Origin of the sequence: Burkholderia sp. NLJ2, assembly GCF_049487195.1 — a bacterium.
Lineage (GTDB): Bacteria > Pseudomonadota > Gammaproteobacteria > Burkholderiales > Burkholderiaceae > Burkholderia > Burkholderia pyrrocinia.
This window is the reverse complement of the sequence record NZ_CP137808.1, coordinates 2103410-2216587: the sequence shown is the minus strand read 5'-3', so window position 1 is coordinate 2216587 and position 113178 is coordinate 2103410. Positions and strand designations below refer to the sequence as shown.

At 67.1% G+C, this 113178-nt stretch carries 104 protein-coding genes, 3 tRNA genes and 2 pseudogenes (1 of these 109 running past the window's edge); 61 read left to right on the top strand and 48 right to left on the bottom strand.

The features are described from left to right. Positions 1-116, top strand: the final stretch of a protein-coding gene (gene ispF / locus R9B84_RS10175) for a 2-C-methyl-D-erythritol 2,4-cyclodiphosphate synthase (RefSeq protein WP_423757870.1). The gene continues 370 nt to the left of window position 1, outside the view; only the last 116 of its 486 coding nucleotides appear in the window; its start codon lies beyond the left edge, outside the window; the stop codon is at positions 114-116. Between the two features lie 148 nt (positions 117-264). On the opposite strand, the gene R9B84_RS10170 is transcribed toward ispF, so the two are convergent. The 4 genes from R9B84_RS10170 to ompR form a co-directional block, all read right to left on the bottom strand. Beyond that, positions 265-792 (bottom strand): carboxymuconolactone decarboxylase family protein, encoded by a 528-nt coding sequence (locus R9B84_RS10170; RefSeq protein WP_006478562.1) that lies wholly within the window; start codon positions 790-792, stop codon positions 265-267. 75 nt (positions 793-867) lie between these two features. Beyond that, the gene (locus tag R9B84_RS10165; protein WP_262533361.1) at positions 868-1416 is read right to left on the bottom strand and encodes a peroxiredoxin; all 549 of its coding nucleotides are present in this window, start codon (positions 1414-1416) and stop codon (positions 868-870) included. A gap of 189 nt (positions 1417-1605) precedes the next feature. Beyond that, a complete protein-coding gene (locus R9B84_RS10160) occupies positions 1606-2967 on the bottom strand; it encodes an ATP-binding protein (protein WP_423757869.1) in 1362 nt (453 codons plus the stop codon). 39 nt (positions 2968-3006) lie between these two features. Next, positions 3007-3741 (bottom strand): two-component system response regulator OmpR, encoded by a 735-nt coding sequence (ompR, locus tag R9B84_RS10155; RefSeq protein ID WP_006478565.1) that lies wholly within the window; start codon positions 3739-3741, stop codon positions 3007-3009. Between the two features lie 258 nt (positions 3742-3999). Here ompR and R9B84_RS10150 point away from each other — a divergent pair, with 258 nt between their 5' ends. The 3 genes from R9B84_RS10150 to R9B84_RS10140 all read left to right on the top strand — a co-directional run bounded on the left by R9B84_RS10150 (position 4000) and on the right by R9B84_RS10140 (position 7202). Further along, entirely contained in the window at positions 4000-4278 is a 279-nt protein-coding gene (locus R9B84_RS10150) for a hypothetical protein (protein ID WP_423757868.1), read from the top strand. A 133-nt stretch (positions 4279-4411) separates the two neighbouring features. Next, on the top strand, positions 4412-5914 hold the full coding sequence (locus R9B84_RS10145; RefSeq protein WP_423757867.1) for a DUF1800 domain-containing protein: 1503 nt from the start codon (positions 4412-4414) through the stop codon (positions 5912-5914). A gap of 67 nt (positions 5915-5981) precedes the next feature. Continuing rightward, complete coding sequence (locus R9B84_RS10140; RefSeq protein ID WP_423757866.1) at positions 5982-7202, top strand: DUF1501 domain-containing protein; 1221 nt, start codon at positions 5982-5984, stop codon at positions 7200-7202. A 10-nt stretch (positions 7203-7212) separates the two neighbouring features. Here R9B84_RS10140 and hpnD read toward each other — a convergent pair whose 3' ends face one another. Further along, positions 7213-8046, bottom strand: coding sequence for a presqualene diphosphate synthase HpnD (hpnD, locus tag R9B84_RS10135; RefSeq protein WP_423757865.1), 834 nt, complete (start codon positions 8044-8046; stop codon positions 7213-7215). Between the two features lie 237 nt (positions 8047-8283). On the opposite strand from hpnD, the gene R9B84_RS10130 reads away from it, so the two are divergent. Both R9B84_RS10130 and R9B84_RS10125 read left to right on the top strand, forming a co-directional pair. After that, positions 8284-8370: transfer RNA gene (locus R9B84_RS10130), tRNA-Leu, on the top strand. A 189-nt stretch (positions 8371-8559) separates the two neighbouring features. Next, positions 8560-8853 (top strand): hypothetical protein, encoded by a 294-nt coding sequence (locus R9B84_RS10125; RefSeq protein WP_423757864.1) that lies wholly within the window; start codon positions 8560-8562, stop codon positions 8851-8853. A gap of 104 nt (positions 8854-8957) precedes the next feature. Here the strand turns inward: R9B84_RS10125 and R9B84_RS10120 are convergent, their stop codons facing one another. The 4 genes from R9B84_RS10120 to R9B84_RS10105 form a co-directional block, all read right to left on the bottom strand. After that, positions 8958-9188 carry a hypothetical protein gene (locus tag R9B84_RS10120; RefSeq protein WP_152857543.1) on the bottom strand — a complete coding sequence of 77 codons (231 nt, stop codon included), beginning with the start codon at positions 9186-9188 and terminating at the stop codon, positions 8958-8960. A 118-nt stretch (positions 9189-9306) separates the two neighbouring features. Continuing rightward, the gene (locus R9B84_RS10115; RefSeq protein ID WP_423757863.1) at positions 9307-10416 is read right to left on the bottom strand and encodes a class II histone deacetylase; all 1110 of its coding nucleotides are present in this window, start codon (positions 10414-10416) and stop codon (positions 9307-9309) included. A gap of 16 nt (positions 10417-10432) precedes the next feature. Further along, a complete protein-coding gene (locus R9B84_RS10110; protein WP_423757862.1) occupies positions 10433-11641 on the bottom strand; it encodes an MFS transporter in 1209 nt (402 codons plus the stop codon). Positions 11642-11661: 20 nt separating this feature from the next. Continuing rightward, the gene (locus R9B84_RS10105) at positions 11662-12708 is read right to left on the bottom strand and encodes a porin (RefSeq protein ID WP_423757861.1); all 1047 of its coding nucleotides are present in this window, start codon (positions 12706-12708) and stop codon (positions 11662-11664) included. A gap of 302 nt (positions 12709-13010) precedes the next feature. On the opposite strand from R9B84_RS10105, the gene R9B84_RS10100 reads away from it, so the two are divergent. Together R9B84_RS10100 and R9B84_RS10095 are read left to right on the top strand one after the other, a co-directional pair. Next, positions 13011-14156, top strand: coding sequence for a response regulator transcription factor (locus tag R9B84_RS10100; RefSeq protein ID WP_423757860.1), 1146 nt, complete (start codon positions 13011-13013; stop codon positions 14154-14156). A 100-nt stretch (positions 14157-14256) separates the two neighbouring features. Beyond that, positions 14257-15255, top strand: a complete 999-nt coding sequence (locus R9B84_RS10095; RefSeq protein WP_423757859.1) for a 2-dehydropantoate 2-reductase — start codon at positions 14257-14259, stop codon at positions 15253-15255. Positions 15256-15446: 191 nt separating this feature from the next. Here the strand turns inward: R9B84_RS10095 and R9B84_RS10090 are convergent, their stop codons facing one another. Together R9B84_RS10090 and R9B84_RS10085 are read right to left on the bottom strand one after the other, a co-directional pair. Further along, on the bottom strand, positions 15447-15896 hold the full coding sequence (locus tag R9B84_RS10090) for a MarR family winged helix-turn-helix transcriptional regulator (protein WP_047900934.1): 450 nt from the start codon (positions 15894-15896) through the stop codon (positions 15447-15449). A 62-nt stretch (positions 15897-15958) separates the two neighbouring features. Next, the gene (locus R9B84_RS10085) at positions 15959-17104 is read right to left on the bottom strand and encodes a glycerate kinase (RefSeq protein ID WP_423757858.1); all 1146 of its coding nucleotides are present in this window, start codon (positions 17102-17104) and stop codon (positions 15959-15961) included. A gap of 386 nt (positions 17105-17490) precedes the next feature. Here R9B84_RS10085 and tig point away from each other — a divergent pair, with 386 nt between their 5' ends. The 7 genes from tig to R9B84_RS10050 all read left to right on the top strand — a co-directional run bounded on the left by tig (position 17491) and on the right by R9B84_RS10050 (position 26328). Then, positions 17491-18837, top strand: a complete 1347-nt coding sequence (gene tig, locus R9B84_RS10080; protein WP_423757857.1) for a trigger factor — start codon at positions 17491-17493, stop codon at positions 18835-18837. Between the two features lie 140 nt (positions 18838-18977). Then, entirely contained in the window at positions 18978-19631 is a 654-nt protein-coding gene (gene clpP, locus R9B84_RS10075; RefSeq protein WP_010092137.1) for an ATP-dependent Clp endopeptidase proteolytic subunit ClpP, read from the top strand. 164 nt (positions 19632-19795) lie between these two features. Continuing rightward, complete coding sequence (gene clpX, locus R9B84_RS10070) at positions 19796-21067, top strand: ATP-dependent Clp protease ATP-binding subunit ClpX (RefSeq protein WP_006489345.1); 1272 nt, start codon at positions 19796-19798, stop codon at positions 21065-21067. 197 nt (positions 21068-21264) lie between these two features. Further along, entirely contained in the window at positions 21265-23688 is a 2424-nt protein-coding gene (lon, locus tag R9B84_RS10065) for an endopeptidase La (RefSeq protein ID WP_047900930.1), read from the top strand. A 204-nt stretch (positions 23689-23892) separates the two neighbouring features. Further along, positions 23893-23968, top strand: a tRNA-Val gene (locus tag R9B84_RS10060). 23 nt (positions 23969-23991) lie between these two features. Then, positions 23992-24068 (top strand) — tRNA-Asp (locus R9B84_RS10055). A gap of 325 nt (positions 24069-24393) precedes the next feature. After that, on the top strand, positions 24394-26328 hold the full coding sequence (locus tag R9B84_RS10050) for a SurA N-terminal domain-containing protein (protein WP_423757856.1): 1935 nt from the start codon (positions 24394-24396) through the stop codon (positions 26326-26328). 74 nt (positions 26329-26402) lie between these two features. Here R9B84_RS10050 and R9B84_RS10045 read toward each other — a convergent pair whose 3' ends face one another. Further along, a complete protein-coding gene (locus tag R9B84_RS10045) occupies positions 26403-27077 on the bottom strand; it encodes an arylesterase (RefSeq protein ID WP_423757855.1) in 675 nt (224 codons plus the stop codon). On the opposite strand from R9B84_RS10045, the gene R9B84_RS10040 reads away from it, so the two are divergent. Further along, positions 27076-27789, top strand: a complete 714-nt coding sequence (locus tag R9B84_RS10040) for an ABC transporter ATP-binding protein (protein ID WP_423757854.1) — start codon at positions 27076-27078, stop codon at positions 27787-27789. The genes R9B84_RS10045 and R9B84_RS10040 overlap by 2 nt on opposite strands. Before the next feature lie 60 nt (positions 27790-27849). Here the strand turns inward: R9B84_RS10040 and pgi are convergent, their stop codons facing one another. The 3 genes from pgi to R9B84_RS10025 form a co-directional block, all read right to left on the bottom strand. Beyond that, positions 27850-29472 (bottom strand): glucose-6-phosphate isomerase, encoded by a 1623-nt coding sequence (gene pgi, locus R9B84_RS10035; RefSeq protein WP_423757853.1) that lies wholly within the window; start codon positions 29470-29472, stop codon positions 27850-27852. Positions 29473-29583: 111 nt separating this feature from the next. Continuing rightward, the gene (locus R9B84_RS10030; protein WP_423757852.1) at positions 29584-31128 is read right to left on the bottom strand and encodes an NAD(P)H-hydrate dehydratase; all 1545 of its coding nucleotides are present in this window, start codon (positions 31126-31128) and stop codon (positions 29584-29586) included. Positions 31129-31181: 53 nt separating this feature from the next. Beyond that, positions 31182-32483, bottom strand: a complete 1302-nt coding sequence (locus tag R9B84_RS10025) for an FAD-dependent oxidoreductase (protein WP_423757851.1) — start codon at positions 32481-32483, stop codon at positions 31182-31184. Between the two features lie 340 nt (positions 32484-32823). On the opposite strand from R9B84_RS10025, the gene purL reads away from it, so the two are divergent. Together purL and R9B84_RS10015 are read left to right on the top strand one after the other, a co-directional pair. Next, a complete protein-coding gene (gene purL / locus R9B84_RS10020; RefSeq protein ID WP_423757850.1) occupies positions 32824-36888 on the top strand; it encodes a phosphoribosylformylglycinamidine synthase in 4065 nt (1354 codons plus the stop codon). A 5-nt stretch (positions 36889-36893) separates the two neighbouring features. Then, positions 36894-37439 (top strand): GNAT family N-acetyltransferase, encoded by a 546-nt coding sequence (locus R9B84_RS10015; protein WP_423759987.1) that lies wholly within the window; start codon positions 36894-36896, stop codon positions 37437-37439. A 171-nt stretch (positions 37440-37610) separates the two neighbouring features. Here the strand turns inward: R9B84_RS10015 and R9B84_RS10010 are convergent, their stop codons facing one another. The 5 genes from R9B84_RS10010 to R9B84_RS09990 all read right to left on the bottom strand — a co-directional run bounded on the left by R9B84_RS10010 (position 37611) and on the right by R9B84_RS09990 (position 41469). Continuing rightward, the gene (locus R9B84_RS10010; protein WP_065499774.1) at positions 37611-38393 is read right to left on the bottom strand and encodes a peptidylprolyl isomerase; all 783 of its coding nucleotides are present in this window, start codon (positions 38391-38393) and stop codon (positions 37611-37613) included. Between the two features lie 18 nt (positions 38394-38411). Then, positions 38412-38720 (bottom strand): BolA family protein, encoded by a 309-nt coding sequence (locus tag R9B84_RS10005; protein ID WP_342307185.1) that lies wholly within the window; start codon positions 38718-38720, stop codon positions 38412-38414. Between the two features lies 1 nt (position 38721). Continuing rightward, positions 38722-39252: a septation protein A gene (locus tag R9B84_RS10000; protein WP_423757849.1), complete on the bottom strand. Its 531-nt coding sequence runs from the start codon at positions 39250-39252 to the stop codon at positions 38722-38724. Positions 39253-39422: 170 nt separating this feature from the next. Continuing rightward, positions 39423-39854: a peptide-methionine (R)-S-oxide reductase MsrB gene (gene msrB, locus R9B84_RS09995; RefSeq protein ID WP_423757848.1), complete on the bottom strand. Its 432-nt coding sequence runs from the start codon at positions 39852-39854 to the stop codon at positions 39423-39425. Between the two features lie 46 nt (positions 39855-39900). Then, complete coding sequence (locus tag R9B84_RS09990) at positions 39901-41469, bottom strand: protein adenylyltransferase SelO (RefSeq protein ID WP_423757847.1); 1569 nt, start codon at positions 41467-41469, stop codon at positions 39901-39903. Positions 41470-41662: 193 nt separating this feature from the next. Between R9B84_RS09990 and R9B84_RS09985 the strand changes: the two genes are divergently transcribed. The 5 genes from R9B84_RS09985 (at position 41663) to R9B84_RS09965 (ending at position 49203) form a co-directional block, all read left to right on the top strand. Beyond that, complete coding sequence (locus R9B84_RS09985; RefSeq protein WP_423757846.1) at positions 41663-43306, top strand: 3-(methylthio)propionyl-CoA ligase; 1644 nt, start codon at positions 41663-41665, stop codon at positions 43304-43306. A gap of 190 nt (positions 43307-43496) precedes the next feature. After that, complete coding sequence (locus tag R9B84_RS09980; protein ID WP_423757845.1) at positions 43497-45581, top strand: 3-hydroxyacyl-CoA dehydrogenase NAD-binding domain-containing protein; 2085 nt, start codon at positions 43497-43499, stop codon at positions 45579-45581. A 44-nt stretch (positions 45582-45625) separates the two neighbouring features. Then, a complete protein-coding gene (gene pncA, locus R9B84_RS09975) occupies positions 45626-46258 on the top strand; it encodes a bifunctional nicotinamidase/pyrazinamidase (protein ID WP_423757844.1) in 633 nt (210 codons plus the stop codon). Between the two features lie 105 nt (positions 46259-46363). Then, positions 46364-47542 carry an acetyl-CoA C-acyltransferase gene (locus tag R9B84_RS09970; RefSeq protein WP_423757843.1) on the top strand — a complete coding sequence of 393 codons (1179 nt, stop codon included), beginning with the start codon at positions 46364-46366 and terminating at the stop codon, positions 47540-47542. Positions 47543-47802: 260 nt separating this feature from the next. Then, positions 47803-49203, top strand: a complete 1401-nt coding sequence (locus R9B84_RS09965; protein WP_423757842.1) for a diguanylate cyclase — start codon at positions 47803-47805, stop codon at positions 49201-49203. 49 nt (positions 49204-49252) lie between these two features. On the opposite strand, the gene R9B84_RS09960 is transcribed toward R9B84_RS09965, so the two are convergent. Beyond that, a complete protein-coding gene (locus R9B84_RS09960) occupies positions 49253-50170 on the bottom strand; it encodes a LysR substrate-binding domain-containing protein (RefSeq protein WP_423757841.1) in 918 nt (305 codons plus the stop codon). Positions 50171-50262: 92 nt separating this feature from the next. On the opposite strand from R9B84_RS09960, the gene R9B84_RS09955 reads away from it, so the two are divergent. Next, positions 50263-51276, top strand: a complete 1014-nt coding sequence (locus R9B84_RS09955; protein WP_423757840.1) for a zinc-dependent alcohol dehydrogenase family protein — start codon at positions 50263-50265, stop codon at positions 51274-51276. Between the two features lie 70 nt (positions 51277-51346). Here R9B84_RS09955 and R9B84_RS09950 read toward each other — a convergent pair whose 3' ends face one another. Beyond that, on the bottom strand, positions 51347-53494 hold the full coding sequence (locus R9B84_RS09950; protein WP_423757839.1) for a hypothetical protein: 2148 nt from the start codon (positions 53492-53494) through the stop codon (positions 51347-51349). A gap of 946 nt (positions 53495-54440) precedes the next feature. Between R9B84_RS09950 and R9B84_RS09945 the strand changes: the two genes are divergently transcribed. The 4 genes from R9B84_RS09945 (at position 54441) to R9B84_RS09930 (ending at position 56860) form a co-directional block, all read left to right on the top strand. After that, positions 54441-54755 carry a Dabb family protein gene (locus R9B84_RS09945; protein WP_175960977.1) on the top strand — a complete coding sequence of 105 codons (315 nt, stop codon included), beginning with the start codon at positions 54441-54443 and terminating at the stop codon, positions 54753-54755. Continuing rightward, positions 54752-55231, top strand: a complete 480-nt coding sequence (locus tag R9B84_RS09940; protein ID WP_262532534.1) for a PaaI family thioesterase — start codon at positions 54752-54754, stop codon at positions 55229-55231. Before R9B84_RS09945 ends, R9B84_RS09940 begins: the two co-directional genes overlap by 4 nt. Positions 55232-55431: 200 nt before the next feature. Beyond that, positions 55432-56391, top strand: coding sequence for an alpha/beta hydrolase (locus R9B84_RS09935; protein ID WP_423757838.1), 960 nt, complete (start codon positions 55432-55434; stop codon positions 56389-56391). A 28-nt stretch (positions 56392-56419) separates the two neighbouring features. Continuing rightward, positions 56420-56860 (top strand): GNAT family N-acetyltransferase, encoded by a 441-nt coding sequence (locus R9B84_RS09930; protein WP_096473028.1) that lies wholly within the window; start codon positions 56420-56422, stop codon positions 56858-56860. Between the two features lie 16 nt (positions 56861-56876). On the opposite strand, the gene R9B84_RS09925 is transcribed toward R9B84_RS09930, so the two are convergent. Continuing rightward, on the bottom strand, positions 56877-57722 hold the full coding sequence (locus tag R9B84_RS09925) for an NRDE family protein (protein ID WP_423757837.1): 846 nt from the start codon (positions 57720-57722) through the stop codon (positions 56877-56879). A 76-nt stretch (positions 57723-57798) separates the two neighbouring features. Further along, on the bottom strand, positions 57799-58833 hold the full coding sequence (locus R9B84_RS09920) for a YgfZ/GcvT domain-containing protein (RefSeq protein WP_423757836.1): 1035 nt from the start codon (positions 58831-58833) through the stop codon (positions 57799-57801). A gap of 77 nt (positions 58834-58910) precedes the next feature. Between R9B84_RS09920 and mltG the strand changes: the two genes are divergently transcribed. From mltG to R9B84_RS09875, 9 genes are all read left to right on the top strand, one after another. After that, a complete protein-coding gene (gene mltG / locus R9B84_RS09915; protein WP_423757835.1) occupies positions 58911-59930 on the top strand; it encodes an endolytic transglycosylase MltG in 1020 nt (339 codons plus the stop codon). After that, positions 59930-60550 (top strand): dTMP kinase, encoded by a 621-nt coding sequence (tmk, locus tag R9B84_RS09910; protein WP_047900899.1) that lies wholly within the window; start codon positions 59930-59932, stop codon positions 60548-60550. The genes mltG and tmk overlap by 1 nt, the downstream gene beginning before the upstream one ends. A gap of 19 nt (positions 60551-60569) precedes the next feature. Then, complete coding sequence (locus R9B84_RS09905) at positions 60570-61598, top strand: DNA polymerase III subunit delta' (protein WP_423757834.1); 1029 nt, start codon at positions 60570-60572, stop codon at positions 61596-61598. A gap of 141 nt (positions 61599-61739) precedes the next feature. Next, the gene (locus R9B84_RS09900; RefSeq protein WP_423757833.1) at positions 61740-62519 is read left to right on the top strand and encodes a TatD family hydrolase; all 780 of its coding nucleotides are present in this window, start codon (positions 61740-61742) and stop codon (positions 62517-62519) included. 43 nt (positions 62520-62562) lie between these two features. Further along, complete coding sequence (locus tag R9B84_RS09895) at positions 62563-63273, top strand: ankyrin repeat domain-containing protein (RefSeq protein ID WP_423757832.1); 711 nt, start codon at positions 62563-62565, stop codon at positions 63271-63273. A gap of 119 nt (positions 63274-63392) precedes the next feature. Beyond that, entirely contained in the window at positions 63393-63749 is a 357-nt protein-coding gene (locus tag R9B84_RS09890; protein WP_006755340.1) for a Rap1a/Tai family immunity protein, read from the top strand. A gap of 96 nt (positions 63750-63845) precedes the next feature. Further along, entirely contained in the window at positions 63846-65018 is a 1173-nt protein-coding gene (locus R9B84_RS09885) for a mechanosensitive ion channel family protein (RefSeq protein ID WP_423757831.1), read from the top strand. A gap of 33 nt (positions 65019-65051) precedes the next feature. Beyond that, positions 65052-66230, top strand: a complete 1179-nt coding sequence (locus R9B84_RS09880) for an AAA family ATPase (RefSeq protein WP_423757830.1) — start codon at positions 65052-65054, stop codon at positions 66228-66230. 277 nt (positions 66231-66507) lie between these two features. Next, positions 66508-67572: a glycosyltransferase family 4 protein gene (locus tag R9B84_RS09875; RefSeq protein ID WP_423757829.1), complete on the top strand. Its 1065-nt coding sequence runs from the start codon at positions 66508-66510 to the stop codon at positions 67570-67572. A 96-nt stretch (positions 67573-67668) separates the two neighbouring features. Here the strand turns inward: R9B84_RS09875 and R9B84_RS09870 are convergent, their stop codons facing one another. From R9B84_RS09870 to R9B84_RS09860, 3 genes are all read right to left on the bottom strand, one after another. Continuing rightward, a complete protein-coding gene (locus R9B84_RS09870) occupies positions 67669-68256 on the bottom strand; it encodes a BPSL1445 family SYLF domain-containing lipoprotein (protein WP_423757828.1) in 588 nt (195 codons plus the stop codon). Between the two features lie 242 nt (positions 68257-68498). Beyond that, entirely contained in the window at positions 68499-68948 is a 450-nt protein-coding gene (locus tag R9B84_RS09865; RefSeq protein ID WP_423757827.1) for a hypothetical protein, read from the bottom strand. A 329-nt stretch (positions 68949-69277) separates the two neighbouring features. Further along, complete coding sequence (locus tag R9B84_RS09860) at positions 69278-69568, bottom strand: PsiF family protein (protein ID WP_034181226.1); 291 nt, start codon at positions 69566-69568, stop codon at positions 69278-69280. 271 nt (positions 69569-69839) lie between these two features. Here R9B84_RS09860 and R9B84_RS09855 point away from each other — a divergent pair, with 271 nt between their 5' ends. Beyond that, positions 69840-70862 (top strand): asparaginase, encoded by a 1023-nt coding sequence (locus tag R9B84_RS09855; RefSeq protein ID WP_423757826.1) that lies wholly within the window; start codon positions 69840-69842, stop codon positions 70860-70862. Positions 70863-70958: 96 nt separating this feature from the next. Here R9B84_RS09855 and lysM read toward each other — a convergent pair whose 3' ends face one another. The 4 genes from lysM to gcl form a co-directional block, all read right to left on the bottom strand. Further along, complete coding sequence (gene lysM / locus R9B84_RS09850; protein WP_034181228.1) at positions 70959-71429, bottom strand: peptidoglycan-binding protein LysM; 471 nt, start codon at positions 71427-71429, stop codon at positions 70959-70961. Between the two features lie 459 nt (positions 71430-71888). Then, the gene (locus R9B84_RS09845) at positions 71889-72782 is read right to left on the bottom strand and encodes a 2-hydroxy-3-oxopropionate reductase (protein ID WP_065499812.1); all 894 of its coding nucleotides are present in this window, start codon (positions 72780-72782) and stop codon (positions 71889-71891) included. Positions 72783-72834: 52 nt separating this feature from the next. Next, complete coding sequence (gene hyi, locus R9B84_RS09840; RefSeq protein WP_423757825.1) at positions 72835-73644, bottom strand: hydroxypyruvate isomerase; 810 nt, start codon at positions 73642-73644, stop codon at positions 72835-72837. Positions 73645-73687: 43 nt separating this feature from the next. Beyond that, complete coding sequence (gene gcl / locus R9B84_RS09835; protein WP_423757824.1) at positions 73688-75463, bottom strand: glyoxylate carboligase; 1776 nt, start codon at positions 75461-75463, stop codon at positions 73688-73690. Positions 75464-75635: 172 nt separating this feature from the next. Between gcl and R9B84_RS09830 the strand changes: the two genes are divergently transcribed. The 10 genes from R9B84_RS09830 (at position 75636) to R9B84_RS09785 (ending at position 83267) form a co-directional block, all read left to right on the top strand. After that, on the top strand, positions 75636-76547 hold the full coding sequence (locus R9B84_RS09830) for a LysR family transcriptional regulator (RefSeq protein ID WP_047900886.1): 912 nt from the start codon (positions 75636-75638) through the stop codon (positions 76545-76547). Between the two features lie 177 nt (positions 76548-76724). Then, positions 76725-77366, top strand: a complete 642-nt coding sequence (locus tag R9B84_RS09825) for an RNA polymerase sigma factor (RefSeq protein WP_423757823.1) — start codon at positions 76725-76727, stop codon at positions 77364-77366. Continuing rightward, on the top strand, positions 77356-78249 hold the full coding sequence (locus R9B84_RS09820; protein ID WP_423757822.1) for an anti-sigma factor family protein: 894 nt from the start codon (positions 77356-77358) through the stop codon (positions 78247-78249). Before R9B84_RS09825 ends, R9B84_RS09820 begins: the two co-directional genes overlap by 11 nt. Before the next feature lie 235 nt (positions 78250-78484). Next, complete coding sequence (rpsF, locus tag R9B84_RS09815; RefSeq protein ID WP_006402295.1) at positions 78485-78859, top strand: 30S ribosomal protein S6; 375 nt, start codon at positions 78485-78487, stop codon at positions 78857-78859. A 40-nt stretch (positions 78860-78899) separates the two neighbouring features. Then, positions 78900-79199, top strand: a complete 300-nt coding sequence (gene priB / locus R9B84_RS09810; protein ID WP_011657069.1) for a primosomal replication protein N — start codon at positions 78900-78902, stop codon at positions 79197-79199. A 4-nt stretch (positions 79200-79203) separates the two neighbouring features. Beyond that, positions 79204-79479 (top strand): 30S ribosomal protein S18, encoded by a 276-nt coding sequence (gene rpsR / locus R9B84_RS09805; protein ID WP_047900883.1) that lies wholly within the window; start codon positions 79204-79206, stop codon positions 79477-79479. 27 nt (positions 79480-79506) lie between these two features. After that, complete coding sequence (gene rplI, locus R9B84_RS09800; RefSeq protein ID WP_021156519.1) at positions 79507-79959, top strand: 50S ribosomal protein L9; 453 nt, start codon at positions 79507-79509, stop codon at positions 79957-79959. 139 nt (positions 79960-80098) lie between these two features. Then, on the top strand, positions 80099-81481 hold the full coding sequence (locus R9B84_RS09795; RefSeq protein WP_129512308.1) for a replicative DNA helicase: 1383 nt from the start codon (positions 80099-80101) through the stop codon (positions 81479-81481). A 138-nt stretch (positions 81482-81619) separates the two neighbouring features. Then, positions 81620-82246, top strand: a complete 627-nt coding sequence (locus tag R9B84_RS09790; RefSeq protein ID WP_423757821.1) for a DUF47 domain-containing protein — start codon at positions 81620-81622, stop codon at positions 82244-82246. Between the two features lie 10 nt (positions 82247-82256). Further along, the gene (locus tag R9B84_RS09785) at positions 82257-83267 is read left to right on the top strand and encodes an inorganic phosphate transporter (RefSeq protein ID WP_047900879.1); all 1011 of its coding nucleotides are present in this window, start codon (positions 82257-82259) and stop codon (positions 83265-83267) included. A gap of 143 nt (positions 83268-83410) precedes the next feature. Here the strand turns inward: R9B84_RS09785 and R9B84_RS09780 are convergent, their stop codons facing one another. Both R9B84_RS09780 and R9B84_RS09775 read right to left on the bottom strand, forming a co-directional pair. Further along, positions 83411-84496 (bottom strand): NlpC/P60 family protein, encoded by a 1086-nt coding sequence (locus R9B84_RS09780; RefSeq protein WP_423757820.1) that lies wholly within the window; start codon positions 84494-84496, stop codon positions 83411-83413. 237 nt (positions 84497-84733) lie between these two features. Beyond that, on the bottom strand, positions 84734-86536 hold the full coding sequence (locus R9B84_RS09775) for a PhoH family protein (protein ID WP_423757819.1): 1803 nt from the start codon (positions 86534-86536) through the stop codon (positions 84734-84736). Between R9B84_RS09775 and R9B84_RS09770 the strand changes: the two are divergent. Next, positions 86432-86676 (top strand): annotated as a pseudogene (locus R9B84_RS09770) (hypothetical protein); the annotation flags it as partial. The gene R9B84_RS09775 and the pseudogene R9B84_RS09770 sit on opposite strands and share 105 nt — an antisense overlap. Before the next feature lie 192 nt (positions 86677-86868). Here the strand turns inward: R9B84_RS09770 and R9B84_RS09765 are convergent. The 9 genes from R9B84_RS09765 to R9B84_RS09725 all read right to left on the bottom strand — a co-directional run bounded on the left by R9B84_RS09765 (position 86869) and on the right by R9B84_RS09725 (position 95227). Beyond that, positions 86869-87330, bottom strand: coding sequence for a peroxiredoxin (locus R9B84_RS09765; RefSeq protein WP_006756046.1), 462 nt, complete (start codon positions 87328-87330; stop codon positions 86869-86871). 105 nt (positions 87331-87435) lie between these two features. After that, the gene (locus tag R9B84_RS09760; RefSeq protein WP_423757818.1) at positions 87436-88332 is read right to left on the bottom strand and encodes a polysaccharide deacetylase family protein; all 897 of its coding nucleotides are present in this window, start codon (positions 88330-88332) and stop codon (positions 87436-87438) included. Positions 88333-88345: 13 nt separating this feature from the next. After that, a complete protein-coding gene (locus R9B84_RS09755; protein ID WP_053059942.1) occupies positions 88346-89401 on the bottom strand; it encodes a bifunctional UDP-4-keto-pentose/UDP-xylose synthase in 1056 nt (351 codons plus the stop codon). After that, a complete protein-coding gene (locus R9B84_RS09750) occupies positions 89398-90345 on the bottom strand; it encodes a formyltransferase (RefSeq protein ID WP_423757817.1) in 948 nt (315 codons plus the stop codon). Before R9B84_RS09750 ends, R9B84_RS09755 begins: the two co-directional genes overlap by 4 nt. Next, entirely contained in the window at positions 90342-91379 is a 1038-nt protein-coding gene (locus R9B84_RS09745; protein WP_423757816.1) for a glycosyltransferase, read from the bottom strand. The genes R9B84_RS09750 and R9B84_RS09745 overlap by 4 nt, the downstream gene beginning before the upstream one ends. Positions 91380-91385: 6 nt before the next feature. Then, the gene (locus R9B84_RS09740; protein ID WP_423757815.1) at positions 91386-92537 is read right to left on the bottom strand and encodes a DegT/DnrJ/EryC1/StrS family aminotransferase; all 1152 of its coding nucleotides are present in this window, start codon (positions 92535-92537) and stop codon (positions 91386-91388) included. Positions 92538-92667: 130 nt separating this feature from the next. Beyond that, complete coding sequence (locus R9B84_RS09735) at positions 92668-93039, bottom strand: EamA family transporter (protein ID WP_011352303.1); 372 nt, start codon at positions 93037-93039, stop codon at positions 92668-92670. A 13-nt stretch (positions 93040-93052) separates the two neighbouring features. Beyond that, entirely contained in the window at positions 93053-94729 is a 1677-nt protein-coding gene (locus R9B84_RS09730; RefSeq protein ID WP_423757814.1) for a glycosyltransferase family 39 protein, read from the bottom strand. A gap of 123 nt (positions 94730-94852) precedes the next feature. Further along, positions 94853-95227 carry an Mth938-like domain-containing protein gene (locus R9B84_RS09725; RefSeq protein ID WP_423757813.1) on the bottom strand — a complete coding sequence of 125 codons (375 nt, stop codon included), beginning with the start codon at positions 95225-95227 and terminating at the stop codon, positions 94853-94855. A 315-nt stretch (positions 95228-95542) separates the two neighbouring features. Here R9B84_RS09725 and R9B84_RS09720 point away from each other — a divergent pair, with 315 nt between their 5' ends. The 6 genes from R9B84_RS09720 to R9B84_RS09695 all read left to right on the top strand — a co-directional run bounded on the left by R9B84_RS09720 (position 95543) and on the right by R9B84_RS09695 (position 102148). Next, positions 95543-96781, top strand: coding sequence for a pyridoxal phosphate-dependent aminotransferase (locus tag R9B84_RS09720; protein WP_047900869.1), 1239 nt, complete (start codon positions 95543-95545; stop codon positions 96779-96781). Positions 96782-96834: 53 nt separating this feature from the next. Next, complete coding sequence (locus tag R9B84_RS09715; protein ID WP_065499826.1) at positions 96835-98163, top strand: homoserine dehydrogenase; 1329 nt, start codon at positions 96835-96837, stop codon at positions 98161-98163. A gap of 14 nt (positions 98164-98177) precedes the next feature. Then, entirely contained in the window at positions 98178-99629 is a 1452-nt protein-coding gene (gene thrC / locus R9B84_RS09710; RefSeq protein WP_423757812.1) for a threonine synthase, read from the top strand. 292 nt (positions 99630-99921) lie between these two features. Further along, positions 99922-101169: a gephyrin-like molybdotransferase Glp gene (glp, locus tag R9B84_RS09705; protein WP_423757811.1), complete on the top strand. Its 1248-nt coding sequence runs from the start codon at positions 99922-99924 to the stop codon at positions 101167-101169. A 19-nt stretch (positions 101170-101188) separates the two neighbouring features. Further along, positions 101189-101446 carry a molybdopterin converting factor subunit 1 gene (gene moaD / locus R9B84_RS09700; RefSeq protein WP_011352296.1) on the top strand — a complete coding sequence of 86 codons (258 nt, stop codon included), beginning with the start codon at positions 101189-101191 and terminating at the stop codon, positions 101444-101446. A gap of 225 nt (positions 101447-101671) precedes the next feature. Then, positions 101672-102148, top strand: coding sequence for a molybdenum cofactor biosynthesis protein MoaE (locus R9B84_RS09695; protein ID WP_423757810.1), 477 nt, complete (start codon positions 101672-101674; stop codon positions 102146-102148). A gap of 67 nt (positions 102149-102215) precedes the next feature. On the opposite strand, the gene R9B84_RS09690 is transcribed toward R9B84_RS09695, so the two are convergent. Then, positions 102216-102776: a group III truncated hemoglobin gene (locus tag R9B84_RS09690; protein WP_072437207.1), complete on the bottom strand. Its 561-nt coding sequence runs from the start codon at positions 102774-102776 to the stop codon at positions 102216-102218. A gap of 251 nt (positions 102777-103027) precedes the next feature. On the opposite strand from R9B84_RS09690, the gene R9B84_RS09685 reads away from it, so the two are divergent. Both R9B84_RS09685 and clpB read left to right on the top strand, forming a co-directional pair. Further along, a complete protein-coding gene (locus R9B84_RS09685; protein ID WP_423757809.1) occupies positions 103028-103546 on the top strand; it encodes an Rrf2 family transcriptional regulator in 519 nt (172 codons plus the stop codon). Between the two features lie 158 nt (positions 103547-103704). Next, entirely contained in the window at positions 103705-106302 is a 2598-nt protein-coding gene (gene clpB / locus R9B84_RS09680; RefSeq protein ID WP_047900862.1) for an ATP-dependent chaperone ClpB, read from the top strand. Positions 106303-106415: 113 nt separating this feature from the next. On the opposite strand, the gene R9B84_RS09675 is transcribed toward clpB, so the two are convergent. Together R9B84_RS09675 and R9B84_RS09670 are read right to left on the bottom strand one after the other, a co-directional pair. Then, positions 106416-106853, bottom strand: a complete 438-nt coding sequence (locus tag R9B84_RS09675; RefSeq protein ID WP_047900861.1) for a YidB family protein — start codon at positions 106851-106853, stop codon at positions 106416-106418. Positions 106854-106941: 88 nt separating this feature from the next. Continuing rightward, entirely contained in the window at positions 106942-107559 is a 618-nt protein-coding gene (locus tag R9B84_RS09670; protein ID WP_423757808.1) for a ComEA family DNA-binding protein, read from the bottom strand. A 394-nt stretch (positions 107560-107953) separates the two neighbouring features. On the opposite strand from R9B84_RS09670, the gene R9B84_RS09665 reads away from it, so the two are divergent. From R9B84_RS09665 to R9B84_RS09650, 4 genes and pseudogenes are all read left to right on the top strand, one after another. Continuing rightward, entirely contained in the window at positions 107954-108358 is a 405-nt protein-coding gene (locus R9B84_RS09665; protein WP_423757807.1) for a carboxymuconolactone decarboxylase family protein, read from the top strand. 70 nt (positions 108359-108428) lie between these two features. Next, a complete protein-coding gene (locus R9B84_RS09660; RefSeq protein WP_423759986.1) occupies positions 108429-108890 on the top strand; it encodes a MerR family transcriptional regulator in 462 nt (153 codons plus the stop codon). Beyond that, positions 108874-109308, top strand: a complete 435-nt coding sequence (locus tag R9B84_RS09655) for a carboxymuconolactone decarboxylase family protein (protein WP_423757806.1) — start codon at positions 108874-108876, stop codon at positions 109306-109308. Before R9B84_RS09660 ends, R9B84_RS09655 begins: the two co-directional genes overlap by 17 nt. Positions 109309-109336: 28 nt before the next feature. Continuing rightward, a pseudogene (locus R9B84_RS09650) lies at positions 109337-109471 on the top strand (lipoyl synthase); the annotation flags it as partial. 11 nt (positions 109472-109482) lie between these two features. On the opposite strand, the gene R9B84_RS09645 reads toward R9B84_RS09650, so the two are convergent. The 3 genes from R9B84_RS09645 to R9B84_RS09635 form a co-directional block, all read right to left on the bottom strand. After that, positions 109483-110841: an MATE family efflux transporter gene (locus R9B84_RS09645; protein WP_423757805.1), complete on the bottom strand. Its 1359-nt coding sequence runs from the start codon at positions 110839-110841 to the stop codon at positions 109483-109485. 2 nt (positions 110842-110843) lie between these two features. Then, positions 110844-112601, bottom strand: a complete 1758-nt coding sequence (locus R9B84_RS09640) for an ArnT family glycosyltransferase (protein WP_423757804.1) — start codon at positions 112599-112601, stop codon at positions 110844-110846. A gap of 219 nt (positions 112602-112820) precedes the next feature. Further along, on the bottom strand, positions 112821-113081 hold the full coding sequence (locus tag R9B84_RS09635) for a type B 50S ribosomal protein L31 (protein WP_006753671.1): 261 nt from the start codon (positions 113079-113081) through the stop codon (positions 112821-112823). Positions 113082-113178: the final 97 nt, after the last annotated feature.

Sequence of the window (113178 nt, the reverse complement as noted above, 5' to 3'; positions counted from 1 at the left end):
TGCCGCTCGATCGCGTGAACGTGAAGGCGAAGACCAATGAGAAGCTCGGTTATCTCGGCCGCGGCGAGGGCATCGAGGCGCAGGCCGCCGCGCTGCTGGTCAGGCAGGGCGGCTGACGCCCGGCGGTGGCGGCGCGCGGTTCGTTCCGCGCGCTGTGCTGCGGAAATGAAAAATGCCACGCATTGGCGTGGCATTTTCGTTTGGAGCGACGGCCGCTCCGGCATATGGCTGCCGGTCGCGCGGTGAAACCGCTCATGCAGCCAATTACTCGCCTTCGGCAGCGATCACCTGCGCGGCGGCGTTGATCACCGACGCGATGCGGCCGACGTCGCGCAATTGCGTGACGGTCATCCCTTGCTCGTTCTTCAGCAGCGCATAGTGCGACTTCACGCAGAAGTGGCACTTGCCGACGATCGACGCGGCGAGCGCGTACATCTCGAACTTGCGCTTGTCGACGCCGCCGTGCGTCGCATACGCACCCATCCGCAGCTCGGCGCGCTGCGTCTTCAGGTCGGCGTCGTCGGCCATCTCGACATACGGATACCAGGTGTTGTTCATCCCCATCAGCGCGGCCGCCGTCAGTACGGCGTTCGTCTCTTCGGGCGACAGCACGCCGGCTTCGCGGATCGTCTTCACGAGCACCGTGCTCTTTGCCGCGATCGCCGCCGCCAGCGCGACGCCGACCGCGTCGGTGCCTTCGAGCGACGAGCGCGAGATCGTGCCGTCGAGGTTCAGGCGAATGTCCTTCGCGTAGTCAGGGATGCGCGCTTTAATCGAGTCGATGAATTCCATTGATATCTCCTATGGGTTGGCCGTTAAAAAAGCCCGCAGGCAGCACATGCGCCGCGGGCTTCGATGCATCGACGCTTACAGCGTCGAGCCGCCGACAGCGCGGTTGCACGGGCAGAGTTCGTCCGTTTGCAGGCCATCGAGAATGCGCAGGATTTCGTCCGTGTTGCGGCCAACGTTCAGGTTGTTGATCGAAACGTGCTGGATCGTGTTGTCCGGATCGACGATGAACGTTGCACGCAGGGCCACGCCGGCTTCCTTGTCGCGCACGCCGAGCTGGTCGATCAGTTCGCCCTTGACGTCGCCGAACGAGTAGTGGTTCAGCTTGTTCAGGTCCTTGTGCTCACGGCGCCATGCGAGCTTGACGAATTCGTTGTCCGAGCTGCCGCCGAGCAGGATGGCGTCGCGCTCTTCGAAATGCTTCGTGAGCTTCGCGAACTCGACGATTTCCGTCGGGCACACGAACGTGAAATCCTTCGGATAGAAGTAGATGATCTTCCACTTGCCCGGGAACGATGCTTCGGTGACGGTCTCGAACGCCGACTGGCCGTTTTCCTCGTGATGATTGAAGCCCGGCTTCGCGGCTACGACGGTGAAAGCTTCGAGTTTATCGCCCACGGTTTTCATGCGGATACTCCTGTATGAGTTGGGAAGAAGACTGAGTCAAGCTACCTCGGTGCTGCAACGATGGTGTGACAGCATGGGGGAGACTGTAGCACTATTAGTAAAGCGCTTCAATAGATTTTGACTAACGATCCCCATAGTTTTTGTCAACCGGATCGATAGTGTGAAGCGCAGGAAGCGTGCGCGAGCGCGTCACGCAGTCGCACGCGCCTTGCCGGCGCCGGGGAATTCGAGCGTGACTTCGAGGCCCGCTTCGGGGTTGCGGTTGCGCAGGCGCAGCGCGCCGCGATAGCGGCCGACGAGCCGCAGCACGATCGCCATCCCGAGGCCCGTGCCGTCCGCCTTGGTGCGTGCGGTGTCGACGCGATAGAACGGCCGCATCACGAGCGGCAACTGATCTTCGGGGATGCCGGGGCCTTCGTCGCTCACCGACAGCTCGACTCGCGTGTGCGACACGCGCGTCTCGAGCGTGATGCGCGAGATGCCGTCCTGTTTGCTCTGGCCGTACTTGCGCGCGTTCTCGACGAGGTTGCCGATCACGCGGCGCATGTCGGTCTCGTCGGCTTCGATGATTGCGCTCGCCGCAAGCCGTGTGCGGATCTCGACGCCGTCCTCGCCCGATGCGCGCGCGGCGACTTCCTGCGCGATCGACGACAGGTCGACGGGCTCGGGCCTGCGCTGCGACGGGCGCGCGTAGTCGATGAAGGCCGCGATGATGCGGTCCATCTGCTCGATGTCGTCGACCATCGCGTCCTTGGTCGCCTGGTCGGACGGGCTCATCTCGGTTTCGAGGCGCAGCCGCGCGAGCGGCGTGCGCAGGTCGTGCGAGATGCCCGCGAGCATCAGCGCGCGGTCGGCCTCGAGCTGTTCGAGGTCGCGCACCATCTGGTTGAAGCTGCGGTTGGTCTCGGCCGCGACGCCCATCCCGCGCTCGGGCAGCAGCTCGGGCGTCTGACCCGAGCCGATCTGCCGCGCGGCGAGCGCGAGCCGCGAGAACGGCCGGTTCACGAGGCTCGTGATGAACGCGGAACCGAACAGCGACAGCGCGAGCGCGAACAGCCCCCAGCCGGCCCACTGCAGGCCGGTGACGTTGTCGAGCTGGTCGCGGTCGAGCGCGACCCAGTAATCGTCGTCGTCGATCTTGAAGCTGATCCACACGCCGGGAATGTCGTTGACCGACTGCGCGATCACGGTATCGTCGCCGAGGCGGCTGCGGATGTCGTGCTCGATCAGGCGGTTCAGCGATTCGTCGGGCTGCAGCTTGAATTTGTCGGTTTTCTCGCGCGGGTAAACGCGCACGCCCTCGTTGCTCTCGAGATCCTGCAGCAGCGCGCGCCGCAGATCGGGATCGGAATAGAGCAGGGCGGTGCGCGTGAGCTTCACGACCGCGACGAGCTGCAGCGCGACGCGCTGCGCACGCGGCTCGCGCTCGATCACGCGAAAGCTCTGGAACCACGCGGCGAGACTGACCGAGATCAGCAGCGCGATCAGCAGGAAGGTGCGCCAGAACAGCCCGCCGAACGCGAGCTGCAGGAGGCGCCGGTCAATACGCATGGGACGGGCCGTGGGCGGGCGAAACCGGAAAAGAAAAAATCAGGCGGCGCCGTCCGGAATGAACACGTAGCCGAGGCCCCAGACGGTCTGGATGAAGCGCGGGCTGCCCGGATCCGGTTCGATCAGCTTGCGCAGGCGCGAAATCTGCACGTCGAGGCTGCGGTCGAACACTTCATATTCACGGCCGCGCGCGAGCTCCATCAGCTTCTCGCGCGACAGCGGCTGGCGCGGATGACGCGCGAACACCTTCAGCACCGAGAATTCGCCGGTCGTCAGCGGAATTTCCTGGCCGGACTTCGTCAGCGTGCGGGTGGCGAGGTTCAGCGAGAACTCGCCGAACTCGAACACCTCGGTGGTTTCCGACGGTGCGCCCGGCAGTTCGGCCGGCGCCTGGCGGCGCAGCACCGCATGAATGCGCGCGACGAGTTCGCGCGGGTTGAACGGCTTCGGCAGGTAATCGTCGGCGCCCATCTCGAGGCCGACGATGCGATCGACGTCCTCGCCCTTTGCGGTGAGCATGATGATCGGCGTTCGGTCGTTGCTGCCGCGCAGGCGGCGGCAGATCGACAGGCCGTCTTCGCCCGGCAGCATCAGGTCGAGCACGAGCAGGTCGAAACGCTCGCGGACCCAGAGCTTGTTCATCGCGGTCGCGTTCTCCGCGACATATACGTTGAAACCCTGCTCGCCGAGATAGCGGCGCAGCAGATCGCGCAGGCGCGGGTCGTCGTCGACGACGAGAATCTTGGAGGGGTTTTTCGTTTCCATGATCGGCATCTTATCGCGAATGGGAATTGGCGCACGGCCGCGTATTTTCTCGCGTTACAGTCAGTTACAAAATTTACCCGTAGTGTCGTGCCGAGTAAAGGCAGGCTATAGAGATTCCTTTACTCGAAGCCGAAATTCGGTAGATACTCCCCTGCACTCCATCTTTCATCTTTGCACACCCGAATTCCGCAGGGTTTTTCAAGTACCAGAGGTAGCCGGTTGCCGCGTGACGAAGGGAACAAATCGACCAAAGAAGCGAGGACGGTCATGCGATCTGCCCGGATTGCACTGATGCTGACGATCGCGCTTGCCGGTCCGTATGCGTCGAACTTCTCGTATGCGCAGCGCCCCGAGCAGGGCGCACCGTCGCGCAAGCTGCCGCGCGGCAAAGCGCCGCAACCCGACCGTACCGCCGAGATGCCGGTCCGTTCCGCCGTGCCGCCCGATCTCGAACAGCGCCGCCGCGACGGGCACATGACGCCCGAGGAGCGCCACATTTTGCGCCAGCACATCGAAGACGCCGTTCGCGAGTTGTACAAGCGCTGAAGCGTGCCGTCGTCGTCCTGCGCGGAACACACCGCGCGGAAAAAATTCGTAGCACTTTTTCCGTCAACTTTCGCCTGCCGATTGCCGTTGTACCGGCATCCGCACCGCCGGTGCGCTCCGGGAGTCCATGACGATGAAAGCGAACGCTGCCGCACCGGCGCCGTCGCCCGCAATGCAGTTGGCGCTCGACGCCGACGATGCGCTGTTTTTCCTGAGCCGCACCGGTTTCTCTCCCGCGCCCGCCGACGTCGCGCGCATCGTCGGCATGACGCGCGCGCAGGTCGTGGCCGACACGCTCGGCAATGTTCGCCGCGAACCCGTCACGGCATGGCCCGACTGGCTCGCCGAGCTGCCGCCGACGCGCGCGCAGCGCCAGGCGCTGACACCCGACATGCGGCGCGACGAGCAGCGCGAGCGCGATCGCCGCTACGATGCGTTGCGCGCGGCGTGGGTCAACGAGATGATCGTGACGCCGTCGCCGCTGACCGAACGCATGACGCTGTTCTGGCACGGGCACTTCACGTCGGGGCAGGACAAGGTGCCTTATCCGCAAACGATGGCCGCGCAGAACGCGCTGTTTCGCCGCGAGGCGCTCGGCAACTTCGGCACGCTGCTGCATGCGGTCGCGAAGGACCCGGCGATGCTGCAGTATCTCGACGGCGCGAGCAATCGCAAGGGGCGCCCGAACGAGAATTTCGCGCGCGAGGTGATGGAGCTGTTCACGCTCGGCGAAGGGCATTACACGCAGTACGACGTGACGGAAGCCGCGCGCGCGATGACGGGCTGGACGATCGATCCCGATACGCTGCGTTTCCAGGTGCGGCCGGATTTGCACGATGCGGGCGACAAGACGATTCTCGGCGAGACGGGGCCGCTCGACGGCGACGGCTTTCTCGACATCCTGCTGAAGCGGCCCGGCACCGCGCGCTTCATCGTCGGCAAGCTGTGGCGCGAGTTCGTGTCCGATACGCCCGACGCGGGCGCGCTCGATCTCGTGGCCGAGCGGTTTCGCGCGAGCGGCTACGACATTCTCGCGGCGCTCGCCGCGCTGTGGTCGACCGACGCGTTCTGGGATCCGCGCAACCGCGGCGTGCTCATCAAGTCGCCGGCCGAATTCGTCGTCGGGTCGGTGCGGCTGTTCGACGTCGCGTACGGCGATCCGCAGATGCTCGCGAACACCGTGCGCACGCTCGGGCAGAACCTGTTCTATCCGCCGAACGTGAAGGGCTGGCCGGGCGGCGCGCTGTGGATCAACAGCACCACGCTGCTCGCGCGCAAGCAGTTCGTCGAGCAATTGTTCCGCGCGACGGAGACGGCCGGCATGCGGCCGCCGGCGCAACCGATGGCGCCGCCGCCGAATGCGCGTGCGCACGCGATGCCGGTGGTCGACGCGGCGTCCGCCGCCGGCATGCGCGGCGCGCCGGCCAAGCCCGCACGCGGCGGCCTGCGTTTCGATCTCGAACGCTGGCTTGCGCAATATCGTGCACGGCCGCAGGCGATCGCGGGATTGTCGACCGAGCTTCAGCTCCAGCACGCGGTCCTGCCGGTGTCGCCGGTCGCGGCGATCGACACGGATTCGACCGGCAGCGCGTATCTCGAGGCGCTGCTGATGGATCCGGCCTATCAACTGAAATGATCCAAACGACGACGAATCGGAGCGCCGGTGCAGCAAAGGTGCCGGGCGGCGAACCAAAGGATGCGCGATGAACCGACGTGATTTTCTGACGCTGACGGGTGCTGCGGCTGCGGCGGGCGTGTCGATGTGGCAAGCGCCCGCGCTGGCGGCATCGGTGGCGCCGGCCGGCCGGCAACCGGCGGCCGGGTATGCGAACGTGCTGATCCTCGTCGAGCTGAAGGGCGGCAACGACGGCCTTAACACGGTGGTGCCGTATGCGGATCCGCTGTATTACCAGTTCCGGCGCAGCATCGGCATCAAGCGCGAGCAGGTGCTGCAGCTAGACGCGCACACCGGGCTGCATCCGTCGCTCGCGCCGCTGATGCCGCTGTGGCATGACGGTCAGGTCGCGGTCGTGCAGGGTGTCGGCTATCCGCAGCCGAACCTGTCGCATTTCCGCTCGATCGAGATCTGGGATACCGCGTCGCGTTCGGACCAGTACCTGCACGAAGGCTGGCTCACGCGCACGTTTGCGCAGGCACCGGTGCCGCCCGGTTTCGCGGCAGACGGCGTCGTGCTCGGCAGCGCCGAGATGGGGCCGCTCGCGAACGGCGCGCGCGCGATCGCGCTCGTCAATCCCGCACAGTTCATCCGTGCGGCCCGGCTCGCCGAGCCGTCGTCGCTGCGCGAGCAGAACCCGGCGCTCGCGCACATCATCGACGTCGAGAACGACATCGTGAAGGCGGCCGACCGGCTGCGCCCGCGCGGTGGAATGCGTGAATTCAAGACGGCGTTTCCGGCCGGCGCGTTCGGCACGTCGGTCAAGACCGCGATGCAGGTGCTGGCCGCGTGCGAAGCGTCCGGGCCCGGCGCGCAGGATGGCGTCGCGGTGCTGCGCCTGACGCTCAACGGCTTCGACACGCACCAGAACCAGCCGGGGCAGCAGGCCGCGTTGCTCAAGCAGTTTGCGGAAGGGATGAGCGCGATGCGCGGTGCGCTGATCGAACTCGGGCGCTGGAACCAGACGCTCGTGATGACGTATGCGGAATTCGGGCGGCGCGTGCGCGAGAACCAGAGCAACGGCACCGATCACGGTACGGCCGCTCCGCATTTCGTGATGGGCGGGCGCGTGGCAGGCGGGCTGTACGGCGCGCCACCGGCGCTCGGGCGGCTCGACGGCAACGGCAACCTGCCGGTCGCGGTCGATTTCCGCCAGCTCTACGCGACCGTGCTGGGGCCGTGGTGGGGGCTCGACGCGACGCGCGTGCTGCAGCAGCGCTTCGACACGCTGCCGTTGTTGAAGGCGTGATGCGTCGGGTTCAGCGCCGGCGTGCGGCGCGCCATGCGATCCACAGCTTGCGGATCGGCGTCAGCGCGATGCGTTGGTGTAGCACCTGGTAGCCGTCGCGCCCGATTTCGTCGAGCAGCGCGCCGGCCAATGCGATCTGCGCGCGCAGCGTGCGCTGCGTGCGGCGTTCGGATGCGGGGATCGCTGCGTCGGCGGTCGCGAGCGCTTCGCGCGCACGCGCCGTCTGGAATTGCAGCAACTCGGTGAAGGCCGGGCTGTAGCGGCGGTTCAGCAGATCGGCCGCGGTCACGTTGTAGCGCTGCAGTTCGTCGATCGGCAGGTAGATGCGGCCGTGGCGCGCGTCGTTGCCGAGTTCCTGCACGAATTGCGCGAGCATCAGCGCGCGGCCGGCGTCCGCGGCCCACGGCTGCGGGTCGGCCGGGTTCGCGGCGCTGGCGCGCGCGACCAGCGACGCGAAGGTGCTGCCGACCTGCGCGATGTAGCGCTGCAGGTTCGCGAAGTCGAGGTAGCGCGCCTGTTCGAGGTCCATCCCGTAGCCATTGACGAGCGTGCGCAACGTGTCGGCTTCGGCGGCGATCGCCGGATGATGCTGCGCAAGCGCCTTCGTGACGGGGTGCGACGGCTGTCCGTCGGTCAGCGCCGCGAGTTCCTTGTGCCACCACGCGAGCTTCGTGTGTCCGACGGTCGGGTCGCTGGTTTCCTTGACGGTTTCCTCGAGTTCGCGGCGCAGCGCGAACAGCGCCGTCAGGCGCGGCTGCGTGGCGAGCGGCGCCTGACGCAACGCGTAATAGACGCTGGAGCCCGCGGGGGCGGCCTTTTGCTGACAGTAGTCGTCGAAGTTCACGGGCGGAATCGTGTGGGGGCGGGTTCGGGGGACGCGCGGCGGCGCGGTGCCGAAACGTCGAGCGCGGCATTCTAGCACCGCTGCACGACGGGTGCCGGCAGGGCGAGACAAGGCCGCACGGATCGGGTAGAATCTCGCGCTCGCCTGATCGGGCGTGCCGGTTTCGGGCCGGCATGAAGTCCCGGGCGCGTGGAGAACGCATCTTGCGTGCCGCGCGGTCAGGCGACAGAAAAATTCGCGTGAGTGGCGAAATTGGTAGACGCACCAGGTTTAGGTCCTGACGCCCGCAAGGGTGTGCCGGTTCGAGTCCGGCCTCACGCACCAGAAGTCGGACGAGCACCCGTCAGGGTGACGTTCCCGAAAAAGCGCTGCCGGTCGGCTGACCGCAGCGCTTTTTTGTTTATGACCATCGTTCCCGGCATGCGGGCCCGGACGAGCGCACACTGAAATTCGGGCGCGTGTAATATCGTGACCACGATTCATACAAGCAGCACATAAACCGAGGGGCCACCGATGAAGAACACCGTACGCTTGCCGATTTCCATTTTCGCGCTGATGCTGGCCGCGCCGGCTTTTGCCGCGACGCCTGCCGACAACGTCGCATGGAGTGCCAAGCCCGTGCAGACGGTCGCAGCGTCGTCAGCGTGCTCCGCCTACTCGGGGCGGGTGATGTCGAGCGGTGAGCCGTTGTCGACGGAAAACGTGCTGAAAGCGCTCGGCACGTCGCTGGCCGGCGCCGCGCTGGGTGCCGTCGCCGGCGGATATCAGGGCGCAGCCCCCAATCCGTGCCCGCGCCCCGGCCTGTGACCGGCTCGCCAGCGAACCGCAGGGATCGCCGCTTCGACTGAAACATGCCGGATATCAAGCGCCGCGCGTCGCCCGACCGCGGCGCTTGTTCGTTTCTGGCGCGCCTATTCCCAGAAGCTCCGGATCGCGACCGCCACGATCACCGGCACCGAGAACACCAGCGGGATCGCGAAGTACTGCGCCTCCCGATCGACGACCCAGCTATAGATCACCCACGCCGCGCCGATCGCGAACGTGATGAGGCCGACCGCCACGGCGGCGATGTTCAGGACCAGTTTCGAAGGCTGGCGGCGCGTTTTGGCATTGTCGTTGTTATCGCGCGGGGACGATTTCATCGGAAGAGTGCGGCCTCGGGCCGGAACAGGGGTAAACGCACAGGAAACCCCATCCGCACGGATCGCGCAAGGGCCGACGCATGCCGGCCCCGTCATGTTCATTCCCGAGCATGACAAGTCATAACCCGAACGACGCAGCCAGTTCGTCGAGCAGTCCGCGCTGGAACGCGACGAACCGCTCGCCCGGCTGCTGCGCAATCGCGAGGTCGAGCATCGGATCGGCGACGTCGGTGCGAATGCCGGCCAGCGCCTCGACGATCGCGAGCCCGCAGAACGGCACGTACGCCTCCGAATAACCGCCTTCGTGAACGATCACGAGCCGCCCGCCGCAATGGCGCTGCGCGGCATCCTTCACCGCATGCGTCATGAACCGGTAGCTGTCGGTATGCAGTTGCATGCGCGCGAGCGGATCGACCGCGCTCGCGTCGAGGCCGCTCGCAACGACGATCAGCTCGGGCCGGAAACGCTCCAGCGCCGGCAGTACGATCCGCTCGAACGCATGGCGATACGCGTCGTCGCCGCTGCCCGCGAGCAGCGGCACGTTCAGGTTCGCGCCGACACCCGCGCCTTCGCCGCGATCGTCCGCGCCGCTGTAGCCGGGCGGGAAGCAGCGGTCCTGGTGCAGCGAGATCGTCAGCGTGTCCGGATCGTCGTAGTAGATCGACTGCGTGCCGTTGCCGTGATGCACGTCCCAGTCGATCACCGCGACGCGCTCGATGCCGTGTTTCGCGCGGGCGGCCTCGATCGCGATCGGGATGTTCGCCAGCATGCAGAAGCCCATCGGGCGGTCGCGCAGGCAGTGATGTCCGGGTGGTCGCGACAGCGAGAACGCATTGGCTGCGCGCTCGCCGACGACCATGTCGACTGCCGCGATCGCGAGGCCAGCCGACAGCGCGGCGATCTCGTAGCTGCCCTTGCCGAACGGCGCGAGATCGCCGAGGTCGCCGCCGTTCGCGTCGCTGAGTGCGCGGAACGCGTCGAGATAGCGCGCTGGGTGAATACGCAGCAGGTCGGCGGTCGAGGCCGGCTCGGCGCCGCGCAGGTCGAGTTGCGCGGCAAGGCCCGACGCCTGCACGAGCGACAGGAAGCGGCGTTTCGAATCGGGCGATTCCGCGTAGCCCGCGCTCGACGGCGGCTGGACCCAGCCGCCGACCGGGAAGAACAGCGCGTGCGTGCCGCCGGTGTGCCAGAAAGTGCGTTCGTCGGTGAAGAAGGCAGTGCGATTCATGGATGTGTGTGACCTGTCACGGTTGGGAGGAAACGGAAGGGGGCGTGCGGCGATCGATATGGCGCAGCGCGGCGAACGAAACGATCGCGACGGCCGTCGCGGCCGCGAACAGCGCGCGCATCGTGCCGCCGGCGTCGAGCATCAGCCCGGCGAGCAGCGGGCCGGCCGCGAGTCCGGCGCCGATCACGAAATTGAGCGTCGCGACGAGGCGGCCCGACGTGTCGACCTGCGCGACGGTCGCGAGGATGAACGGCAGCACGAAGGTCCACGCGAACTTGAACGCGAAGATCGCCGCGCTGTAGCCGCCCGCGTGCCGCATCGCCGCGAGCGCGACGAGCGAGGCCGCGAGCAACGCGTAACCCGCGGCCAGCATCGCGCGCCGCGCGAGCCGGCCGCCGGCGCACGACGCGAGCGCCGCGCCGGCGATGCCCATCACGCTCGCGATCGCGAGCACGTTGCCGGTCGACTGCGGATCGAGCCCGGCCTCGGCTGCCGCGCGGCTCGCGAAGGTCCACACGCTGCCGATCGCGAGATAGAACGTCAGCACCGCGCCGATTGCGAACACGACGACGCTTCGCGGCGGATGCCTTGCAGTGCCGTGTGCGGCTTGAGCAGGCGCCGTCCGCGTGCCGAGCGACGACGGAAAACCGCGCGACAACGGTGCCACGAGCAACGCGAGCGCGGCGAGCGCGATGTACAGCGCGCGCAGCCCGAACGCGGCGAACACATGCGGCAGCACGAACAGGCCGATCGCGCCCGCGACCAACTGGCCGACGACCCACAGCCCGTATACGCGATCGCTGTTCCTGCTCGTCGCCGCGCTCGTCATGCAGAGCACCACCAGCGAGCCGCCGCCGAGCGCGGTGACGGCGCGCAGCGCGAGCAGTGCGGCGAAACCCGGCATCCACAGTGCGGTCAGCAGGTTGCCCGCGCCGAACAGCGCGATCGCGCAGGCGGCAACGCGGCGCGCGTCGACGCGGCCGAGCCACAGGTATGACGGCACGGTCGCGAGACTGAACGCGCCGAGTTCGACGAAGAAGTAAGTGCCGATCTGCGACGCAGAGAGCCCGAGTTGCGTCGCGAGCTGGCCGGCGACGGCCGGCGCGACGAGCAGCAGCAGCGGCGTGATGGCCGCGAACACGACGAGCGCGACGAGCGTCGAGCGCGCGAACGTCGACGCGTGGCCGTCGGGCGAGAGTGCGGCATCCGGAGACAGGGTTTTCATGGCGGGATCTCGTTGGGGAATCAGAACAGGTGGTACATGCCGACCATCGCGCCGAACTGCGACGCGCCGGCGAGCGGCGTCGGGTCGTATTCGTAGACGGTTTGCGAACTTTGGCCGCTGTTGCGCGCGTAGCCGAGGTTCACGTACGCGACGGTGCGTTTCGACAGCGCGTACGTGGTGCTCGCGATGAACAGCGTCGGATGGCCGATCGCCGGCGTGCGCGAGTCGGTGTGGTAGACGCCCGCGTTCAGGCCGATTCCGTTCGGGCTCAGGTAGCGCGCGCCGCCCCAGACGATCGTGCGCGCCGCGTTGAGGTCGCCTGTCAATCGCTCGACGCCGGCGTAGACGGTGAGCGGCAGTGTCGCGAACGCATAGCGCGCGGCGAGCGTGCCGAGTTCGCGGCGGCGCGCCGACGCGTCGTCGGCCGCCGACACGTCGCCGTGCGCCTGATGCAGCACTGCGCTGACCGACAGGCCGTTGCTCGTGTACTGGCCGCCGAGTTCGAGCACGCGACCGGCGCGCGTATTGCCGGCGACGCCGGCCGTCGCGGCGAGCGCCTCGACGTCGAAGCCGGCGAACGTCGGCGACTGGTACTTGACCGAGTGGTCGATGAAGTTCGCGTTCATCGGCACGATCACGCCCTGGCCGCTGTACGACGCGTACCAGAGCGGGTCGTAGAACAGCGTCTTGTCGAACAGCACGCTGAACTGCCGGCCGAGCGTGACGGTGCCGACGGGCCCCGCGATGCCTACGTACGCGCCGCGAAAGAACGCGTAGCCGGGCACGGTCGCGGTGCCGTTGTTGAGGTTGAGGCCCTGTTCGAGCTTGAATAGCGCACGCCAGCCGCCGCCGAGATCCTCGTTGCCCTTCAGCCCGATCTGCGAAGGCAGGATGCCGTAGTTCTGCAACTGCACGGCCGAGTGGCGCCCATCGGCGTGCGTCAGGTATTGCACGCCGGCGTCGAGCGCGCCGTACAGCGTGAGGGTCGACTGCGCGTGCGCGGCGGCGCTGCACACGGCGAGCGTCGCGGCGGCCGTGGCCGTGCGGATGAAGCGGGGTTTCGTCACGTGGGGTTCTCCATACCGTCCTGCATCGGTTTGTCGTTGGTGTTGTCGCGACGCAGTGTCCGCAGCGGGAAAACCATCGAACAGTCGTACAGATGAACGGTGCGGAAAACCCGCGGTGCGCGGCATGAACGCGATGCGATGCCGCAGCGCGCCGTGCTGCGGAGCAGCAACGTGCCGCGCACCGTTCAAATGGATGGGGTTGCCGCCGGTTCCGGCACCGTGGCCCGCCAAAAAAGCCGCTCGCTATAATCGGCGGTCTGCGTTGCGCGCATCAGCGGCCCGATCGGGCAGGGGAGCGGAAGGTGAGGATCACGACGGATACCGGGCAGGATCTCGAAGCGCTGCGCGACGTGCCGGCCGCCATCGTGCTCGACGAATTCGCGTGGCCGCCGCTGCCTTCGCGTCGCGCCGATTTCGGCGGCGTCGCGCGCGGCGACGCATCGCAGCGCGAACTCGGGCTGATGCTGCTCGACCTGTATGCCGTCGCCGCGCAGTCGGGCATCGGCGAATTCGAATACCGCTTCTTTACGCTGCTGCAGGCACTCGTCCCGTTCGATGCCGCATGGACCGGCGTCGCGACGCACGCGTCCACCGGCCCCGTGATGCACAACAGCTTCCTGTACCGCCTGCCGCACGCGTTCTTCAGCGACTGGAAGCGCGTACGCGACTGCGACCCGCTCGCGCACCGCACGCTGCGCGGCGCACACGGACGCGCGGTGCGGCTGTCGGTCGTCGAGCCGGGGCTCGATGCGCGGTTTCGCGACTGGTGCGTGAAGTACGGGCTCGCGCAACTGATGTGCGTGTGCACGCTCGATCGCCGCTTCGGCCTGACGACGTTCATGTCGATCTACCGCCAGGGCCTGAATCGCCCGTTCGGCGACGACGATGCGCGCCGTTTCGAGGAAGTGATTCCGCATCTCGCGGCCGCGCTCACGATCAATCGCGCCGCGCAGCTCACGCGCGAGCGTGGCGATACGGTTGCACCGGCCGCACGTGCGCTGTGCGACAACTTCGGCGTGCTCCATCACGCCGATCATGGTTTCGACGACGTGCTGCGCGCCGAATGGCCGGCATGGGCCGGCACGCGCGTGCCGGAGGCGCTCGTCGGGCACCTGCGGCGCCAGTCGGGCCAGCCGTTCGTCGGCGACGCGCTGCGCATCCAGTGCGTGCCTGTCGCGGGGCTGTTCCAGATCGAAGCGCGGCCGCGCTCGCTGCTCGACCGGTTGAGCCCGCGCGAACTCGCGGCGATCCGTTATTACGGCGCTGGCCGTTCGCACAAGGAAGTCGCGCAACAGATGGCAATTTCGCCGACGACCGTACGCCACTACCTGCGTTGCGCGTACCGCAAGCTCGGCATGCACGACAAGAGCCAGATCGCGAGCGTGCTCGGCGCGACGGGCGGCGCGGCCGACGACGAACCGGTGGAAGCGGGCGGCGAGCCGCGCTGAATGGCACGAACACAGGCGCGTGGCGCGCTGCCGCCGAAATGGTTGTGTCCGCAACTATTGAGCGTTATGCTCGTCAGCTCCCAGGAGACGGAATTCCATCATGAACGACACGAATTCAGGGTCGGTGCGCGCGGCGGTGGTCGGTGTCGGCGCGATCGGCGGATTGCTCGCGGCCGCGCTGTCGCGGGCCGGCATGACCGTCAGCGCGTACGCACGCGGCGCAACGCTCGACGCGCTGAGCGCGCACGGCGTGCGCGTGATCGACGAGGCGGGCGTCACATCGTCGGTGCCGGTGCGCGCGAGCGACGATGCATCCGCACTCGGCGTGCAGGACTACGTGGTGATCGCGCTGAAGGCGCAGGCGCTGCCGGCGCTGGCCGCGCGCATTGCGCCGCTGGTCGGGCCGGACACCGTGATCGTCGCGGCGATGAACGGGCTGCCGTGGTGGTTCATGCACGGGCTCGAAGGGCCGATCGACGGCGTGCCGCTCGACGCGGTCGATCCGGCCGGCGCCGTGTCGGCGGCGCTGCCGCCCGCGCAGGCGATCGGCTGCGTCGTGCACCTGTCGTCGAGCACTGACGCACCGGGCGTCGTGCGTCGCGGGCGCGGCAACCGGCTGATCGTCGGCGCACCCGATCCGAGGCTTGATGCGGCCACCGCGCGGTTTGCCGCGGCGCTCGCGGCGGGTGGTTTCGACGTCGAGTCGACGCCGGCGATCCGGACCGAGATCTGGACGAAGCTGTGGGGCAACATGAACATGAATCCGTTGAGCGCGTTGACGGGGTCGACGGCCGAGCAGTTGCTCGACGATCCGTTCACGCAGGAACTCGCGCTGCGGATGATGGGGGAGGCCACCGCAATCGGCGCGAAGCTCGGCCTGACGACGGGGATGAGCGGGCCCGAGCGGATCGCGGTCACGCGCAAGCTCGGCGCGTTCAAGACGTCGATGCTGCAGGATTTCGAAGCGGGGCGTTCGCTCGAGATCGGGCCGATCCTCGGCGTGTTTCCGGAGCTCGGGCGCAAGCTCGACGTGCCGACTCCGTATTGCGATGCGGTGCTCGGGCTGCTGCGCCAGCGTGCGGCGAACAGCGGGCTGTAACGCTTAGGTGACGGCGGGATGCGCGCTCGCATGCCACGCGGCAAAGCGCGATCGTTGCGGGGTGCCGCCGCCTGATGCAAAACGGGCCGGCCGGGTCGCGGGTTACGCGGCCCGGCCGGCCTGTCGAATTCGTCGGATGAATGCTTCCGGCTGCGCTCGCCCGTCTGGCGACGCCGAGCCTGTCACGCGGCTCAGTCGTCCCGCTCGGTTGCGTGCGCGACGACCTTGTCGAGCAGCCGCTCGAACGTCTGGCGTTCGCTGTCGGACAGGCACGCGAGCAGCCCGTCGTTCCACTTGCGCACGATCGGCATGATCTTGCGATGCAGCGCGCGGCCGTCGGCGGTCAGCGCGATCAGCACGATCCGGCCATCCTCGTCGCTCGCGCTGCGTTCGAGCAGCCCCTGGCGCAGCAGCGCTTCGGCCGCGCGGCTCGCCTGGCTTTTGTCGAGATTGGTGTGGCGCGCGAGATCCATGATCGAGAACGGACCGAACGCGCCGACGGCGGCGATCACGCGCGCTTCGGGCAGCGAGATGTCGAGCTTGTGCCGGTACACCTCGCCGATCCCGCGGTCGGATCGCTTCGTGAGCGCGTGGAGGCGATAGGTCAGATACTGATCGAGCCCGGCTTGACGGCCTTTCATGTCGAATCCTGAAGAAAAAGGGCGGGCCCGATTGTTCCTGTATCGCGCGCTCGGGTCAACGGTCAGTGTGCGCCGTATTTCAGGCGCGTCAATTGCTCCGCTTCGTTCGCGAGCAGGTTCGCCGCGTCGCGGATCGCGACGTCGAGCGTGATCGGCCCGGGAGCCGGCGAGAAGCAGCCGGAAAAATGTTCGGACAGGCGCGGCAGCGCGGCCGGGTCGACCGCGCCGGACAGCAGCGACGCGGGCACACCGGCGGCCTGCGCGTGCCGGCACGCGATGAACGGCGCCTTGCCGTGCAGCGTCTGCACGTCGGAGCGGCCTTCGCCGGTGATCAGCCAGTCGGCGCCGGCGAGCGCCGCGTCGAGCCCGACCTGCCGCGCGACCACTTCGGCGCCGGCTTCGAACTGCGCGCCGAGCATGTGCAGCGCGAAACCGAGGCCGCCCGCGGCGCCGGCACCGGGCAGGTCGCGAGCACGCCGGTCGAGCGCGGCCTCGAGCAGGTCGGCGAAATGGCCGAGCGCGGCGTCGAGGGTCGCAACCTGCGCGGGCGTCACGCCCTTTTGCGGGCCGAACACGGCGGTCGCGCCGTGCGCGCCCGTCAGCGGGTTGTCGACGTCGGACATGCCGACGAATTCCGTTTCCTTCAGGCGCGGGTCGAGCCCCGACGCGTCGATGTGCGCGATTTCGGCGAGCCGCGACGGCACCGGCTCGACCGGCTGGCCGCCCGCGTCGAGGCATTGCAGGCCGAGGCCCGCGAGCAGCCCGGCGCCCGCGTCGTTGGTGCTGCTGCCGCCGAGCGCGACGAAGAAGCGGCGCACGCCGTCGTCGAGCAGCGCGCGGATCGCCTCGCCCATCCCGCGCGTGCTGCGCGCGTCGACCGGCACGCTCATGCCGACCGGGTCCGTAATGCCGACGACCTCGGCCGTCTCGACGATCGCGGTGCGCGCGTCGATCACGCCGACCGCCGCGTCGCGTGCCGCGAGCGACGCGCCGGCCACCCGCAGCGAGCGCCGCGTGCCGCCGCCTGCCAGCATCGCGTCGAGCGTGCCTTCGCCGCCGTCGGCCATCGGGCAGCAGCGCACGACCGCGTCGGGGCGGGCGCGGCGGATGCCACCGGCGATCGCGTCCGCGACCTGCTCGGCGGAAAGCGAGCCTTTGAACGAATCGGGCGCGATGACGACGACAGGCGCGGACGGGTGTTGCGGCATGGTGTCTCCGGAAGGCGTGATTGGTGTGAAGAATTAATGGGGCGCGACGGCGGCGCACCCTAATCGGAGCTTACAGGATGGCGGGCCCGCGGTGGATACGGCGTTCGGCATAGCGGCGATCCGCGCGCATTGCCGTGAAAGGGGCTGCCGACACGGCGGGGACGCATGCGCGTCGAGCCGAACTGGCGGTGCGAGGAAAATTGTTTGCTAGAATAGTCGATTCTTCCGGCCAAAGCCGTGCTCCGAGCCGCTTGCGCTAGCCATCCGGCGCGTGCAGGGATGGCGTGGCGCTCCGGCGCGGCGTGTATGCGTGTCGCAGTAGCGCCGCAGGCAGGCACGGCAAGGAAAACCCGATTCGCTCGAATAATTTTAGGACGATTGAAGCCATGGCTAACGTTGTTGAGAACCTCGGCAAGCTTGAACGCCGCGTGACGATTTCCCTGCCGAAAGACACGGTGCAGAAGGAAATCGACGCCCGTATCCAGAAACTCGCGAAGAACGTGCGCATGCCGGGTTTCCGCCCGGGCAAGGTGCCGCTGAAGATGGTCGCGCAACAGTACGCGGGTCAGGTCGAAGCCGAAGTGCTGAGCGACAAGATCGGCCAGGAATTCTTCACGATCAGCCGCGCGGAAAACCTGCGCGTTGCCGGCCAGCCGAGCTTCGAGCCGAAGCAGGAGCAGGCTGAGGATGCATACGCGTTCGACGCGACGTTCGAGGTCTACCCGGAAGTGAAGATCGGCGATCTGGCGACGGCTGAAGTCGAGCGCTCGACGACGTCGATCGGCGACGCCGAAATCGACCGCACGCTGGACATCCTGCGCAAGCAGCGCGTGCACTTCCACGCACGCGGCGAAGCCGGCGAGCACGGCGACGGCGGCGCGGATACCGCAGCCAAGAACGGCGACCGCGTGACGGTCGACTTCGTCGGCAAGATCGACGATGTCGCGTTCCAGGGCGGCACGGCCGAAGACTTCCCGTTCGTGCTGGGCGAAGGCCGCATGCTGCCGGAATTCGAAACCGCGGCGCTGGGCCTGAAGGCCGGCGAATCGCGCACGTTCGACCTGAAGTTCCCGGACGATTACCACGGTGCTGACGTCGCGGGCAAGACCGCGCAATTCACGGTCACGATGAAGAAGATCGAGTGGCCGCACCTGCCGGAAATCGACGGCGAATTCGCGAAGTCGCTCGGCATCGAAGACGGCGACCTCACGAAGATGCGCGGCGAGATCAAGGAAAACCTCGAGCGCGAAGCGAAGCGCCGCACGCAGTCGATCGTCAAGAACCAGGTGATGGACGCGCTGCTGAAGATTTCCGAACTCGACGTGCCGAAGGCGCTGATCGAGCAGGACCAGCAACGCCTCGTCGAAATGGCTCGCCAGGATCTGGCGCAGCGCGGCGTGCCGAACGCGAAGGACGCACCGATCCCGGCCGAGATGTTCGCCGAGCAGGCCGAGCGTCGCGTGAAGCTGGGCCTCGTGCTGGCCGAGCTTGTGAAGTCGAACAGCCTCGAAGCGAAACCGGAACAGATCCGCGCGGAAGTCGACGAGTTCGCGAAGAGCTACGAAGACCCGAAGGAAGTGGTCCGCTGGTATTATTCCAACCAGCAGCGCCTCGCCGAGATGGAAGCGTTCGTCGTTGAAAGCAACGTCGTCGATTTCGTGCTGGGCAAGGCAAAGGTGACGGACAAGGAAGTGAGCTTCGAGGCACTCGCGAGCGCATCGGCGCAAGCGTAAGTGTCGCTCTAGCGGCGTGCCGGCTGTCGGAGCGACGGCCTGCACGCCGTTTTTACGTCAAGCGCACGGTTGCCATTAATATGGCGATTGAGCGGGCGGCTTCCCTCCGTTCAATTTTCCATTCGAACAAGGTTCATTGAATGATCACTCGCGCTGAATTGCTGGACATGCTTGCTTCGAACGCGCCGCAGGGTTTCGAGGCGCAAGCACTGGGGCTGGTGCCGATCGTCGTCGAAACGAGCGGCCGCGGCGAGCGTTCGTACGATATCTACTCGCGTCTCCTGAAGGAGCGCCTGGTGTTCATGGTCGGCGAAGTGAACGACCAGACCGCGAACCTCGTGGTCGCGCAGTTGCTGTTCCTCGAAAGCGAGAATCCCGACAAGGACATCAGCCTGTACATCAACAGCCCGGGCGGCTCGGTGTCGGCCGGCATGGCGATCTACGACACGATGCAGTTCATCAAGCCGGACGTGTCGACGCTGTGCATGGGGCTCGCGGCCAGCATGGGCGCGTTCCTGCTCGCGTCGGGTGCGAAGGGCAAGCGCTTCGCGCTGCCGAACTCTCGCGTGATGATTCACCAGCCGCTCGGCGGCGCACGCGGCCAGGCATCCGACATCGAGATCCAGGCACGCGAAATCCTCTACCTGAAGGAGCGGCTGAACCAGTTGCTCGCGCAGCATACGGGCCAGGACGTCGAGCGCATCGCGCGCGACACCGACCGTGATAACTTCATGTCGAGCGAGGACGCGAAGGCGTACGGGTTGATCGATCAGGTGCTGCTGAAGCGCCCGTAAACTTAAGTGGGGTGCCGCCCCGATTCGCGCGGCGCCCCTGCTATGTTCCGCACGCCCTGAGCCTCTGCGGCAAGCGCATCCGGCCGGCTCCGGTCGCGCCCTAGGCGCGGCGTTCGGAGCATTCGGCGTATCATGTCATTTACCTGTCCGGAGGCTCTACGTTCATGGCGGACAAAAAAGGTTCGAACAGCGAGAAGCTGTTGTATTGCTCGTTTTGCGGAAAGAGCCAGCATGAGGTGAAAAAACTCATCGCGGGCCCGTCGGTGTTCATCTGCGATGAATGTATCGACCTCTGCAACGAGATCATTCGCGACGAGGCGGCTGCCGCCGGCGTCGAGGCCAGCCTGTCCCGGTCGGATCTGCCGAGCCCGCAGGAAATTCGCGACATCCTCGATCAGTACGTGATCGGCCAGGAGCGCGCGAAGAAGATCCTCGCGGTGGCCGTGTACAACCACTACAAGCGCCTGAAGCATCTCGACAAGAAGGACGACGTCGAGCTGTCGAAGAGCAACATCCTGCTGATCGGCCCGACGGGCTCCGGCAAGACGCTGCTCGCGCAGACGCTCGCGCGGTTGCTGAACGTGCCGTTCGTGATCGCCGATGCGACGACGCTGACCGAAGCCGGCTACGTCGGCGAGGACGTCGAGAACATCATCCAGAAGCTGTTGCAGAACTGCAACTACGAGGTCGACAAGGCCCAGCGCGGGATCGTCTACATCGACGAAATCGACAAGATCAGCCGCAAGTCGGACAACCCGTCGATCACGCGCGACGTGTCGGGCGAGGGCGTCCAGCAGGCGCTGCTGAAGCTCGTCGAGGGCACGATGGCGTCGGTGCCGCCGCAGGGCGGCCGCAAGCACCCGAACCAGGATTTCATCCAGGTCGACACGACCAACATCCTGTTCATCTGCGGCGGCGCGTTCGACGGTCTCGAAAAGGTGATCACCGATCGAACCGAGAAAACCGGCATCGGCTTCGGCGCGACGGTGAAGAGCAAGCAGGAGCGCGACGCGGGCGAAGTGCTGCGCGAAACGGAACCGGAAGACCTGATCAAATTCGGGCTGATCCCCGAATTGATCGGCCGCCTGCCGGTGGTCGCGACGCTCGGCAAGCTCGATGAAGCCGCGCTGATGAAGATCCTGGTCGAGCCGAAGAACGCGCTCGTCAAGCAGTATCACAAGCTGTTCGCGATGGAGCGCGTCGAGCTGGAGATCCGGCCGGGCGCGCTGCAGGCAGTCGCCCGCAAGGCGATCCGCCGCAAGACCGGCGCGCGCGGTTTGCGTTCGATCATCGAACAGGCGCTGCTCGACGTGATGTACGAGCTGCCGACGATGAAAGGGGTCAGCAAGGTCATCATCGACGAGAACGTCATCGATGGGGACGGCAAGCCTTTGCTGATCTACGAGGACACGCCGAAGGTGGCGGGTTCGAACTGACCGGCTTGCCGACGATGTTCTGCGAAAAAGGCCGTTCATGAGACCGTGGGCGGCTTTTTTTCGTTTATCTTGTGGGTAACTCTGACTCGAAACGCGGTGGTTACTTTCTTACCGAATATTTCCCGCACTTGAAGGCTTGCAATTCGTTGTGGCGGCCTCAATTACCGAACAATTGATTCCACTCATGGGGAAATGAAATGTCAGGCACCCAACTTCTCCCGCCGGAACGCATCACGCTCCCGCTGCTGCCGCTGCGGGACGTCGTCGTTTTCCCGCACATGGTGATTCCGCTCTTCGTGGGCCGGCCGAAATCGATCAAGGCCCTCGAAGCAGCGATGGAAGGCGGCAAGCACATCATGCTCGTCGCCCAGAAAACCGCGGCCAAGGACGAACCGACCGAAAAGGACATGTACGAGGTCGGTTGTATCGCCAACATCCTGCAGATGCTGAAGCTGCCGGACGGCACCGTGAAGGTGCTCGTCGAGGGCCTGCAGCGTGCGAAGGCGTTGTCGATCGAAGAACAGGAGACGCAGTTCTCCTGCGACGTGATGCCGCTCGAGCCCGATCATGCCGACAGCGCTGAAACGGAAGCGCTGCGCCGCGCGATCGTGTCGCAGTTCGACCAGTACGTGAAGCTGAACAAGAAGATCCCGCCGGAGATCCTCACGTCGCTGTCGGGCATCGACGAAGCAGGTCGCCTCGCCGACATGATCGCCGAGCGCCTGCCGCTGAAGCTCGACCAGAAGCAGCACATCCTCGAGATGTTCCCGGTCATCGAGCGCCTCGAGCATCTGCTCGCGCAGCTCGAAGCCGAGATCGACATCCTGCAGGTCGAAAAGCGCATCCGCGGGCGCGTGAAGCGCCAGATGGAAAAGAGCCAGCGCGAGTACTACCTGAACGAGCAGGTCAAGGCGATCCAGAAGGAACTGGGCGAAGGCGAAGAGGGTGCCGATCTCGAGGAACTCGAGAAGCGCATCAACGCCGCGCGCATGCCGAAGGAAGCCAAGAAGAAGGCCGATGCCGAGCTGAAGAAGCTGAAGCTGATGTCGCCGATGTCGGCGGAAGCGACCGTCGTGCGCAACTACATCGACACGCTGATCGGCCTGCCGTGGCGCAAGAAGAGCAAGGTCAACAACGACCTGTCGAATGCCGAGCAAGTGCTCGACGAGGATCACTTCGGCCTCGAGAAGGTCAAGGAACGGATCCTCGAGTATCTCGCGGTGCAACAGCGCGTCGACAAGGTCAAGGCGCCGATCCTGTGCCTCGTCGGGCCCCCGGGCGTCGGCAAGACCTCGCTCGGCCAGTCGATCGCCCGCGCGACGAACCGCAAGTTCGTCCGGATGGCGCTCGGCGGCGTGCGTGACGAAGCCGAGATCCGCGGCCACCGCCGCACGTATATCGGTTCGATGCCGGGCAAGATCCTGCAGAGCCTCACGAAGGTCGGCGTGCGCAATCCGCTCTTCCTGCTCGACGAAGTCGACAAGATGGGCATGGATTTCCGCGGCGATCCGTCGTCGGCGCTGCTCGAAGTGCTCGATCCGGAACAGAACCACACGTTCGCCGACCACTACATCGAGGTCGACTTCGACCTGTCGGACGTGATGTTCGTCGCGACGTCGAACTCGCTGAACATCCCGCCGCCGCTGCTCGACCGGATGGAAGTGATCCGTCTGTCGGGCTACACGGAAGACGAGAAGGTCAGCATCGCGCAGCGTTACCTGCTGCCGAAGCAGAAGAAGAACAACGGGTTGAAGGAAGGCGAGATCGACGTCGCCGAGCAGGCGATCCGCGACATCATCCGCTACTACACGCGCGAAGCCGGTGTGCGTTCGCTCGAGCGGGAAGTGTCGAAGATCTGCCGCAAGGTCGTGAAGATGCTGCTGCTGAAAAAGGCATCGGGCGCGATCAAGGTCGATGGCGAGAACCTCGATACGTTCCTCGGCGTGCGCAAGTACGACTTCGGCCTCGCGGCGAAGGAAAACCAGGTCGGTCAGGTGACGGGCCTCGCGTGGACGGAAGTCGGCGGCGACCTGCTGACGATCGAAGCCGCGGTGATGCCGGGTAAGGGCAACGTGATCCGCACGGGTTCGCTCGGCGACGTGATGAAGGAGTCGGTCGAGGCTGCGCGTTCGGTCGTGCGCTCGCGTTCGCGCCGTCTGGGCATCAAGGACGAAGCGTTCGAGAAGCAGGACATCCACATCCACGTGCCGGAAGGCGCGACGCCGAAGGACGGTCCGTCCGCCGGCGGTGCGATGACGACCGCGCTGGTGTCGGTGCTGACGGGTATTCCCGTGCGTGCCGATGTCGCGATGACGGGCGAAATCACGTTGCGTGGCGAAGTGCTGCCGATCGGCGGGCTGAAGGAAAAGCTGCTGGCTGCGCATCGCGGCGGCATCAAGCTCGTGCTGATCCCGGAAGAGAACGTGAAGGATCTCGCGGACATTCCGGACAACGTGAAGAACGCGATCGAGATCGTGCCGGTCCGCTGGATCGACAAGGTGCTGGAGCTCGCGCTCGAGCGTTCGCCGACTCCGCTGCCGCCGGAAGAAGAAGCGAAGGCAGCGGCGCCGGTCGGCGAGGCGGCGAAGGATGCCGGCTCGACGGAAGTCGTCAAGCACTGAGACCCTGAACGTCGTCCTTGCTGACGGTTGTTCACGAAACCCGCGGCGTGGCCGCGGGTTTTTTTATGCGTGCGGGATCGCGAGCGGACGCTGCGGAAAAAATTCGCATCCGGGCTTGGCAAAATGATCTGGAATGAATTAAACTTGCGGGCTCGCTGGTTGTTGATGCGGAAACGCAGATCGCAGCCAGAACGAATCGGAAACGGGTGCTTAGCTCAGCTGGTAGAGCGGCGCCCTTACAAGGCGTAGGTCGGGGGTTCGAACCCCTCAGCACCCACCAGTTTCCCGATTCAGCCAGACCAAGGAGCGGTAGTTCAGTCGGTTAGAATACCGGCCTGTCACGCCGGGGGTCGCGGGTTCGAGTCCCGTCCGCTCCGCCAAACAAACGAAAGTGCCCGCCTTGTGCGGGCATTTTCGTTTGTGCGTCCAGTTGTTGCGCCCGATCTCGGGCGCGTGACTGTGGAGTGGAGGAAGCCGCCTGCGCGGCTTCCGGCGGGACTCGAAGGGCTGCGCTTGCAAGCGCAGCCGCGGCCTGCGGGATGTAGGCGAGTCCCGTCCGCTCCGCCAAACAAACGAAAGTGCCCGCCTTGTGCGGGCATTTTCGTTTGTACTGTCGGTTGCGCCCGTGCGCAGCGCATCGGCTTTTCTCCCGTCCCACCCCGTATGTTGTAATATCGGTCGTTTTGTCCAATTTTCCCGTCACGCATGCTCGATTTCTTCCGTAATCACCAGCGCCTGATGATGGCGCTCCTGCTCCTGATCGTGTTGCCGGGGCTGGGTTTCGTCGGGATCCAAGGCTTCCGCGGCTTCTTCGACGATAGTGCGAACGCCGCAGCGGTCAACGGGCACAAGATCACGCGGGTCGAATTCGACGGCGCGTTCCGCCAGCAGATCGACCAGGCGCGTCAGGCGCTCGGCGGGCAGTTCGACGTCAAGATGTTCGATACGCCCGAGCATCGCAAGCAGGTGCTCGACGGCCTGATCCAGCAACGCGTGCTGGCCGACGAAACGCAGCGTCTGCACCTGACCGCATCCGACAATGCGGTGCGCGATGCACTGATGAGCGACCCGATGATCGCGTCGCTGAAGAAGCCCGACGGTTCGATCGACGTCGAGCGTTACGCGCAACTGCTGTCGTTCCAGGGGATGACGCCCGAGCAGTACCAGGAGCGCGTGCGCTACAGCCTCTCGCTGCAGCAGATTCCGGCCAGCATCGTGTCGAGCGCGTTCACGCCGAAGAGCCTCGCGCAACACCTGTCCGAACTCGCCGCGCAGCAGCGCGAAGTGCAGGCGCTGGTGCTGAAGACGAGCGATTTCGCATCGAAGGTCCAGCCGACCGACGCGCAGCTCGCCGCGTACTACGACGCACACAAGCAGAGCTTCGCGACGCCGGAGACCGCGACGATCCAGTACCTCGTCTATTCGCCGGCCGCGGCGGCCGCAGGCGCGCAGCCGACCGATGCTGACATCAAGAAGTTCTACGACGACAACCCGACGCACTTCCGTACCGAAGCGCAGGTGCGCGTGAGCCACATCTTCATCGCGGCGGCGGGCAGCGCAAGCGCGGCCGACAAGGCGGCGGCGAAGGCGAAGGCCGAACAGGTGCTCGCCGACGTGAAGGCGCATCCGGACCAGTTCGCGCAGATCGCGCAGACGAGCTCGCAGGACGCGCCGTCGGCGGCGAAGGGCGGCGACCTCGGTTTCATCGCGCGCGGCTCGACGGCGGGCGGCAAGGCGTTCGACGATGCCGCATTCGCACTCAAGCAGGGCGACGTGAGCGGTGTCGTGCAGTCGGATCTCGGCTTCCACATCCTGAAGGCGACCGAAGTGAAGCCGGCGGCCGTCAAGCCGTTCGCGGAAGTGAAGGACCAGATCGCGATCGACCTGAAGCGGCAGTACGCATCGAAGGCGTTCACGGACAACGCTGAAGGCTTCACGTCGACCGTCTACGAAAAGGCGAAGACGCTGCAGCCGGCCGCAGACAAGTACAAGCTGACGATCCAGACGGCCACCGTCACGCCGACGCCGAATCCGCAACTGCCGCCGACGAGCCCGCTGAACAATCCGAAGTTCCTGGCCGCCGTGTTCGCGACCGACTCGGTGAAGAGCCAGAACAACACGCAGGCGATCGACGTCGGCAACAACACGCTGATCTCGGCGCGCGTGACCGACTACAAGCCGGCTGCGGTGCCCGCGCTCGACGCGATCAAGGATGTCGTGCGCCAGAAGGTCGTCGCCGAGCAGGCCGCGGAACTCGCAAAGAAGGACGGTGCGGCGAAGCTGGCCGGGCTGCAGAAGTCGAAGTCGGCCGACGGGTTCACGGCAGTGCAGAAGGTGTCGCGCACGCAGTCGCAGGGCCTGACGCCGGCCGCGTTGAGCGCCGTCTACAAGGTCGATCCGAAGACGCTGCCGGCTTACGTCGGGGTCGATCTCGGCGCGGATGGCTATGCGATCTACCGCGTGAACGCGGTGATCCCGGGTACGGCGGTCGATCCGCAGCAACTGGCGGCCGCGCAGCAGCAGATGGCACAGGTCGACGCGCAAAGCGAGGGCGAAGCGTATCTCGCCGCGCTGCGCGATCGCTCGAAGGTCAAGCTGTACGGGACGACGACCAGCCAGTCGCAGGACGGCAGCAACTGAGCATCGTCTCGAACGCAACAACAAGAAGCCCCGCTTCGAGCGGGGCTTTTTGTTTTCCGGCGAGGCTGCCTCGGTCAGCCGCGCGGCTTGCCGAGCAGCGGCTTCAGTGCCGGCCAGACGTTGTCGAGCAGAATGCCCTGTGCCTGCTGCGCGGGATGCATCTGGTCGGCCTGGAACATCTCGGGCTTGTTCTCGATGCCGGCCAGCAGGAACGGCACGAGCGGCACGCCGAGATCCTTCGACAGCCGCGTATAGACGGCGTGGAACTTCTGCGTGTAGTCGGGGCCGTAATTGGGCGGCACGTACATGCCGACCAGCACGACCTTCGCCTGGGCGCTCCGTGCACCGGCGATGATGTCGCGCAGGTTCTGCTCGGTCGTCGCGAGTGGCACGCCGCGCAGCGCATCGTTCGAACCGAGCTCGACGACGACGATCGAAGGCTTGAGCCGCTGCAGCACCGCGGGCAGCCGCGCGCGGCCGCCGCTCGTGGTGTCGCCGCTGACGCTGGCGTTCGCGACGCTATAATCGATTCGCTCGGTCGTGAGCCGTTGCCGCAGCAATGCAACCCAGCCGGTGTCGCGCGGCAGCCCGTATTCGGCCGACAGGCTGTCGCCGAGCACGACGATCACCGGTTGGCCCGAGGTCGGGGCCGGCGCCGTCACGGCGCGTGCGGGCGCGGTTGCGGCCAGCAGGGTGCCCAGCAGCGCGGCGAGCGCCGCGCGTCTTTTCCAGTGAAATGTCGTGTCCATGTTCAAGATTACCGATCCGATCATCGAAGTCCATGACGTGTGCAAGCGGGTCGCCGACGCAACGGGCGAGCTGACGATCCTCGACGGCATCACGCTCGCCGTGCGGCCGGGCAGCAGCCTTGCGATCGTCGGCGCGTCGGGGTCGGGCAAGTCGACATTGCTCGGCCTGCTTGCGGGGTTGGACAGCGCGACGAGCGGCACGGTTCGCCTGCTCGGCCGCGCGCTCGAGCAGCTCGACGAGGACGAGCGTGCCGCGTTGCGCAACGGCGCAGTCGGGTTCGTATTCCAGTCTTTCCAGTTGATGCCGCATCTGACGGCACTCGAAAACGTGATGCTGCCGCTCGAACTGCAGGGCGGCATCAGCGCGCGCGATGCGGCCGACCGCGCACGGGCGTTGCTCGTGCAGGTCGGTCTCGGCGAACGCACCGCGCATTATCCGAAGCTGCTGTCGGGCGGCGAGCAGCAGCGCGTCGCGCTTGCGCGCGCCTTCGTCACGCACCCGGCGATCCTGTTTGCCGACGAACCGACCGGCAGCCTCGACGCGGCGACGGGGCATGCGGTCATCGACCTGATGTTCGAACTGAATCGCACGCACGGCGCAACGCTCGTGCTCGTCACGCACGATGCCGAACTCGCGCGCCGCTGCGCGACGACCGTGACGCTCGACACCGGACGCATCGTCGAGCCGCACGCGGCGCAGCGCGGCGCCTGAATTTTTCTGCCAGCCGCGCGGGTTGTACTGCGCGGCTGGCGTGCACACGACGCAGTCGCGTCAGCGCTTGAGCGCCGCACGGGCGCGTTCGATCAGCGCCGTGGTCGACGAGTCGTGTTTCGCGGGATCGACCGACTCGGCCGACAGGTCGGCTTCGACGACCTTGCCGAGAATCTTGCCGAGCTCGACGCCCCACTGGTCGAACGGATTGATGTCCCACACCGTCGCCTGCACGAGCACCTTGTGCTCGTAAAGCGCGATCAGCGCGCCGAGCGTGCGCGGCGTCAGCGCATCGACGAGCAGCGTCGTCGTCGGGCGGTTGCCGGGGAACGTCAGGTGCGGCGCGAGCGCTTCGTTGCCGGGCCCGGCGACCGTGCGCGCTTCGTCGAGCGTGCGGCCGAGCATCAGCGCCTCGCTCTGCGCGAAGCAGTTCGCGAGCAGCTTCGGATGATGGCTCGCGAGCGGGTGCTCGGGTGTCAGTACCGCGATGAAGTCGATCGGCACGATCGTCGGCCCCTGGTGCAGCATCTGGAAGAACGCGTGCTGACCGTTGGTGCCCGGCTCGCCCCACGTGACGGCCGACGTCGGGTAATCGACGAAGGTGCCGTCCAGGCGCGCGGATTTGCCGTTGCTCTCCATTTCGAGCTGCTGAAGGTACGACGGCAGGTAGTGCAGCGCTTCCGAATACGGCGCGACGAGATAGCTCTGCGAGCCGAAGAAATTCCGATACCAGATGCCGATCAGGCCGAGCAGCACCGGCAGGTTGCGTTCGAGCGGCGCTTCGCGGAAATGGCGGTCCATGTCGTTCGCGCCGGCCAGCAGTTCGTCGAACTGCTCGGGGCCGATCGCGATCATGATCGACAGGCCGACCGCCGACCACAGCGAATAGCGGCCGCCGACCCAGTCCCACATTTCGAACACGTTCTCCGCGGCGATGCCGAACTTCACGACTTCGGCCGGGTTCGCCGACACGCCGACGAAGTGCTTCGCGAGCGCGTCCTCGGGGCAGCCGCGCGCGACGAACCAGTCGCGCAGCGAGCGTGCGTTCGTCATCGTCTCGAGCGTCGTGAAGGTCTTCGACACGATGATCGCGAGCGTTTCCTCGGGATCGACCTGTTCGAGTACGCGCGCAAGATCGGCGCCGTCGACGTTCGACACGAAGTGGGTCGAGATGTCAGGCGTCGCGACGTGATGCAGCGCATGCACGACCATCTTCGGCCCGAGATCGGAGCCGCCGATGCCGATGTTGATCACGTGGCGGACGCGCTTGCCCGTGTAGCCCGTCCACGTGCCGCTGCGCACGGCGCGCGCGAAGGTCGCCATCTTCGCGCGCTCGGCGCTCACCTGCGCGTGGAACGGCGCTTGCGGGTCGGTCGCGCGCAACGCGGTGTGCAGCGCGGCGCGGCCTTCGGTCGGGTTGACGATCTCGCCCGCGAACATCGCGTCGCGGCGCGCTTCGACGCCTGCGTCGCGCGCGAGCTGCGCGAGCAGGCGCAGCGTTTCGTCGTTGATGCGGTTCTTCGAAAAATCGGCCGCGAGACCGCCGCCCGGGATCGTGAAGCGTTCGGCGCGGGTCGGCGCGCGGTCGTTTTCCGGCGCGAACCAGTCGCGCAGCCGGGCGTGGCGGATCTGTTCGAAGTGGGATTGAAGGGCAGTCCAGGCGGGGAGCGAATTCAGCGTCATGGCGGTTCGAGTGAAGCGTGAATCGGGAGGAATGCCGCGCCGGCTCATCGTGATCGGAAGGCCGGCGGACGAGAGGGCCCGCCGTGCGGCGGGGCAGTCAGTATAGCGGCGTTACGTGTCGGCGCGCGGCGACGGATAAAAAAGGCGATTGATCAGCGTGCGCACCATCGGTGCGAGTTCGCCGGCCGTGAGCCCGGCCGGGCCGGTGCCGTGCGCGGTCAGCGTGTCGGCCGCGAGGCCGTGCAGGTAGACGCCCGCGAGCGCCGCTTCGACCGGCGCGACGCGCTGTGCGAGCAACGCGCCGATCAGGCCGCCGAGCACGTCGCCGGTGCCGCCGGTGGCGAGCGCCGCGTTGCCGGTCGGGTTGATCGTCACGCGGCCGTCGGGCGCCGCAATGACGGTGCCCGAGCCTTTCAGCACGACGATGGCCGCATGGCGCGCGGCGAGCGCTTGCGCGGCCGCGACGCGGTCGCGCTGCACCGTTGCCGTGTCGCTGCCGAGCAGCCGCGCGGCCTCGAGCGGGTGCGGGGTCAGCACGCAGGGATTGCCGCGCGCGCCGCGCGAGGCGACGGCGGCCGCGAGGTCCGCATGCGTCGCGACGAGGTTCAGCGCGTCGGCATCGAGCAGCGTCGCGGCATCATGGGCGAGCACGTCGCGCACGAGCGTTGCCGCGGCCTCGCGCGTGCCGAGGCCGCAGCCGGCCGCGATCGCGGTCATGGCGCCGAGGTCGAGGCCGTCGGCCGGATGCAGCATCAGTTCGGGGAACGGCGGGTCGTAAGGCGGCGCGCCGGCGCCGAGGAAACCGACGTGCACCTTGCCGGCGCCCGCGAACAGCGCGGCGCGCGCGGCCAGGATCGGCGCGCCGCACATGCCCGTGTCGCCGCCGAGCACCGCGAGGCTGCCGAACGTGCCCTTGTGGGACGCGAACGCGCGTGCGGGCAGGGCCGCGGCGAATCGCGCGGGTGCATTCAGTACGATGGCCGGCGCGGCGGGCGGCGCGACGTCGAGCGACGCGACGTCGATCTCGCCTGCGAGGTCGCGGCCGTCGCCCGTGTAAAGGCCCGGCTTCGCGCCGATGAAGGTGAGCGTATGCGTGGCCGCGACGGCGACGCCCGCGCCGACGATCCGGCCCGTATCGCTGTCGAGGCCGCTCGGCACGTCGAGCGCGAGCACGCGGCCGCCGCTCCGTGCATGCGCGGCAATGCGCGCGGCCTGCTCGGCGAACGCGCCGTCGAGCGCGCGGCCGAGACCGATGCCGAACAGCCCGTCGACGACCCAGGCATAACCGTCCAGCGACGCGGGCGGCGTGGCCGACAGCGGTACGCCGGCCGCGCGCGCGAGGGCGAGCGCCCATTGCGCGTCGTCCGGCTTGACCGGCACCGGCATCCACGCCTGCGTCGCGACGCCGAGCTGCTGGAGCTGCGCGGCGGCTACCAGCGCATCGCCGCCGTTGTTGCCGGGGCCGACCGCGAACCACACCGGGCGCGCGTCGCCGGCGACGCGCTCGGACAGCCAGCGCGCGGCGGCGGCACCCGCACGGCCCATCAGCGTGTGCGGCGGCAGCGCCGCGGCTGCGTCGGCTTCGGCCGCGCGCAAATCGGCGACGCGCAGCAGCGCGATTGGAGTGGAATCGGGAAACGGGCGGGTAGCGGTCATCGCGGGATCGTGGCGGCTGGCAAGGATGCTGCCGCGGGACGATCCCGCGGCGGTCAGGTCGTGAAGCGCTCGGCGCGCAGCGCGGCGAGCGTGTCGGCGGGCCAGTGCTGCACGTCGCCGCCCAGATAGTCGGTCACCACTTTAGCAGACCCGCACGCGAGCCCCCAGCCGGTCGGGCCGTGCCCGAAATTGACGAACACGCGCGGATGCGGGGTCGGACCCACGACGGGCAGGCCGTCCGGCGACAGCAGTTGCGTGCCTTGCCACGACAGCGCGGCCGAGATCCGGGCGGCGCCGGGCACCCAGTCGTGGACGGCCTGGCCGAGCAGCGCGAGCGCAGCCTCGGACAGCGGTTCGGCAAGCGGCTTCGCGGTGTCGGGCAGGCTTTGCAGCACGGCGCCGCCGCCGACGCGCAGTCGCTGGTGGGTGCGCGTGATCGAGATGCGCTTGATCGAATCGACGACGCTCAGGTGCGGCGCGTGCTCTTCGTACGCGACCGGCGCGGTGAGCGTATGGACCCGTACCGGATGCAGCGGCAGGCGCCAGCCGAGCCGGTCGAGCAGCGGCAGGCTGCCGGCGCCGGCGGCGACCACGATCGCGTCGGCGGAAATCACGTCGACCTCGTGCGCCTTCGCTGCGTTCCGGTGGCCGGACGGAACGAGTTCGACCGCGGTGCGGCCGGTGTCGACGCGAATCGCGGCAACGTCGGCGCCGAAGCGGAACTGCACGCCGTGCTCGTCGAGCGTCTGCTTGACCAGTTTCGCGAACAGCGGGCAGTTCCCGGTGCGCTCGGTCTCGAGCAGCACGCCGCCGGCGAAGCCGGGCTCGGCCGGCACCGACGGTTCGAGTGTCGCGCATTCGTCGGCGCTCAGCGTGCGGTACGGCTGGTCGAGCGTGCGCAGCAGGTCGAGCGCGGGCTGCATCGCTTCCCAGTCGCGCGGATCGCGCACGACGTGCAGGATGCCGGGCTTCTGTTCGAATTCGAGTTCGAGGCGTGCCTCGATGTCGGCGAGCGTGTCGCGCGACGCGTCGATCAGCGGGCGCAGCCGCGCGTACTGCGCGGCGAACGCGTCGGGCTCGCGCAGCGCGCCGAGCTGCTTGACGAAGCGGCGCACGCCGCCGTTGAAGCCCGGCTTGTAAACGATGCCGCTGTCGCGCGGCTGGCGCTGGCGCATGAAGGTCGGGCCGAACCAGACGTCGAGCGGGCTCGGCAGCAGCGCGCCGCCGTCGCCGTAGGTCGCACCTTGCGCGACGGTCGCGTGGCGTTCGACCACGCACACGCGATGGCCGGCCGCGCGCAGCTGGTAGGCGGTGGCGACGCCGCTGATTCCGCCGCCGATGACGATGACATCCATGGATTGCTTCGATGACGGGCGGCGCGCACGCCACCCGGTGAGAATTCGCAGAGGGCCCCGGCCCGGTGAACCCGGAATGATAGCGCCAAAATCGCGCTAACCGGCGTCGGGCGAGCGCGTACCGTGCGGCCGCGCCACGCCCACCGGCTGCCGCGCCCGCGCGGGCCGGCCCGGCGGGCGGCCCGGCGGGCGGCCGTGCGCGGCGCGCGCCGCGGCACCGTTGCGGTGCATGCCGACTACCGATCGGCCGGTTTGGGGCGACCGACTTCCGGGTATAATTACGGCCTTCCTTTCGCCCCACGTCGCCACCTTGCGCGACTCATCGACGTCAGTCCAGCCCATGGCTCACTTCTCGTGTTTTCCCGGCGCTTCGGCCCTCTCCGATTTCCGTCAAACCCGTCTGCTCGACACGCTCAGGCAAATCGACGCCAACATCGTCGCGGTGCGCGGCCAGTTCCTGCACTTCGTCAATGCGGCCGAGCCGCTGTCGGCCGACGACAGCGCACGCATCGATGCGCTGATGCACTACGGCGCGCCGTTCGAGCCGGCGGCCGAGAAGGGGGCGGCCGAGACCTTCGTCGTGCTGCCGCGCTTCGGCACGGTCTCGCCGTGGGCGAGCAAGGCGACCGACATTGCGCAGCACTGCGGCCTCACGCAGGTGCGCCGCATCGAGCGCGGCGTCGAATTCACGGTCACGCTGAAGTCGGGCCTGCTCGGCGGCAAGAAGGCGCTGTCCGACGACGCGCGTGCGGCTGTCGCCGCTGCGCTGCATGACCGGATGACCGAAAGCGTGGTCGCCGCGCGCGACGACGCGAAGCACCTGTTCGACGAACTGCCGGCCAAGCCGCTCGCGAGCGTCGACGTGCTGGGCGTCGGCCGCGGCGCGCTCGAGCGCGCGAACGTCGAGCTGGGCCTCGCGCTCGCCGACGACGAAATCGACTACCTGGTCGACGCGTTCCGCAAGCTCGAACGCAACCCGACCGACGTCGAACTGATGATGTTCGCGCAGGCGAACAGCGAGCACTGCCGCCACAAGATCTTCAACGCGCAGTGGACGATCGACGGCGCAGCGCAGGACATGTCGCTGTTCGCGATGATCCGCAACACCGAGAAGCTGAACCCGCAGGGCACGATCGTCGCGTATTCGGACAACTCTTCGATCATGGTCGGCGCCGAGGCCGAGCGCTGGTTCCCGCGCAACGCGGGCGCGGGCGGCGAGCCGGGCGAGCGTTATGGCCGCCACACCGAGCTCACGCACACGCTGATGAAGGTCGAGACGCACAACCACCCGACGGCGATCTCGCCGTTCCCGGGCGCGGCGACCGGCGCAGGCGGCGAGATCCGCGACGAAGGCGCGACGGGCCGCGGTGCGCGTCCGAAGGCCGGCCTCACGGGCTTCACCGTGTCGAACCTCGACCTGCCCGATGCACGCCAGTCGTGGGAAAACGCGCGCGACGCGGCGCAGCCGGTCGGCGAGCGCAACCCGAACGATGCGCACGGCCCGTACGGCCGCCCGGACCGCATCGCGTCGCCGCTGCAGATCATGATCGACGGCCCGCTCGGCGGCGCCGCGTTCAACAACGAATTCGGCCGCCCGAACCTCGGCGGGTATTTCCGCGTGTACGAGCAGAACGTCGGCGGCCAGGTGCGCGGCTATCACAAGCCGATCATGATCGCGGGCGGCCTCGGCAACATCGCGGATCAACATACGCACAAGCACGACGTGCCGGCCGGCTCGCTGCTGATCCAGATCGGCGGCCCCGGCATGCGGATCGGGATGGGCGGCGGCGCGGCGAGCTCGATGGCGACCGGCGCGAACACGGCCGAGCTCGACTTCGACTCGGTGCAGCGCGGCAACCCCGAAATCGAGCGTCGCGCGCAGGAAGTGATCAACGGCTGCTGGCAGCTCGGCGCGGAAAACCCGATCCTGAGCATCCACGACGTCGGCGCGGGCGGCTTGTCGAACGCGTTCCCCGAGATCGTCGACGGCGCGGGCAAGGGCGCGCGCTTCGAACTGCGCAAGGTTGCGCTCGAGGAATCGGGCCTGTCGCCGCGCGAGATCTGGTCGAACGAGGCGCAGGAGCGCTACGTGCTCGCGATCGCGCCGGCCGACCTGCCGCGCTTCGAGGCGATCTGCGCGCGTGAGCGCTGCCCGTTCGCGGTGGTCGGTGTTGCAACCGACGAGCGCCAGCTGCAGCTCGTCGACGCCGAAGCGACGGGGGCCGACGAATATCCGGTCGACATGCCGATGGAAGTGCTGCTCGGCAAGCCGCCGCGCATGCACCGCGACGTCGCCCGCGTGGCGACCGAGCGCGCGCCGGTCGACGTGACGGGCATCGCGTTGTCGGAAGTCGCCGTCGACGTGCTGAAGCACCCGACGGTCGGCAGCAAGTCGTTCCTGATCACGATCGGCGACCGTTCGGTCGGCGGCACGTCGGTGCGCGACCAGATGGTCGGCCCGTGGCAGGTGCCGGTGGCCGACTGCGCGGTCACCGCGCTCGACTATGCGGGCTTCAAGGGCGAGGCGATGACGATGGCCGAGCGCACGCCGCTCGCGGTGATCGATGCGCCGGCATCGGGCCGCATGGCCGTCGGCGAAGCGATCACGAACATCGCGAGCGCGCCGATCGCGTCGCTCGACAAGCTGAAGCTGTCGGCAAACTGGATGGCCGCGTGCGGCACGGCCGGCGAGGACGCCGCGCTGTTCGACACGGTCAAGGCGATCGGCATGGAGCTGTGCCCGGCGCTCGGGATCGGCATCCCGGTCGGCAAGGACTCGTTGTCGATGAAGACGAAGTGGGACGAGCAGGGCGTCGCGAAGGAAGTGGTTTCGCCGGTGTCGCTGATCATCTCCGCGTTCGCGCCGGTCGAGGACGTGCGCCGTCACCTGACGCCGCAACTGCGCCGCGTCGCCGACGCGGGCGACAGCGTGCTGATCGCGATCGATCTCGGCCGCGGCAAGAACCGGATGGGCGGCAGCATCTTCGCGCAGGTCACGCAGCAGGTCGGCGACACGACGCCGGACGTCGACGATGCGGAAGACCTGAAGCGCTTCTTCAACGCGATCCAGTCGCTCAATGCGCAGGACAAGCTGCTCGCGTACCACGACCGCTCGGACGGCGGCCTGTGGGCGACGGTGTGCGAAATGGCGTTCGCGGGCCACGCGGGCGTGTCGCTGAACGTCGACATGCTGACGCTCGACGAGAACCATGAGTCCGACTACGGCGACGCAAAGGACTGGGCGAAGCAGACGAGCGGCCGCCGCGACGATCGCACGCTGCGCGCGCTGTTCTCCGAGGAACTCGGCGCCGTCGTGCAGGTGCGCGCGGCCGACCGCGACACGGTGCTCGGCGCGCTGCGCGAGTTCGGTCTGTCGGCGTGTTCGCACGTGATCGGCTCGGTCAACGACCGCGACGTGATCGAGGTGTACCGAGACGCGAAGAAGATCTTCGACGCGCCGCGCACCGAACTCCATCGTGCGTGGGGTGAAGTGAGCTGGCGCATCGCGCGCCTGCGCGACAACCCCGCATGTGCCGATGCCGAATACGATGCGCTGCTCGACGCGGCCGATCCGGGCATCTCGCCGGTGCTGAGCTTCGATCCGGCCGACGACATCGCCGCGCCGTTCATCGCGACCGGCGCGCGGCCGCGCGTCGCGATCCTGCGCGAGCAGGGCGTGAACTCGCATCTGGAAACGGCCTATGCGTTCGACCGCGCCGGCTTCGACGCGCACGACGTGCACATGAGCGACCTGCTCGCGGGCCGCGCGACGCTGGCCGATTTCGCGGGTGCGGTCGCGTGCGGCGGCTTCTCGTACGGCGACGTGCTCGGTGCGGGCGAAGGCTGGGCGAAGACGATCCGTTTCAACGCGAACCTCGCCGACATGTTCGCGGCGTTCTTTGCGCGTCCGGACACGTTCGCGCTCGGCATCTGCAACGGCTGCCAGATGCTGTCGAGCATCTCGTCGATGATTCCGGGTGCGGAAGCATGGCCGAAGTTCACGCGCAACAAGTCCGAGCAGTTCGAGGCGCGTTTCTCGTTCGTGGAAGTGGAGAAGTCGCCGTCGATCTTCTTCGCGGGGATGGAAGGCTCGCGGATTCCGGTCGCGGTCGCGCACGGCGAAGGTTATGCGGACTTCTCGCAGCAGGGCGACATCGACCGCGTGGCAGTCTCGATGCGCTTCGTCGACCACCGCGGCGAAGCGACCGAGCGTTATCCGTTCAACCCGAACGGCTCGCCGGCCGGCATCACGTCGGTCACGACGGCCGACGGCCGCTTCTCGGTGCTGATGCCGCACATGGAGCGCGTACACCGTACGGTCGCGATGAGCTGGCACCCGGAAGGCTGGGGTGAGGCGAGCCCGTGGATGCGCGTGTTCCGCAACGCGCGCCGCTGGATCGGCTGATCCGGATGATGTTCGATCCGAATGCGCCGGTCGAGGTCGTCACGCTGCGCGACGAGCGCGCGAGCGAGGTCGACGCGATCGGCCGCGTGATCGTCGCGGCGTTCGCGGGCGAGCCGCAGGGCGGGCAGTTCGAGCGGCAGATCGTCGACGCGCTGCGCGCGGACGGTGCGCTGAGCGTGTCGCTCGTCGCGGAGCGCGACGGGCGCATTGTCGGCCACGTCGCGTTCTCGCCGGTCGCGATCGGCGGCGAACCGGCGGATCGACAGCAATGGTACGGGCTCGCGCCGCTTGCGGTGCTGCCCGACTGCCAGCGGCAGAGCATCGGCGCGGGTCTCGTGCGTGCGGGGCTCGACGCGTTGCGCCGGCTCGGCGCGCGCGGCTGCGTCGTGCTCGGCGATCCTGCATACTACGCGCGCTTCGGGTTCGCGCCGTCCGGCGACATCGTGTTTCCGGACGTACCGCGCGAGTATTTCCTCGCGCAGTCGTTCGACGCATCGGCGCCGCTGCCGTCGGGCGAAGTGCGCTATCACGACGTGTTCTATCCCGCGTAGCGAACGCGGCGGCGCGGGTATCGTCAAGTAAAGCAATGGCCGCTCTTCGGAGCGGCTTTTTTGTTGCACGTGGACTGGCCGCCGGAGCCTCACGATGCTCGCGCTTTCGCGCCCAATGAAAAAGCCGCTCCGAAGAGCGGCTTTTCGATGCACGGGCGACGCGCGCCTGCGTTACTGGATCTTTGCGTGCTGGCGCAGACCTTCCTCGAACGCCTGCAGCTTCTGCTGCACGAGCTGTTGCGCGATCTGTGCCTTCACCTGGTCGAACGGCGGCGGCGCGATGTCGCGGATGTCGTCGACGCGGATGATGTGCCAGCCGAACTGCGTCTTCACCGGCGCGTCGGTCATCTGGCCTTTCTGCAGCGTCTGCGCGGCTGCCGCGAATTCCGGCACGTACGCCTTCGGGTCGGACCAGTCGAGATCGCCGCCATTCTTGCCCGAACCCGGATCCTTCGAGTATTGCTTCGCGAGATCCTCGAACTTCGCGCCGGCCTTGATCTTCGCGATCAGGTCCTTCGCCTGCTGCTCGTTGTCGACGAGGATGTGGTGCAGGTGATATTCGCGATTGCCGCCGGCGCCCTTGACGAGTTCGTCGTAGCGCGCCTTCACTTCGGCGTCGGTCGGCTGGTTCTTCTTCAGGAAGCTCTCGATCATCGAACGCAGCACGACGGTCTGCTGCGCGACGGCGACCTGCGCCTTCACGTCCGGGCGGTTCGGGATGCCTTCGCGGATCGCTTCCTGCATCAGGATTTCGCGGTTCACGAGTTCCTGGCGCACGGCCTGCTGCAGTTGCGGGCTGTCGGTCTGGCCTTGCTGGACGAGCTGCGCGACCATCGCGTCAGCGCGTGACTTCGGAATCGGCGTGCCGTTGACGACGGCGATGTTCTGGGCGAATGCCGGTGCCGCTGCGAAAGCAGCCGCCGCGACCCACAGGCGGGGGGATTTCAGGATCATCGGGAATTCCTAATGAGACTAGATAGAAGATTCGTTGAATTCTTCGGGCGTGTAAGCCACGATCGCGAGCGCGTGAATGCCGCGCTGCATCGCATCAGCGAGCGCATCATACACCAGCCGGTGCCGTGCGACGCGCGGCTTGCCGGCGAACGCGGCCGACACGATCGTGACCGTGAAGTGGCCGCCCGAGGCCGCGCCGGCGTGGCCCGCGTGCTGCGCGCTGTCGTCGCGCACGGCGAGTGATACGGGGGCGAGCGACGCGGTGAGGCGTGCTTCGATCAGCGCGATGCGTTCGTCGGGCGACGCGTGGAGAAAGGCGTCCGTCATGTCATTCGTCCTTCAGGTATTTCGTGAGCCACAGGCTCTGCAGGATGATGAACACGACCATTGCGCCGGTCGTGCCGAACAGCTTGAAGTTCACCCATTGCGATTCGGTGAAGTTGTGCACCACGTACAGGTTCGCGACGCCGAGCACCGCGAAGAACAGCGCCCATGCGACGTTCAGCTTGTCCCACACGGGGTGCGGCAGCGTGAGCTGCTTGCCCATCATCTTCTCGATCAGGTTGTTGCCGAACGCATAACGCGCGGCAAGCAGCCCGACCGCAAACAGCCAGTACAGCACAGTCGGTTTCCATTGGATGAATTTCTCGTCATGCAGGACGAGGGTGGCGCCGCCGAAGACGACGATCACGCCGAGGCTGACCCACAGCATCGTGTCGACCTTCCGGTGCCGGAAGGCGACCCAGGCGACCTGGCCCAGCGTCGCGACGATCGCGACGGCGGTGGCGGTGAAGATGCCCCAGACCTTGAAGGCGACAAAAAACAGGATGATCGGAAACAGATCGAACAGGAATTTCATGGCGCTCGCAGCTGCGTGAAAGGCCGATTGCGCGGCCTTTCACCGTTGTAGGGACCCGCCAGGCACCGCCGTCGCGGATCGGGGCGGCCAGCCCAAGGGTAGCCGCCCGGCGAGGGTTGCCCCCGAAGGTCGCCCCGCGAAGGTCGCCCCGCCGATCCGCCCGGCGCCGCTCATTCGTTTTCGGGTCGGGACTCGAAGTTTAACGCAGCCGAATTGATGCAGTAGCGCAAACCGGTCTTGTCGCGCGGGCCATCCTCGAAGACGTGGCCGAGATGCGCGCCGCAATGGTTGCAGCGAACTTCGACGCGCACCATGCCGTGCGAGTAGTCGACCTTCTCGTCGATCACTTCGCCTTCGAGCGGCTTGAAGTAGCTGGGCCAGCCGCAGCCCGAGTGGAATTTGGAACCGGATTCGAACAGCGGCGTGCTGCATACGACGCACTTGTAGATGCCGGCATCTTCGGTGTCGGTGTATTCGCCGGTGAACGCGCGCTCGGTCGCCGCATGCTGCGTGACCTCGTACTGCATCGGCGTGAGCCGGCGGCGCAGCTCGGCGTCGTCCTTCTCGTACGGGAAGGTTTTGTCGTCGGAATCGTGGGACATGTGGGGTTCTCCTGATCGGTCGGTCGATACGCGCGGGTGGGGTACTTCAGGACGAGCAGCTCACTTCGAGCGACCCGGCCCAGTCGGGCGGCAACGCGGCGTACGCTTCATGCTCCGGTTGTTCGTCGAACGGCCGGCGCAGGATCCGTGCGAGCCGCTCGACCTCCGAAAAATCCTTTTCCTTCGCGCGCCGGATCGCGACTTCGGCCAGATGGTTGCGCAAGACGTATTTCGGGTTCACGCGGTTCATCGCGGCCGCACGTGCCGCGTCGTCGCGCGTTTCCTCGGACAGCCGCGCACGGTAGAGGTTCGCCCATGCATCGAATGCGTCGCGATCGATGAACAGGTCGCGCACGGGCGCGTCGCGGCTTGCGTCGTGCTTCGACAGTTGCGCGAGCCGGCGGAACGTCAGCGTGAAATCTGCATGGCTCGCATGCATCGTCTCGAGCAGCGTGTTGGCGAGTTCGGCATCGTTCTCGCGTTCGAGCTCGAGGCCGAGCTTCGCGCGCATCGCGCGTTCGAGCGCGGGGCCGAAGCGTTCCGGAAATTTTGCGAGCACGGCCTGCGCGTCGTCCACCGCGCGCTCGGCGCGCGCATCGTCATCGGCGATGCCGTGCTGCAGCCCGATCAGCGGCAGCAGCGCCTGCGCGAGGCAGTAGCAGTTCCAGTGCGCGATGCGCGGCTGCATCCGGTAGGCGTAGCGGCCGCTGTTATCGGAGTGGTTGCAGATGTGGTTCGCGTCGAACGCGTCGACGAAGCCGAACGGGCCGTAGTCGATCGTCACGCCGAGGATCGACATGTTGTCCGTGTTCATCACGCCGTGGCAGAAGCCGACGGCCTGCCACTGCGCGACGAGGTCGGCCGTGCGCAGCGTCGCGGTTTCGAGCAGCGCCAGGTACGGATCGTCCGCGTCGCGGCAATCCGGATAGAAGCGGTCGATCACGTGATCGGCGAGCTGGCGCAGCAGGTCAGGGCGATCGTTCGAGAAGAAGTGCTCGAAGTGGCCGAAGCGCACGAAGCTTTCCGACACGCGCGTGACGACGGCCGACGTCTCGATCTCCTCGCGGACCACCGGCTGGTCGGAGCCGATCACCGTCAGCGCGCGCGTGGTCGGGATGCCGAGGTGATGCATGGCTTCCGAGCACAGGAATTCGCGGATCGACGAGCGCAGCACCGCGCGGCCGTCGCCCATCCGCGAGTACGGCGTGCGGCCGCTGCCTTTCAGTTGCAGCTCGTAGCGCCGGCCGTCCGTGCCGGTGCGCTCGCCGATCGTCAGCGCGCGGCCGTCGCCGAGCTGGCCGGCCCACACGCCGAACTGGTGGCCGGAATACACCGATGCGTACGGCATCGCGGTCGCGGGCCAGTCGCGCGTCGGGTTGCCGGCGAACAGTTCGGCGAAGCCGGGCTGCGCGGCGATCGACGCCGGCAGGTCGAGCAGGTGCGCGACTTCGTCGGAAAAGCCGACGACGTACGGCGCGGCAAGCGGCGCGGCTGGCAGCCGCGTATGAAACGCGTCGCCGAGCTGGACGAACGCGCCTTCGGCGGGTGCGCCGAGCGTGGCGGCGAGGTCGGGAAGGGTGTCAGCCGGATCGGCTGCGCTTCGGGAAAACGACATGTTGAGCGCCTCTGGGTAAGCCGATATTGTAAGGCGGCGCAGCGCCGCCCGCATGGCGGCCCGCGCACCGTGCGCCACGCCCGTCCGGGCCGCTGACGGGCGCACGCCGGTCTCATGACAACGCATGTGTGTTCCTGATGGAAACAGCCGCCGGGCTGGTCACCGATTCGCGTCCTTCCGGGAGAACAAGACGATGGGTAAGCCGTTGCTGGGCCAGATGATGGACATGCCGCTGCTGGTGTCCTCGCTGATCGCGCATGCCGCGCGTCACGCGGGCGACACCGAGATCGTGTCGAAGCGCATCGAGGGCGATGTGCATCGCTACACGTACCGCGATTGCGAACGCCGCGCGAAGCAGCTTGCGCAGGCACTCGCGCGGCTCGGCGTCGAAACCGGCAACCGCGTCGGCACGCTGGCGTGGAACGGCTACCGGCATCTCGAGGCGTATTACGGGATCGGCGGGATGGGGGCGGTGTGCCACACGATCAACCCGCGCCTGTTCCCCGAGCAGATCGCGTACATCGTCAATCACGCGGAAGACCGCTACGTTCTGTTCGACATCAATTTCGCACCGCTGGTCGACGCGATCGCGCCGCAATGTCCGCATGTGAAGGGCTGGGTCGCGATGACGGACGCCGCGCACCTGCCGTCCTGCGCGACGCCGTTGCTCTGTTACGAAACGCTCGTCGAAGCGGAGGACGGCCGCTACGACTGGCCGCGTCTCGACGAGCAGCAGGCGTCCGGGCTCTGCTACACGTCGGGCACGACCGGCAATCCGAAGGGCGTGCTGTATTCGCACCGCTCGACGGTGCTGCACGCGTACGGCGCCGCGCTGCCCGACGCGATGAACCTGTCCGCGATGGATGCGGTGTTGCCCGTCGTGCCGATGTTCCACGTCAACGCGTGGGGGCTGCCGTACGCGGTGCCGCTCACCGGCGGCAAGCTGGTGCTGCCCGGCAAGGACCTCGACGGGAAGTCGCTGTACGAGCTGATGGAGGCCGAGCGCGTGACGTTCTCCGCGGGCGTGCCGACCGTGTGGCTCGGCCTGCTGAACTACATGCGCGAAGCCGGCGTGCGCTTCTCGACGCTGAACCGCACGGTGATCGGCGGCTCCGCGTGCCCGCCCGCGATGCTGCGCACGTTCGAGGACGAATACGGCGTGCGCGTGATCCATGCGTGGGGGATGACCGAACTGTCGCCGCTCGGCACGCTCGCGAAGCTCAACTGGGCGCAGTCGCAGCGGCCGCTCGACGCGCAGCGCCGGCTGCTCGAGAAGCAGGGGCGCGTGATCTGCGGCGTCGACATGCGCATCGTCGGCGAGGACGGCGCCGAGTTGCCGTGGGACGGCGTCGCGTTCGGCGAACTGCAGGTGCGCGGGCCGTGGGTGATCGATCACTACTTTCGCGGCGATGCGTCGCCGCTCGCGGACGGCTGGTTCCCGACCGGCGACGTCGCGACGATCGACCCCGACGGCTTCCTGCAGATCACCGATCGCAGCAAGGACGTGATCAAGTCGGGCGGCGAGTGGATCAGCTCGATCGACATCGAGAACGTCGCGATTGCGCACCCGGGGGTGGCCGAAGCCGCGTGCATCGCATGCGCGCACCCGAAATGGACCGAGCGCCCGCTGCTCGTCGTGGTGCCGCGCGAAGGCGCGAACCTGAGCCGCGACGCGCTGCTTGCGTTCTATGAAGGCAAGGTCGCGAAATGGTGGATCCCCGACGACGTCGTGTTCGTCGAATCGCTGCCGCACACCGCGACCGGCAAGCTGCAGAAGCTGAAGCTGCGCGAGACGTTCCGCGACTACGTGCTGCCGACGGCGGTGTGCGAGCCGTAAGGCTGAGGCCCGGGCCGGCGACGGCCCGCGATCCGGTCGCCCGATCCGTCCCCGGGTCGGGATAAAAATTCAAATTGAACGACCGTGCTTTTCCGTTGTATGCTGCCTCCGTTCGATCCGGACATGCGGCTGTTCGACCGCGCACAATGAAGCGTCGCCACCCCGGCGCGCGATGCATGGAGGCAGGCAGATGGCAGTGGATTACTCGACTCGCGACGGCGTGGCCGTCCTTACGCTCAACAATCCGCCCGTCAACGGGCTTGGCCTGTCGACCCGCCAGGGCGTCATGGACGCGCTCGATCGCGCCGCGCAGGACCCGTCGGTCACGGCCATCGTGCTGACCGGCGCGGGCCGCGCGTTCTCGGGCGGTGCCGATATCACCGAATTCAATACGCCGAAGGCGCTGCAGGAACCGACGCTGCACACCGTGATCCGCGCGGTGGAAGCAAGCGCGAAGCCCGTCGTCGCGGCGCTGCACAGCGTCGTGATGGGCGGCGGCCTCGAGCTCGCGCTCGGCGCACACTACCGCGTCGCTGCGCCCGGCGCGCAGGTCGCGTTGCCCGAAGTGAAGCTCGGCCTGCTGCCGGGCGCGGGCGGCACGCAGCGCCTGCCGCGCGCGGTAGGGCTCGAAATCGCGCTGAACATGATCGTGTCGGGCGCGCCCGTGCCGTCCGAGCAGCTTGCGAAGAGCGGGCTGTTCGACGAGATGGCCGACGGCGACCTGCTCGATGCGGCCGTCGCGTTCGCGCGCAAGGTCGGTGCGCAGAAGGGGCCGCATCCGCGCGTGCGCGATCGCAAGATCGTCCACGAGAACGCTGCGGGCTTCATCCAGTTCGCACGCAATTCCGCGCGGGCCGCCGCGCCGAACTTCCCCGCGCCGCACAAGTGCATCGACGCGATCGAAGCCGGCGTGCTGAACGGTTTCGACAAGGGCAGCATCGCCGAGCGCGAGGGTTTCGTCGCGCTGATGATGACGCCGGAAAGCCGCGCGCTGCGCCATGCGTTCTTCGGCGAGCGTGCGGCGAGCAAGATTCCCGATGTGCCGGCCGATACGCCGCTGCGCGAGATCCGCCGCGTCGGCGTGATCGGCGCGGGCACGATGGGCGGCGGGATCGCGATGAACTTCGTCAACGCGGGCCTGCCCGTCACGCTGCTCGAGACGAAACAGGACGCGCTCGAGCGCGGCGTCGCGACGATTCGCAAGAACTACGACGCGCAGGTGAAGAAGGGCAAGCTCACGCAGGAGAAGCTCGACGCACGCATGGCGCTGATCGCGCCGACGCTGTCCTACGACGACCTGAAGGATGCGGACCTGATCGTCGAGGCCGTGTTCGAGGAACTCGGCGTGAAGGAGCAGGTGTTCAGGAAGCTCGACGAAGTCGCGAAACCGGGCGCGATCCTCGCGTCGAACACGTCGACGCTCGACGTCGACAAGATCGCGGCATTCACGAAGCGTCCGCAGGACGTCGTCGGCATGCACTTCTTCAGCCCGGCGAACGTGATGAAGCTGCTCGAGGTCGTGCGCGGCGCGCAGACCGCGAAGGACGTGCTCGCAACCGTGATGGCGGTGGCCAAGAAGATCCGCAAGACGGCGGTCGTGTCGGGCGTGTGCGATGGCTTCATCGGCAACCGGATGATCGAGCAGTACATCCGCCAGGCGCTCTTCATGCTCGAGGAAGGCGCGTTGCCCGCGCAGGTCGATCGCGCGATCGAGAAGTTCGGTTTCGCGATGGGGCCGTTCCGGATGAGCGACCTCGCCGGCAACGACATCGGCTGGGCGATCCGCAAGCGCCGCTACGTCGAGAAGCCCGATCTGCAGTATTCGAAGATCGCCGACCGCCTGTGCGAGCAGGGCCGCTTCGGCCAGAAGACGGGCGCCGGCTGGTACGACTATGTGCCGGGCGAGCGCAAGGCGAAGCCGTCGTCGCTGGTCGACGAGATGGTCGTCGCGTATTCGAAGGAGCGCGGCGTCGAGCGGCGCAAGATCGGCGACGACGAGATCGTCGAGCGGCTCGTGTTCGCGCTCGTCAACGAAGGCGCGAAGATCCTCGAAGAGAAGATCGCATCGAAGGCGTCCGACATCGACATGGTCTACCTGACCGGTTATGGCTTCCCGCTGTGGCGCGGCGGCCCGATGCTGTACGCGGACATGGTCGGCCTTTACAACGTCGAGCGCGCGATTCGCCGCTACGCGGCCGCGCCGAACGGCGACGCATGGCAGCTCGCGCCGTCGATCGCGGAGCTCGCGAAGGCGGGCCGCGGGTTCAACGGCTGACAATAGCGCACGACGGCGCGACCGATTCCACCAGGAGAAACGCGATGAAACGCACCGACGACGTACTGCTCGTGATCGACGTGCAATACGACTTCATGCCGGGCGGCGCGCTCGCGGTGCCGGACGGCGACGCGGTCGTGCCGGTCATCAACGCGCTCGCGCAGCGCTTCGACCAGGTCGTGCTGACGCAGGACTGGCATCCGCGCGAGCACGTATCGTTCGCGGCGAACCATCCGGGCCGCGAGCCGTTCTCGACGCTCGCACTGCCGTACGGCGAGCAGGTGCTGTGGCCCGTGCACTGCGTGCAGGACACCGACGGCGCGGCGCTGCATCGCGACCTCGACATCCCGCAGGCGCGGCTCGTGATCCGCAAGGGCGGCGACGCGCAGGTCGACAGCTATTCCGCGTTCGTCGAAGCCGATCGCACGACGCGCACGGGGCTCGCGGGCTATCTGCGCGAACTCGGCGCGAAGCGCGTGTGGTGCTGCGGGCTCGCGACCGACTATTGCGTCGCGTGGTCGGCGCTCGATGCGCGCGCGGCCGGTTTCGACGCCGCGGTGATCAACGATGCGTGCCGCGCGATCGACCTGAACGGGTCGCTCGCGCACGCATGGCAGCAGATGCAGGCAGCGGGCGTCGCACATGTGACGTCCGCGGGCGCGCGCCCGACGGCGTAGCGCATTCCCCATCCGATTCAGGGTCTGTTTAACCAATATGGAACGCACATGCGCGTTCCATATGTAAACAGACCCTGACATGAAGCAGGACCGAAGGAGACTCGCATGACCGAAGCCGTAATCGTATCGACCGCCCGCACGCCGCTCGCGAAATCCTGGCGCGGCGCATTCAACATGACGCACGGCGCGACGCTCGGCGGCCACGTGGTCGCGGCCGCGCTCGAACGCGCGAAGCTCGACCCCGCGCGTGTCGAGGACGTCATCATGGGCTGCGCGAACCCCGAAGGCGCGACCGGTGCGAACATCGCGCGGCAGATCGCGCTGCGCGCGGGGCTGCCGGTGACCGTGCCGGGGATGACGGTGAACCGTTTCTGCTCGTCGGGGCTGCAGACCATTGCACTGGCCGCGCAGCGGATCATCGCGGGCGAAGGCGACGTGTATGTCGCGGGCGGTGTCGAATCGATCTCGTGCGTGCAGAACGAGATGAACCGGCACATGGTCCAGGAGAGCTGGCTCGTCGAGCACAAGCCCGAGATCTACTGGAACATGCTGCAGACGGCCGAGAACGTCGCGAAGCGCTACGGGATCTCGAAGGAGCGGCAGGACGAGTACGGCGTGCAGTCGCAACTGCGGGCCGCGGCCGCGCAGGAAGCCGGGCGCTTTCGCGACGAGATCGTGCCGATCACCGTGCTCGCGGGTATCGCCGACAAGGCGACGGGCCGCCTGTTCACGAAGGAAGTGACCGTATCGGCCGACGAAGGCATCCGTCCCGACACGACGCTCGAAGGCGTGTCGAAGATCCGTTCGGCCGTGCCGGGCGGCGTGATCACCGCCGGCAACGCGAGCCAGTTCTCGGACGGCGCGTCGGCGTGCGTCGTGATGAGCGCCGACGCCGCGCGGCGCGAAGGGCTGCAGCCGCTGGGCGTGTTCCGCGGCTTCGCGGTGGCCGGCTGCGAGCCGGACGAGATGGGCATCGGCCCCGTGTTCGCAGTGCCCAAGCTGCTGAAGCAGGCAGGGCTGAAGGTCGACGACATCGGCTTGTGGGAACTGAACGAAGCGTTTGCGGTGCAGGTGCTGTACTGTCGCGACACGCTCGGGATTCCTGAAGACCGCTTGAACGTGAACGGCGGCGCGATCGCGGTCGGCCATCCTTTCGGCGTGTCGGGCGCGCGCCTGACGGGCCATGCGTTGATCGAAGGCAAGCGCCGCGGCGTGAAGTACGTGGTCGTCACGATGTGCATCGGCGGCGGCCAGGGCGCGGCCGGCCTGTTCGAAATTATCTGATCTTTGGCCGGTGGCGGCCGCGGTTTCGCTTCGGCGAGGCTCGCGGCCGCGATGCGAATCGGCGTGGCAGTACCCCCGTTCGAGACGATCGGGAAGCAAAAGCATGCTTTCGGCAATGCCGTTTCCCCTTACTTGTCAAACGAATTGCCCCACCTATACTTGCTCTGACATTTGCCTTTCGGCACGATGGGCAGGATCATGCTTCGCACGATCCGTGCCGCGAAGGTTCGAACCAACGCAGCAGACCGACCGGGGACCGAATGAGTACGACCTATGCAGCCGGGGAACCGCCGCGCGTCGTCAGCGCGGCCGCGAGGCTCTACGCGAAATGCCTGCTGATCGGTTTCGCGTTGCTGCCTGCCTATCTGATCGCCTATCTGTGGTTCTTCAGCGACCCGCACGTCGTGTTCGAGAGCCACGCGTTCCATGAAATCGCGATTGCGGCGGCGACGCTCGAGGGCGCGTTCGTCACCTATGTGACGTGGGTGTGCTACCGGTCGTCCGGCGAGCCGCTGCTGCGCTGGCTGACGCTCGGCTTTCTCGGCTTCGCGATGATTTATTCGCTCCACGGTGCGTTCACCGGGATGGCGCACCACAACATCTGGCTGTTCCTGCTGTACGGGCCCGCGTCGCGGCTCGTGATGTCGATCCTGCTGCTCACGGGCCTGATGTCTTATTCGCGTCCGCCCGATCGCTTCGAAAAGCGCGCGAGCGTGCGGACGTGGCTGCCGTGGATCGTGTTCTTCTTGATCGTCAATGCGGCTGTCGCGTACATCGCGTATTCGCCGGTCGCGGGCGCGCTGGGCACGCGGCTGTCGATGGAAGGCGGCGCGCTCGTGTTCTCGCTGCTGAACGTCGGCGTGCTGCTCGCGCGGCGGATCCGCTCGCCGCTAATGGTGATCTACGGCGTGTCGATCATGGCGTTCGCGCTGTCGTCGCTCGCGTTCATTCTCGGCAAGCCGTGGAATCACATGTGGTGGCTCGCACACGCGATTTTCGCGGGCGGGTTCTTCCTGCTCAGCTACGGCGTCGTGCAGGCGCTGCAGACGACGCGCTCGTTCTCGGCGATCTACCGCCAGGAAGACCTGATGAGCCGGCTGTCGGAATCGATGGCGCGCACCGAGAGCGCGCTGCAGGAACTGCGGCGCACGAACCAGAAGCTCGAGTACATGGCCGCGACGGATCCGATGACGGGCGCGTCGAACCGCCGGCAGTTCATCGCGCAGGTCGAGCGCGAGATCGTGCGGGCCGAGCGCGAAGGCACGCCGTTTTGCCTGCTCGCGCTCGATCTCGACAATTTCAAGAACATCAACGATGCGTACGGGCACCAGATCGGCGACGAGGTGCTGCGCGGCGTCGTGCGCCAGTGCCTCGAGGCGATCCGCCCGGCGGGCGGCCTCGCGCGGGTCGGCGGCGAGGAGTTCATGGCGCTACTGCCGGAGATGCCGCTCGAGGGCGCCCGGATGACGGCCGAGCGCGTGCGCTCGTCGATCGCGAGTTCGCCGTTCGGGCTGGACTTCAAGCGCGTGCAGGTGACGGTCAGCGTCGGCGTCGCGCAATACGGGGTCGACGGCAGCACGGTCGATGCGCTGCTGCGGGTGGTCGACGAGCGGCTGTACCAGGCGAAGCGGGAAGGGCGGAACCGGGTCGTGTCGCGGTGACGCGTGCGGTATCGGGACGGGGCGCGCACGGCCCGTCGAAATCGGCTGCCTACGGTGCGAGCAACGGCGGAATCGCCGCAAGCATCGCATCGATCGCCACCCTCAGCTTGTACGGCAGGAACCGCGTAGCGGGCCACACCACATGCATCGGCGTGCCGGCCGACGGTACGTGCTCCAGCACGCGCACCAGCGCCCCCGTGCGCAACGCGTCGCGCACGAGCCATTCGGGCAGGTGAACGAGCCCCGCGCCGCGCATGGCGGCCGCGACCAGGCTGTCGATGTCGTCGAAGCCGAGCCGGTAATGCAGCGCGGGCTGCACGACACGACCGTCCGGCCCGGCCAGCGTCCACGGATTCGCGCGGCCGCCGTGCAGGTAGACGATGCAGCGATGGGCGGCAAGTTCGTCCGTACTGCGCGGCGTGCCCCGCGTGTGCAGGTACGCGGGCGACGCACAGACCGCCATCGATTGCATGCCGAGCGGGCGCGCGATCAGCGTATCGCTGTCGGGCAATGCGCCGCTGCGAATGGCGAGGTCGACGCCTTCGTCCGCAAAGTCGACGACGCGATCGGTGAAATGCCCTTCGACCTGCAGTTGCGGATGCTGCGCCGCCAGATCGAGCAGCAGCGGTGTTACGTGGTGGCGGCCGAACACGACGGGCGCGCTCACGCGAATTCGCCCGGTTGCCTCGTTGCGGCCCGCTTCGAGCATGTGCTGCGCGGCATCGAGTTCCTCCAGCGCCTGCGCGCACCGTTCGTAGAACGCGTGGCCGTCGTCGGTCAGTGCGAGGCTGCGCGTGGTCCGCACGAACAACCGCGTCCCGAGCCGCGCTTCGAGCCGGCTGATCGCCTTGCCGACCGCCGAGCGCGTCTGTCCGAGCCGTGAGGCCGCCTGCGCGAAGCTGCCGGCGTCGACGGCAGCCACGAACGCGCTGATGCCGGCCAGCCGGTCGTGCGGGATTGGTTCCATTTTGTCTACTATAGGTCGAATAAATCGCGCCACATGGCGGCTGCGGGAATCATTATCCTGCCAACTCCACTGTTTTCGTGATTGGAGTCGCCATGTCGTCACTCATGTATCGCTGGCAATCGCCGGCGTTCGGCCGCCAACACCTGCAACTCGCGACCGTGCCCGTTCCGACGCCGGGCCCGCGCGATGTGCTGGTGCGCGTGGACGCCGTCGCGCTGAACTATCGCGACCTGCTGGTGCTGCGGGACGGGATGGGGATGGCCGTGCCGTTCCCGCTGGTGCCCGGTTCGGACATGCGCGGCGAGGTCGTCGCGACGGGGGCCGACGTGACGGATTTCGCGCCCGGCGACGCAGTGATCAGCACGTTCTTCACCGGCTGGCAGGACGGCCTCCAGCCGCGCGGCAGCGTGCCGCTCGGCGTGCCGGGGCCGGGGATGCTGTCGGAGTACGTGGTGCTCGGCGCCGATTCGCTGGTGGCCGCGCCGCGCACGCTCGACGCCGCGCAGGCCAGCACGCTCACCTGCGCAGGGTTGACCGCGTGGTATGCGCTGGCCGACGCGTCGACGACGCGGCCGGGCGATACGGTGGTCGTGATCGGCACGGGCGGCGTTGCATTGTTCGCCGTGCAGATCGCCGGTGCCCAGGGGGCGCGCGTGATCGTCGTGTCGGGCAGCGACGAGAAGCTCGAGCGCGCGAAGCGGCTCGGCGCGCACGACGGGATCAACCGTACGCGCACGCCGGACTGGGCCGCCGAAGTGCGCGCGCTGACCGGCGGACGCGGTGCCGATCACGTGCTGGAACTCGCGGGCGCGGACAATTTCGGGCGTTCGCTGTCGTCGCTCGTGCAAGGCGGCCGCGTGTCGGTGATCGGCAATCTCGGCGGCGATGCGCTGACGACATCCGTGTATCCGCTGCTGACGGGGCGTGCGACCGTGCAGGGGATCGGCGTTGCACACCGGCGCGCACTCGAGGATCTCGTGCGCGCGGTGGACTGGCTGAAGCTGAAGCCGGTGGTCGAGCGCGAGTATGCGTTCGATGCGCTGCCGGCCGCGCTCGACCATCTCGAACGCGGCGCGTTCGGCAAGGTGGTCGTGCGGATGCGTTGAGCGGCGTCGCACGCACCGAAGCCCCGGGGTGGGACACCTCGGGGCTTTTGCGTGTTCCGCGTGCGATGCGCTATCGCGACGCGACGGCCGCCGCCGTGCCCGTCGGCTGCACGTCCTGCATGCGCTGCGACGCCTGCCACCAGTACTTGCCCGCGCGCTGCTGCGGATCGCGGATCGCGAGATACGTCGTACTCCAGAGCTGCGCCGCGTTGGCTTCGGTGGCGTCCGCGCTGCGCGTGCCGAATGCATCGGTCCGGTACTGGCCGTTCACGTAGGACCACGTCCACATCTCCGACGTGCGCATGTCGCGCCCGTTCGAGATCACCTGCCAAATCGTCTGCCGCGCCTGCGCGAGCAACGCCCGGGTTGTTGCCGACAGATCCTGGCGCGCGAGCTGGCGATCGAGCCCGGCCACCCACATCGCCTGCTGCCACGACCAGATGACCGTGCCGTGATACGCGGAGCTCGTGAATTTCGGCCACAGCGACGGGTTCGCATACGCCGGGTTCGCGATCAGCATCCCGGCATCGGTCACGAGCCCGGTCGGGAACGGCCGCGTGACGTCGGTGACGATCCGCTGGAGCGCGTCGTCCGGCGGCGTGCCGAACAGCAGCGCGAAGCCGCCGTCGGAATTCATCACCGGAATCGGGTTGCCCTGCTGATCGAGCGACAGCGCGTAGAACGACAGCGGTGCGCCCGGCGCGGCACCGGCCGGCACGCCGGCGGACGGCGCATAGGCCGACACGTCGGTGGCCGCCTGCGCGGCCGGCACGCTGACCTGGAACAGCGGCGGCGCCTGCGTTTCCCACGTGGCGGCTTCGTTCGCCGTGTTGGCGAGCGTCGCACGCTGCCCGGCATCCAGGTACGGATCGAGCAGGCCGCGCATGAGGAACGCGTTCGCCGCACGCAACGCTGCCGGCACGAGCACCGCGTTGACGTCGTACGGGTAGACGCCGCCGCCGAGCCCGTCGGTGCTGTCGCGCCAGTTGCCGACGATCTCGCCGGGCCTCAGGTGGATCAGGTTCGCGACCGACGGCTGCTGCGCGAACGGTTGCGCGGTCGTCGCGACGTGCAGCAGGTTGACGACCAGGCGGCTGCCGTTGGTCTGCCCGTCGCTGCCGCGCTGCGCCAGATAGGCGGCCGCGCGGGCCTGGCCGCGCGTATCGTCGATCAGCCACGCGGCGGCGATCGGCGCGAGCAGGTAGTCGCTGTCGATCATCTTGTAGTCGTAGGTCGGCGTCGGATCGTTCGGCCGCCCGTTCTTCTGATTGTCGACCAGCGCGAATTCGCCGATGCCTTCCTCGTGCGCAACCTTGCCGTCCACCGACAGGCGGCCCAGCACCGACGACAACCCGGCCTCGATCGCCGCGGGTTCGAGCACGGGCATCAGCATGCGGACCGAGATCAGCGTATCGCGGCCGAAGTACGTGTCGTACTGCCACGAGCCGGCCAGCAGCTTGTCGTGGAAGCTCAGGAATTCGAGCACGTTCTGGCTGACCGGATCGGGGTTCACGGACGGCGCGAGCAGATCGGCGCGCGTGATCGGCGACAGCGGCGTCTCGCCGGACAGCGCATCGACATGCAACTTCAGCGTGTGCGAGCCCGCCGGTGCGCGCAGCACGAGCTTGCCGCCCGCTGCCGGCGCGATGCTGCCGCCGTCGCGCAGCGTGATGCGCAGCGCATAACCGGGCGCGCCGTCGATCCGGTCGCGCTGCCATTGCGCGGCGCTGCCCTGGATCGTCGGCGCCGTGACGATCTGCTGCGGAATCGTGGCGCCACCGTTGAAGTCGCGCAGGAAGCGCACGTTGCTGAGTACGCCCTCGCGGATCGTCAGCGTGTCGGTGTCCACCGACACGTCGGCGCCGATGCCGTACAGCGGGCGGCCGTGCGTGTCGGGAGCCGACAGCGCGGACGGCGGCGTGTCGAGGCTCCAGTTCACCGGCTGCGCGGTATCGTCGAACCACAGCCCGGTGCCGCTGTTGCCGGCAGGGAAGACCACGAGCAGGCGCGGTTTCGTCGACGAGCGCGCCAGCAGGTGCGCGGCGACCTTGTCCTGCCGGTAGAACGCATTGATCTGGCTGCCGGTGTCCATGCGGAACGACAGCGCGGCGTGATTCGACGGCGTGCGGCTCGACCGGAAGTCGTCGTCGTCGTGGCATGCGGCGAGCAGGCCGGCGCAGACGAACCCAAGGCACAGCGACTTCGCAAGACGATGCATGGTGATGTCCCTCCTGGTGACTAGCGATTATTATCGGAATGGCCGAATAAACAGATATTTTGTCCGTTTCGTTCTATGCTGTGCTGTGGACATTCGGGTGAATGTTCGAAATCAATCGTGATGCGGCGCTTCTGAAATAAGCGAATGGCCGATCAGTGCCGAAAATTCATGTAGCAGAAAGTATTGCCCCGGTCCGGCGCGGGGAAAATCTCCGAGACGGCCTTCGCGCGGGCGAATGGCGATTCGGTCGCAGCGAGAGAAAATAAGATGCAAGCCGTCGTAGGGGATTTTAAATTTGCGAGAAAATTGAAGTCAATAATATTTTCGAGATTTTATGATATTCGATTGAAAATATCGATCGCAATTATTGCCAGTCGAGTCGGTAAAATATGCGATTTAATGAGGTCGAGTAATGGAATTTCGATATCCGGTGGCGAAATAATTGGCAATGACGTTTCGCTCTGGCGATTGATGCCGGACAGGAATTGAATCGTCGCGTTTGTGCCGGTTGTTGTCGGGCAATGCCGGAATGCGCGGAAACGGAGCGCGCGAGCCTGAGCAATCCGCGTTCCTGCGATTCAACGGAAGACTTGCTCCGTTGTCGGCTCCGAAGCGCGATCCGGGGAACCGGTCCGGGTCGGCCGCCGCACGATCGGTACCGGTTCGGGCCGCGAACCGTGCGATCGTTCCATCAGAGGCGTCAAGTTTGGTAGGCTTGGTGCCTGCCGCCGTTTGCGTGGATCGCGCCGTCGAGTGTCGACGCGGTGAAAAAGTACGTATCGTCACCGGAAAGGTCGGGCGATAGCCGATTCGATACGCGCTTTTTTCCCGGTTGCCCGCGACCGCGCGCGAGCAAGGCAGACAGAAATCAGGCCGGGCGTTGCCTGGCCGGCCGCGATGCGAGCCGCGCCCGCATCGTGAACCCCAACGAACAGGAGCAACCGAAGTGATCCGACATATCGTCATGTGGAAGTTGAAGGAATCGGCGGAAGGCGCGACGCGCGCGCAGAACGCGCTGAAACTGAAGGAAAAGCTCGAAGGCTGCCGCGACCTCGTGCCGGGCATCCTGCAGATCGACGTCGGCGTGGCGACGCCCGGCCTCGATGCGACCTCCGACATCGTGCTCGTGTCCGATTTCGCGGACAAGGCCGCGCTCGACGCCTACCAGGTGCACCCGGTTCACCAGGAAGTGAAGAAATTCGTCGTCGCGGTGGCCGAATCGCGCGAGTGCGTCGATTACGTCGTCGACAGCGCACGATGAGCGACGCGGCATCCCCGACGGACGGCCCGTCGATCGAAAGCCCGTTCGTCGACCTGCTCGGCGTGCAGCTCGTGTCCGCGAAGGACGGCGCGAGCGAGCTCGTGCTGCCGCTCGAAGAGCGGCACATGAACACGTGGAGCATCGCGCACGGCGGCGTGACGATGACGCTCGCGGACATCGCGCTCGCGATGGCGGCGCGCAGCCTGACCGACGACGGCGTCGGCGTCGTCACGGTCGAGATGAAGGTGAACTTCATGCAGCCGGGTCGCGGCGAGTTGCGCGCGTACGGGCGCGTGATGCATCGCTCGACGACGATGGCCTACTGCGAAGGCGAAGTGCGCGACAGCGACGGCAATTTCGTCGCGAAGGCGCTCGGTACGTTCAAGTACATGCGGCGGCTCGCGGTGGGCCGCGACATCAAGCGGCAACGCTCGCGCACGGCGCCGGACGCGCAGCCCGGCCCGAGCGACGCGTAAGCACCCGGACGCACGGCCCTGCCTTTTCACCGGCAGGGCCGTTTTGTTTGGCGGCGCGGGATTGCGTGTCGGACGCGCTTCACAGGACGCCGAAGGGCCGGGATGTCGACACGCAGCCGCGCGTAGCGCTGGCCGGACGCGGGCATGGCATCATGTGACGCTTGTCCGTTCACGGTGCCGAGCAGGCGCCGTTTTCACCGATGCCGCTGAATCCGAAGATCGCCCAGGTGCTCGACATGATCGAGCGCGCGAAACGTCCGTCCTATCACCACCAGACGCCGCAGCAGGCGCGCGCCGCGTACGAGAAGAGCGCGCCGATCCTCGACGTCGCGTCGGTGCCGATGCATTCGGTCGAGGAATGCGTCGTGCCGACACGCGACGGCCGCACGATCGGCGCGCGGCTGTACCTGCCGGTCGAGCCGAGCCTCGCGGAGCCGCTGCCCGCGCTCGTCTACTACCACGGCGGCGGCTTCACGGTCGGCAGCGTCGACACGCACGATGCGCTGTGCCGGATGTTCGCGCACGATGCGCAATGCGCGGTGCTGTCGGTCGGTTACCGGCTCGCGCCCGAACACAGGTTCCCGACCGCGGTGAACGACGCCGACGACGCGTTGCGCTGGCTGCATCGCGAGGCTGCCGCGTTCGGCATCGACGCCGCACGGCTGGCGGTCGGCGGCGATAGCGCGGGCGGCACGCTCGCGACCGTCTGCGCGGTGCTCGCGCGCGACGCAGGCATTCGCCTGACGCTTCAAATGCTGATCTATCCGGGCGTGACGAGCTACCAGGACACCGAATCGCACGCACGGCTCGCGAACGGCTACCTGCTGCCGCAGGACACGATCCAGTGGTTCTTCACGCAATACGTGCGCGATCCGGCGGACCGCGACGACTGGCGCTTCGCACCGCTCGACGGCACGCGCGACGCGCCGTCGTTCGCGGGCGTCGCGCCGGCATGGATCGCGACGGCCGAATTCGATCCGCTGAGCGACGAGGGCGCCGCGTACGCGGACAAGCTGCGCGCGGCCGGCAATGCGGTTACGCTGGTCTGTTATCCGGGGATGATCCACGAATTCTTCAAGATGGGCGGCTACGTGCCCGAGGTGCGGGCCGCGCATGCCGATGCGGTCGCGGTGCTGAAGGCCGCATTCGACGACGTTTGACGGCGTGCGCGCCGCATGGAGGGCTGCGATGACGGACGGCGTAGTGGAAACGGGCGACTGGACGGTACTGGGCGGCGACGCTGCGCGGATTCGCGACGCGGTATTCGTGCGCGAGCAGCAGATTCCGCCGGAATGGGAGCTCGACGACGACGATCCGCTATCGCTCCATGCGGTCGCGTACCGGATCGACGCGGCGACGGGGGCACGCCGCGCGGTTGCGACGGGGAGGCTGCTGCCGTCGGGCACGATCGGCCGCGTCGCCGTATTGGCCGACGCGCGCGGGCAGGGCGTCGGGTCGGCCGTGCTGAACGCGCTGCTCGATGGCGCGCGGCGTCGCGGCGAAACCGTCGTGCGGCTCTACGCGCAGGATTCGGCGGTGTCGTTCTATGTGCGGCACGGCTTCGCGGCGGTCGGTGAACCGTTCGTCGAAGCGGGCGTGCCGCACGTCGAGATGACGCGCGCGCCGTAGCGCGGGGAATCCGTGTTCAGCGCGGCCGCGTTGCGTCGAGGTCGAACGTGAACGCGCGCTCGAACGCGCCCGGGCGGACGGTACGGTGTGAACCGTCGTCGTCGCAGCGCTCCTTGATCTCGACCGTCAGCCGCACGCCTTCCTTCATCGTGACGCGCAGCGCGGTCGTGCCGCGCGTGCCGTACTCGGGCGTCTCGATGAACGCGGCCGACAGCGCGCGCTCGCGCTCGATCGGAATGCCCGTGTGGGGCAGCGCGTCGTCGTCCGCGACATGCGGGTCGCGCATCAGATCGATCAGTTCGTCGAGCGACGGGGTCGGATTGTCGGTGAGCAGCGTGCCGAGCTCCGCGCGCTTGCGCACCACTTTCGGCCAGGGCGTATCGAGCCGCGCATTCGACAGCGCGTGCACGCCGGGCGCGATCGCGACGGGCGCGGCGACGGCGCTTTCGCCCTCGGGCGCACGGTTGCAGAGCCACGCGAGTTCGCGCCGTTTCCAGTCGCCGACGAGCAGGTTGAAGCCGTTGTACACGGCCGCATGCTCGGCAAGCTGCCCGAGATAGTCGAGCGGCGCGACGGACGGGCCGCGGAGGAAATCGGACACGAGCTTGCCACGGGTCGGTGCGCCCGCACGGATGTCGAACGGTGCGCGGTAGTTGGTCAGCGCCGCGAAGCGGCCGTCGCGCGATACGCCGAGCCACGTGCCGCCCGCTTCGAGATCGCGGCCGGCCAGCACGCCCGGTACATCCTCCCACCACGTGAGCGGCGCGCTCGTACGGCGAAAGAACTCGTCGCGGTTGGCGGTCAGGGTAAAGACGGGACCGGCGGCGGCATCAGGCTGCCAGTCGAAGGCAATCAGACACATCGGGCGAATCTCTCGCAGGAAACATCGGGCGCCGGCTGCGACTCGCGAGCCGGCGCGCGAACGGGTTGTCAGTGCGTCACGCTTCCGTCGGCCATGCGTACGGGAGCGCGTCGAACGCGAGCGCCGGGCCGTCGGCCGAACCGAGGTGCACGGTGCCGTTGTCGAGCGCGGCGAGCTTGATCTCGACGAGCGCGTCGACGCCGCCCGCAGGCGCGGCCGCCGCGTTGACGATCATCCCGCACGGCTGGCCGGGATCGTCGCTGTGGAACAACTCGACGCCGGCATGCACGGTATCGGTCTCGCCGGCGACGTGCGCGAGCGCGGTGCGGCGCTTGATCGTGCCGCGGTACTGGCTGCGCGCGACGACTTCCTGGCCCGGGTAGCACCCCTTACGGAAGTTAACGGCGCCGATCACGTCGAAGTTGACCATCTGCGGCACGAACTGTTCGACGGCCGGCTGCGTGATGCGCGGCTCGCCCGCGCGAACGTCGAGCCAGTCCCACACGGCCGGCGACACGACCGGCAGCGTGCCGGCGAGCGCGGCGATGCGTGCATCGACTTCCGCGCGCGGGCCGATCCACAGATAGCGCTTGCGGCCGGCCGCATCGGGCACGCGAATCAGCGTGCCGGCCGGGCCGTCGACCTTCACGTGCACGCCGTCAGGCAGTGCATCGAAGATGCCCGACAGCGCGTCGCGCACGTCGCCCGCGAAGCCGACCACCGCGAGCGCGTCGCTCGCATCCGTGAGCTTTGCCTTCGAGCGCAGCACGAACATCGACAGCCGCTTTTGCACGGCGGGCTGCACGTCCTTCGACACCAGCAGGCGCACGCCGTGGCCGGCACGCCACGCGAGGAACGACCCGAGGAGGCGCCCCTTCGGCGAGCAATAGCCGGACAGCCGTGCACTCGCGGCATCGAGATGCTCGATGTCGTTGGTCAGCTGGCTGTGCAGGAACGTCGCGGCGTCGTCGCCGGCTACGTCGATCACGCCGAACTGCGGCAGCGGCATGCAGGCGCCCGGCGCGTCGAAATCGGCGGCGGACGGGCGGGGGAATACGGGGAGCGAGGCGGGTGCGGCCTGGGCAGCCGGTGAAGCGAACGGTGTGCTCATGGAATGAGGGAACAGTCAACCCTGACTTTGACGGAGGCGAGCAAGTATTATATGGGTCTTACCTGAGTCACGTTTCCATGTCCCTACTGAAGAAATGCGCCGCGACGATCGTGGCGCTGGCCGTCGTTGTGGCCGCTGCCGGCGCGGGCGGCGGATATTACTGGGCAACCCGCCCGCTGCTGCTGGGTTCGGCATCGCTCGACGTCACGATCAAGCCGCGCAGCACCGTGAAGAGCGTCGCACTGCAGCTCAAGCGCGGCGGCGTGCCGGTCGAGCCGCTCGGTTTCGTCGCGATGACGCGCGTGCTCGGGCTGTCGAGCCGGCTCAAGTCCGGCAACTACGAATTCAAGACGGGCATCACGCCGTATGAAGTCCTGCAGAAGATCGCGCGCGGCGACGTGAACGAGTACGTCGCGACGGTCATCGAAGGCTGGACCTTCAAGCGGATGCGCACGGAACTCGACGGGAACCCCGATCTCGCACACACGACGGCCGGCATGAGCGACGCCGAGCTGCTGCGCGCGATCGGCGCGTCGGACAGCGCCGTGCAGCGCGGCAGCGGCGAGGGGCTGTTTTTCCCCGACACCTACCTGTTCGACAAGGGCACGAGCGACCTGAACATCTACCGGCGCGCGTACCATCTGATGCAGACGCGCCTCGACGAGGCCTGGGCCGCGCGCGTGCCGGGGCTGCCGTACAAGTCGCCTTACGAAGCGCTGACGATCGCGTCGATCGTCGAGAAGGAAACGGGCCACGCGGCCGACCGCGCGTTCGTCGCGGCCGTGTTCGCGAACCGGTTGCGCATCGGGATGCCGCTGCAGACCGATCCGTCGGTGATCTACGGGCTCGGCGACGCGTACGACGGCCGCCTGCGCAAGCGCGACCTGCAGGCCGACACTCCTTACAATACCTACACACGACGCGGCCTGCCGCCGACGCCGATCGCGTTGCCGGGTATCGCCGCGCTGCAGGCGGCGATCAACCCGGCGCCGACGAGCGCGCTCTATTTCGTCGCGAAGGGCGACGGCACGAGCGTGTTCTCGGACACGCTCGGCGACCACAACAAGGCCGTGGACAAGTACATACGAGGTCAATAATGGCGAGCGGTAAATTCATCACGTTCGAAGGCATCGACGGGGCGGGGAAGACCACCCACCTGCAATGGTTCTGCGAACGCCTCCAGGGCAAGCTGGCCGCGGCCGGCAGGCAGGTCGTCGTCACCCGCGAGCCGGGCGGCACGCAGCTCGGCGAGAAACTGCGCGAAATCCTGCTGAATCAGCCGATGGATCTCGAGACGGAAGCGCTGCTGATGTTCGCCGCGCGCCGCGAGCATCTCGCGCTCGTGATCGAGCCGGCGCTCGCGCGCGGCGACTGGGTCGTGTCCGATCGCTTCACCGACGCGACGTTCGCGTACCAGGGCGGCGGCCGCGGGCTGCCGCGCGACAAGCTCGAGACGCTCGAGCGCTGGGTGCAGGGCGGTTTTCAGCCCGACCTCACGGTGCTGTTCGACGTCGCGCCGCAGGTCGCGAGCGAGCGCCGCGGCGCCGCGCGGATGCCCGACAAGTTCGAAAGCGAATCCGACGCGTTTTTCGCGCGCACGCGCGGCGAATACCTGCGGCGTGCGGAAGAGGCGCCGCACCGCTTCGCGATCGTCGACGCGACGCAGTCGATCCCCGAGATCCGCCAGCAGCTCGAACGCGTGCTCGCCGCGCTGTAACCCGCAAGGAACGCACCACATGATCTATCCGTGGCAGACCGACGACTGGAACCGCCTGCAGCAACTGCGCGCGCAATGGCCGCATGCGTTGCTGCTGCACGGCCAGGCCGGGATCGGCAAGCTGAAGTTTGCGCAGCATCTCGCGCAGGGCTTCCTGTGCGAATCGCCGCAGCCGAACGGCGAGCCGTGCGGCACCTGCGCGGCCTGCACGTGGTTCTCGCAGGGCAACCACCCGGACTACCGGATCGTGCTGCCCGAGGCGCTGGCCGGCGAAGCGCCGGGCGCCGCGGACGACGCGAAGCCGGCCGACGCGGACGAAGGCGGCAAGAAGACGCGCGCGCCGAGCAAGGAAATCAAGATCGAGCAGGTCCGTGCGCTGCTCGACTTCTGCGGGGTCGGTTCGCACCGCGGCGGCGCGCGTGTCGTCGTGCTGTATCCGGCCGAGGCGCTCAACGTCGCCGCGTCGAACGCGTTGCTGAAAACACTGGAGGAGCCGCCGTCCGGCGTCGTGTTCCTGCTCGTGTCGGCGCGCATCGACCGCCTGTTGCCGACGATCATCAGCCGCTGCCGGCAGTGGCCGATGACCGTGCCGGCGCCCGACGCGGCCGCAGCCTGGCTCGCGGCGCAGGGCGTCGACCATGCGCCGGCACTGCTTGCCGAAGCCGGCGGCGCGCCGCTCGCCGCGCTGGCGCTCGCGAGCGACGAGAACCGTCCGCTGCGCGACTACACGCTCGGGCAGCTCGCGGCCGGTGCGGCATGCGACCCGTTCGCATGCGGCGAGACGCTGCAGAAGTTGCCGGTGCCGCTGGTGCTGGGCTGGCTGCAGCGCTGGCTGTACGATCTGCTCGCGCAGCGGATGGCGGGCACGCCGCGCTACTTCCCGATGCACGCGGCGGCGCTCGCGCGCTGCGCGGAGTCGGTCGACGCGAACGCGTTCGCGCGCTTCATGAAAGCAGTGACGCGGCAGCGGACGGTCGAGAACCATCCGCTGAACGCGCGGCTCGTATTCGAGGAATTGTTTCTCGGGTATCGGGAAATGTTCGCGTGATCCGGCATTGTTTCTTATGGGTGGCGAAACGATGACCGGTTCGCGCAGCGACGTGACCGTGGCCGGCCGGCCAGCGAACGTCGCCCGTTGCCGCACGCCGGCGAGCGCATGAGCGCCCGCCTTACGTATTCAGGAAACACGATGTTCGTCGACTCTCACTGCCACATCAATTTCAAGGGCCTGGCCGACCGCCTGCCGGCCGTTCTCGAGAACATGCGCGAGCACGACGTCACGCACGCGCTGTGCGTGTCCGTCGATTTCGAGACGCTGCCCGAGGTCCTCGCGATCGCCGACGCGCACGACAACGTCTACGCGTCGGTCGGCGTGCATCCCGATCACGAGGACGCGCGCGAGCCGACGCTCGCGGAACTCGTCGAGCTGGCTGCGCACCCGAAGGTCGTCGCAATCGGCGAAACGGGCCTCGACTACTACCGTCTCGAAGGCCGCTCGATCGCCGACATGGAATGGCAGCGCGAACGCTTTCGCACGCACATCCGCGCGGCGACCGCGACGATGAAGCCGCTGATCGTCCACACGCGGTCGTCGTCGGAGGACACGCTGCGGATCATGGCCGAGGAGCGCGCGGACGTACCGGGCGGCGTGATGCACTGCTTCACCGAGCCGTGGCCCGTCGCCGAGCAGGCGCTCGCGCAGAACTTCCATATCTCGCTGTCGGGCATCGTCACGTTCAAGAGCGCGACCGACGTGCAGGACGTCGCGCGGCGCGTGCCGCTCGACCGGCTGCTGATCGAGACCGACTCGCCGTACCTCGCGCCGGTGCCGTATCGCGGCAAGCCGAATGAACCTGCGTACGTCAGCCATGTCGGACGCTTTATCGCATCCGTGCGCGGGATCGCCGTCGAGGCGCTCGCCGATGCGACGACTGAGAACTTTTTCCGGCTGTTCAAGATCGCCCGCTAACGACGCGCGCGCAGCCGACAACCCAGGGAAGGAGCCCACAACAATGACGAAGCCGACCAACCATCTGACCAAACGCGCACTCGTTGCCGCCGTGCTGGTCGCGAGCGGCCTGTTCGCCGTCGCCGGCGCGCATGCCGAGTCGCTCGACGCGATCGTCAAGGCCGTCAAGTTCGACGACATCGCCGACATCGGCAAGCAGCTCAAGAGCGGCAAGCTCGATCCGAACACGCTCGCGCCGAACGGCGACCCGATCCTGGTGATCGCCGCGCGCGAGAAATCCGACAAGGTCGCGGCAGCGATCGCCACGACGCCGAACGTCGACCTCGAGAAGGAAGACAAGGCCGGCGAGAACGCGCTGATGCTCGCGTCGCTGAACGGCGACGTCGACCTCGTCAAGCTGCTGATCGACAAGGGCGCGGAAGTCAGCAAGAAGGGCTGGGCGCCGCTGCACTACGCGGCGACCAACGGCCAGGACGAGGTCGTCAAGGTGCTGCTCGACCACGACGCGTATATCGACACTGCGTCGCCGAACGGCACGACGCCGCTGATGATGGCCGCGCGCGGCAACCATGCGTCGACGGTCACGCTGCTGCTCGACCAGGGTGCCGATCCGCAGGTGAAGAACCAGCTCGGCATCACCGCGCTCGAGTTCGCGAAGCACTACAAGGCGCCGGACGCGACCGACATCCTGAGCAAGCGGACGGTGCGCGTCGGTGCATCGGCGCCGGCAGATGCGCAAAAGAGTGCAAAATGACGGTTTTCGGTGCGGCGGCCGGTGCGCGCCCGGCCGGTTTCCGGCCGGAACAGTGCGCCCCGGCGCCGCGCCGGCCAAGGCAGCAGGCGGCCTCGGGCCGCATTGACATAAGGAGCACCATGTTGCGCGCAATGTTTTGTGCCGCGGCGTTTGCCGTGCCGTTGTCGGCGGCGGCTTTCACGGGCGCGGATCTCGACCGGCTGTGCGCGAAGACGGACGTCAAGTCGCGGGCGTCGTGCGCGGCCTACATCGAAGGCGCCGCCGACGGCGTCTACAACACCATCGACGCGATCGGCGGTACCACGGGGCCGCGTGTCGGCCAGTATTTCTGCCTGCCGCCCGACATCCGGGCGCAGCAGATGACCGATGCGGTGCGCAAGTACATCGCGGAAAATCCGAAGCTGGCCGACTACAACGCGAGCACCGCGGTGTCGCTCGGTCTCGGCAAGGCGTTTCCCTGCAGGGGCGGCAGCTGACCTGACGCCGTGTCCGGGCGCGTGCATTGCCCGGATGTCGCCGACGCATCCAGGACGAGGCGTGCGCGCCTCCTAACCGAAGCATCCCGGGCGCCGATGATTTCAATCGAGGAACTGCAGCGCATCGCCGATGCGCCGCTGCATTCGTGGCTCGGCACGCTGGCCGTGTCGGTCATCGTCGTACTGGTCGTCACGATCGTGCACCGTCTCGGCGCACGCATCGTCAAGCGCGTCGCGCAGCCGTATCCGCTGATGAGCGCGATCCTGCGCTACATCGACAAGCCGTCGCTCGTCGTGCTCGCGCTGCTGGCGCTCGAATTCCTGTGGGTCCAGGCCGACGACGACATGTCGTTCGTGCGCGGCATGCGCACCGCGGCGGCGGTCGGCTCCATCGTGTCGCTCACGTGGCTGCTGGTGCGGCTCGCGGCCGGCGTCGGCGACGCGATCATCCAGGCACATCCGATCGATACGATCGACAACCTGCAGGCGCGGCGCATCCATACGCAGGCCAGGGTGCTCGTGCGGACCGTGATGGTGCTGATCGTGATCGTCGGCACCGGCGCCGCGCTGATGACGTTCCCGAATGTGCGCCAGGTGGGCGCGAGCCTGCTGGCATCGGCCGGCGTCGCGGGCCTGGTCGCCGGCATCGCCGCGCGGCCGGTGCTCGGCAACCTGATCGCCGGGCTGCAGATCGCGCTCACGCAGCCGATCCGGCTCGACGACGTGGTCGTGATCCAGGGCGAGTGGGGGCGCATCGAGGAAATCACCGGTTCGTTCGTGTCGGTGCGGCTGTGGGACCAGCGGCGTCTCGTCGTGCCGCTGCAGTGGATCATCGAGAACCCGTTCACGAACTGGACGCGCAGCAGCTCGGAGATCATCGGCACGGTCTACCTGTCGGTTGACTATCGCACGCCGCTCGCGCCGCTGCGCGAGGAACTCGCGCGGCTCGTTCACGCGGCGCCCGAGTGGGACGGCCGCGTGCAGGTGCTGCAGGTGACCGACGCGACGGAGCGTGCAATGCAGTTGCGCGCGCTCGTCAGCGCGGCCGATTCGTCGTCGTGCTGGGATCTGCGCTGCCGCGTGCGCGAAGGGTTGATCGCGTACCTGCAGGATCGCTATCCGCAATGCCTGCCGCGCAGCCGGATGGAGCTGTATCCGCATGAGTCCGCGCCGGACGCGCCGAATCCCGAACGACCGCACGCGCGGCCGCCTGCCGCCAGCACGGCGGCCAACACCGCAGCCGATCCGCAGGCCAACGAAGGCCGCTGAACGCGGCCCGGTGCCTGCCCGCAATCCATCGCCATGTCCGCACTGAACACACTCGCCATCGCCAATTACCGCTCGCTGCGCGAGCTGATCGTGCCGCTCGCGGCGCTCAACGTCGTCACGGGGCCGAACGGCAGCGGCAAATCGAGCGTGTACCGCGCGCTGCGGCTGCTCGCCGATACCGCGCAGGGCCGCGTGATCCCGTCGCTCGCCCGCGAGGGCGGATTGCCGTCGACGCTGTGGGCGGGCCCCGAGCGCTTTTCGCGGGCGATGCTGAATGGCGACGAGCCGGTGACGGGCACGGTGCGCAAGGAGCCGGTGAGCCTGAAGCTCGGCTTCGCGTGCGACGATTTCGGCTACGCGATCGATCTCGGCCTGCCGGTGAAGAACGACGCGTCGATGTTCCGGCTCGATCCGGTGGTCAAGCGCGAGTGCATCTGGGGCGGCGCGCTGCCGCGCCCGTCGACGCTGCTGGTCGACCGGCAGGGCGCGCAGATCCGCGCGCGCACCGCGTCGGGCGACTGGCGAACGATCCCGCAGCCGGTCGCGAGCTTCGACAGCATGATGACCGAGTTTGCCGACCCGACCGGCGCGCCCGAGATGATCGCGGTGCGCGAGCGGATCCGCTCGTGGCGCTTCTACGACCATTTCCGGACCGATGCGCAGGCGCCGGCACGGCAGTCGCATATCGGTACCCATACGCCGGTGCTGGCGGACGACGGCGCGGACCTGGCCGCCGCGCTGCAGACGATCCGCGAAATCGGCGACGGCGCGGCACTCGATGCGGCGATCGACGATGCGTTTCCCGGCGCATCGGTCGAGATCGACAATCCGGGCGGCCGGGGCCGCTTCGACATGCTGATGCGCCAGCCGGGGCTGCTGCGGCCGCTCACGGCAGCCGAGCTGTCCGACGGCACGCTGCGCTACCTGCTGCTCGCGGCCGCACTGCTGACGCCGCGGCCGCCGGCGCTGATGGTGCTGAACGAACCGGAGACGAGCCTGCATCCCGATCTGCTGCCGGCGCTCGGCCGCCTGATCGCGCAGGCCGCGCAGCGTTCGCAGGTGCTGGTCGTGTCGCATGCGGCGCGGCTCATCGCGACGCTCGAGCGCGAGGCCGGCTGCGAATCGCTGGTACTCGACAAGCAGCTCGGCGCGACCGCGCTCGTCGATGCCGACACGCGCGACCTGCCGGCATGGAAGTGGCCGTCGCGCTGACGGGCACGGCGGCATGCGCTCGGCCAGGTTCGCGGCCCAAGGGCCCGAACCGGCCCGGCTGTACCCGGCGCGGCGCGATCGGGCCTGACGTGCCGAATGTATCCGGTCTGTAACAACGCCCATAAAATGAAAGACGGGCGGTTCCGCGCATCGGGATCGCGAATAATAGTGAGATATCCGGCTGGCGCCATGCCGGCCAGCGCTGCATGGGAGCGTGGCGGACGCGCAAACGCCCGCCGGCCGTGCGGCAACGAACAGGACACAGGAGACGTGGACCATGAGAATTGCCCAGATCGCCCCGCTGACCGAATCGGTGCCGCCGAAGCTGTACGGCGGCACGGAGCGCGTCGTGTCCTACATCACCGAGGCGCTCGTCGAGCTCGGCCATGATGTGACGCTGTTTGCCAGCGGAGATTCGACGACGCGGGCGAAGCTCGAACCCGTCTGGCCGCGCGCGCTGCGGCTCGACACGTCGATCCGCGACCGCATCGCCCCGCACATGCTGCTGATGGAGACGGTCGCGCGCCGCGCGAAGGACTTCGACGTGCTCCATTTCCACATGGACTACTACTCGTTCTCGGTCTTCAACCGGCAGGAAACCCCTTACGTGACGACGCTGCACGGCCGGCTCGACCTGCCCGAACAGCAGCCGGTGTTCGACACGTTCAACACGGCGCCGGTGATCTCGATTTCGAACTCGCAGCGCCAGCCGCTGCCGCAGGCGAAATGGCTGACGACCGTCTACCACGGGCTGCCCGATACGCTGTACATGCCGCAACCCGTCGAGCCGCGCTATCTCGCGTTCCTCGGCCGCATCTCGCCGGAGAAGCGCGTCGACACCGCGATCAGCATCGCCCGCCAGTGCGGGCTGCCGATCCGGATCGCCGCGAAGATCGATGCGGCCGACCAGGAATACTTCGACCGCGAGATCAAGCCGCTCTTCGCGTTGCCGCACGTCGAATACATCGGCGAGATCGCCGATCACCAGAAAGCCGAATTCCTGTCCGGCGCGCATGCGCTGCTGTTCCCGATCGACTGGCCGGAGCCGTTCGGCCTCGTGATGATCGAGGCGATGTCGTGCGGCACGCCGGTCATCGCGTTCAATCGCGGTGCGGTGCCCGAAGTGGTGGACGAGGGTATTTCGGGTTTCATCGTCGAGGACGAAATCAGCGCGGTGGCTGCCGTGAACCGGCTGCACCTGCTGCCGCGTGCACGCGTGCGGCAGCGCTTCGAGGAGCGCTTCACGTCGCGCCGGATGGCGCAGCAGTACGTCGACGTCTACCAGTCGGTGATCCGCGCGCAGAAGCGCTCGCGCTTCAAGGTGATCGATTCGACGACCTGACGCGGAGCGCGGGCTGACAAAAAAACGGCGATGCCCGCAAGGACATCGCCGTTTGCGCGTGGCCCGCGCGCGGTGCGCACGGGCGTTGCGTGAGCGTCAGATCTTGAGTTTCGTGACCTTCGTGCCGTTGATCGACACGTCGCCCATCAGGCCCGCGTTCGTCAGCACGACGACCTGGACCGGCGCGGTGGCCGTGGTCGTGTCGATCGCGCCGTTCGCGCCCATCTTCACGAGCGCGACCGACGCGCCCGCGCCGGCTGCCCAGCCGTCCGAGCCGCGGAATTCGTCGAGCGCTTCCTGCGTCATGAACAGGAACACGATCGCCTTCGATTGCGCACCGGCCTGCAGGCCGACCGACAGCGACGACGTGTTGTAGTAGCCGACCGTCGCGCCGCCGACGCGCAGCGCGCCGTTGCCGGACTGGCCGCCGACGATGAAGCCGGCCTGGAGCACGTCCGGGAACACCAGCACGCCGCGCGACTTCGCGACGAGTTCACGCGAACCCTTGACCGTGGAATACAGGCGCGACAGCGTCCCATCGACACTCGCGTCGATCGCCTGGCGCTTCGACGCGTTGGTCGCGGCGTTGTCCGGCTTGTCCGGGGTGGTGGTGCAACCGGTAAGCGCGAGGCTACCGACGATGAGCGCAGCGGCGGCTTTCAGCACAAGATTCCGTTTTTGCATCGTTCTTCTCCATCGGATGACGTTCGGAGTGAGTCTCGCTCAAGGAGCGGATCACGTCGGCAGTTATATCACAGCGGATTACAACCCCTTTTCGTTCGCGCATGAAAGAGCGTCAAATCGCGCTGGGGGTGTCGCAGCACGCCAACGGACGGGCCGGCGCCCGTGCGCCGACGCGCCCAGCGCCGGAGCGGCGTGCGGGCGACTCGGCGCAAATGGGATGGCGACGGCACTTGCGGGGCGTGTCAGTGCGTGACCGGCGGGACGGGCGGCTTGATCGGCGGGCGGCGCAGCGCGCGGCGGATCAGCGCGATCACGACGCCGCAGGCGAACAGGAACGCGGCCGGTACGACCCAGTAGCCGACGAACGCATGCCACAGATAGCCCGCAAGCGTATTGCGGCGCACCACGTATTCGTCGCGGGCCGCCTGCTGGCGCGGCGCGTTGGCGGCGAGCACGTCGGCCGGGCAGCCGGCCGCGCGCGCCTCGTCAGGATCCCCGTGGCACTTCGCGGTGGCGCCGGCGGCCTGCTGCGCGTCGGTGAGCTGCCAGGTGGTCAGCGCGAGTTGCAGGTCCGCCTTGTTGTAGGCCATTTCCTCGCGGATCTCGCGCACGGCGACGATCGCGACGGGCACGGCCCAGAACACGATCACGATCAGCCAGCGGCGGAACCAGCGGTGTTGTCTCCATGCCATCCATGCCTCCGTTTGACGCGAGTGCGCGTCCGTCTCGAGGGCGGCCCGATGGCGCTTCTTGTACTTGGATGGGCCGCGTTGCAGCCATCATAGAAGAAAACGCGGCGAATTGCCGCACCATGTGGCGGTGCCGGTACGGCGGGCCCGGAAAGCGGGGCGGGCGGAGGCGGGCGGTCGAACGACGGCGGCGGAACGCGCGCGGCGGCTCGAGGTGCGCGACACGTGCGGCAGGCGCTTCAAGCGCGTACGCGTCGATGCGCATGCAACGAAAACAAAAATGCCGCGCCCGCCGAAGCGGTGCGCGGCATTCGATACGGGAGCGCCGGAGCTCAGGCGGCCGGTTGGCTGCTCAGGCAGCTCTTCATGAACGCCTTGCGGTCGTCGCCCTTCTTGCCGGTGGCTTGCGTGTTGCAGGCCTTCATCTTTTCCTGCTGCGTCATCGCCTTCGCGGGCTTTGCCGACAGGCAGTCCTTCATGAACGCCTTGCGTTCGTCGCCCGTCTTGCCTGCTGCCTGGGTGTTACAGGCCTTCATCTTGTCCTGCTGGCTGTTCGCCGCGAACGCGGGGGAAGCCAGCATGCCGCCGAGAAGCACTGCGGCTACGAGCGATTGGATTTTCATTTCGACACTCCCATGGGGTGAATTGCGTGTTATTGACGCCGTCACGAAGCGCGTCGCGATGACGATAGGGTCGCATCGCGCCGCCCGCTCCGATTATGGCAAATCAATGTGAAAACACCGGAACGGCACTTTCTATAACGTTGCGGGCGCCACGGCCGTTGACGACGCGCGCGACCGGACGATCGGGACAAACCATGACATGCGGCGGCCGGCGTCGGCCGTGCCGCCGGAACCTGCCGGATCCCGGCCGCGAGCCATTACAATCGCGGCCATGAATACTCAGAATCCCGCATCCCCTCCGTCCGCGGCGGCTCTGCCGCGCATCGCCGTGCTCGCCACCGGCGGCACGATTGCCGGTGCCGCGCCCGACGCGGCCAGCACGGCCGGTTACCAGGCCGGCGCGCTCGGCGTCAATTTCCTGGTCGACGCGGTGCCGGCGCTCGCGTCGGTCGCGCGCATCGACGCCGAGCAGATCGCCAGCATCGACAGCAAGGATCTCGCGCTGCCGCTGTGGAACACGCTTGCCGCGCGGATCGACGCGCTGATGGCCGATCCGGCGGTCGACGGCATCGTGATCACGCACGGCACCGACACGCTCGAGGAGACCGCGTATGCACTTCACCTGGTCGTGAAGGGCGACAAGCCGGTCGTGCTGACGGCCGCGATGCGGCCGGCGACCGCGTTGTCGTCCGACGGCCCGCTGAACCTGCTGAACGCGGTGACGGTGGCCGCGCATCCGGCCGCGCGCGGGCAGGGCGTGCTGGTCGCGTTCAACAACCGGATCCACGGCGCGCGCGACGTCGTGAAGACGAGCACCTATGCGGTCGACGCGTTCCAGTCGCCGGAACTCGGCGCACTCGGCTGGGTGCAGGACGGCCGCGTCGAATTCGCACGCCGCGTCACGCGCTCGCGCGATGCGCAACTGGCGATCGCCGGTGCGTGGCCGCCGGTCGAAATCGTCACGAGCTACGCGGGCGTGACGCGCACGGCCGTCGATGCGCTGGTGGCGGCCGGCGTGCGCGGGCTCGTCGTGGCCGGCACCGGCAACGGGTCGATCCATGCGACGCTGCAGGCAGCGCTTGCCGATGCCGTGCAGGCGGGTGTCGTCGTGATCCGCGCGTCGCGCGTCGGCTCGGGGCACGTGATGCGCAACGGCGCCGCGAGCGACGATGCGCTCGGTTTCGTCAGCGCGGGTTCGCTGAATCCGTTCAAGGCGCGCGTGCTGCTGATGCTCGCGCTGGCGAACGGCATCCTGGCGCGCGACGAACTGCAGCGCCTGTTCGATACGTTCTGACCGATGTCCGCCCGCCGCTCCGGCGGCGCGGCGGCGCCAAAGAAAAAGGCAGGCCATCGGGCCTGCCTTTTCCGTTTTTCGATCCTGCGCGGATGCTCAGGACTGCGGCGGAATCACGAGCTTCTGGCCCGGGTAGATCCGGTCCGGGCTCGACAGCATCGGCTTGTTCGCCTCGAAGATCGCCGGGTACTTGTTCGCGTCGCCATACACTTCCTTGGCGATCGCCGACAGCGTGTCGCCCGGCTTCACGTCGTGGTATTGCACTTCCGGATCGTCCGGCTGCAGGTCGTCGTCGTTGACGCCCGCGACGCCCTGCACGTTGCCGGCCGCGACCTTGACCTTGGCCTTCGTGTCGAGATCGGCGACGCTGCCCGACAGCGTGACGGTACGCGATGCGCCGTCGAACGCGACCGTCAGGTTCGACGTGTCGAGACCCTGCGTGCTGATGTAGTTCTTGATCGCATCGGCCGCGGTCTGGTTCGCGGCATTCGGATCTTCCGCCGCTTGCGCGTCGGCATGACCCAGCAGTTTTTCACCCGCCTCTTTGATAAACGAAAGAAGACCCATCGCTGCACTCCTTAGGTGGTTGAAAAGAAAACGCGCCGTGAAGTGGCGAAAAAAACACCGCGCTGGGCGCATTCACCGGAGTGAACGCAAGCGCGGCGGTTTTCTCGAAAGGCGTGGCGAAAGTGTAGGCGTTCAGCGCGACGATTGCATGAAAAATCGCAGGCTCGAACGTAAAGAAATGTAATACGCGAAATCCGACAGACGGACACCCGACGACGACGTCTGACCGACCAAGGCTTCCCCGGCGCCGCCGGGTGCCGCTGCGGACCCCACCACGCCGCTCTCAGCCCAGAGCGGCGTTTTTCGCCCCGTCCCGCACGCCGTTGGCGATGCGGAGCGGGGCGCCCCACCGTGATGCGCGAGTGCTTCGCGCATCGATGCGACCGGCCGCGGCCGGATCGCGCGTGTTCTTCGCGCGCGTCCGCCATTGCAGCGGAACCGCGCGTTTTTGCGTCCGCGTTACGCGGCCGGCGTCTGGCCGATTTCGAAGTTCGACATGATCTCGAGTGCGCGCACGAGTGCCGAGTGATCCCATGCCTTGCCGCCATGCGATGCGCACACGCTGAACAGTTGCTGCGCGCTCGCGGTGTGCGGCAGGGCGAGGCCGAGCTTGCGTGCGCCGTCGAGCGCGAGGTTCAGATCCTTCTGGTGCAGTTCGATGCGGAAGCCCGGATCGAACGTGCGCTTCGTCATCCGCGCGCCGTGCACTTCGAGGATGCGCGAGGCGGCGAAGCCGCCCATCAGCGCCTGGCGAACGCGCTCCGGATCGGCGCCCGAGCGTGCGGCGAACAGCAGCGCTTCGCCGACGGCTTCGATGTTCAGCGCGACGATGATCTGGTTCGCGACCTTGCAGGTCTGACCCGCGCCGTTGTCGCCGACGAGCGTGATGTTCTTGCCCATCTTCTCGAACAGCGGCCTGGCGCGCTCGAAGGCCGCTTCCGGGCCGCCGACCATGATCGTCAGCGTCGCTTCGCGCGCGCCGACTTCGCCGCCGGACACCGGCGCGTCGAGGTAGTCGCAGCCGAGCGCGTTGATCTGCTTCGCGAATTCCTGCGTGTCGAGCGGCGAGATCGAGCTCATGTCGATCACGAGCTTGCCGGCCGTCAGGCCCTTCGCGACGCCGTCGTCGGCGAACAGCACGTTACGCACGTCAGGCGTGTCCGGCACCATCACGACAATGACGTCCGCGTTCTGCGCGACTTCGGTCGAGTTTGCGACGACCTTCGCGCTCGCGCGCAGGTCGTCTGGGATCGGGAACGCACCGTTTACGACGAGCTGATGATCGCCCTTGAGCAGGTTGCGCGCCATGTGCGCGCCCATGATGCCGAGGCCGATGAAACCGATGGTTGCCATGTGAATGTCTCCTATAGGGGCGAATGCGGGAAAGGCGCGGGAAGTGCAGATATCAGGCGGCGCGGCGCGCCGAGCCCGGTGCGCAGCCGGCGACGCTTTGCAGCCAGCCGAGCCCTTCCGTCGTGGTGGTGCGGGGCTTGTATTCGCAGCCGACGTAGCCGTTGTAACCGAGCCGGTCGAGCAGTGCGAACAGGAACGCGTAGTTGATCTCGCCCGTGCCCGGCTCGTTACGGCCCGGGTTGTCCGCGAGCTGGACGTGGCCGATCGATGCGAGGTTGCGTTCGATCGTCGCGGCCAGTTCGCCTTCCATGCGTTGCATGTGATAGATGTCGTACTGCAGGAACAGGTTGTCCGAGCCGACCGCGCGGATCACGTCGAGCCCTTCGGACGAGCGGTTCAGCGCGAAGCCCGGGATGTCGAAGCTGTTGCACGGCTCGACGAGCAGGCGGATCCCTTCGCGCTTCAGCGCGTCGGCCGCGAAGCGCAGGTTGTCGACGATCGTGACGAACGTCTTGTCGCGTGCCGTGCTCGCCGACGGGATGCCGACAAGGCAGTTCAGTTGCGGCACCTGCAGTGCCTTCGCGTACTCGATCGCACGGCCGACACCTTCCTGGAACTCGCCGACGCGATCGGGCAGGCACGCGATGCCGCGCTCGCCCTGGTCCCAGTTGCCGGCGGGCAGGTTGTGCAGCACGAGGCGCAGGCGGTGCGTCTCGAGCCGCTCGGCGAGTTCCTCTTTCGCGTACGGGTACGGGAACAGGAACTCGACGGCGTCGAAGCCCGCGTCCGCGGCCGCCTTGAAGCGGTCGAGGAACGGCACTTCGTTGAACAGCATGGTCAGGTTTGCAGCAAACTTCGGCATGAGCTAAGCCTCTTCGGTCGGTCAGTCAAAAATGTCCTGCGGATCAGTCGAGCATCGAGATCGCGGTCGGTGCGTGCTCGGCCTTTTCGGCGAGATCCTCGAATTCGTTGATCGCGTCGATTTCGGTGCCCATCGAGATGTTCGTCACACGCTCGAGGATCACTTCGACGACCACCGGCACGCTGAACTCTTCCGCGAGCGTCTGCGCCTGGCGCAGCGCCGGCTCGATCTCTTCCGGCTTGAACACGCGCAGCGCCTTGCAGCCGAGGCCTTCGGCAACGGCCACGTGGTCGACGCCATAGCCGTTCAGTTCCGGTGCGTTCACGTTGTCGAACGCGAGCTGCACGCAGTAGTCCATGTCGAACGCACGCTGCGCCTGGCGGATCAGCCCGAGGTACGAGTTGTTCACGACGACGTGCACGTACGGCAGCTTGAATTGCGCGCCGGCCGCGAGTTCCTCGATCATGAACTGGAAGTCGTAGTCGCCGGACAGCGCGACGATCGGGCGGCTCGGATCGGCCGCACGCACGCCGAGTGCGGCGGGGATCGTCCAGCCGAGCGGGCCGGCCTGGCCGCAGTTGATCCAGTTGCGTGCCTTGAACACGTGCAGGAACTGCGCGGCGGCGATCTGCGACAGGCCGATCGTGCTGACGTAGCACGTATCGCGGCCGAACACCTTGTTCATCTCTTCGTACACGCGCTGCGGCTTGACCGGCACGTTGTCGAAGTGCGTCTTGCGCTGCAGCGTGCGCTTGCGTTCCTGGCATTCCGCGACCCATGCATTGCGATCCTTCAGCTTGCCGGCGGCCTTCCATTCCTGCGCGACCGCGACGAACAGCTCCAGCGCGGCCTTGGCGTCCGACACGATGCCGAGATCCGGGCCGAACACGCGGCCGATCTGCGTCGGCTCGATGTCGACGTGCACGAACTTGCGGCCCTTCGTGTAGACCTCGACGCTGCCCGTGTGGCGGTTCGCCCAGCGGTTGCCGATGCCGAGCACGAAGTCGGACGCGAGCATCGTCGCGTTGCCGTAGCGGTGCGACGTCTGCAGGCCGACCATGCCGGCCATCAGCGGGTGGTCGTCCGGAATCGCGCCCCACGACATCAGCGTCGGGATCACCGGCACGCCGATCGTTTCGGCGAACTGGACGAGCAGGTCTTCGGCCGCTGCGTTGAGCACGCCGCCGCCCGACACGATCAGCGGCTTGTCCGCGTCGTTGAGCATCGCGAGCGCCTTCTCGATCTGCGCGCGGGTTGCCGCGGGCTTGTAGATCGGCAGCGGTTCATACGTGTCGATGTCGAATTCGATTTCGGCGAGCTGCACGTCGATCGGCAGGTCGACCAGCACCGGGCCCGGACGGCCCGAGCGCATCAGGTGGAAAGCCTGCTGGAACACGCGCGGCACGAGCGCCGGCTCGCGCACGGTGACGGCCCACTTGGTAACGGGCTTCGCGATCGACTCGATGTCGACGGCCTGGAAGTCTTCCTTGTACAGGCGCGCACGCGGTGCCTGGCCCGTGATCGCGAGGATCGGAATCGAGTCGGCCGAAGCGGAGTAGAGGCCCGTGATCATGTCGGTGCCGGCGGGGCCCGACGTGCCGATGCACACGCCGATGTTGCCCGGGGCGGCACGCGTGAAGCCTTCGGCCATGTGGGATGCGCCCTCGACGTGGCGAGCCAGCACGTGGCTGATGCCACCCGACTTGCGCATGGCGGAGTAGAACGGGTTGATGGCTGCACCCGGCACGCCGAACGCGGTCTGGATGCCTTCCTTCTCGAGCACGAGCACTGCTGCGTCGACGGCTCTCATCTTGGCCATGAATGTCTCCTTGAATGTGGCGGATCGTGCGAATGGGTCTGTTGGGAACACTTTAGGGATGCAGGAAAGGTTTGATAAGATCCGCCGGAGTCGCTTATTTCGAAACTAAAAGTATGGAATGACGGCCGGACGGGGCTTCCCGCCGATGCCGGAACAGAGACGGAGACGGGAGATGGATCGCTTCAAGCAGATCGAGACGTTCGTGCGGGTCGCCGATGCCGGCAGCCTCGCGGCGGCGGCGCTCGAGGAGGGCGTGTCGCCGGTGGTGCTGGGGCGACGCATCGATGCGCTCGAGAAGCGCCTCGGCGTGAAGCTGATGTACCGCTCGACGCGGCGGCTGGTGGTCAGCGAGGAGGGCGCCGCGTTCCTCGAACGCTGCCGCGGGCTGCTGTCCGAATGGGACCAGGCCGAGAACGAGCTGGCCGCCGGGCGGCGCGCGGTCAGCGGGCACCTGATCGTGTCCGCGCCGGCCGCGTTCGGGCGCAAGCACGTCGCGCCGCACGCGCCCGGCTTTCTGGCCGACAAGCCCGAGATGCAGCTGTCGTTCAACCTGACCGACCGTGTCGTCGATCTCGTGCGCGAAGGCTACGACCTGTCGATCCGGATCGGCGGCGCCGTCGATCCGAACTTCGTCGCGGTGAAGCTCGCGTCGAACCGGCGCGTCGTGTGCGGCACGCCCGACTATTTCCGCCGGCATGGCCGGCCGAAGTCGCTCGACGACCTGCTGAAGCACAACTGCCTGGCATTCAACCTGCAGGGCGGGCAGAACCGCGGCTGGTATTTCCAGCGCCACGGCAAGATCGCGACGATGCGCGTGGCGGGCAATCTCGACTGCAACGACGGCGAGTTGCTGCACCGGTGGGTGGCCGAAGGCCTCGGGCTCGGCTGGCGCTCGACGTGGGAAATCGCCGCGCAGCTCGAAACGGGCGAGCTCGAGACCGTGCTCGACGAGTACGCGCTGCCCGACTACGACATCCTCGCGGTCTACCCGCAACAGCGTTACGTGCCGGCACGCGTGCGTTATTTCATCGACTACCTGCGCGCCGCGTACGCGCGCCCCGGCTACTGGAGCACGACGCCGTAACGGCGGCGGACGGCCCGGCCACCGGGCCGTCCGGCGTTTTTTTACGCTTCATGTGCGTTGCGCGGGAATAAACTCGACGCAACGACGGTAAGGTCATCAAGCGAGCACGTTGCCGGTCTGTCCGGGCATCGTGCGCGGAACGGGCGCGGTTTCGGCCGCCGGGACCAGGGAGGCCACGTGGGGCAAGCCGGACAGGCGGTCGATGAGCGGGCAGCGGACGACGCGATAGCGCGCGGCGAGCGGTTTCGTACGCTCGTGCTGCCGCATCTCGACGCCGCCTACAACCTTGCGCGCTGGCTGAGCGGCAGCGCCAGCGATGCGGACGACGTCGTCCAGGACGCGTGCATGCGCGCGCTGCGCTTCGTCGATTCGTGTCGCGGCGACAACGCGCGGCCGTGGCTGCTGACGATCGTGCGTCACACCTGGTACACCGAGTGGCGGCGCCGGACGCACGCGCACGAGGTTGCGCTGCCCGACACGCTCGACGACACCGACGTTCCCGACGACTGGCAGCCGGCGACCGAGGATCCGCTCGCGCAACTGCTGCGCGGCGAGAACGTGCGGCTCGTGAATGCGGCGCTCGCAAAGCTGCCGCCCGAATACCGCGAGGTGCTCGTGCTGCGCGAGATGGAGGACCTGAGTTACCGCGAGATCGCGGCGATCGCGGACGTGCCGGTCGGCACGGTGATGTCGCGGCTCGCACGCGGCCGTCGCAGGCTCGCTGCGCTGCTGGGCGGCGAGCCCGCGCCGGCGGCCAAAGGCCGGCCGGGCCGTACGCCGGCGGGCGGAACCGCATCGGAGGCTATCGATGGACTGTAACGAAGCGCGAGCGTTGCTGGACGCGGACGTCGACCGCGAGTTGTCGGCGCCCGATGCGTTGCGGGTCCAGCAGCATGTCGAAGGGTGCGACGCGTGCCGTCGCGATCGTGCGCGGATCGTCACGCTGGTGCAGGCCGTGCGGCAGGCCGACTATCACCGCGCGCCGGATGCGCTGCGGGCGAGCATCCTCGCGAGCCTGCCGGCAGCGGGGGACGGGCGGGCCCGAGGGCAATCCCGGGCGGAGCCCGAGCCTGAACGCGAGCCGCGATCGCAGCCGCGGCCGCGCGGCCGTCGCTGGTTCTCCTGGCTGGGCGGCGGCGTTTCGGCACGCCCGGCGCCGGCCGGTTCGGGGCCGCGCGTCGCCGTGCTGCCCGGGCTTGGCTGGGGCGTCGCGCTGCTGGTGGCGCTTGCCGCGGCGGCCGGGATGGCGCTGTCCGCGCGCCACGCCGACACCGACCGCACGGTCGACGAACTTGTCTCGAGCCACGTGCGGGCCGACCTGTCGGCACGCGACATCGACGTGATCTCGACCGACCGGCATACGGTCAAGCCGTGGTTCAACGGCCGGCTCGACTATGCGCCGCCGGTCGAGGATCTCGCGGCGAGCGGCTTCGCGCTGGTCGGCGGCCGGCTCGACTACGTCGGGCGGCGCCGCGTCGCGGTGCTCGTCTACCGTTACCGGCAGCACGTGATCGACGTCTACGTGCGGCCGGCAGGCGAAGGGCCGGCGGCCCCGTACGCGACCGTGTCGCAGGGCTATTCGCTCGACCGCTGGGACGCGGCCGGGATGACCTGGTGGGCCGTGACCGACGCCGAGCCGTCGGCGCTCGCGGTGTTCAGGACGGCGCTCGACGCGCGGCTCGCCGGCACGCGCAGCGAGTGACGGCGCGCCGGGCCGCGGGCCCGGCGCGCTTGTATTCCGACCCCGACTGCAAAAAGGCCGAAGTGCGGCCGAATAGGCATACCTGGTCCTTCAAGTCGTTGAAAACACGGCCGAATCCGGCCGCGAATCGTCGATTGGCCTTGCATGCGCCCCGTATCCGGGTTAAAATCTTCGGCTTCTCACTTGCCACACCGGTTCAGACGCCCGGGTGGCTTTAATCCACAAGGAGTGTGTAATGCGTCATTACGAAATCGTATTCATCGTGCACCCCGATCAGAGCGAGCAAGTGCCCGCGATGATCGAGCGTTACAAGACCACGATCACGTCGCACGGCGGTCAGATCCACCGTGTCGAAGACTGGGGCCGTCGCCAACTGGCCTACATGATCGAGAAACTCGCGAAGGCTCACTACGTCTGCATGAACATCGAGTGCGACCAGACGACGCTCGACGAACTCGAACACGCGTTCAAGTTCAACGACGCCGTGCTGCGCCACCTCATCGTCAAGATGAAGAAGGCCGAAACCGGCCCGTCGCCGATGATGAAGGAAGTTCAGCGCGAAGAAGCCAAGAAGGCGGCTGCAGCTCAGCCGACCGAAGCGCAGGCTTAAGTTCGTCATTCATTAAGCCATCAAGGAGCGCGTCACTCACGTGAACAGGTTGCAATTGACGGCGAGCGTCGTCGAACGCGCACCGGTGCGATATACGCCGGCAGGTGTTCCGATCGCAAGCGCCACATTGCATCACCGCACGGAAGTCGTCGAAGCAGGCATTCCCCGTCAGGTCGAAATGACGATCGAGGCGGTGGCGGCCGGTGAGGCGAGCGGCAGGCTGGAAAGCCGTGAAATGGGCGTCGAAACGCTGTTCACGGGCTTCCTGGCAAAGAAAAGCCGCAACGCGAGAACCTTGGTGTTTCACATCACAGCATTGCAGGACATTGGAAAGGACTGAAATCATGCCCCGCCCGACTGGTAAGAAATTCGACAAGCGTCGTCAGCAACAAAACCCGCTCTTCAAGCGCAAGAAGTTCTGCCGTTTCACGGCCGCAGGCGTCGAGCAGATCGACTACAAGGACACGGAAACGCTGAAGGACTTCATCGGCGAAAACGGCAAGATCACGCCGGCTCGTCTGACGGGTACGAAGGCGCACTATCAGCGTCAGCTCGACACGGCAATCAAGCGTGCGCGTTTCCTCGCGCTGATGCCGTACACCGATCAGCACAAGGCGTAACTCGGCGACGCCATAAGGAGAATTCGAATGCAAATCATTCTGTTGGAAAAAGTCGCCAATCTGGGCAACCTCGGCGACATCGTCAAGGTCAAGGACGGTTACGCTCGCAACTTCCTGATCCCGAACCGCAAGGCTCGCCGTGCAACGAAGGAAGCGATCGCTGAATTCGAAGTCCGCCGCGCGGAACTCGAAAAGATCGCCGCTGAAAAGCTGGCAGCATCGCAGGCAGTCGGCGAGAAGCTGAACGGCCAGTCGTTCGAAATCACGCAGAAGTCGGGCGTTGACGGCCGTCTGTTCGGCTCGGTCACGAACGGCGACGTCGCGGAACTGCTGAAGAAGGCAGGTTTCGAAGTCGAGAAGCTGCAAGTTCGCATGCCGGAAGGCCCGCTGAAGATGATCGGCGAGCACAACGTCCAGGTCGCGCTGCACACGGACGTCGTCGTCGACGTCACGATCAACGTGATCGGCGACCACGCGTAAGCGTACGCAATCTTTCCGGGCGGCTTCCGCTGTCCGGACAAGGGCAGGCGCCCGGGCAACCGGGGCCTGCCTTTTTTATTGCCGCATCACTGGCGGCCGGTATGGCGCCGACCTGTGTAATTCGCGATAATCCCAACCCATGAACGCGCCGCAAGATCCCCAAATCGAATCGCTGAAAGTCCCGCCGCATTCGGTCGAAGCCGAACAGTCGGTGCTCGGCGGCCTGTTGCTCGACAACGCGGCATGGGACCGGATCGCCGACTTCCTGTCGCAGGGCGATTTCTACCGCTACGACCACCGGATCATCTACGAGCACATCGGCCGGCTGATCGCGTCGACGCGCCCGGCCGACGTCGTGACCGTGTACGAAGCAATGGTCACGTCCGGCAAGGCCGACGACGTCGGCGGGCTCGCGTACCTGAATGCACTCGCGCAGAACACGCCGAGCGCGGCGAACATCCGCCGTTATGCGGAAATCGTGCGCGACCGAGCGGTGCTGCGCCGGCTCGTGTCGGTTGCCGACGAAATCTCGGCCGACGCGTTCAATCCGCAGGGCAAGGAAGTCCGTCAGCTGCTCGACGAAGCCGAATCGAAGGTGTTCTCGATCGCCGAAGAGGGCGCGCGCGGCAACCAGGGCTTCCTCGAGGTCGGCCCGCTGCTCACGCAGGTCGTCGAGCGCATCGACACGCTGTACCACACCGCGAACCCGAGCGATGTCACGGGCACGCCGACGGGCTTCGTCGACCTCGACCGGATGACCTCCGGGATGCACGGTGGTGAACTGATCATCGTCGCGGGGCGTCCGTCGATGGGCAAGACCGCGCTGTCGATGAACATTGGCGAATATGTCGCGGTCGAGTACGGGCTGCCCGTCGCGGTGTTCTCGATGGAAATGCCGGGTACCCAGCTCGTGATGCGTATGCTCGGCTCGATCGGCCGGCTCGATCAGCACCGGATGCGGACGGGTCGCCTGACCGACGAGGACTGGCCGAAGCTGACCCATGCGGTGCAGAAGATGAGCGAGGCGCAACTCTTCATCGACGAGACGGGCGGCCTGAACCCGATGGAATTGCGCTCGCGCGCGCGGCGTCTCGCGCGGCAATGCGGCAAGCTCGGCCTCATCATCGTCGACTACCTGCAGCTGATGTCGGGCTCGTCGCAGGGCGAGAACCGTGCGACCGAAATCTCGGAAATTTCACGTTCGCTGAAGAGTCTCGCGAAGGAACTCGACGTGCCGGTGATCGCGCTGTCGCAGTTGAACCGTGGCCTCGAGCAGCGCCCGAACAAGCGTCCGGTGATGTCGGATCTGCGTGAATCCGGTGCAATCGAACAGGATGCGGACGTGATCCTGTTCATCTATCGCGACGAAGTTTACAATCCCGACAGCCCGGACAAAGGGACGGCCGAGATCATCATCGGCAAGCAGCGTAACGGTCCGATCGGACCCGTTCGACTCACGTTCCTGGGGCAATACACGAAGTTCGATAATTTCGCCGGGGCGCAGAACTTCCTCGGCGAGTAACGCCGGAAGTAAACCCTTATTTCGCCAAACGTTGTATTCAATCCCGGCGCGCGCATATGTGCGCGCCGAGTCACGACCGGAAACGGTACAATGTCGCCCGTTTTCGTGACAGTAGTTTGACAATCTCTCAGGAATCCCATGTTCGGTCGATTCATGCCCACCGAGGGCAAGTTCTTTGAACTCTTCAATGCGCACGCGAAGTACATCGTTTCCGGTGGCCGCGAGCTCGAACTGCTGATCGACAATCTCGCCGACGCCGAGATTCACAAGCAAAACGTGCAAACCGCCGAGAAGGCCGCCGACAAGCTCACGCACGAGGCGATCGATCTGCTGCACAAGACTTTCATCACACCGCTCGATCGCGACGAGATCCACAAGCTGATCACGACGATGGACGACATCCTCGACCTGATGGAAGACGTCGCGACGGCCGTGTCGCTGTACGACGTGCAGTCCGTCACGTCCGAGGCGAGCCAGCTCGCGCACATCGTCACGCAATCGGCCCAGCACGTGCAGCAGGCGGTCGCGCTGCTGTCGGACATGAAGCAGTCGGCGCAGATTCTCAAGCAGTGCGAGGAGATCGACCGCTGGGAGTCGGAGGCCGATCGCGTGCTGCGCGCCGCGATGTCGAAGCTGTTCCGCGAAGAAGACGACGTGAAGACGCTCATCAAGCTGAAGGCGATCTACGAGCTGCTCGAAGAGATCACCGACAAGTGCGAGGACGTCGCGAACATCATCGAAGGCATCGTGCTGGAAAACGCCTGAGCGGACCACGATGCATTCGATACAACTCGCCCTATGGATGGTCGCGACGCTGGTGCTCGTCGCGCTCGTATTCGACTTCATGAACGGCTTCCACGACGCGGCGAACTCGATCGCCACCGTCGTGTCCACCGGGGTGCTGAAACCCCAGCAGGCCGTGGTGTTCGCGGCGGCGTTCAACGTCATCGCGTATTTCATCTTCCACCTGAAAGTCGCGCAGACCGTCGGTAGAGGCACGATCGATCCCGAGATCGTCGACCACTATGTCGTGTTCGGCGCGCTGGTCGGTGCGATCGGCTGGAACGTGATCACCTGGTACTACGGGATCCCGTCGAGCTCGTCGCACGCGCTGATCGGCGGCCTCGTCGGCTCGGCACTCGCGAAATCGGGCTGGAGCTCGCTGAACATCGACGGGCTGATGAAGACCGTCGCGTTCATCTTCATTTCGCCGCTGCTCGGCTTCATCCTCGGTTCGCTGTTCATGCTCGGCGTGTCGTGGCTGTATTTCCGTACCGCGCCCAGCAAGGTCGACCGGCGGTTCAGGCGGCTCCAGCTGCTGTCGGCCGGCCTGTACAGCCTCGGCCACGGCGGCAACGACGCGCAGAAGACGATCGGCATCATCTGGATGCTGCTGATCGCGTCGGGCTATGCGTCGGCGACGTCCGATGCGCCGCCCGCGTGGGTGATCGGCGCGTGCTACCTGTCGATGGGCCTCGGCACGCTGTTCGGCGGCTGGCGCATCGTGCGCACGATGGGCCAGAAGATCACGAAGCTCAAGCCGGTCGGCGGTTTCTGTGCCGAAAGCGGTGGGGCGATCACGCTGTTCATCGCGTCGTTCCTCGGCATCCCCGTCTCGACCACGCATACGATCACCGGCGCGATCGTCGGCGTCGGCGCGACGCAGAAGCTGTCGGCCGTGCGCTGGGGCGTTGCCGGCAACATCGTGTGGGCGTGGGTGCTGACGATTCCGGCATCTGCGCTGATCGCGGCCGGCGGATGGTGGCTCGGACACCGGATCTTCTGATCGCCAACGCTGCCGGATCGACATGACATGCGCCGCAAGCCGAAAGGCTGCGGCGCATTTTCTTTGGAGGCGAGGAAGTGTGCAACGAGCGGCGAGGCTGCGGCGGATGCCGCCGAGGTTACCGTCGGGGTGTGAGCAACGGGCTAGTAACTTCCGTTCGCGAACCGGGCAATCGGATCGTCTGCGGTGCCGGTGCGCGGGCTGACGGGCGCGGATTGCGTCGACGCACGCAGCACCTGCACGGCCGCGGGCTCGGTGTTGCGCGGCGACGTCGCGGCCGCTGCGGGCAGTGGTTCCGCATCGAATGCGGCCGCCTGGGCAGCCGTCAGTGCCGTCGTCGGAATCTGCGTGCCGACTTCTGCCGGGCCGGCCGGCGCTGCATTCGCCGTCATCGCGGTCAGGCCGCCATCGCCACTCGCCGACGTTGCCTGTTGCCGGACTGCCGATACGCGCGGCGGCGGTTCGTACGGATCGGCGGACGCGGCCGCGGGCGCCACTGCCGTGGTTGTCACGGCCTGCGCGGCCGGCATGACCGGAGCGGGCGACTGCGACGCTCCGGCTTGCGACGAAGCATAGGCAGGCTGCCGCGGCGCGGCGGCAGTCATGACAGGGGCGGGCGCAACCACCGGCGGGTTGCGCGGCTCGTCGCGCTTCGCTTCGTAGGTCGGCGCATCGAACGGCGTCGGCGTCGCGCGCGGCGGCGCGACGCGGCGAATGCCGTCGAAACGCTTGGCCCAGTACGGGTTCGTCAGATAGTCGAGCCGCACGGTGCCGCCTGTCGACGGTGCGTTGACGAAGCGCAGCTTGCCGACGTAGATGCCGACGTGCGAATGCGGCCGTCCGGTCGTATTGAAGAAGATCAGGTCGCCCGGTGCGACCTGGTCGGGCTCGATCGACACGCCGCGGCCGCTCATGTCGGCGGTCGTGCGCGGAAGATTGACGTCGGCCGCGCGGCCGATCACGTAGCGCACGAGCCCGCTGCAGTCGAAACCGCTCGTCGGCGTGTTGCCGCCCCAGCGATACGGAACGCCGACGAGGCTCATCGCCTGGATCGAGATTTCTTCCTGGCCGACGCTGTGATCGACGAATTTCGGGAAATTGGCGGGAGCGGGGAATGCGCGCGGCGTCGTGATCTTCATTCCCGGGTCGCGCGATGCCGACTGCGGCGGCACGCTGGAGCAGGCCGCAAGCAGCGAAACGACGGTGACGGGAACCCAGATTCGAAGCATGGCAAGGCGGGCGAGCGCGGCGCGCTCGCGAATCGTATGACAACAGACAGACCCGATGGTAGACGCTCCGGCGGGGCTTAAGCAACCATTCCTGAGAATTTACTTGAAGTTTCGCGCGTAAGTGGGGCTGTTGCGTGACGATGCGTTACCTGCGTTTTCGACCCCAAATAAAAACGGCGCTCCGGAAACGGAGCGCCGCGATGCGTCGAAAGCCGGCCGGCGGGCCGGCCTGCCGCGTTACAGGATGTCCGACGCGTAGTCGGCGAGCCGCGAGCGTTCGCCGCGCGCGAGCGTCACGTGGCCGCTGTGGCCCCAGCCCTTGAAGCGGTCGACGACGTAGGTCAGGCCCGAGCTGCCTTCGGTCAGGTAAGGCGTGTCGATCTGCGCGATGTTGCCGAGGCACACGATCTTCGTGCCGGGGCCCGCGCGCGTGACGAGCGTCTTCATCTGCTTCGGCGTGAGGTTCTGCGCCTCGTCGATGATCAGGTACTTGTCGACGAACGTGCGGCCGCGCATGAAGTTCATGCTCTTCACCTTCAGGCGCGAACGGATCAGTTCCTGCGTCGCGGCACGGCCCCATTCGCCGGCAGCGTCGTCGGTCTTCTGCAGCACTTCGAGGTTGTCGTCGAATGCGCCCATCCACGGCTGCATCTTCTCTTCCTCGGTACCGGGCAGGAAACCGATGTCCTCGCCGACGGGCACGGTCGCGCGCGTCACGATGATCTCGTTGTAGCGCTTGTCGTCGAGCACCTGCGCGAGGCCGGCCGCGAGCGCGACCAGCGTCTTGCCGGTGCCGGCCTGGCCGAGCAGCGTGACGAAGTCGATCTCGGGGTTCATCAGCAGGTTCAGCGCGAAGTTCTGCTCGCGGTTGCGCGCGGTGATGCCCCACACGTTGTTCTTGTGGTGGCTGTAGTCGCGCAGCGTCTGCAGCAGCGCCGTCTTGCCGTTCAGTTCGCGGACGATCGCGTGGAACGTCGGCTCGCCGTTCTGCGGCTCGAGATAGACGAACTCGTTGACGAGCATCGACGCGACGAGCGGGCCCGTCACGCGGTAGTACGTGGTGCCCGTCTTCGTGTCCTGCCAGCTCTCCATGCCCTTCGCGTGCTTGGTCCAGAAATCCTGCGGCAGTTCGCGCACGCCGTTGTAGAGGAGATCCGAGTCCTCGAGCACCTGGTCGTTGAAGTAGTCTTCCGCAGGCAGGCCGAGCGCGTGCGCCTTGATCCGCATGTTGATGTCTTTCGACACCAGCACGACCTGGCGGTCGGGCCGGTCGCGCTGCAGCGCGCGCACGACGCCGAGGATCTGGTTGTCGGCCTTGCCTTCGGGCAAGCCTTCGACGGGCGCGATGTCGGCGAGCTTCGTCTGGAAGTACAGGCGGCCGAGCGCCTCGCGGCTGCCGAGGCGCGACAGCGGGATGCCGGCCGAGATCGGGCCGCCATCGGCGACGAGCGCGTCGAGCGTGCGGCTGACCTGGCGTGCGTTGCGCGCGACTTCGGACATCCCCTTCTTGTGGTTGTCGAGTTCCTCGAGCGTCATCATCGGCAGATAGACGTCGTGTTCCTCGAAGCGGAAGAGGCTGCTTGGATCGTGCATCAGCACGTTGGTGTCGAGCACGAACAGTTTCTGCAGTTCGGCTTCGGCGGGCTTGCGGCTGCGCGACTTCGTCGCCGCGCCGGCATCGCGCGCGGGAGCCGCGGCCGGTTTGTCGGCGGCCGGCTTGTCGTTGCGCGCGACGACCGGCGCCGCGGGTGCGGCGGGTGCCGGCATCGGCTGCAACAGTGCGGCCGTCTGTTTGGTCTTGCGGCCGCGTGCGGGTGCGCTCGCGGTTTCTTGCGCCGAAGACGCGACGGCGCGCAGCGGCGCGGCCGTGTTCGCGGCTTCGATCATCGGTTGGGCCACGCTCGCCGGACCATAATCACCGGCTGTGGATGCGTCCCCTTCGGCGGATTTCTTCGCGGCTTTCGCGGGCCGCGCTTTCGCCTTGTATTCGTCGGGCGGCAGCAGGCTGCCGAGCTTGCTGGGGGGAGTAGGCAAAGGCATGGTGTCCCTCGGGAGGAATCGTGTCGCATGGCGTGCGCCGCTGATCGCATCCTGCGTGACGTAGACGCATGCAGTTTGCGCGCGGTGGCGCACAGGAAGTTCGTCTAGCCGGTTCGCCTAAGTGTCGATCAGCTCCTTGACGGGGTGAGGGCCGGACCGAGGGCCGGCGCGCAATCCATAAAAAAAGCCGCTGCCCCGTCGACAGGGACATGCGGCTCGGCTGATACCGTTGTGATGCGCGTCAGGTGCCGGGAAGCGTCGCATCGAGCACGGGCGCAGCTACGAGAAATATGGGGCGAACTGGCATTCATTGCGGGCCAATATAACGCGCCTCAAAGCGCTTGTACAGCACTTAGCACGTCGTCCACATGACCTGGCACCTTGATGCCGCGCCATGCCTGACGGAGCACACCGTCAGCGTCGATGAGGAACGTCGAGCGCTCGATTCCGCGCACTTCCTTGCCATACATTTTCTTCATCTTGATGACATCGAACAGCGCGCACAGCGCTTCGTCGGCATCGGAGATCAGCGGGAACGGCAGTTCGAGCTTTGCCTTGAAATTGTCATGCGAGCGCAGGCTGTCGCGCGACACGCCGATGACTTCCGCACCGGCTTTCTTGAACTTCGGATAGAGATCGCGGAACTGCAGCCCTTCGGTCGTGCAGCCTGGCGTATTGTCCTTCGGATAGAAGTACAGCACGAGCTTCTTGCCCTTCAGGTCGGACAGCGAAATGTCGCCGCCCGTGGCCGGCGCGGTGAAATCGGGAACTTGACGGTCAACTTCGACAGACACGTGTTTCTCCTGTTGTTATGGAAAGGCGCCGCGACGGCGGCGCGGTGCGGCGTCGCGGCAGCGCGCAGCAAGGGCGCTGCGGGCGACGCCGGCTCGCGTGCGAACTCAGTCGGGCTGGACGATCAGTTCGCCGGAGCGGCCGAGGATTTCGCCCCACGTGACAGGGTACGATGGCAGCGAGTCGCGGTCCAGCGTCGCGTGGTAGTCGCCCATCGTCGCAAACGTGTGGCCTTGCGCGCGCCAGCCGGCGAGCAGTTGCTCGAACACGGGCGCGAGCTTCTGACCTTCCAGTTCCGCATGCAGCGTGAACACCTGGTCGTGCGGATTGGTTTCGGTGAACTTGAGGATGTGCGCGGCGACGTTGTGCGTGTCGACGCCGTCGATGCCGAGCACTTCGTCGAGCGTGGGCAGCGTCGTCGGCATCTGCACATGCGACAGCGTGCGGCCGCCAACGACCGGCAGGTACGGCGAATGGCCGCGCCCGTCGGACGCGTAGCGCATCCCCCATGCGTCGATCTGCTCGAACGCGGAGTCGTTCATCTGCCAGCCGGCCGCGCCGTGCGTGACGGGCGGTGCGCCGAAGATCTCGATGAAGCGCGCGTGGCTCTTCTGCATTTCACGCGCGGTCCAGTCGCGATCGCGCGCGCGGACGTTATCCTGCCAGTACACGTGATCCCACGTATGGATCCCGCATTCGAAGCCGGCTTCGTGGATCGCACGCATGTCGGAGATCGCACGGCGGCCGATGTCGGGGCCCGGCAGCAGCACGCCGTACATCAGCTGCTTCACGCCGTAGTGTTCGACCACCGACGTGCGCGACACCTTCTTCAGGAAGCCGGGGCGGAACACGCGCCGCAGCGCCCAGCCCGTGTGATCGGGGCCGAGGCTGAAGAGGAAGGTCGCGCGCGCATTGAAGCGGTCGAAGATGCGCGCGAGGTTCGGCACGCCTTCGCGCGTGCCGCGCAGCGTGTCGACGTCGATCTTGAGGACGATGCGAGCCAAGCGAGCGTCCCGATCAGCCTTGCTGTTCGACGAGCGCGCGCGCGTCGGCGACGTGGCCGCGATACGCTTCGAAGATGTTGCGCAGCGCGTCGTCGAACGTCGCTTGCGGCGCCCAGCCGAGCTCCTGCATCGTGTTGTCGATCTTCGGCACGCGGTTCTGCACGTCCTGGTAGCCGTTGCCGTAGTAGGCGCCGGACGTCGTTTCGACGAGCTTCACCTGCTTGGCCGAATCGGCGTACTCGGGGTATTCCGCCGCCAGTTCGAGCATCTTGTGCGCGAGTTCGCGAACCGAGAAGTTGTTCTTCGGATTCCCGATGTTGTAGATCTTGCCCGACGCGACGCCGTTCGCGTTGTCGATGATCTTCATCAGCGCGCTGATGCCGTCGCCGATGTCGGTGAACGCGCGCTTCTGCGAGCCGCCGTCGACGAGGCTGATGTTCTCGCCGCGCACGATGTGGCCGAGGAACTGCGTGACGACGCGCGAGCTGCCTTCCTTCGGCGTGTAGATCGAGTCGAGGCCCGGGCCGATCCAGTTGAACGGACGGAACAGCGTGAAGTTCAGGCCTTCCATCCCGTAGCCCCAGATCACGCGGTCCATCAGCTGCTTCGAGCACGCGTAGATCCAGCGCGGCTTGTTGATCGGGCCGTAGGTGAGCGCCGATGCATCCGGGTCGAACTGCTCGTCCGAGCACATGCCGTAGACCTCGGAGGTCGACGGGAACACGAGGTGCTTGCCGTACTTGACGGCCGAACGCACGATCGGCAGGTTCGCCTCGAAGTCGAGTTCGAACACGCGCAGCGGTTGCTGTACGTAGGTGGCGGGCGTCGCGATCGCGACGAGCGGCAGGATCACGTCGCACTTCTTCACGTGATACTCGACCCACTCCTTGTTGATCGTGATGTCGCCTTCGAAGAAATGCATCCGCTCGTGGTTGACGAGGTCGCCAAGCCGATCGGTCTGCATGTCCATGCCGAACACTTCCCAATCGGTGGTTTCAAGAATGCGCTTCGACAGGTGATGGCCGATGAAGCCGTTCACACCCAGGATCAGGACTTTTTTTGCTTTCATGAATGACGGGAAGAATGAATGAACTGCGCGAATTCCGCGGGCGTCACGACGGTTTCGCTGCCGTCGCGCTGCTGCCACAGCTCGAGAATGGATAGGGCGCGGCTGTCGCCGCAGACGCCGAATAGCGCATTATCGCTTACGTGCAGGCCGGGCGGCAAATCTGCCGCGGCCGCCGCTGCCGCGCTGCCGGGCGCCGCGAGGCGCGCGCGCGCGATCACGAAACGCGTGCCGTCGACATCCGTAAACGCGCCCGGATACGGGGGCGCGACCGCGCGCACCAGGTTGTAGACCTGCGCGGCCGGCTTCGACCAGTCGACGCGGCCGTCTTCGGGCTTGCGCCCGCCGAAGTAGCTGCCGGTCGCGAGATCGTTTGGCAGGTGCGGCGCCTCGCCCGCGAGCAGCGCGGGCAGCACGCGCCAGAGCGTCTGCTCGGCGGCCACCGTGACCTTGTCGAACACCTGCGTGGCCGTGTCGTCCGGCAGGATCGGCACCGCGGTCTGGCCGATGATCGCGCCCGCGTCGGGCTTCGCGGCCATCTCGTGCAGCGTCGCGCCGGTTTCGGTCTCGCCGTTCAGCACGGCCCAGTTGGTCGGTACCCGACCCCGGTATTTCGGCAGCAGCGAACCGTGCATGTTGTACGCGCCGCGCGGCGCGATCGCGAGCAGGTCCACCGGCAGCATGTGCCGGTAGTAGAACGAGAAGATGAAATCGGGCTGCGCGTCCGACACTGCGCGGCGCAGCGCCGGATCGACGGGGTCGGCCGGCGTGACGACCGGAATGCCGTGCTCGGCGGCAACGGACGCGACGCTGCCGAACCAGATGTTCTCGTTCGGGTTGTCCTCGTGCGTGACGACGAGCGCGACGTCGACGCCGCGCGCGAGCAGCACCTGCAGGCACCGCACGCCGACGTTGTGATACGCGAAGACGACCGCGCGCGGCTTCATTGCGCGGCTCCCGCGCGGTTCGCGCCGGCCGGCACCACCGGCATGCCGTCGTGCTGCTCGAGCACGGCCTGGATCAGGTAGCGCGGCCGTGCGCGCACCTGCTGGTAGATGCGGCCGACGTATTCGCCGAGCAGGCCGAGCGCGAAGATGATCACGCCGAGCAGGAAGAACGTGATCGCGAACAGCGTGAACACGCCTTGCACTTCCGCGCCGACGATGAAGCGCCGCACGAGCAGCAGCACGAACAGCGCGGCGGAGCCGAGCGACAGGATCACGCCGATGAACGACAGCCACTGCAGCGGCACGACCGAGAAGCCCGTCACGAGGTCGAAGTTCAGCCGGATCAGGCTGTACAGCGAGTACTTCGACTCGCCCGCGAAGCGCTCCTCGTGCGCGACCTCGATCTCGGTCGGATTCTGCGCGAACGTATAGGCCAGCGCGGGGATGAAGGTGTTGACTTCGCCGCACACGTTGATCGTGTCGATGATGCGGCGGCTGTACGCGCGCAGCATGCAGCCCTGGTCGGTCATCTTGATGCGCGTGATGCGCTCGCGCAGCCGGTTCATCATCTGCGACGCCTTGCGTCGCCACAGGCTGTCCTGGCGCTGCTTGCGGATCGAGCCGACGTAGTCGTAGCCCTCGCGCATCTTCGCGATCAGCTTGCCGATTTCCTCGGGCGGGTTCTGCAGGTCGGCGTCGAGCGTGATGACGATCTCGCCGTGCGATTGCGCGAAGCCCGCGAGGATCGCCATATGCTGGCCGTAGTTGCCGTTGAGCAGCACGACGCGCGTCGTGTCGGGGCGCACGTGGAACTGATCGGCGAGCATCGCGGCCGAGCGGTCGCGGCTGCCGTCGTTGATCAGGATCACTTCGTATGACGTGTCGAGTGCGTCGAGTGCCGGATACAGCCGCGCGAACAGCGCGGCGAGGCCATCTTCCTCGTTGTACACGGGGATGATGATCGATACTTCGGGCCGGCCGGCGTCCAGGTGCCCGGCGCCCGGATGCCCGGCGCGTGCTTCAAGGTGACTCATGTACGCTTATTTTCCGTATTGTTCGCAAATCTGGTTGATGGCGTCGACCACGCGACGCACGTCGCCCTCCGTCATCTGCGTGAAGAGCGGCAGCGTGACGGTCGACGCGCCGTACCGTTCGGCGTGGGGGAACATGCCTTCCTTGAAGCCTCGCGCACGGTACAGCGTGAAAAGATGGATCGCCGGGTAGTGGATGCCCGTGCCGATGCCGCGTTCCTTCATCTGCGCCATGAACTCGGCGCGGGTGATCGTCAGCCGCTCGAGCGGCAGTGTGACGAGGAACATGTGCCAGTTGCCGTTCTCGAATTCGGCGAGCGGCAGGCCGAGGCCGAGCTTCGCGGCCGCACCGCCTTCGAACGCGGCGAAATACGCGCGGGCGAGCGCATGGCGCTGCGCGGTGAACCGCTCGAGGTGCGGCAGCTGGCCGAGGCCGACGCGCGCGGCGACGTCGGTCAGGTTGTACTTGCCGCCGAGCACGTCGCAGTCCATCCCGTCGAAGCCCGTGCGCGTGATGCCCTGCAGCCGGTACTTCTGCGCGAGCGTCGCCTCGTCCTCGTTGTTCAGCACGAGCGCGCCGCCTTCGATCGTCGTCAGGTTCTTGTTCGCGTGGAAGCTGAACGACACGATGTCGCCGATCGCGCCGATGCGCTTGCCGTTCCACGTCGAGCCGAGCGCCTGCGCTGCATCTTCGATCACGCGCAGGTTGTGTGCGCGCGCAATCGCGTACAGGCGGTCCATGTCGACCGGCAGGCCGGCCAGGTAGACGGGGATGATCGCCTTCGTGCGCGGCGTGATCGCCTGCTCGAGCTTGTCGAGATCGATGTTGCGCGTGACGGGATCGATGTCCGCGAACACGGGCGTCGCACCCGTCTCGAGGATCACGTTGCTGGTCGAGACCCACGACGCCGGCGTCGTGATTACCTCGTCGCCCGCACCGACGCCCGCGATGCGCAGGCCGATCTCGAGCGTGCAGGTGCCCGAGTTGAACGCGCGGACCGGACGGCCGCCGCAGTATTCGGACAGCGCAGCTTCGAATTTCTGGCACTGCGGGCCGGTGGTGATCCAGCCCGAGCGCAGCACTTCGACGACGCCCTGGATGGTTTCCTCATCGATCTCGGGGCGGGTGAACGGCAGAAACGGAGCGGTAGTCTGGCTCATGAACGCTTTGGCCTGTAATGGCGTGTAATAAAAGGGTCGGGCGATCCCGACCGAAACCGGCATTAAACACCGGTTGTCGGATTCGTACCGTGATTTTTTGTAGGCAGACGCTTAACGCCGCGAGGCATGCTCAGCTTCGTGCAAGCACGAGCACGCCGATCAGGATGATGCCGATGCCGACGAGCCGCTGGACCGACAGCACCTCGCCGAACAGGTACCAGGCCGCGAATGCGTTGACGACGTAGCCGAGCGACAGCATCGGGTACGCGATCGACACGTCGACCCGCGACAGCCCGACGATCCAGACGACGACGCTCAGCACGTAGCAGCCGAGGCCGCCGATGATCGGCAACTGGGTCGCGATCTTCAGGCCGACCGGGATGATGTTCGCACGGCTGAATTCGAAGTGTCCAACGGCGTTGACGCCGGCTTTCAGCAGAAGTTGCGCACAGGCGTTGAGCATCACGCCGGTGATGATGCAGACGAACGAAACGGGATTCATGCGGTGGGCGTCCTTACGATTGCGGTTTCTCGACGATCACGCGGCGGCTGTCGCGCGCAATGACGCGCATCGGCACGCCTTGCTTGACCAGCGTGTCGTACTGGCCGGGCGGCATGATCGCGAGCGCATGGGTTTCCTGCTTCCAGCGCGTGATCCATTCGTCGACGGTCGGAATCCACTTGCTCGGCTCGACCGAGATCCCGAACGCGAGCTCGTCCTGACGCTGGACCATGATCGTCGTGTGGCCCATATAGAACGGGAACGTGTGATCGAGCATCTCGATCGAGTAGAACGGCGTGTCGGGCGGCAGCTTCGCCAGTTCGGCGCGTACGGCGGGCGCGAGCAGCGCGCCCGAGCTGTAGCGGCCGAACTCGTCGTGCCCGGTGCCGCCGATCGTGCCGAACGCGAGCCAGGCGGCGCCGAATGCGGTGATCGCGGCCGCGACGCCCGCGCGGCGGTTCAGCCATGCGGCCGCGAGCGTCAGCGCGGCCGAGACCGCGAGGCCCGCGTACAGCCACATCTGGAACGCGCGGTACAGCGCGTTCGGCGTGCGAGCGTCACCCTGGTACGCGAGGAAGATGATCCCGAATGCCGCGACGACGAAAAACACGAGGTAACCGAGCAGGTGGCGGCGGAACCGGTCGGCCGACATCAGCGGCAGGTACGCGCCGATGATCAGCGCGAGCGCCGGCGCAACCGGCAGCACGTACGAGATCAGTTTCGAATGCGACGCGCTGAAGAACAGGAAGATGAATGCGCTCCAGATCAGCAGCACGAGCATCGGCGAGAAGCCGTTCGGCTGGCGCGGCATCCGCAGCGCATGGCGGATGCTCTGCCACGCGACCGACAGCCACGGCAGGAAGCCGACCAGCAGCACCGGCACGAAGTAGTACAGCGGGCCGGGGCGGTTCTGTTCCGGGGTCAGGTACCGGCGGAACTGCTGGACGATGAAGAAGAAGTTGAAGAACTCGGGGTTGCGCTGCTGGACGAGCACGAACCACGGCGTGACGATCGCGAAGAAGATCACGAGGCCGCTGACCAGGTACAGGCGCTTCCACAGCGCCCAGTCGCGCGCGATCAGCGTATAGAGCACGAGCACGGCGCCGGGCAGGATCAGGCCGACGAGGCCCTTCGACAGCACCGCGAACGCCATTGCGGCCCAGCACGCCCACATCCAGCCGCGCACCGCGGTCGGGCGCAGCCCGGGCCGCTGCGCGAGCAGCAGCGAGCAGAGCGACAGCGCCATCCAGAACGCGAGCCCCATGTCGAGCGCGTTGAAGTGGCCCATCAGGTTCCAGTACGGCGAGCACGCCAGCACGACGGCGGCGAGGAAGCCCGACAGCGGGTTGAACAGGCGCGCGCCGGTGAAGCCGACGAGCAGCACGCCGGCGAAGCTCACGACGGCCGTGTACAGGCGCGCCTGCCATTCGCCGATGCCGAACCACGCGAACGTCAGCGCGTTCAGCCAGGTTTGCAGCGGCGGCTTCTCGAAGTATTTGTAGCCGTTGTAGCGCGGCGTGATCCAGTCGCCGGTGACGAACATCTCGCGCGCCATCTCCGCATAACGGCCTTCGTCGCTCGGGATCAGGTGGCGCAGCCCGAGCGGCGCGAACCAGACGATCGCGAGCGCGACGAGCAGGAGGACGAGCGTGATGCGATTGAGCGGTAGCCTCGACGGCGTATCGTTCATGGATTTTCAGCCTGTTGGTTGTTGTGACGGGCCGCCGGCGGGTTGCGCCGGGGGTGGGCGGCCTTGCCGGGCCGATCCGGGGATCGACCCGCCGCGCCGGCCCGAGTTTTACCGCATCGGGGATTAACGTTCAATTAAGAGCGCGGCGGCGACTTTGCGGCCCTCGGCCATCAGGATGTTGTAGGTGCGGCACGCGGCCTGGAAATCCATCGTCTCGACGCCGATCCGCTTGGCCGTGAGCGCGGCGACCAGCCGCGGGTGCGGGAAGCGCAGCCGCGCGCCGCTGCCGAAGATCACGAGTTCGGGGGGCGGGTCGAGCAGCATCGCGAAATGCTCGGGTGCGAGTTCGTCGAACGACGACACGGGCCATGCCTGGACCGGCGCGCCGGGCAGCACGATGACGCTCGTTTCGTGGCGTTCGAGATTGACCTCGACATAATCGGGGCCGTAGCCGGTGACGGTGTTGAGCGCGCCGCTCGCGTCCTGGTGCAGTTTCAAATCGGTATTCCGCGGTTCCGTAGGGGAATGTGTTGCAGGGCCGCACGGGCCCGGGTGGCCGGTTTCGCGCGCCTGCGCACGCGGGACGCCTGACGGCGCGGGCCCGGTGCGGCTATGGTGCATTGCGAAAGTCGGCCAAAATCCGCTAAATTATAACTTTTTGGTCGCCCCCGGGCGCCACTTGCATCGCGCGCTGCCACAAGTCGTGCCCGATCGCCCGCATTTTTCCAGTCTAGACAGCGCGCACAGACCGGCCGCTTTCCAGTTTTGATCCCGTCCCCCCGGCCGCAAGGCCAACCCAGGAACCGTGTCGTCGTGAAACCGATTCAGAAGTCGAACAAGCTGCTCAACGTCTGCTACGACATCCGTGGCCCGGTGCTCGAGCACGCCAAGCGCCTCGAGGAAGAAGGCCATCGCATCATCAAGCTGAACATCGGCAACCTCGCGCCGTTCGGTTTCGACGCGCCGGACGAGATCATCCAGGACATGATCCGCAACCTGCCCGCGTCGTCGGGCTATTCGGATTCGAAGGGGGTGTTCTCGGCCCGCAAGGCCGTGATGCACTACACGCAGGAGAAGGGCGTCGTGGGCGTCGGTCTCGACGACATCTACATCGGCAACGGCGCGTCCGAGCTGATCGTGATGGCGACCCAGGCGCTCCTGAACGACGGCGACGAAGTGCTGCTGCCCGCGCCCGACTACCCGCTGTGGACGGCGGCGGTGAGCCTGTCGGGCGGCACGCCCGTGCACTACGTGTGCGACGAGCAGAACGCGTGGATGCCCGACCTCGACGACATCCGCCGCAAGATCACGCCGAACACGAAGGCGATCGTCGTGATCAACCCGAACAATCCGACGGGCGCGCTTTATTCCGACGAATTGCTGCTGGAGCTGATCGAGATCGCGCGCCAGCACGGGCTGATCGTGTTCGCCGACGAGGTCTACGACAAGATCGTCTATGACGGCCTCGAGCACACGGCGATGGGCTCGCTGTCGGAGGACGTGATCACCGTCACGTTCAACAGCCTGTCGAAGAGCTATCGTTCGTGCGGCTATCGCGCGGGCTGGATGGCCGTGTCGGGCCTCGGCGGTGACAACCGCCGGCGCGCGAAGGATTACCTCGAAGGGCTCGGGATCCTGTCGTCGATGCGCCTGTGCGCGAACGTACCGGGGCAGTTTGCGATCCAGACGGCGCTCGGCGGCTACCAGAGCATCAACGAGCTGATCGTGCCGAGCGGGCGCCTGTACAAGCAGCGCGAGCTCGCTTACGACATGCTCACGTCGATTCCGGGCGTGACCTGCGTGAAGCCGCAGGCCGCGCTGTACATGTTCCCGCGCCTCGATCCGAAAATCTATCCGATCCAGAACGACCAGCAGTTCATACTCGACCTGCTGCTCGAGGAGCGCGTGCTGCTCGTGCAGGGCACGGGTTTCAACTGGGCGACGCCGGACCACTTCCGCGTGGTTTTCCTGCCGAACCTCGACGACCTGACCGATTCGATCAACCGGATCGCACGCTTCCTCGACGGTTACCGCAAGCGCCATTCGGCCTGAGCGGACAGGACCACACGGAACTCACTACTTCTTACTCATCGATCACACGCAGCATGGAACCGATCAAAGTTGGCCTGTTGGGCTTCGGCACGGTGGGCAGCGGCACCTTCACGGTGCTGCGCCGCAACCAGGAAGAAATCAAGCGACGCGCGGGGCGCGGCATCGAGGTGGCGCGCATTGCCGTGCGCAACCCGGCCAAGGCGCAGGCTGCGCTCGGCGGCGACGCCGGCGCCGCGCAGATCACCGACGATTTCAATTCGGTCGTCGACGATCCGTCGATCGCGATCATCGCCGAGATGATCGGCGGCACGGGCATCGCGCGCGAGCTCGTGCTGCGCGCGATCGCGAACGGCAAGCACGTCGTGACGGCGAACAAGGCGCTGCTCGCGGTGCACGGCACCGAGATCTTCGAGGCTGCGCGCGAGCAGGGCGTGATGGTCGCGTTCGAGGCGGCCGTCGCCGGCGGCATCCCGATCATCAAGGCGCTGCGCGAAGGCCTGACCGCGAACCGCATCCAGTACATCGCGGGCATCATCAACGGCACGACCAACTACATCCTGTCGGAAATGCGCGATCGCGGGCTCGACTTCGCGACCGCGCTGAAGGCTGCGCAGGAGCTTGGCTATGCGGAAGCCGATCCGACCTTCGACATCGAAGGTGTCGACGCCGCGCACAAGGCGACGATCATGAGCGCGATCGCGTTCGGCGTGCCGGTGCAGTTCGACCGTGCGTACGTCGAGGGCATCAGCAAGCTCGACGCAACCGACATCCGCTACGCGGAAGAGCTCGGCTACCGGATCAAGCTGCTCGGCATCACGCGCCGCACCGAGCGCGGCATCGAGCTGCGCGTGCACCCGACGCTGATCCCGGAGAAGCGCCTGCTCGCGAATGTCGAAGGCGCGATGAACGCGGTTGTCGTGCACGGCGACGCGGTCGGCACGACGCTGTACTACGGCAAGGGCGCGGGCGCGGAACCGACCGCGTCGGCGGTCGTCGCGGATCTCGTCGACGTCACGCGCCTGCATACGGCCGACCCCGAGCATCGCGTGCCGCACCTCGCGTTCCAGCCCGACAGCCTGTCGAACACGCCGATCCTGCCGATCGAGGAAGTCACGAGCGGCTACTACCTGCGCCTGCGGGTGGCCGACCAGACGGGCGTGCTCGCCAACATCACGCGCATCCTCGCCGAATCGGGCATCTCGATCGACGCGCTGCTGCAGAAGGAATCGGAGCAGGTCGACGGCGCGAACGGCGAGACCGACATCATCCTGATCACGCACGAGACGCTCGAGAAGAGCGTCAATACGGCGATCGCGCAAATCGAGAACCTCGCGACGGTCGTGTCGAAGGTGACGAAGCTGCGCATGGAAGCGCTGAACTGAGGATCGAGGGCGACATGAACTACATCTCCACGCGCGGCGCCGGCATCGGCGAGCGCCACACGTTCTCCGACATCCTGCTCGGCGGTCTCGCGAAGGACGGCGGGCTTTACCTGCCGGCCGAGTATCCGAAGGTGTCCGCCGACGAGCTCGCGCGCTGGCGCGCGCTGTCGTACGCGGATCTCGCGTTCGAGATCCTGTCGAAGTTCTGCGACGACGTGCCGGCCGACGACCTGCGTGCGATCACGCGCCGCACGTACACGGCCGACGTGTACAGCAACACGCGCCATGGCGAGAACGCGTCCGGCATCACGCCGCTGAAGACGCTCGGCACCGAGAACGGGGCGCCGATCTCGCTGCTCGAACTGTCGAACGGCCCGACGCTCGCGTTCAAGGACATGGCGATGCAGTTGCTCGGCAACCTGTTCGAGTACACGCTCGCGAAGCACGGCGAGGCGCTGAACATTCTCGGCGCGACGTCGGGCGACACGGGCAGTGCGGCCGAATACGCGATGCGCGGCAAGGCCGGCGTGCGCGTGTTCATGCTGTCGCCGCACAAGAAGATGAGCGCGTTCCAGACGGCCCAGATGTTCAGCCTGCAGGATCCGAACATCTTCAACCTCGCGGTCGAAGGCGTGTTCGACGACTGCCAGGACATCGTGAAGGCCGTGTCGAACGATCACGCGTTCAAGGCGCAGCAGAAGATCGGCACGGTCAACTCGATCAACTGGGCGCGCGTCGTCGCGCAGGTCGTGTACTACTTCAAGGGCTACTTCGCGGCGACGCAGTCCAACGACGAGCGCGTGTCGTTCACGGTGCCGTCCGGCAACTTCGGCAACGTGTGCGCGGGCCATATCGCGCGGATGATGGGGCTGCCGATCGCGAAGCTCGTGGTCGCGACCAACGAGAACGACGTGCTCGACGAGTTCTTCCGCACGGGTGCGTATCGCGTGCGCAGCGCCGAGAACACGTATCACACGAGCAGCCCGAGCATGGACATCTCGAAGGCTTCGAACTTCGAGCGCTTCGTGTTCGACCTGCTCGGCCGCGATCCGGCGCGCGTGATGCAGTTGTTCCGCGACGTCGAGGAGAAGGGCGGTTTCGACCTCGCGGCGAGCGGCGATTTCGCGCGCGTTGCGGAGTTCGGCTTCGTGTCGGGCCGCAGCAGCCACACGGACCGTATCGCGACGATCCGCGACGTGTTCTCGCGCTACGACACGATGATCGATACGCACACGGCCGACGGCGTGAAGGTTGCGCGCGAGCATCTCGACGCAGGCGTGCCGATGGTCGTGCTCGAAACGGCGCAACCGATCAAGTTCGGCGAGACGATCCGTGAAGCGCTCGATCGCGAAGCCGAGCGGCCGGCCGCATTCGACGGGCTCGAGGCGCTGCCGCAGCGCTTCGAGGTCGTGAAGGCCGACGCGCAGCAGGTGAAGGACTTCATCGCCGCGCATACGGGCGCGTGACGCACGGCCGGGCCCGCGGGCCCGGCTGCGCAGGACGGCCGGAATGCCGATTCGTCGAACGGATCGGGGTTCCGGCCGTTTCGTTTGGCGGCGCGGTGCAGCGGTGCTGCCGTGCTGCGATCGGCAGGCGTTCGGCGGCCCGCCGCGCGCGTGCCGCCGCACTTCGCGCGAAACAGGTGCCAGACCCGCGCGTTTGCGACGATCACAGTTTTCGCATGTCGGCCATATCGCGCGCCCGCGCGACGGCGTCGCTACAATGACGTATTGATTCCAACGATCCCCGATTCCATCGATGTCGAACCCGAATCCCGTGGCGCCGCGCGCGCCGATGCTGTCGACCGCCGAGGCGCTCGCCGCACTGCTCGATGCCGCGAAGCCGCTGCCCGGTACCGAAACCGTTGCCACGCTCGACGCGCTCGGCCGCGTGCTGGCGGCCGACGTGAGTTCGCCGCTCGACGTGCCGCCGATGCATACGAGCGCGATGGACGGCTATGCGGTGCGCGTCGCCGACCTGCTGCACGGCGAGCGGCGTTTGCCGGTGTCGCAGCGGATTCCGGCCGGTCATCCGGCCGCGCCGCTCGCGGCCGGCACGGCCGCCCGGATCTTCACCGGCGCGACGGTGCCGCCCGGCGCCGACGCCGTCGTGATGCAGGAGCAGGCATCGCCCGACGGCGACGCGGTCGAGATCATGCACACCCCGAAAGCCGGTGAATGGATCACCGCGCAAGGCGCGGACATCCGGCAGGGCGCGGTGATCCTGCCGGCCGGCACGCGGCTCACGCCGCAGGCGCTCGGCCTTGCCGCGTCGGTCGGCTGCGCGCAACTGGCGGTCGCACGGCGGATTCGCGTCGCGGTGTTCTTCACCGGCGACGAGCTGACGATGCCGGGCGAGCCGCTGAAGCCCGGCGCGATCTACAACTCGAACCGCTTCACGCTGCGCGGGCTGCTGGAGCGGCTCGGCTGCCATGTGACCGACTACGGGATCGTGCCCGACTCGCTCGCCGCGACGCGTGACACGCTGCGCGAGGCCGCGCGCGATCATGACGTGATCCTGACGAGCGGCGGCGTATCGGTCGGCGACGAGGATCACGTGAAGCCGGCCGTCGAGTCCGAAGGGCGGCTCGCGCTGTGGCAGATCGCGATGAAGCCCGGCAAGCCGCTCGCCTACGGTGCGGTGCGTCGCGGCGACGATCGCCCCGATGCGCACTTCATCGGGCTGCCCGGCAACCCGGTATCGAGTTTCGTCACGTTCCTGCTGTTCGTGCGGCCGTTCCTGCTGCGCCTGTCCGGCGTGCGCGACGTCGCGCCGCGTGCGTTGTCGCTGCGCGCCGACTTTTCGCAAGGCAAGGGCGACCGGCGCAACGAGTTCCTGCGCGCGCGCGTCAATGCGGCCGGTGGCCTCGATCTGTTCCCGAACCAGAGCTCGGCGGTGCTGACGTCGACGGTCTGGGGCGACGGCCTGATCGACAATCCGCCGCAGCACGCGATCAGCGCCGGCGAGACCGTGCGTTTCATTCCGTTTTCCGAACTGCTGTCATAACGCGACGGCTTCCCGAACCATGAAGATTCAGCTGAAATTTTTTGCAAGCGTACGAGAAGCGCTGGGCGTCGCCGACGAGCAGGCCGACGTGCCGGACAGCGTAACGACCGTCGGCGACGTGCGCGCGTGGCTGCGCGTGCGCGGCGGTGCGTGGGCCGAGACGCTCGCCGAAGGGCGCGCATTGCGCATGGCGTGCAACCACGAGATGACCGATCCCGACACACGGCTCACCGAGGGCTGCGAGGTCGCGTTCTTTCCGCCGGTGACGGGCGGTTGAGCGTTGCATGGGACCGGATGCGAAGCATGGGGCTGGAATAAGCGCTGAAGCACTGACGCCGGTTGACCGCGAAGCATGGGACCAGAGTAAGCGCTAAAGCGCCAACTCTGGTCGACCGCAAAGCATGGGACCCGAGTAACCGCTAAAGCGCTAACTCGGGTCGACCGCGAAGCATGGGACCCGAGTAAGCGCTAAAGCGCTAACTCGGGTCGACAGAGGCAGATGATGGCAACGATACGAATCCAGACCGACGACTTCGATCTGAACGCCGAAGTCGTGGCATTGCGCGCACGCAATCCGAAGATCGGCGCGATCGCGTGTTTCGTCGGCACCGTGCGTGACCTGAACGAAGGCGATTCGGTCGCCGCGATGGAGCTCGAGCACTATCCGGGAATGACCGAGAAGGCGCTCGAAAAGATCGCCGCCGAGGCCGGCCGGCGCTGGCCGGGCATCGACGTCGCGATCGTGCATCGGGTCGGCAGGCTCCTGCCGCTCGACCAGATCGTGATGGTGGCGACGGTCGCCGCGCATCGCGGCGATGCGTTCGCGTCGTGCGAGTTCGTGATGGACTACCTGAAGACCGAAGCGCCGTTCTGGAAGAAGGAAACGACGCCGGACGGCGAGCGCTGGGTCGACGCGCGCAGCACCGACGATGCGGCGCTCGCGCGCTGGGGCGTCGAATCCGGCAACACGCCGCGCTGAACGCGGCGTCCGGGCGATGCGGCGATGTGCCGCAGGTGCGCCAGGCGACGCGCGTGATGGGTACGCGTTACGCGTCCGGGTCGGCGCTGCGTCCGATGATCTTCGTCGGAAACGGCTCGCCGCGGGCGCGCGACGGCAACGCGTGCGGATCGTCGCCCGCGTCGCGGCGGCGCGGCGCGATCGCATCGAGCAGCGCCTGCTGCTCGGGCGGAATCCGATAATCCCAGCCGAACCGGCTCAACTGCAGGCTCTGCGCGATCCGCAGCGCGGGTTCCATGAAGCGGATCGCCGCGGGCGGCGCGTAGCGCGCCTCGACGGTCTTCAGGAACAGCGACAGCCAGCGGCTGAAATGGGCCGGCTCGATCCCGTCGAGCGGCTGGTGCGCCTGCTGCACGTTGCCGCGATAGCCCTTGGTGCCGAGCACAAGGCTCGACCAGAACGTGACCATCTTCGGCAGGTGGTCGTCCCAGCGGCCGGCCAGTTTTGCGTCGAACACGGGCCCGAGCAGCGGATCGGCGCGCACGCGGTCGTAGAACGCGTAGACGAGATCGCGAATGTTGTCTTCGGTCGGCTCGGCATCGCGAGGGCGGGCCGGTGCGGTTTCGGGCGAGGCGGGCAGGGCGGTCATGGCAAAAGGGCCGGAAGATCTGGGCGAAAGCGGAGCGGTGGTGCGGGCAACGAGCAGGACGCCGGCAGGATTTTGACGCAAAATAGCGTCCACCAACTCCTGAAAAACGTGTAGATGTCACGCATCTTATTGCGCGCACGCGATCCCGGCAACTCGCCGTCGCGGAACGGGGCCGTCAGCCGGCCCGGCGCGCGTGCCGATCGGCTCGGCTCACGTCATCGGGGGACGATCGATCATTTCCGTATTCGCCCATGAGACTCACCGACTACACCGACTATTCGCTGCGCGTGATGCTGTACCTTGCCGTGCGCGGCGAGGGGCTCGCGACGATCCAGGAGATCTCGGACGCCTACGGCATCTCGAAGAACCATCTGATGAAAGTCGTGCAGCAGCTCGGCGAGCTGGGGTGGGTCGACACGGTCCGCGGCCGCAATGGCGGGCTGCGGCTGTTCCCCGAATCGCTGCTGCTGACGGTCGGCCAGGTCGTGCGCGCAACCGAGAGCGATTTCGCGCTGGTCGGCTGCTTTTCGACCGACGGTAGCGAGTCGCGCGGCTGCGTGATCGAACCGCAGTGCCGCCTGAAGGGCGTGCTGGCGGCCGCACGCGATGCGTTCTTCGCCGAACTCGACCGGCATACGCTCGGCGAACTGGTCGAACCCGCGTCGCCGCTCATGGCCTTGCTCGGCATCCGTCCGGTCGCGCTCGTGCGCGCCGCGCCGTCACCGGACGAATCGCCTGCGCCCGTCGAGCCGCCGTCGACTGCCGGCTGACACGCGGGCACCGTGTCCCGCGATCCGGGCGCGTCCCGCTCCCCGGCTGCGGCATTGCCATCCAGCGATTTTTTGAACGGAATCAACCCGAATTTCGCTTGAAAGCCGCATAACCATCCTCATCTTGGTGTTAATCGAAAATTGGAGGTCTCGACTAAATGAGAATCGACAAGCTCACCACCAAGTTCCAGGAAGCTCTCTCGGACGCGCAAAGCCTCGCGGCAGGCCGCGACAATCAATACATCGAACCCGTTCACGTGCTGGCCGCGCTGGTCGCGCAGCAGGACGGTTCCGCCCGCTCGCTGATGTCGCGCGCGGGTGTTCACATCCAGGCGCTGCAAGGCGCGCTGAACGAAGCCATCTCGCGCCTGCCGCAAGTGACGGGCACCGGCGGCGACATCCAGATCGGCCGCGAGCTGGTCGGGCTGCTGAACCAGGCCGACAAGGAAGCGCAGAAGCTCAACGACACGTTCATCGCGAGCGAGATGTTCCTGCTCGCCGTCTCCGACGACAAGGGCGAAGCCGGCAAGCTCGCGCGTCAGCACGGCCTCACGCGCAAGTCGCTCGAGGCCGCGATCGCGGCGGTGCGCGGCGGCTCGCAGGTGCACAGCCAGGACGCGGAAAGCCAGCGCGAGGCGCTCAAGAAATACACGGTCGACCTGACCGAGCGCGCCCGTGCGGGCAAGCTCGATCCGGTGATCGGCCGCGACGACGAAATCCGCCGCTCGATCCAGATCCTGCAGCGCCGCACGAAGAACAACCCGGTGCTGATCGGCGAGCCGGGCGTCGGCAAGACCGCGATCGTCGAAGGGCTCGCGCAACGGATCGTCAACGGCGAAGTGCCCGAGACGCTGAAGGGCAAGCGCGTGCTGTCGCTCGACATGGCCGCGCTGCTCGCCGGCGCGAAGTACCGCGGCGAGTTCGAGGAGCGCCTGAAGGCCGTGCTCAACGACATCGCGAAGGACGAAGGCCAGACGATCGTCTTCATCGACGAAATCCACACGATGGTCGGCGCGGGCAAGGCCGAAGGCGCGATGGATGCGGGCAACATGCTGAAGCCGGCGCTGTCGCGCGGCGAGCTGCACTGCATCGGCGCGACCACGCTCGACGAATACCGCAAGTACATCGAGAAGGATGCCGCGCTCGAGCGCCGCTTCCAGAAGGTACTCGTCGACGAGCCGAGCGTCGAGGCGACGATCGCGATCCTGCGCGGGCTGCAGGAGAAGTACGAGCTGCACCACGGCGTCGACATCACCGACCCGGCGATCGTCGCCGCGGCCGAGCTGTCGCACCGCTACATCACCGACCGCTTCCTGCCCGACAAGGCGATCGACCTGATCGACGAAGCCGCTTCGAAGATCAAGATGGAAATCGATTCGAAGCCCGAAGAAATGGACAAGCTCGACCGCCGGCTGATCCAGCTGAAGATCGAGCGCGAAGCCGTGAAGAAGGAGCAGGACGAAGCGTCGCAGAAGCGCCTGCAGCTGATCGAGGAAGAGATCGAACGCCTCGGCCGCGAGTATGCGGACCTCGAGGAGATCTGGACCGTCGAGAAGGCGGCGGTGCAGGGCAGCGCGCAGCTCAAGGAAGAGATCGAGAAGGTGCGGGCGGACATCGCGCGGCTGCAGCGTGACGGCAAGCTGGAGAAGGTCGCCGAGCTGCAGTACGGCAAGCTGCCGCAGCTCGAGGCGCAACTGAAGCAGGTCACGCAGGCCGAAGAGAAGGAGCAGCACAACCCGACGCGTCCGCGCCTGCTGCGCACGCAGGTCGGCGCCGAGGAAATCGCCGAAGTCGTGTCGCGTTCGACGGGGATTCCCGTGTCGCGGATGATGCAGGGCGAACGCGAGAAGCTGCTGCACATCGAGGAAAAGCTGCACGAGCGCGTGGTCGGCCAGCACGAGGCGATCGGCGCGGTGGCCGACGCGATCCGCCGTTCGCGCGCGGGGCTCGCCGATCCGAACCGTCCGTACGGCTCGTTCCTGTTCCTCGGCCCGACGGGTGTCGGCAAGACCGAGCTGTGCAAGGCGCTGGCGTCGTTCCTGTTCGATTCGGAAGAGCACCTGATCCGCATCGACATGAGCGAGTTCATGGAAAAGCACAGCGTCGCGCGGCTGATCGGCGCGCCGCCGGGTTATGTCGGCTACGAGGAAGGCGGCTACCTGACGGAAGCCGTGCGCCGCAAGCCGTACAGCGTGATCCTGCTCGACGAGATCGAGAAAGCGCATCCGGACGTGTTCAACGTGCTGCTGCAGGTGCTCGACGACGGCCGCATGACGGACGGGCAGGGGCGCACGGTCGACTTCAAGAACACGGTGATCGTGATGACGTCGAACCTCGGCTCGCAGGTGATCCAGGCCATGACGGGTTCGCCGCAGGACGAGATCAAGGACGCGGTGTGGCTCGAGGTGAAGCAGCATTTCCGCCCCGAGTTCCTGAACCGGATCGACGACGTCGTCGTGTTCCATGCGCTCGACCGAACCAACATCGAGTCGATCGCGAAGATCCAGCTGGCGCGCCTGCACGACCGGCTCGCGAAGCTCGACATGGCGCTCGACGTGTCGGAAGCGGCGCTCGAGCAGATCGCGAAGGTCGGCTACGATCCGCTGTTCGGTGCGCGTCCGCTGAAGCGCGCGATCCAGCAGGAGATCGAGAACCCGGTCGCGAAGCTCATCCTCGCGGGCCGCTTCGGTCCGAAGGACGTGATTCCGGTCGACGTCAACGACGGCAAGTTCGTGTTCGACCGCGTCGTTCACTGATCGCACGCCATCGGGTGCCGCCCGGTTCGCGCCGGGCGCGCAAAAACAAACACCCCGCCTCGGCGGGGTGTTTGCTTATGGGGCGGCTGAAAAGGCCGTGAAGCGGTGCTGTTTCAGCCCTGCTTGTTGCCGCCGAACATGCCCGCGAGCTGCGACAGCGAGCCGAGCACGTTCGACGGGTCGACCTGGGCCTGGCCATCGGCCGGCACCGCGCCGTCCGGCGTCGCGTGGTTGACGACGTGCGGCAGCACCTGCGCGAGGACGGTCGATGCCATCGACGGGTCGACGCCGAACTTGCTTGCCAGCGCACCGATCGCGTCCGAGCCGAGCACGTTCTGCAGCGCGTCCGGCGAGATCGGCTGGTTCTGGCCGGTGCCGACCCACGAGCCGATGATGTCGCCGGCGCCGCCTGCCTTGAACTTCTCGATCAGGCCGTTCAGGCCGCCCGGCTGGTTGTTGATGAATTCGAGCGCGGTCGTGATGAGCGCGCTTTGCGAGTTGCCGCCGGCCTGGCCGCCGATCAGACCGCCGACGATGTCGAGGAGACCCATGGTTCTTCACCTTTACCGATAAGGGCGCCGCAATAAGGGCGCCCGTTGAACGAATGCCGCGCGCACGCCGTCGCGCGCGCGGCGCATATCAGGCGCCCGACGCCGCGGCGGCGGAGGCTGCCTTGTCCTTCTTGCTCTTTTTCTTCGAACCCTTCGTCGCCTTCGCGGACGACGCTGCGGCCGGTGCGCTCGCACCCGCGTCGGCGGATGCCGCTGCGGCCGCTGCCGCCTTTTCCTTCTTCGTCGCGCGCTTGCTCTTCGCCGGCTTCGTTGCCGCATCCGGCGCGCTTGCCGCCGGGGCCGTGGCCGGCGCCGTGGCCGTCGTGCCGGCCGTCGTGGTCGTGGACGTCGACGCGGTGCCGGCGGACGTCGTCGCCGGCGTGGTGGCCGGCGCGGTCGCAGCCGGCTTCGACAGCTTCACGCCCTTCGGCGGCGTCGACGAGCCGCCGATCGTCAGGCCGTTTTCCTCGAGATGCCCGACCGATTTCGTGCCGAGGCCCTTCACGCGGTTCGCCAGATCGTCGGCGTCCTTGAACGGGCCGTTCTTGGTGCGTTCGTCGATGATCGCCTTCGACTTCACGGGCCCGAGACCCTTCACGGATTCGAGCGCAGCCTGGTCGGCCGAGTTGACTTCGACGGCCGCGGCAAGGCCTGCGGCGAGCGACAGCGATAGCGCGACGAACAGCATCAGCAGCTTTTTCAGCATGGCAAAGGCTCCCTGGTTCTGACGGATGAATGGCTGTTGCAACGGACTGCGGGGCGGCACGCGGCCGGACGTCGCCGTTAAGCATAGGACAAATGCGTGCCCTTTTTAAGACAGGCTGACCGAATCTTGCTGAAGGCTTGCATCGCTGTAAAGGTCGAAAGCCGTGCGGGGCGGCGATTTTGACCATTCTTTACGGTGTCGCGGGGCATCGCGGGGTGTCGTCGCGCTGGCCGTTCGAAAGCGCTTGACTTAGAGTTCGCTCTAACTCTTAACCTTGTTTCTGCCATGTCGAAAACCGTATTCGGCGACACGATCGCGTACTACGAGGCACCGGAGCGCGAAACGAAACGACGGGCGATACCTTCTCACGCTCAATCGGAACAGGACGGACACAATGGAACAACTCGTTGAAGACCGCTATACGCGCGGCTGGAACAAACTGAAGGAAATCGACGGCGAAGTGGGCGAACGCGTGATCGCGGCGCTTGCGCCGATCGCGCCGGACTTCGGACGGCTGCTGGTCGAGTTCGGGTTCGGCGACATCTACAGCCGGCCGCAGCTCGACCTGAAAGCACGCGAGATCGCGACGATCGCGGCGCTGGCCGCGCTCGGCAACGCGCAGCCGCAACTGAAGGTGCATATCGAGGCCGCGCTGAACGTCGGCTGCACGCGCGACGAGATCGTCGAGGTGTTCATGCAGATGGCCGTCTACGCCGGTTTCCCGGCCGCGCTCAACGCGCTGTTCGCCGCGCACGAGGTGTTCGTGCGGCGCGACGAAGCGGCCGCGCAGGCCGCGTGATGGCGGTCGCGCTGGCCGTTCGATAGTGCTTGACTTAGAGTTGGCTCTAACTCTTAACCTTATTTCTGCCATGTCGAAAACCGTATCCAAACCTTCCGCCGCCGGTCCCCTGACGATCGGGCAAGTCGCCGAACTGACCGGCATGTCGACGCATACGTTGCGGTATTACGAGCAGGCCGGCCTGCTGCGCGCGATTTCGCGCACGGCGGCCGGGCACCGGCTCTATGCGCCGGCCGACCTTGACTGGCTGGCCTTCGTGATGCGCCTGAAGGCGACCGGCATGCCGATCGCGCAGATGCAGGAGTTCGCGGCGCTGCGCGCGCAAGGCGAGCCGACGTTCGGTGCGCGGCGCCGGTTGCTCGTTACGCATCGCGACGCGGTGCGCGCGCATATCGCCGAGCTGCAGGCGAGTCTCGATGCGATAGGCGACAAGATCGCGTACTACGAGGTACAGGAACGCGAAACGGAACGACGGGCGACACCTTCTCACGCTCAATCGGAACAGGACGAACACAATGGAACAACTCGTTGAAGACCGCTATACGCGCGGCTGGAACAAACTGAAGGAAATCGACGGCGAAGCGGGCGAACGCGTGATCGCGGCGCTTGCACCGATCGCGCCGGATTTCGGGCGGCTCGTGGTCGAGTTCAGTTTCGGCGACATCTACAGCCGGCCGCAGCTTGACCTGAAAGCACGCGAGATCGCGACGATCGCGGCGCTGGCCGCGCTCGGCAACGCGCAGCCGCAACTGAAGGTGCATATCGAGGCCGCGCTGAACGTCGGCTGCACGCGCGACGAGATCGTCGAAGTGTTCATGCAGATGGCCGTCTACGCCGGTTTCCCGGCCGCGCTCAACGCGCTGTTCGCCGCGCGCGAGGTGTTCGTGCGGCGCGACGAAGCGGCCGTTGAAGCCGGGAACGCAAGCGAAGCGGCCGTGCAGGGCGCGTGATGGCGGTCGCGCCGACGCGTCACGCGCGGTGCGGCGCTACGTGAGCCCGGACGCATTCGCCGCGTGGCGCGACGAGGCGCTGGCGCTCGGTTTCAGGGAAGTCGTTGCCGGTCCGCTCGTGCGATCGTCATATCACGCGGCCGACGTGCTGGCGGATGCGTAGCGCGCAGTGCGTCAGGCCCGCTGGGTCGAGACGTGCGCGCGGCTTACGTGGCGCAGGTAGAACACGAGCCCGGCGCCCGCGAGCATCAGGCTGACCGTGTTCGCGAACCAGAAGCCGCGCGCACCGGTCAGCCATGCGGGCGCGATGCCGCCGACGTCGAAGCCGAGCACGTAGCCGCCGCTGAGCCCGACGCCCCACAGCGCGACCGCATAGATCACGGTCGGCACGATCGCGACCTTGTATGCACGCAGCACGAACGCCGACGTGACCTGCAGCGCGTCGAACACGTGGTAGCACGCGACGATCGCGACAAGCGGCATCGCGGCCGCGGCGACGGCCGGGTTCGGCGTATAGCCGCTGACGATCAGCGGGCGCAGCGCAAACACGAGCACGCCGTATGTCGCGGCAACGCCGCACGCGAACATCACGCTGTGCCGGCCGAGCAGCCGTGCCTCTTCGGGGCGTCCGGCGCCGAGCGCGCGCGCGACCAGCGTCGAGGCCGCCACGCCGATCGACAGCGGCGTCATGTACAGCACCGCGCCGATGTTGCCGGCGATCTGGTGGCCGGCGAGCGTCGTCGTGCCGAACTGCGCGATGAACAGCGCCATGCACGTGTACGACGTCACCTCGATCAGGTACGACAGGCCCATCGGCACGCCGAGCTTCAGGATCGCCTTCTGGCGCTCCCAGACGGGCCAGCAGAAGCGCGAGAAGATCGCGAGCGGCGCGAACACGTCGAGCTTCGCGAGCAGCGTGTAGCCGATCAGCGCGAGCGCCCAGTTGATCAGCGTGCTGGCGAGCCCGCAGCCGGGGCCGCCGAGTGCCGGCACGCCGAACCCGCCGAAGATGAACCACACGTTGAGCGGAAACTTGAGCAGCAACGCGCCGATCTGCAGGATCATTGCGAGCCGCGGCTTGCCGGCCGCGTTGGTCAGTGCGTTGTAGATGCGGAAGACGAGGCTCGCGGGCAGCCCGTACGACAGGATGCGCAGGTAGTCGACGGTGCGGTCGTGCAGCGCGGCGGGCGCATGCGCGACGCGCAGCAGCGGCTCGGGAAAATGCAGCAGCAGGAAGCCGGGCACCGCGAGCAGCAGCGCGAGCCACAGCGCCTGGCGGACTTCCTCGCCGATCTCGGCATAGCGCCGCGCGCCGTACAGCTGCCCGGTGATCGGCTGCAGCGCGGACAGGATGCCCGTCAGGCCGATATAGATCGACACGTAGATCGACGAGCCGAGCCCGAGCGCTGCGAGATCGGTGGCCGAATAACGGCCGACCATCGCGGTGTCGATCACGCCGAACGCGATGATCGCGAGCTGGCCGACGAGCACCGGCCACGCGAGACCGACGATCCGGCGGATGTCGCCGAACATCGTCAATCGGCCGCCTGGCGGCGTGGCGGGCGCCGCTTGACGGGCGTCTTCGGCCGTTCGATGCGCTCGTACAGGCGGAAGCGCTCGTCGCGGTCGGCGACGCGGCGACCTTCCCACACGAGACGCCACACGTATTGCGACATCGCGCTCGGCTCGCCGAAGTCCGAGCGGTCCTGGCGCAGGATCACGTCGCAGTCGCCGGAGAAATCGAAGTGCATGTTGCCGAAATACGCGAAGGTCGCGATCTGCGCATCGCCGAGCCGCACCGGCGAGATGCATTCGTAGTCGGACGGCAGGTGCAATGCGATCTGCTGCGCGACGTCGCGATAGGTCCGGCCGTAGTTGACGATCGGCAGCCACAGCGTCATCAGCAGCACCCACATCAGCGTGGTGCCCGCGCCTGACAGCACGACGCTGCGCCACAGCACCTTCGGCTGCCGCGAGACGCGCCAGCGCACGAGCACGCACCAGCACACGGTGACGATTACCGCGCAGATGAACGACAGGATCTTGAAATGCGGCTCGTAACCGGGCACGAGACGCGCGAGGTTGCGTGCGAGCGGATGCGGGAAGCCGGTGAGCGACGCGAGCCACACGAGCCATACGAAGGTGCCGAGGATCGTGAAGCTCAGCACCGCGAACCAGTCGAACGCGTTGATCGCGCCGCGCTTGAGAGTCGGCAGCGCGAACGTCGCGAGCACCGCGAGCGGCGGCAGCAGCAGCATGTACATGCGGTTCGACTGCTGGCTCTGCAGGATCACGAGCGCGACGAGCGGTACGGCGACCGACAGCGGAATCGCGATGTGCGCACGACGGCGCATGCCGGCCCAGCTCCACCATGCCCAGATCGCGAGCGGCCACGCGGGCCACGTGAACAGCGGCAGGTTCTTCGACGCGTACGCGAGCACGGCGGTCGGCGGGCCCGAAAAGCGCATCAGGCTGCCGTGGATCCACTGGTTGAAGAACCACGCGGCGTCGTCGGGCGCCGCGACGAACGCGGCAAGCGGCCACAGCGCGAAGATCGCGGCCGCGAGCGGCACGCCGACCAGCGGCAGGCGCAGGTTGCGCATCTCGGGCGTGACGAGCCACAGCGCGGCGGTGCCGGCGAGCAGCGCGACGACCAGCACGGGGTTGCCGGACAGCGCGACGACGCCGATCGCGAGGCCCCACCACAGCGCGCCCTGCATCGGCTTGTCGATGCCGCGCACGATCCCGTAGACGAGCATCGCGATCCACGCGAACTGCGCGACCTGCGGCGTGGTCTCGTGCCCGCGTTCCGCGAGCCCGAAGCACGCGACGAGGACCAGCAGCGCGCCGTCGGCGAGCGTGCGGCCATAGTCGCGCGGCTCCGGCTCGCCGCCGAATGCGTACTTGAACGGCTGGACCTCGGCGCGCCGGCCGAGCAGGTAGGCCGCATACCAGACGAACGCGCACGCGACGCAGAACAGCACGCCCGTGTCGACGCGCGACGCGTTGCTCGCATCGACCCACGGGCCGAGGCCGCGGATCGACAGCGCGCCGAGCCAGTAGCCGAGCGGCCCGTCGGTCGTGATGAACTTGCCGACGAGGTTCGGCAGCAGCCAGTCGTGCCAGCCGCCCTTGGCCATCGTCCACATCACGCCGAAGCCCGCCGCGTCCTCGTTCTTCCACGGGTCGCGGCCGAACAGGCCGAACGCGGCATAGACGAAGCAAAGCGTGAGCAGCAGCCAGCGCGGCAGCGCACGCGTGGCGGAGGCGGTGAGACGGACGACAGGCTTCATGCAGATGAGCGTTTTGTTATGGGCGGGCGGCCGGCGCGGGTGCGTGCGGCCGAGCCGGATTCGAGCATCCGGCATTGTAGACGCGCCGGCTGTTGTGCGTCAGGTCGATGCCCGGACGCCGGCCGGCGCTTTCCCGGCGAGCAGAGACAAAAAAGGGCAGCCTGGGCTGCCCTTTTGTGCGATACCGGTGCGTTGCAACCACCGGATGCGGTGCGAAGCTTATTTCGCCTTGCCGCTGGCGCGTACGCCGAACTTGTTCTTGAACTTCTCGACACGGCCTGCCGTGTCCATGATCTTTTGCTGACCCGTGTAGAACGAGTGCGATTCCGACGACACTTCGATCTTGGCGAGCGGGTAGGTCTTGCCGTCGAGTTCGATGTTTTCACGCGTCTGGATCGTCGAGCGCGTGATGAACTTGAAGCCGTTCGACATGTCTTGGAAGACGACTTCGCGGTAATTCGGGTGGATGCCTTCTTTCATGGTCTTTCCTTGGTGAGAGCGGTAGCCAACCCGCCGCTTGCCGTGCCGGAGCGCGCACATTGCGCGTACCAGGTGACGCCAAGCCCGGCGCGAGCCA

Bases quoted from the DNA above. Each gene is read 5' to 3' on its own strand.
- R9B84_RS09640 (WP_423757804.1), bottom strand. From the start codon at position 112,601: ATGAAGCCTGTCGTCCGTCTCACCGCCTCCGCCACGCGTGCGCTGCCG.
- R9B84_RS09730 (WP_423757814.1), bottom strand. From the start codon at position 94,729: ATGAACGATACGCCGTCGAGGCTACCGCTCAATCGCATCACGCTCGTC.
- R9B84_RS09855 (WP_423757826.1), top strand. From the start codon at position 69,840: ATGAATACTCAGAATCCCGCATCCCCTCCGTCCGCGGCGGCTCTGCCG.
- R9B84_RS09755 (WP_053059942.1), bottom strand. From the start codon at position 89,401: ATGAAAGCAAAAAAAGTCCTGATCCTGGGTGTGAACGGCTTCATCGGC.
- R9B84_RS09735 (WP_011352303.1), bottom strand. From the start codon at position 93,039: ATGAATCCCGTTTCGTTCGTCTGCATCATCACCGGCGTGATGCTCAAC.
- R9B84_RS10010 (WP_065499774.1), bottom strand. From the start codon at position 38,393: ATGATCCTGAAATCCCCCCGCCTGTGGGTCGCGGCGGCTGCTTTCGCA.
- R9B84_RS09955 (WP_423757840.1), top strand. From the start codon at position 50,263: ATGTCGTCACTCATGTATCGCTGGCAATCGCCGGCGTTCGGCCGCCAA.
- R9B84_RS10120 (WP_152857543.1), bottom strand. From the start codon at position 9,188: ATGAAATCGTCCCCGCGCGATAACAACGACAATGCCAAAACGCGCCGC.
- R9B84_RS09930 (WP_096473028.1), top strand. From the start codon at position 56,420: ATGACGGACGGCGTAGTGGAAACGGGCGACTGGACGGTACTGGGCGGC.
- R9B84_RS10000 (WP_423757849.1), bottom strand. From the start codon at position 39,252: ATGAAATTCCTGTTCGATCTGTTTCCGATCATCCTGTTTTTTGTCGCC.
- rpsF (WP_006402295.1), top strand. From the start codon at position 78,485: ATGCGTCATTACGAAATCGTATTCATCGTGCACCCCGATCAGAGCGAG.
- R9B84_RS09880 (WP_423757830.1), top strand. From the start codon at position 65,052: ATGTCCGCACTGAACACACTCGCCATCGCCAATTACCGCTCGCTGCGC.
- rplI (WP_021156519.1), top strand. From the start codon at position 79,507: ATGCAAATCATTCTGTTGGAAAAAGTCGCCAATCTGGGCAACCTCGGC.
- R9B84_RS10165 (WP_262533361.1), bottom strand. From the start codon at position 1,416: ATGAAAACCGTGGGCGATAAACTCGAAGCTTTCACCGTCGTAGCCGCG.
- purL (WP_423757850.1), top strand. From the start codon at position 32,824: ATGGCTCACTTCTCGTGTTTTCCCGGCGCTTCGGCCCTCTCCGATTTC.
- R9B84_RS09985 (WP_423757846.1), top strand. From the start codon at position 41,663: ATGGGTAAGCCGTTGCTGGGCCAGATGATGGACATGCCGCTGCTGGTG.
- R9B84_RS10145 (WP_423757867.1), top strand. From the start codon at position 4,412: ATGAAAGCGAACGCTGCCGCACCGGCGCCGTCGCCCGCAATGCAGTTG.
- R9B84_RS09970 (WP_423757843.1), top strand. From the start codon at position 46,364: ATGACCGAAGCCGTAATCGTATCGACCGCCCGCACGCCGCTCGCGAAA.
- R9B84_RS10090 (WP_047900934.1), bottom strand. From the start codon at position 15,896: ATGAAAGGCCGTCAAGCCGGGCTCGATCAGTATCTGACCTATCGCCTC.
- R9B84_RS09935 (WP_423757838.1), top strand. From the start codon at position 55,432: ATGCCGCTGAATCCGAAGATCGCCCAGGTGCTCGACATGATCGAGCGC.
- glp (WP_423757811.1), top strand. From the start codon at position 99,922: ATGTCGAACCCGAATCCCGTGGCGCCGCGCGCGCCGATGCTGTCGACC.
- R9B84_RS09795 (WP_129512308.1), top strand. From the start codon at position 80,099: ATGAACGCGCCGCAAGATCCCCAAATCGAATCGCTGAAAGTCCCGCCG.
- R9B84_RS09925 (WP_423757837.1), bottom strand. From the start codon at position 57,722: ATGTGTCTGATTGCCTTCGACTGGCAGCCTGATGCCGCCGCCGGTCCC.
- R9B84_RS09965 (WP_423757842.1), top strand. From the start codon at position 47,803: ATGAGTACGACCTATGCAGCCGGGGAACCGCCGCGCGTCGTCAGCGCG.
- tmk (WP_047900899.1), top strand. From the start codon at position 59,930: ATGGCGAGCGGTAAATTCATCACGTTCGAAGGCATCGACGGGGCGGGG.
- R9B84_RS10150 (WP_423757868.1), top strand. From the start codon at position 4,000: ATGCGATCTGCCCGGATTGCACTGATGCTGACGATCGCGCTTGCCGGT.
- R9B84_RS10040 (WP_423757854.1), top strand. From the start codon at position 27,076: ATGTTCAAGATTACCGATCCGATCATCGAAGTCCATGACGTGTGCAAG.
- R9B84_RS09690 (WP_072437207.1), bottom strand. From the start codon at position 102,776: ATGACCGCCCTGCCCGCCTCGCCCGAAACCGCACCGGCCCGCCCTCGC.
- gcl (WP_423757824.1), bottom strand. From the start codon at position 75,463: ATGGCCAAGATGAGAGCCGTCGACGCAGCAGTGCTCGTGCTCGAGAAG.
- pncA (WP_423757844.1), top strand. From the start codon at position 45,626: ATGAAACGCACCGACGACGTACTGCTCGTGATCGACGTGCAATACGAC.
- ompR (WP_006478565.1), bottom strand. From the start codon at position 3,741: ATGCCGATCATGGAAACGAAAAACCCCTCCAAGATTCTCGTCGTCGAC.
- R9B84_RS09740 (WP_423757815.1), bottom strand. From the start codon at position 92,537: ATGAGCCAGACTACCGCTCCGTTTCTGCCGTTCACCCGCCCCGAGATC.
- R9B84_RS09785 (WP_047900879.1), top strand. From the start codon at position 82,257: ATGCATTCGATACAACTCGCCCTATGGATGGTCGCGACGCTGGTGCTC.
- clpB (WP_047900862.1), top strand. From the start codon at position 103,705: ATGAGAATCGACAAGCTCACCACCAAGTTCCAGGAAGCTCTCTCGGAC.
- R9B84_RS09675 (WP_047900861.1), bottom strand. From the start codon at position 106,853: ATGGGTCTCCTCGACATCGTCGGCGGTCTGATCGGCGGCCAGGCCGGC.
- R9B84_RS09960 (WP_423757841.1), bottom strand. From the start codon at position 50,170: ATGGAACCAATCCCGCACGACCGGCTGGCCGGCATCAGCGCGTTCGTG.
- R9B84_RS09635 (WP_006753671.1), bottom strand. From the start codon at position 113,081: ATGAAAGAAGGCATCCACCCGAATTACCGCGAAGTCGTCTTCCAAGAC.
- R9B84_RS09830 (WP_047900886.1), top strand. From the start codon at position 75,636: ATGGATCGCTTCAAGCAGATCGAGACGTTCGTGCGGGTCGCCGATGCC.
- mltG (WP_423757835.1), top strand. From the start codon at position 58,911: ATGTCCCTACTGAAGAAATGCGCCGCGACGATCGTGGCGCTGGCCGTC.
- R9B84_RS09655 (WP_423757806.1), top strand. From the start codon at position 108,874: ATGGAACAACTCGTTGAAGACCGCTATACGCGCGGCTGGAACAAACTG.
- R9B84_RS10045 (WP_423757855.1), bottom strand. From the start codon at position 27,077: ATGGACACGACATTTCACTGGAAAAGACGCGCGGCGCTCGCCGCGCTG.
- R9B84_RS09750 (WP_423757817.1), bottom strand. From the start codon at position 90,345: ATGAAGCCGCGCGCGGTCGTCTTCGCGTATCACAACGTCGGCGTGCGG.
- R9B84_RS09900 (WP_423757833.1), top strand. From the start codon at position 61,740: ATGTTCGTCGACTCTCACTGCCACATCAATTTCAAGGGCCTGGCCGAC.
- R9B84_RS09645 (WP_423757805.1), bottom strand. From the start codon at position 110,841: ATGTTCGGCGACATCCGCCGGATCGTCGGTCTCGCGTGGCCGGTGCTC.
- lon (WP_047900930.1), top strand. From the start codon at position 21,265: ATGTCAGGCACCCAACTTCTCCCGCCGGAACGCATCACGCTCCCGCTG.
- tig (WP_423757857.1), top strand. From the start codon at position 17,491: ATGGCTAACGTTGTTGAGAACCTCGGCAAGCTTGAACGCCGCGTGACG.
- R9B84_RS09950 (WP_423757839.1), bottom strand. From the start codon at position 53,494: ATGCATCGTCTTGCGAAGTCGCTGTGCCTTGGGTTCGTCTGCGCCGGC.
- moaD (WP_011352296.1), top strand. From the start codon at position 101,189: ATGAAGATTCAGCTGAAATTTTTTGCAAGCGTACGAGAAGCGCTGGGC.
- lysM (WP_034181228.1), bottom strand. From the start codon at position 71,429: ATGGGTCTTCTTTCGTTTATCAAAGAGGCGGGTGAAAAACTGCTGGGT.
- R9B84_RS09665 (WP_423757807.1), top strand. From the start codon at position 107,954: ATGGAACAACTCGTTGAAGACCGCTATACGCGCGGCTGGAACAAACTG.
- R9B84_RS09820 (WP_423757822.1), top strand. From the start codon at position 77,356: ATGGACTGTAACGAAGCGCGAGCGTTGCTGGACGCGGACGTCGACCGC.
- R9B84_RS10030 (WP_423757852.1), bottom strand. From the start codon at position 31,128: ATGACCGCTACCCGCCCGTTTCCCGATTCCACTCCAATCGCGCTGCTG.
- R9B84_RS10110 (WP_423757862.1), bottom strand. From the start codon at position 11,641: ATGAAAACCCTGTCTCCGGATGCCGCACTCTCGCCCGACGGCCACGCG.
- R9B84_RS10095 (WP_423757859.1), top strand. From the start codon at position 14,257: ATGAACGACACGAATTCAGGGTCGGTGCGCGCGGCGGTGGTCGGTGTC.
- thrC (WP_423757812.1), top strand. From the start codon at position 98,178: ATGAACTACATCTCCACGCGCGGCGCCGGCATCGGCGAGCGCCACACG.
- R9B84_RS10115 (WP_423757863.1), bottom strand. From the start codon at position 10,416: ATGAATCGCACTGCCTTCTTCACCGACGAACGCACTTTCTGGCACACC.
- R9B84_RS09905 (WP_423757834.1), top strand. From the start codon at position 60,570: ATGATCTATCCGTGGCAGACCGACGACTGGAACCGCCTGCAGCAACTG.
- R9B84_RS10015 (WP_423759987.1), top strand. From the start codon at position 36,894: ATGATGTTCGATCCGAATGCGCCGGTCGAGGTCGTCACGCTGCGCGAC.
- msrB (WP_423757848.1), bottom strand. From the start codon at position 39,854: ATGTCCCACGATTCCGACGACAAAACCTTCCCGTACGAGAAGGACGAC.
- R9B84_RS09790 (WP_423757821.1), top strand. From the start codon at position 81,620: ATGTTCGGTCGATTCATGCCCACCGAGGGCAAGTTCTTTGAACTCTTC.
- R9B84_RS09940 (WP_262532534.1), top strand. From the start codon at position 54,752: ATGAGCGACGCGGCATCCCCGACGGACGGCCCGTCGATCGAAAGCCCG.
- hyi (WP_423757825.1), bottom strand. From the start codon at position 73,644: ATGCCGAAGTTTGCTGCAAACCTGACCATGCTGTTCAACGAAGTGCCG.
- R9B84_RS09775 (WP_423757819.1), bottom strand. From the start codon at position 86,536: ATGCCTTTGCCTACTCCCCCCAGCAAGCTCGGCAGCCTGCTGCCGCCC.
- R9B84_RS09875 (WP_423757829.1), top strand. From the start codon at position 66,508: ATGAGAATTGCCCAGATCGCCCCGCTGACCGAATCGGTGCCGCCGAAG.
- R9B84_RS09860 (WP_034181226.1), bottom strand. From the start codon at position 69,568: ATGAAAATCCAATCGCTCGTAGCCGCAGTGCTTCTCGGCGGCATGCTG.
- R9B84_RS10050 (WP_423757856.1), top strand. From the start codon at position 24,394: ATGCTCGATTTCTTCCGTAATCACCAGCGCCTGATGATGGCGCTCCTG.
- R9B84_RS09780 (WP_423757820.1), bottom strand. From the start codon at position 84,496: ATGCTTCGAATCTGGGTTCCCGTCACCGTCGTTTCGCTGCTTGCGGCC.
- R9B84_RS09895 (WP_423757832.1), top strand. From the start codon at position 62,563: ATGACGAAGCCGACCAACCATCTGACCAAACGCGCACTCGTTGCCGCC.
- R9B84_RS09685 (WP_423757809.1), top strand. From the start codon at position 103,028: ATGAGACTCACCGACTACACCGACTATTCGCTGCGCGTGATGCTGTAC.
- R9B84_RS10140 (WP_423757866.1), top strand. From the start codon at position 5,982: ATGAACCGACGTGATTTTCTGACGCTGACGGGTGCTGCGGCTGCGGCG.
- R9B84_RS10125 (WP_423757864.1), top strand. From the start codon at position 8,560: ATGAAGAACACCGTACGCTTGCCGATTTCCATTTTCGCGCTGATGCTG.
- R9B84_RS09980 (WP_423757845.1), top strand. From the start codon at position 43,497: ATGGCAGTGGATTACTCGACTCGCGACGGCGTGGCCGTCCTTACGCTC.
- rpsR (WP_047900883.1), top strand. From the start codon at position 79,204: ATGCCCCGCCCGACTGGTAAGAAATTCGACAAGCGTCGTCAGCAACAA.
- R9B84_RS09715 (WP_065499826.1), top strand. From the start codon at position 96,835: ATGGAACCGATCAAAGTTGGCCTGTTGGGCTTCGGCACGGTGGGCAGC.
- R9B84_RS09890 (WP_006755340.1), top strand. From the start codon at position 63,393: ATGTTGCGCGCAATGTTTTGTGCCGCGGCGTTTGCCGTGCCGTTGTCG.
- R9B84_RS10170 (WP_006478562.1), bottom strand. From the start codon at position 792: ATGGAATTCATCGACTCGATTAAAGCGCGCATCCCTGACTACGCGAAG.
- clpP (WP_010092137.1), top strand. From the start codon at position 18,978: ATGATCACTCGCGCTGAATTGCTGGACATGCTTGCTTCGAACGCGCCG.
- R9B84_RS09670 (WP_423757808.1), bottom strand. From the start codon at position 107,559: ATGCTGAAAAAGCTGCTGATGCTGTTCGTCGCGCTATCGCTGTCGCTC.
- R9B84_RS09695 (WP_423757810.1), top strand. From the start codon at position 101,672: ATGGCAACGATACGAATCCAGACCGACGACTTCGATCTGAACGCCGAA.
- R9B84_RS10160 (WP_423757869.1), bottom strand. From the start codon at position 2,967: ATGCGTATTGACCGGCGCCTCCTGCAGCTCGCGTTCGGCGGGCTGTTC.
- R9B84_RS09870 (WP_423757828.1), bottom strand. From the start codon at position 68,256: ATGCAAAAACGGAATCTTGTGCTGAAAGCCGCCGCTGCGCTCATCGTC.
- clpX (WP_006489345.1), top strand. From the start codon at position 19,796: ATGGCGGACAAAAAAGGTTCGAACAGCGAGAAGCTGTTGTATTGCTCG.
- R9B84_RS09745 (WP_423757816.1), bottom strand. From the start codon at position 91,379: ATGAGTCACCTTGAAGCACGCGCCGGGCATCCGGGCGCCGGGCACCTG.
- R9B84_RS09845 (WP_065499812.1), bottom strand. From the start codon at position 72,782: ATGGCAACCATCGGTTTCATCGGCCTCGGCATCATGGGCGCGCACATG.
- R9B84_RS09885 (WP_423757831.1), top strand. From the start codon at position 63,846: ATGATTTCAATCGAGGAACTGCAGCGCATCGCCGATGCGCCGCTGCAT.
- R9B84_RS09865 (WP_423757827.1), bottom strand. From the start codon at position 68,948: ATGGCATGGAGACAACACCGCTGGTTCCGCCGCTGGCTGATCGTGATC.
- R9B84_RS10005 (WP_342307185.1), bottom strand. From the start codon at position 38,720: ATGACGGACGCCTTTCTCCACGCGTCGCCCGACGAACGCATCGCGCTG.
- R9B84_RS09660 (WP_423759986.1), top strand. From the start codon at position 108,429: ATGTCGAAAACCGTATCCAAACCTTCCGCCGCCGGTCCCCTGACGATC.
- R9B84_RS09990 (WP_423757847.1), bottom strand. From the start codon at position 41,469: ATGTCGTTTTCCCGAAGCGCAGCCGATCCGGCTGACACCCTTCCCGAC.
- R9B84_RS10085 (WP_423757858.1), bottom strand. From the start codon at position 17,104: ATGCCGCAACACCCGTCCGCGCCTGTCGTCGTCATCGCGCCCGATTCG.
- R9B84_RS10025 (WP_423757851.1), bottom strand. From the start codon at position 32,483: ATGGATGTCATCGTCATCGGCGGCGGAATCAGCGGCGTCGCCACCGCC.
- pgi (WP_423757853.1), bottom strand. From the start codon at position 29,472: ATGACGCTGAATTCGCTCCCCGCCTGGACTGCCCTTCAATCCCACTTC.
- R9B84_RS09920 (WP_423757836.1), bottom strand. From the start codon at position 58,833: ATGAGCACACCGTTCGCTTCACCGGCTGCCCAGGCCGCACCCGCCTCG.